Annotated in this window: 99 protein-coding genes, 2 tRNA genes and 1 pseudogene (2 of these 102 running past the window's edge); 50 read left to right on the top strand and 52 right to left on the bottom strand. The window is 58.1% G+C overall.

Annotated features, from left to right (window positions below):
• On the bottom strand, positions 1-640 hold the 5' portion of the coding sequence (locus ACRRQW_RS20805) for a phosphatidate cytidylyltransferase (protein WP_438483555.1). 299 nt of this gene lie to the left of the window's left edge; 640 of the gene's 939 nt are visible here — the first part of the coding sequence; its start codon is at positions 638-640; the stop codon falls past the left edge of the window.
• Between the two features lie 114 nt (positions 641-754).
• Positions 755-1354: a lysophospholipid acyltransferase family protein gene (locus tag ACRRQW_RS20800; protein ID WP_438483553.1), complete on the bottom strand. Its 600-nt coding sequence runs from the start codon at positions 1352-1354 to the stop codon at positions 755-757.
• Between the two features lie 118 nt (positions 1355-1472).
• Between ACRRQW_RS20800 and ACRRQW_RS20795 the strand changes: the two genes are divergently transcribed.
• Positions 1473-1739 (top strand): hypothetical protein, encoded by a 267-nt coding sequence (locus tag ACRRQW_RS20795; RefSeq protein WP_438483551.1) that lies wholly within the window; start codon positions 1473-1475, stop codon positions 1737-1739.
• A 278-nt stretch (positions 1740-2017) separates the two neighbouring features.
• Positions 2018-4561 (top strand): ATP-dependent helicase HrpB, encoded by a 2544-nt coding sequence (gene hrpB, locus ACRRQW_RS20790; RefSeq protein WP_438483549.1) that lies wholly within the window; start codon positions 2018-2020, stop codon positions 4559-4561.
• Positions 4562-4605: 44 nt separating this feature from the next.
• Here the strand turns inward: hrpB and ACRRQW_RS20785 are convergent, their stop codons facing one another.
• The 4 genes from ACRRQW_RS20785 to lexA form a co-directional block, all read right to left on the bottom strand.
• Entirely contained in the window at positions 4606-7809 is a 3204-nt protein-coding gene (locus ACRRQW_RS20785) for a DNA polymerase III subunit alpha (RefSeq protein WP_438483548.1), read from the bottom strand.
• Entirely contained in the window at positions 7809-9329 is a 1521-nt protein-coding gene (locus ACRRQW_RS20780) for a DNA polymerase Y family protein (protein ID WP_438483547.1), read from the bottom strand. Before ACRRQW_RS20780 ends, ACRRQW_RS20785 begins: the two co-directional genes overlap by 1 nt.
• A gap of 88 nt (positions 9330-9417) precedes the next feature.
• A complete protein-coding gene (locus ACRRQW_RS20775; RefSeq protein ID WP_438483546.1) occupies positions 9418-10062 on the bottom strand; it encodes a hypothetical protein in 645 nt (214 codons plus the stop codon).
• 21 nt (positions 10063-10083) lie between these two features.
• Complete coding sequence (lexA, locus tag ACRRQW_RS20770) at positions 10084-10704, bottom strand: transcriptional repressor LexA (protein ID WP_438483545.1); 621 nt, start codon at positions 10702-10704, stop codon at positions 10084-10086.
• 144 nt (positions 10705-10848) lie between these two features.
• On the opposite strand from lexA, the gene ppc reads away from it, so the two are divergent.
• On the top strand, positions 10849-13602 hold the full coding sequence (gene ppc, locus ACRRQW_RS20765; RefSeq protein WP_438483544.1) for a phosphoenolpyruvate carboxylase: 2754 nt from the start codon (positions 10849-10851) through the stop codon (positions 13600-13602).
• A gap of 128 nt (positions 13603-13730) precedes the next feature.
• Here the strand turns inward: ppc and ACRRQW_RS20760 are convergent, their stop codons facing one another.
• From ACRRQW_RS20760 to speA, 4 genes are all read right to left on the bottom strand, one after another.
• Positions 13731-14357, bottom strand: a complete 627-nt coding sequence (locus ACRRQW_RS20760; RefSeq protein WP_438483543.1) for a D-sedoheptulose-7-phosphate isomerase — start codon at positions 14355-14357, stop codon at positions 13731-13733.
• A gap of 28 nt (positions 14358-14385) precedes the next feature.
• A complete protein-coding gene (locus ACRRQW_RS20755) occupies positions 14386-15354 on the bottom strand; it encodes an ROK family protein (RefSeq protein ID WP_438483542.1) in 969 nt (322 codons plus the stop codon).
• A gap of 101 nt (positions 15355-15455) precedes the next feature.
• Complete coding sequence (locus ACRRQW_RS20750; RefSeq protein ID WP_438483541.1) at positions 15456-18473, bottom strand: glycoside hydrolase family 2 protein; 3018 nt, start codon at positions 18471-18473, stop codon at positions 15456-15458.
• Positions 18474-18598: 125 nt separating this feature from the next.
• Positions 18599-20542 (bottom strand): biosynthetic arginine decarboxylase, encoded by a 1944-nt coding sequence (gene speA, locus ACRRQW_RS20745; protein ID WP_438483540.1) that lies wholly within the window; start codon positions 20540-20542, stop codon positions 18599-18601.
• 95 nt (positions 20543-20637) lie between these two features.
• On the opposite strand from speA, the gene yajC reads away from it, so the two are divergent.
• The 7 genes from yajC to ACRRQW_RS20710 all read left to right on the top strand — a co-directional run bounded on the left by yajC (position 20638) and on the right by ACRRQW_RS20710 (position 28998).
• On the top strand, positions 20638-20976 hold the full coding sequence (gene yajC / locus ACRRQW_RS20740; RefSeq protein WP_438483539.1) for a preprotein translocase subunit YajC: 339 nt from the start codon (positions 20638-20640) through the stop codon (positions 20974-20976).
• Positions 20977-21061: 85 nt separating this feature from the next.
• Positions 21062-23596: a protein translocase subunit SecD gene (secD, locus tag ACRRQW_RS20735; RefSeq protein WP_438483538.1), complete on the top strand. Its 2535-nt coding sequence runs from the start codon at positions 21062-21064 to the stop codon at positions 23594-23596.
• A 21-nt stretch (positions 23597-23617) separates the two neighbouring features.
• Complete coding sequence (gene recJ / locus ACRRQW_RS20730; protein ID WP_438483537.1) at positions 23618-25336, top strand: single-stranded-DNA-specific exonuclease RecJ; 1719 nt, start codon at positions 23618-23620, stop codon at positions 25334-25336.
• A 40-nt stretch (positions 25337-25376) separates the two neighbouring features.
• Positions 25377-26240, top strand: a complete 864-nt coding sequence (locus ACRRQW_RS20725) for a hypothetical protein (protein ID WP_438483536.1) — start codon at positions 25377-25379, stop codon at positions 26238-26240.
• 113 nt (positions 26241-26353) lie between these two features.
• A complete protein-coding gene (locus tag ACRRQW_RS20720; protein ID WP_438483535.1) occupies positions 26354-26986 on the top strand; it encodes a DedA family protein in 633 nt (210 codons plus the stop codon).
• 100 nt (positions 26987-27086) lie between these two features.
• Complete coding sequence (locus tag ACRRQW_RS20715; RefSeq protein ID WP_438483534.1) at positions 27087-28838, top strand: cation:proton antiporter; 1752 nt, start codon at positions 27087-27089, stop codon at positions 28836-28838.
• An 83-nt stretch (positions 28839-28921) separates the two neighbouring features.
• A tRNA-Arg gene (locus tag ACRRQW_RS20710) sits at positions 28922-28998 on the top strand.
• Positions 28999-29068: 70 nt separating this feature from the next.
• Here ACRRQW_RS20710 and hutI read toward each other — a convergent pair.
• Both hutI and hpf read right to left on the bottom strand, forming a co-directional pair.
• Positions 29069-30274: an imidazolonepropionase gene (hutI, locus tag ACRRQW_RS20705; protein WP_438483533.1), complete on the bottom strand. Its 1206-nt coding sequence runs from the start codon at positions 30272-30274 to the stop codon at positions 29069-29071.
• Positions 30275-30445: 171 nt separating this feature from the next.
• Positions 30446-30823, bottom strand: coding sequence for a ribosome hibernation-promoting factor, HPF/YfiA family (gene hpf / locus ACRRQW_RS20700; protein WP_438483532.1), 378 nt, complete (start codon positions 30821-30823; stop codon positions 30446-30448).
• A gap of 207 nt (positions 30824-31030) precedes the next feature.
• On the opposite strand from hpf, the gene ACRRQW_RS20695 reads away from it, so the two are divergent.
• The 4 genes from ACRRQW_RS20695 to ACRRQW_RS20680 all read left to right on the top strand — a co-directional run bounded on the left by ACRRQW_RS20695 (position 31031) and on the right by ACRRQW_RS20680 (position 35181).
• Positions 31031-31876 (top strand): RluA family pseudouridine synthase, encoded by an 846-nt coding sequence (locus ACRRQW_RS20695; RefSeq protein WP_438483531.1) that lies wholly within the window; start codon positions 31031-31033, stop codon positions 31874-31876.
• 72 nt (positions 31877-31948) lie between these two features.
• Positions 31949-32965, top strand: a complete 1017-nt coding sequence (glpQ, locus tag ACRRQW_RS20690; protein WP_438483530.1) for a glycerophosphodiester phosphodiesterase — start codon at positions 31949-31951, stop codon at positions 32963-32965.
• A 76-nt stretch (positions 32966-33041) separates the two neighbouring features.
• Entirely contained in the window at positions 33042-34436 is a 1395-nt protein-coding gene (locus tag ACRRQW_RS20685; RefSeq protein WP_438483529.1) for a glutamate--tRNA ligase, read from the top strand.
• Between the two features lie 19 nt (positions 34437-34455).
• Positions 34456-35181: an acyl-[acyl-carrier-protein] thioesterase gene (locus tag ACRRQW_RS20680; RefSeq protein ID WP_438483528.1), complete on the top strand. Its 726-nt coding sequence runs from the start codon at positions 34456-34458 to the stop codon at positions 35179-35181.
• 4 nt (positions 35182-35185) lie between these two features.
• Here the strand turns inward: ACRRQW_RS20680 and glnS are convergent, their stop codons facing one another.
• Complete coding sequence (gene glnS, locus ACRRQW_RS20675; protein ID WP_438483527.1) at positions 35186-36961, bottom strand: glutamine--tRNA ligase; 1776 nt, start codon at positions 36959-36961, stop codon at positions 35186-35188.
• 81 nt (positions 36962-37042) lie between these two features.
• Here glnS and ACRRQW_RS20670 point away from each other — a divergent pair, with 81 nt between their 5' ends.
• Positions 37043-37954: an alpha/beta hydrolase family protein gene (locus ACRRQW_RS20670; RefSeq protein WP_438483526.1), complete on the top strand. Its 912-nt coding sequence runs from the start codon at positions 37043-37045 to the stop codon at positions 37952-37954.
• A gap of 21 nt (positions 37955-37975) precedes the next feature.
• Here ACRRQW_RS20670 and ACRRQW_RS20665 read toward each other — a convergent pair whose 3' ends face one another.
• Together ACRRQW_RS20665 and ACRRQW_RS20660 are read right to left on the bottom strand one after the other, a co-directional pair.
• Positions 37976-39700: a putative manganese-dependent inorganic diphosphatase gene (locus ACRRQW_RS20665; protein ID WP_438483525.1), complete on the bottom strand. Its 1725-nt coding sequence runs from the start codon at positions 39698-39700 to the stop codon at positions 37976-37978.
• 96 nt (positions 39701-39796) lie between these two features.
• On the bottom strand, positions 39797-40558 hold the full coding sequence (locus ACRRQW_RS20660) for a type II secretion system protein (RefSeq protein ID WP_438483524.1): 762 nt from the start codon (positions 40556-40558) through the stop codon (positions 39797-39799).
• 121 nt (positions 40559-40679) lie between these two features.
• On the opposite strand from ACRRQW_RS20660, the gene ilvE reads away from it, so the two are divergent.
• The 8 genes from ilvE (at position 40680) to ACRRQW_RS20620 (ending at position 49474) form a co-directional block, all read left to right on the top strand.
• Positions 40680-41546, top strand: coding sequence for a branched-chain-amino-acid transaminase (gene ilvE / locus ACRRQW_RS20655; protein WP_438483523.1), 867 nt, complete (start codon positions 40680-40682; stop codon positions 41544-41546).
• A gap of 135 nt (positions 41547-41681) precedes the next feature.
• Positions 41682-42194: a UvrB/UvrC motif-containing protein gene (locus tag ACRRQW_RS20650; protein ID WP_438483522.1), complete on the top strand. Its 513-nt coding sequence runs from the start codon at positions 41682-41684 to the stop codon at positions 42192-42194.
• The gene (locus ACRRQW_RS20645) at positions 42194-43276 is read left to right on the top strand and encodes a protein arginine kinase (RefSeq protein ID WP_438483521.1); all 1083 of its coding nucleotides are present in this window, start codon (positions 42194-42196) and stop codon (positions 43274-43276) included. The genes ACRRQW_RS20650 and ACRRQW_RS20645 overlap by 1 nt, the downstream gene beginning before the upstream one ends.
• 39 nt (positions 43277-43315) lie before the next feature.
• Entirely contained in the window at positions 43316-45853 is a 2538-nt protein-coding gene (locus ACRRQW_RS20640; protein ID WP_438483520.1) for an ATP-dependent Clp protease ATP-binding subunit, read from the top strand.
• A 60-nt stretch (positions 45854-45913) separates the two neighbouring features.
• Positions 45914-47758 (top strand): hypothetical protein, encoded by a 1845-nt coding sequence (locus ACRRQW_RS20635; RefSeq protein ID WP_438483519.1) that lies wholly within the window; start codon positions 45914-45916, stop codon positions 47756-47758.
• 68 nt (positions 47759-47826) lie between these two features.
• Positions 47827-48390 carry a MotA/TolQ/ExbB proton channel family protein gene (locus ACRRQW_RS20630; RefSeq protein WP_438483518.1) on the top strand — a complete coding sequence of 188 codons (564 nt, stop codon included), beginning with the start codon at positions 47827-47829 and terminating at the stop codon, positions 48388-48390.
• Complete coding sequence (locus tag ACRRQW_RS20625) at positions 48387-48785, top strand: ExbD/TolR family protein (RefSeq protein ID WP_438483517.1); 399 nt, start codon at positions 48387-48389, stop codon at positions 48783-48785. Before ACRRQW_RS20630 ends, ACRRQW_RS20625 begins: the two co-directional genes overlap by 4 nt.
• A complete protein-coding gene (locus tag ACRRQW_RS20620; RefSeq protein WP_438483516.1) occupies positions 48785-49474 on the top strand; it encodes an SDR family oxidoreductase in 690 nt (229 codons plus the stop codon). The genes ACRRQW_RS20625 and ACRRQW_RS20620 overlap by 1 nt, the downstream gene beginning before the upstream one ends.
• A gap of 6 nt (positions 49475-49480) precedes the next feature.
• On the opposite strand, the gene ACRRQW_RS20615 is transcribed toward ACRRQW_RS20620, so the two are convergent.
• The 9 genes from ACRRQW_RS20615 to ACRRQW_RS20575 all read right to left on the bottom strand — a co-directional run bounded on the left by ACRRQW_RS20615 (position 49481) and on the right by ACRRQW_RS20575 (position 60189).
• Entirely contained in the window at positions 49481-50791 is a 1311-nt protein-coding gene (locus ACRRQW_RS20615; RefSeq protein WP_438483515.1) for a type II toxin-antitoxin system HipA family toxin, read from the bottom strand.
• Positions 50788-51147, bottom strand: coding sequence for a helix-turn-helix domain-containing protein (locus tag ACRRQW_RS20610; protein ID WP_438483514.1), 360 nt, complete (start codon positions 51145-51147; stop codon positions 50788-50790). The genes ACRRQW_RS20615 and ACRRQW_RS20610 overlap by 4 nt, the downstream gene beginning before the upstream one ends.
• Before the next feature lie 146 nt (positions 51148-51293).
• Positions 51294-53513: a DPP IV N-terminal domain-containing protein gene (locus tag ACRRQW_RS20605; protein ID WP_438483513.1), complete on the bottom strand. Its 2220-nt coding sequence runs from the start codon at positions 53511-53513 to the stop codon at positions 51294-51296.
• Between the two features lie 52 nt (positions 53514-53565).
• Positions 53566-54018 carry a D-aminoacyl-tRNA deacylase gene (gene dtd / locus ACRRQW_RS20600; RefSeq protein WP_438483512.1) on the bottom strand — a complete coding sequence of 151 codons (453 nt, stop codon included), beginning with the start codon at positions 54016-54018 and terminating at the stop codon, positions 53566-53568.
• 44 nt (positions 54019-54062) lie between these two features.
• Positions 54063-55250 (bottom strand): enoyl-ACP reductase FabV, encoded by a 1188-nt coding sequence (gene fabV, locus ACRRQW_RS20595; RefSeq protein ID WP_438483511.1) that lies wholly within the window; start codon positions 55248-55250, stop codon positions 54063-54065.
• A gap of 128 nt (positions 55251-55378) precedes the next feature.
• On the bottom strand, positions 55379-56215 hold the full coding sequence (locus ACRRQW_RS20590; RefSeq protein ID WP_438483510.1) for an anti-sigma factor: 837 nt from the start codon (positions 56213-56215) through the stop codon (positions 55379-55381).
• Positions 56212-56895 (bottom strand): sigma-70 family RNA polymerase sigma factor, encoded by a 684-nt coding sequence (locus ACRRQW_RS20585; RefSeq protein WP_438483509.1) that lies wholly within the window; start codon positions 56893-56895, stop codon positions 56212-56214. Before ACRRQW_RS20585 ends, ACRRQW_RS20590 begins: the two co-directional genes overlap by 4 nt.
• Positions 56896-57070: 175 nt before the next feature.
• Complete coding sequence (locus ACRRQW_RS20580) at positions 57071-58702, bottom strand: exosortase/archaeosortase family protein (RefSeq protein ID WP_438483508.1); 1632 nt, start codon at positions 58700-58702, stop codon at positions 57071-57073.
• Positions 58699-60189, bottom strand: coding sequence for a tetratricopeptide repeat protein (locus tag ACRRQW_RS20575; protein WP_438483507.1), 1491 nt, complete (start codon positions 60187-60189; stop codon positions 58699-58701). Before ACRRQW_RS20575 ends, ACRRQW_RS20580 begins: the two co-directional genes overlap by 4 nt.
• A gap of 137 nt (positions 60190-60326) precedes the next feature.
• Between ACRRQW_RS20575 and ACRRQW_RS20570 the strand changes: the two genes are divergently transcribed.
• On the top strand, positions 60327-60944 hold the full coding sequence (locus ACRRQW_RS20570; protein ID WP_438483506.1) for a redoxin domain-containing protein: 618 nt from the start codon (positions 60327-60329) through the stop codon (positions 60942-60944).
• An 82-nt stretch (positions 60945-61026) separates the two neighbouring features.
• On the opposite strand, the gene ACRRQW_RS20565 is transcribed toward ACRRQW_RS20570, so the two are convergent.
• On the bottom strand, positions 61027-62544 hold the full coding sequence (locus ACRRQW_RS20565) for a TonB-dependent receptor (protein ID WP_438483505.1): 1518 nt from the start codon (positions 62542-62544) through the stop codon (positions 61027-61029).
• A 183-nt stretch (positions 62545-62727) separates the two neighbouring features.
• Between ACRRQW_RS20565 and sppA the strand changes: the two genes are divergently transcribed.
• The gene (gene sppA, locus ACRRQW_RS20560; RefSeq protein WP_438483504.1) at positions 62728-64575 is read left to right on the top strand and encodes a signal peptide peptidase SppA; all 1848 of its coding nucleotides are present in this window, start codon (positions 62728-62730) and stop codon (positions 64573-64575) included.
• Between the two features lie 8 nt (positions 64576-64583).
• Positions 64584-65120: a putative Fe-S cluster assembly protein SufT gene (sufT, locus tag ACRRQW_RS20555; RefSeq protein ID WP_438483503.1), complete on the top strand. Its 537-nt coding sequence runs from the start codon at positions 64584-64586 to the stop codon at positions 65118-65120.
• Between the two features lie 9 nt (positions 65121-65129).
• Here sufT and ACRRQW_RS20550 read toward each other — a convergent pair whose 3' ends face one another.
• The 8 genes from ACRRQW_RS20550 to leuS all read right to left on the bottom strand — a co-directional run bounded on the left by ACRRQW_RS20550 (position 65130) and on the right by leuS (position 75281).
• Complete coding sequence (locus ACRRQW_RS20550) at positions 65130-66212, bottom strand: tRNA dihydrouridine synthase (RefSeq protein WP_438483502.1); 1083 nt, start codon at positions 66210-66212, stop codon at positions 65130-65132.
• Between the two features lie 4 nt (positions 66213-66216).
• Positions 66217-66690, bottom strand: coding sequence for a bifunctional nuclease family protein (locus ACRRQW_RS20545; protein WP_438483501.1), 474 nt, complete (start codon positions 66688-66690; stop codon positions 66217-66219).
• 65 nt (positions 66691-66755) lie between these two features.
• A complete protein-coding gene (locus ACRRQW_RS20540; RefSeq protein ID WP_438483500.1) occupies positions 66756-67592 on the bottom strand; it encodes an LpxI family protein in 837 nt (278 codons plus the stop codon).
• A gap of 95 nt (positions 67593-67687) precedes the next feature.
• The gene (locus ACRRQW_RS20535) at positions 67688-69871 is read right to left on the bottom strand and encodes a GumC family protein (RefSeq protein WP_438483499.1); all 2184 of its coding nucleotides are present in this window, start codon (positions 69869-69871) and stop codon (positions 67688-67690) included.
• A gap of 7 nt (positions 69872-69878) precedes the next feature.
• Positions 69879-70502: a polysaccharide biosynthesis/export family protein gene (locus ACRRQW_RS20530; RefSeq protein WP_438483498.1), complete on the bottom strand. Its 624-nt coding sequence runs from the start codon at positions 70500-70502 to the stop codon at positions 69879-69881.
• A 9-nt stretch (positions 70503-70511) separates the two neighbouring features.
• Positions 70512-71642: an outer membrane beta-barrel protein gene (locus tag ACRRQW_RS20525; protein ID WP_438483497.1), complete on the bottom strand. Its 1131-nt coding sequence runs from the start codon at positions 71640-71642 to the stop codon at positions 70512-70514.
• A 21-nt stretch (positions 71643-71663) separates the two neighbouring features.
• A complete protein-coding gene (locus tag ACRRQW_RS20520) occupies positions 71664-72602 on the bottom strand; it encodes a hypothetical protein (RefSeq protein ID WP_438483496.1) in 939 nt (312 codons plus the stop codon).
• Positions 72603-72716: 114 nt separating this feature from the next.
• Positions 72717-75281 carry a leucine--tRNA ligase gene (leuS, locus tag ACRRQW_RS20515; RefSeq protein ID WP_438483495.1) on the bottom strand — a complete coding sequence of 855 codons (2565 nt, stop codon included), beginning with the start codon at positions 75279-75281 and terminating at the stop codon, positions 72717-72719.
• Between the two features lie 201 nt (positions 75282-75482).
• Between leuS and ACRRQW_RS20510 the strand changes: the two genes are divergently transcribed.
• Genes ACRRQW_RS20510 through mdoH form a run of 5 tightly spaced genes read left to right on the top strand, consistent with a single transcriptional unit; the run spans position 75483 to position 81272 of the window.
• Positions 75483-76070 carry a riboflavin synthase gene (locus tag ACRRQW_RS20510; protein WP_438483494.1) on the top strand — a complete coding sequence of 196 codons (588 nt, stop codon included), beginning with the start codon at positions 75483-75485 and terminating at the stop codon, positions 76068-76070.
• 3 nt (positions 76071-76073) lie between these two features.
• A complete protein-coding gene (locus ACRRQW_RS20505; RefSeq protein WP_438483493.1) occupies positions 76074-77042 on the top strand; it encodes a uracil-DNA glycosylase in 969 nt (322 codons plus the stop codon).
• Positions 77039-78556, top strand: a complete 1518-nt coding sequence (locus ACRRQW_RS20500) for a glucan biosynthesis protein (RefSeq protein WP_438483492.1) — start codon at positions 77039-77041, stop codon at positions 78554-78556. The genes ACRRQW_RS20505 and ACRRQW_RS20500 overlap by 4 nt, the downstream gene beginning before the upstream one ends.
• Positions 78553-79119: a hypothetical protein gene (locus ACRRQW_RS20495; protein ID WP_438483491.1), complete on the top strand. Its 567-nt coding sequence runs from the start codon at positions 78553-78555 to the stop codon at positions 79117-79119. The genes ACRRQW_RS20500 and ACRRQW_RS20495 overlap by 4 nt, the downstream gene beginning before the upstream one ends.
• Before the next feature lie 2 nt (positions 79120-79121).
• The gene (gene mdoH / locus ACRRQW_RS20490; RefSeq protein ID WP_438483490.1) at positions 79122-81272 is read left to right on the top strand and encodes a glucans biosynthesis glucosyltransferase MdoH; all 2151 of its coding nucleotides are present in this window, start codon (positions 79122-79124) and stop codon (positions 81270-81272) included.
• 45 nt (positions 81273-81317) lie between these two features.
• On the opposite strand, the gene ACRRQW_RS20485 is transcribed toward mdoH, so the two are convergent.
• Positions 81318-81941 carry a DUF1573 domain-containing protein gene (locus tag ACRRQW_RS20485; protein ID WP_438483489.1) on the bottom strand — a complete coding sequence of 208 codons (624 nt, stop codon included), beginning with the start codon at positions 81939-81941 and terminating at the stop codon, positions 81318-81320.
• Positions 81942-82035: 94 nt separating this feature from the next.
• Positions 82036-82395 carry an Hpt domain-containing protein gene (locus tag ACRRQW_RS20480; protein ID WP_438483488.1) on the bottom strand — a complete coding sequence of 120 codons (360 nt, stop codon included), beginning with the start codon at positions 82393-82395 and terminating at the stop codon, positions 82036-82038.
• 135 nt (positions 82396-82530) lie between these two features.
• Between ACRRQW_RS20480 and metK the strand changes: the two genes are divergently transcribed.
• From metK to ACRRQW_RS20465, 3 genes are all read left to right on the top strand, one after another.
• A complete protein-coding gene (metK, locus tag ACRRQW_RS20475; protein ID WP_438483487.1) occupies positions 82531-83709 on the top strand; it encodes a methionine adenosyltransferase in 1179 nt (392 codons plus the stop codon).
• A 16-nt stretch (positions 83710-83725) separates the two neighbouring features.
• Positions 83726-85156 carry an adenosylhomocysteinase gene (ahcY, locus tag ACRRQW_RS20470; protein WP_438483486.1) on the top strand — a complete coding sequence of 477 codons (1431 nt, stop codon included), beginning with the start codon at positions 83726-83728 and terminating at the stop codon, positions 85154-85156.
• A 75-nt stretch (positions 85157-85231) separates the two neighbouring features.
• Positions 85232-85594 carry a cupin domain-containing protein gene (locus tag ACRRQW_RS20465; protein WP_438483485.1) on the top strand — a complete coding sequence of 121 codons (363 nt, stop codon included), beginning with the start codon at positions 85232-85234 and terminating at the stop codon, positions 85592-85594.
• 35 nt (positions 85595-85629) lie between these two features.
• Here the strand turns inward: ACRRQW_RS20465 and ACRRQW_RS20460 are convergent, their stop codons facing one another.
• Positions 85630-86439 (bottom strand): ABC transporter ATP-binding protein, encoded by an 810-nt coding sequence (locus ACRRQW_RS20460; protein WP_438483484.1) that lies wholly within the window; start codon positions 86437-86439, stop codon positions 85630-85632.
• An 88-nt stretch (positions 86440-86527) separates the two neighbouring features.
• Here ACRRQW_RS20460 and ACRRQW_RS20455 point away from each other — a divergent pair, with 88 nt between their 5' ends.
• A complete protein-coding gene (locus ACRRQW_RS20455) occupies positions 86528-87730 on the top strand; it encodes a metal-dependent hydrolase family protein (protein WP_438483483.1) in 1203 nt (400 codons plus the stop codon).
• A 66-nt stretch (positions 87731-87796) separates the two neighbouring features.
• On the opposite strand, the pseudogene ACRRQW_RS20450 reads toward ACRRQW_RS20455, so the two are convergent.
• The 3 genes and pseudogenes from ACRRQW_RS20450 to hpt all read right to left on the bottom strand — a co-directional run.
• A pseudogene (locus tag ACRRQW_RS20450) lies at positions 87797-87958 on the bottom strand (GIY-YIG nuclease family protein); the annotation flags it as partial.
• A 181-nt stretch (positions 87959-88139) separates the two neighbouring features.
• Positions 88140-88229 (bottom strand) — tRNA-Ser (locus ACRRQW_RS20445).
• 57 nt (positions 88230-88286) lie between these two features.
• Complete coding sequence (gene hpt, locus ACRRQW_RS20440; RefSeq protein WP_438483482.1) at positions 88287-88850, bottom strand: hypoxanthine phosphoribosyltransferase; 564 nt, start codon at positions 88848-88850, stop codon at positions 88287-88289.
• 152 nt (positions 88851-89002) lie between these two features.
• Here hpt and ACRRQW_RS20435 point away from each other — a divergent pair, with 152 nt between their 5' ends.
• Together ACRRQW_RS20435 and ACRRQW_RS20430 are read left to right on the top strand one after the other, a co-directional pair.
• Positions 89003-90076, top strand: a complete 1074-nt coding sequence (locus ACRRQW_RS20435; protein WP_438483481.1) for an ABC transporter ATP-binding protein — start codon at positions 89003-89005, stop codon at positions 90074-90076.
• A 9-nt stretch (positions 90077-90085) separates the two neighbouring features.
• The gene (locus ACRRQW_RS20430; protein ID WP_438483480.1) at positions 90086-91720 is read left to right on the top strand and encodes an ABC transporter substrate-binding protein; all 1635 of its coding nucleotides are present in this window, start codon (positions 90086-90088) and stop codon (positions 91718-91720) included.
• Here ACRRQW_RS20430 and ACRRQW_RS20425 read toward each other — a convergent pair.
• The 8 genes from ACRRQW_RS20425 to ACRRQW_RS20390 form a co-directional block, all read right to left on the bottom strand.
• The gene (locus ACRRQW_RS20425) at positions 91717-92172 is read right to left on the bottom strand and encodes a GNAT family N-acetyltransferase (RefSeq protein ID WP_438483479.1); all 456 of its coding nucleotides are present in this window, start codon (positions 92170-92172) and stop codon (positions 91717-91719) included. The genes ACRRQW_RS20430 and ACRRQW_RS20425 overlap by 4 nt on opposite strands.
• Positions 92173-92176: 4 nt before the next feature.
• Positions 92177-92839, bottom strand: a complete 663-nt coding sequence (gene rpe, locus ACRRQW_RS20420; RefSeq protein ID WP_438483478.1) for a ribulose-phosphate 3-epimerase — start codon at positions 92837-92839, stop codon at positions 92177-92179.
• 75 nt (positions 92840-92914) lie between these two features.
• On the bottom strand, positions 92915-93466 hold the full coding sequence (gene lptE, locus ACRRQW_RS20415) for an LPS assembly lipoprotein LptE (RefSeq protein WP_438483477.1): 552 nt from the start codon (positions 93464-93466) through the stop codon (positions 92915-92917).
• A 38-nt stretch (positions 93467-93504) separates the two neighbouring features.
• Positions 93505-94566, bottom strand: a complete 1062-nt coding sequence (locus ACRRQW_RS20410; protein WP_438483476.1) for a tetratricopeptide repeat protein — start codon at positions 94564-94566, stop codon at positions 93505-93507.
• 11 nt (positions 94567-94577) lie between these two features.
• The gene (locus tag ACRRQW_RS20405; protein WP_438483475.1) at positions 94578-95564 is read right to left on the bottom strand and encodes a beta-ketoacyl-ACP synthase III; all 987 of its coding nucleotides are present in this window, start codon (positions 95562-95564) and stop codon (positions 94578-94580) included.
• A gap of 9 nt (positions 95565-95573) precedes the next feature.
• Positions 95574-96614 (bottom strand): phosphate acyltransferase PlsX, encoded by a 1041-nt coding sequence (plsX, locus tag ACRRQW_RS20400; RefSeq protein ID WP_438483704.1) that lies wholly within the window; start codon positions 96612-96614, stop codon positions 95574-95576.
• 66 nt (positions 96615-96680) lie between these two features.
• The gene (gene rpmF, locus ACRRQW_RS20395) at positions 96681-96857 is read right to left on the bottom strand and encodes a 50S ribosomal protein L32 (RefSeq protein ID WP_438483474.1); all 177 of its coding nucleotides are present in this window, start codon (positions 96855-96857) and stop codon (positions 96681-96683) included.
• Between the two features lie 125 nt (positions 96858-96982).
• Positions 96983-97987, bottom strand: coding sequence for an undecaprenyl-diphosphate phosphatase (locus ACRRQW_RS20390; RefSeq protein ID WP_438483473.1), 1005 nt, complete (start codon positions 97985-97987; stop codon positions 96983-96985).
• Between the two features lie 83 nt (positions 97988-98070).
• Between ACRRQW_RS20390 and trpD the strand changes: the two genes are divergently transcribed.
• The 3 genes from trpD to ACRRQW_RS20375 are packed head-to-tail and all read left to right on the top strand — an operon-like array spanning position 98071 to position 101198.
• A complete protein-coding gene (trpD, locus tag ACRRQW_RS20385) occupies positions 98071-99117 on the top strand; it encodes an anthranilate phosphoribosyltransferase (RefSeq protein ID WP_438483472.1) in 1047 nt (348 codons plus the stop codon).
• Complete coding sequence (gene glmM, locus ACRRQW_RS20380; protein WP_438483471.1) at positions 99114-100460, top strand: phosphoglucosamine mutase; 1347 nt, start codon at positions 99114-99116, stop codon at positions 100458-100460. Before trpD ends, glmM begins: the two co-directional genes overlap by 4 nt.
• A 36-nt stretch (positions 100461-100496) precedes the next feature.
• Positions 100497-101198, top strand: coding sequence for a hypothetical protein (locus ACRRQW_RS20375; RefSeq protein WP_438483470.1), 702 nt, complete (start codon positions 100497-100499; stop codon positions 101196-101198).
• Here ACRRQW_RS20375 and ACRRQW_RS20370 read toward each other — a convergent pair.
• Both ACRRQW_RS20370 and ACRRQW_RS20365 read right to left on the bottom strand, forming a co-directional pair.
• Positions 101195-102052 (bottom strand): EamA family transporter, encoded by an 858-nt coding sequence (locus ACRRQW_RS20370; RefSeq protein WP_438483469.1) that lies wholly within the window; start codon positions 102050-102052, stop codon positions 101195-101197. The genes ACRRQW_RS20375 and ACRRQW_RS20370 overlap by 4 nt on opposite strands.
• A 23-nt stretch (positions 102053-102075) precedes the next feature.
• A complete protein-coding gene (locus ACRRQW_RS20365; RefSeq protein ID WP_438483468.1) occupies positions 102076-103770 on the bottom strand; it encodes an ABC transporter permease in 1695 nt (564 codons plus the stop codon).
• Positions 103771-103875: 105 nt separating this feature from the next.
• Between ACRRQW_RS20365 and ACRRQW_RS20360 the strand changes: the two genes are divergently transcribed.
• Genes ACRRQW_RS20360 through ACRRQW_RS20340 form a run of 5 tightly spaced genes read left to right on the top strand, consistent with a single transcriptional unit; the run spans position 103876 to position 108318 of the window.
• Complete coding sequence (locus tag ACRRQW_RS20360; protein WP_438483467.1) at positions 103876-104775, top strand: transporter; 900 nt, start codon at positions 103876-103878, stop codon at positions 104773-104775.
• Positions 104776-104811: 36 nt separating this feature from the next.
• A complete protein-coding gene (locus tag ACRRQW_RS20355; protein WP_438483702.1) occupies positions 104812-105690 on the top strand; it encodes a metal ABC transporter substrate-binding protein in 879 nt (292 codons plus the stop codon).
• The gene (locus tag ACRRQW_RS20350) at positions 105687-106607 is read left to right on the top strand and encodes a manganese/iron ABC transporter ATP-binding protein (RefSeq protein WP_438483466.1); all 921 of its coding nucleotides are present in this window, start codon (positions 105687-105689) and stop codon (positions 106605-106607) included. Before ACRRQW_RS20355 ends, ACRRQW_RS20350 begins: the two co-directional genes overlap by 4 nt.
• A complete protein-coding gene (locus ACRRQW_RS20345; RefSeq protein WP_438483465.1) occupies positions 106604-107467 on the top strand; it encodes a metal ABC transporter permease in 864 nt (287 codons plus the stop codon). The genes ACRRQW_RS20350 and ACRRQW_RS20345 overlap by 4 nt, the downstream gene beginning before the upstream one ends.
• Positions 107464-108318 carry a metal ABC transporter permease gene (locus tag ACRRQW_RS20340; RefSeq protein WP_438483464.1) on the top strand — a complete coding sequence of 285 codons (855 nt, stop codon included), beginning with the start codon at positions 107464-107466 and terminating at the stop codon, positions 108316-108318. The genes ACRRQW_RS20345 and ACRRQW_RS20340 overlap by 4 nt, the downstream gene beginning before the upstream one ends.
• Here the strand turns inward: ACRRQW_RS20340 and ACRRQW_RS20335 are convergent.
• Together ACRRQW_RS20335 and ACRRQW_RS20330 are read right to left on the bottom strand one after the other, a co-directional pair.
• Positions 108315-108848 carry a GNAT family N-acetyltransferase gene (locus ACRRQW_RS20335; RefSeq protein ID WP_438483463.1) on the bottom strand — a complete coding sequence of 178 codons (534 nt, stop codon included), beginning with the start codon at positions 108846-108848 and terminating at the stop codon, positions 108315-108317. The two genes, ACRRQW_RS20340 and ACRRQW_RS20335, sit on opposite strands and share 4 nt — an antisense overlap.
• A gap of 8 nt (positions 108849-108856) precedes the next feature.
• Complete coding sequence (locus tag ACRRQW_RS20330; protein ID WP_438483462.1) at positions 108857-110254, bottom strand: adenosine deaminase family protein; 1398 nt, start codon at positions 110252-110254, stop codon at positions 108857-108859.
• A 171-nt stretch (positions 110255-110425) separates the two neighbouring features.
• Here ACRRQW_RS20330 and ACRRQW_RS20325 point away from each other — a divergent pair, with 171 nt between their 5' ends.
• Positions 110426-111280: an amidohydrolase family protein gene (locus tag ACRRQW_RS20325; RefSeq protein ID WP_438483461.1), complete on the top strand. Its 855-nt coding sequence runs from the start codon at positions 110426-110428 to the stop codon at positions 111278-111280.
• Positions 111281-111305: 25 nt separating this feature from the next.
• On the opposite strand, the gene ACRRQW_RS20320 is transcribed toward ACRRQW_RS20325, so the two are convergent.
• Entirely contained in the window at positions 111306-112592 is a 1287-nt protein-coding gene (locus tag ACRRQW_RS20320; RefSeq protein ID WP_438483460.1) for an amidase, read from the bottom strand.
• 12 nt (positions 112593-112604) lie between these two features.
• Here ACRRQW_RS20320 and ACRRQW_RS20315 point away from each other — a divergent pair, with 12 nt between their 5' ends.
• The 4 genes in view from ACRRQW_RS20315 to ACRRQW_RS20300 are tightly spaced (at most 4 nt apart) and all read left to right on the top strand, a layout consistent with a single transcriptional unit that may run on beyond the window.
• On the top strand, positions 112605-113381 hold the full coding sequence (locus tag ACRRQW_RS20315; RefSeq protein ID WP_438483459.1) for an ABC transporter ATP-binding protein: 777 nt from the start codon (positions 112605-112607) through the stop codon (positions 113379-113381).
• Positions 113378-114172, top strand: a complete 795-nt coding sequence (locus ACRRQW_RS20310; RefSeq protein WP_438483458.1) for an ABC transporter permease — start codon at positions 113378-113380, stop codon at positions 114170-114172. Before ACRRQW_RS20315 ends, ACRRQW_RS20310 begins: the two co-directional genes overlap by 4 nt.
• A gap of 2 nt (positions 114173-114174) precedes the next feature.
• Positions 114175-115167: an ABC transporter substrate-binding protein gene (locus tag ACRRQW_RS20305; protein WP_438483457.1), complete on the top strand. Its 993-nt coding sequence runs from the start codon at positions 114175-114177 to the stop codon at positions 115165-115167.
• 4 nt (positions 115168-115171) lie between these two features.
• Positions 115172-115343, top strand: partial view of a RidA family protein gene (locus tag ACRRQW_RS20300; protein ID WP_438483456.1) — the beginning only. It continues 290 nt past the right edge of the window; only the first 172 of its 462 coding nucleotides appear in the window; it begins with the start codon at positions 115172-115174; the stop codon falls past the right edge of the window.

Raw genomic sequence — 115343 nt, 5'->3', positions numbered from 1 at the left:
GCGGGGCGATCGCGTGCTTGCCGCAGAGTTTGCCCCAGACGTATTGCAGCACGTCGCTCAACTGCACCACGATGACGAAGAAGAGCAGGAGCTTCGCGTTTTGTCCGGCATAGCCGACGATATTCAAGGTGAGCAGCGCGGGCACGTGACTCACGCAGTAGACGCATACCATCAGCGCCCACTGGATTTTTGCAGTGCGTTCGAGGAAATGTTCGCTGTCGCCCGCGAGCGCACTGCGCGTCGGCACGAGGATGAACGCATACACGGGAATCAAAATGCTGAACAATCCATACCAATGCATCGCGACGAGGTAGTATTGCAGCGGCGTAATGATAAAAAACGCCCAGAACAACGTCCGGTGATCGCCTGGTTTGGTGGGCGTGAGCGTGATGAATTCGCGCAACGCGAAGAACGACATCAGTCCGAATAAAATCACCGAGCCCAATCCGCCGGTGGCGAGCGCGACGCCAAATACCGCGACCATTACCCACCACGCTTTCACGCGCGCATCGAGATTGGCGATGACCTTGTTTTCTTTTCCGCCCGCGCGGCGTTTGAGAAGAAACGTGATGGTCGAAGAAAGCGCGAGCAGCGCGATGATGCCGCCGACGATCCAAAGTAATTCGCGATCAAGTTTCATAATTGAATGGTAGGGTCCGATCTCCGAGCGGGCCGATGTTGGGATACGTAAAATGTTCGCGGCCGGCCCGGAGGGCGGGCCCTACCTTGGCTACGGCGAATGTCGGTGTAGTCTTCATACCTTCGCCAAACTTACCACCGCTTCCCGCGCTCGCGCGAGAAACGCCGTTTTCTCTTCGGCCGCTTGCAACTGCATCGGCTCGCCGACGACCAAACTGCCGAGAATTGGCACGGGCAGAAAGTCGCCTTTCGGCAGGATACGGCTTAGGTTTTGCAGGTAGATCGGCACGAGTGGAACTGTTGGCCGCGCCCGGGCGAGATGATGCAAGCCGGATTTAAATTCATGAATCGCTCCGTCCGGGCTGCGCGTGCCTTCGGGAAACACGATCAACGAGCTACCCGCATCAAGCGCAGCGAGCATGGGTTCGAGCGGATTACTCGCGACGGTGACACGCTGTCGTTCGATGAGCACGGCGTTGAAAAAATCGCCCGCGACCCGCCGCCTGAATTTTGTTTTGCCCCAATAATCGCGGCCGGCAACCGGGCGGGTGTGCGCTCGGACTTCTTTCGGCAGCGCCGCCCAGATTGTTGCGAAGTCCAGATGGCTCGAATGATTCGCGAAATAAATCGCGGGAGTTCTCGGCAATTTCTCGCGCGGCAGCAAACGGATGCCGCATACGATGCGAATTAACCAGGCAACGAAGTCTTTGGCCATGACGCGCATTCGTTAGTGTCGGTCGCACACCACGCTGTCAATGTAACCAAATGCCGTTGCCTGGGTCGTAGTGAAGGGTTGATGCATTTCGCGTCGGCGTGCCGGGGGGCAGATCATCATGCGCATTCATTTTCCATTGGTTAAAGCCGGCCTTAGCCTTCTGGCCGCGACGTTGGGCGTGCTCACGTCAGGCTGCGCGACACCAAAAACCATCGATGGTCGCCAAGTCGTCGCGACGCGCTGGGTGGATGGAAAATTGGTGTATGTGCTCGCGCCACCCGATGCCGCCGAAAAAACGGAGATTCGCCAAGAAGCCGACGCACTCCGAAAATTAAACGATGAAACGTGGGCCGCGGAACGGAGTGCGGAAAAGCCGAAAAAATAGGGCAGAGCCCTAACGGTCAGCGCGCCGGGTTTCGGCTAGAGCCATGGTTCCGGGCATAAAGTCTTATCCGGCGCGCTGACAAAGGGGACTTTGGCTAAAAAACCCGACGCCGAAACTGCGCGAACGCCTTCCGAAAGTCACGGCGAGCTTGCCCACAACTTATTCACCGCCACCCACGTGCGTAAATGCCTGGGTCACCCGAGAGTAGCGCCCTTGGCCGCCAAGGTTGTTCACAAGCCGCTTGCCACGCATCCAAACCAGTTTTTGCCTCAACCTTCATGCCTGCACCGCGCGAACTCCCCATTTACGAACTCGAACAACGCCTCATTTCGGCGGTGACCGAGCAGGGGCGGCTCATCGTGCAAGCCCCCACCGGTTCAGGTAAATCCACCCAAGTGCCGCAGATGCTGCTGAATCACGGGCTGCTCGGTGATGGCGAGGTGGTAGTCTTGCAACCGCGCCGACTCGCGGCGCGCATGCTGGCAAAACGTGTCGCCGAAGAAGTCGGCACTCAACTCGGCGGCGTGGTCGGTTATCAAATCCGTTTGGATTCGCGCGTTTCGAAGGCGACCAAAATTCGTTTCGTCACCGAAGGTATTTTGCTTCGGCAGATGTCGTTCGATGCATCGTTGCGCGGCGTGAGCGCGATTGTCTTCGACGAATTTCACGAGCGGCACCTCTATGGCGATATCTCGCTGGCGCGGGCGTTACAGATCCAGCAGACGATTCGGCCTGATCTGAAAATTGTGGTGATGTCCGCGACGCTGGATGCGGTGCAGTTGAAAAACTACATGGCACCGTGCGAAGTGCTGACCTCGCAAGGCCGCACGTTTCCGGTGCGCATCGAGTATCTCACGAAGACGGCGGATTTCGAACATGACCCGGTGTGGTCGGTGGCCGCACGAGAAGTCGAACGCGTGGCCGCGCTGACTTCTGGCGACATCCTTGTGTTCATGCCCGGTGCGTATGAGATCAATCGCACCGTGCAGGAAGTGCAGGGTGCGCACGCGTTGCGCGGCTTCAGTTGTTTCCCGCTGCATGGCGAATTGCCGCCCGAGCAACAAGACCGCGCCGTCGCGCGTTACGACACGCGCAAAATCATCGTTTCGACGAACGTCGCGGAAACATCGCTGACGATCGACGGCGTGACCATCGTGGTGGATTGCGGACTCGCACGCGTGGCGCGTTTTGATCCTCACCGTGGGATCAATACGCTGTTGATCGAGAAAATCAGCGTTGCGTCTGCCGACCAACGCGCGGGTCGCGCCGGCCGCACGGCACCGGGCGTGTGCGTGCGGTTGTGGACGGAACGCGAACATGCGCAGCGGTCGTTGCAGGAATTACCCGAAGTAAAGCGCCTCGATCTCGCGGAAGTCGTGCTCACGCTCAAGGCGTCCGGCATCGACGATATCTTTGCATTTCCGTGGCTGGAGAGACCCGAGCCACGTTCGCTCGAGCGCGCGGAGACGTTGCTGGAGGATTTGGGTGCGCTGGCGGGCGGGCAAAAAACAATCACCGACGTCGGGCGCAAGATGCTGCGGTTCCCGATGCACCCACGTTATGCGCGCATGTTCCTCGCCGCGCAGGATTATGGCTGTGTGCGCTCCGTAGCATTGATGGCGGCGCTGACGCAGGGCCGCAATTTCCTACTGCGTAACGTCGATAAACGCACTGAGGAGGCGCGCGAAGAAATTTTTGGCGAGGAGCATGAGTCGGATTTTTTCCTGCTGATGCGCGCGTGGCGTTATGCCGACAAGGCGAACTACAATATCGATGCGTGCCGCCGACTGGGCATTCACGCGCAGGGCGTCCGCCAAGTTGGACCGCTCTTCGAACAGTTCCTCGGCATCGCGGAAGCGGAGAAATTGGACGTCTCTGAAAAACGCATCGATGGCGTTGCCGTGCGCAAATGCGTGATGCTCGGCTTCAGTGATCAACTCGCGCGCCGTCTCGACCGCGGCACCCTGCGTTGCGAGTTGGTGCATAAACGGCGTGGGGTGCTCGCGCGCGAAAGCGCGGTGCACGCCGCCACGTTGCTCGTCGCAGCCGAGATCACGGAGGTCGAAAGTCGCGGTGAAGTCACGGTGTTACTCAACACTTGCACTGCGATCGAGAAAGCGTGGTTGAAGGAATTGTTTCCGCAGGATTTCCACGACGCGACGGGCGTGATTTACGACGAGACCGCGCGCCGCGTGATCGCGAAGAAAGAGCGACGTTTCCGCGACTTAGTGCTCGAATCGAAACAGACGGCGGAAGAACCACCTGAAGGCGACGCCGCCGCGTTGCTCGCGAAAGAAGTGATCGCAGGCAACATCGTGCTCACCGAGTGGAACGAAGCGGTCGAGCAATGGATTGTGCGCGTGAACTGCCTCGCGAAATGGTGGCCTGAGTTGGAAGTAAATCCGATCACCGACGCCGACCGCGCGACGTTGATCGAGCAGATTTGCTACGGCAGTTTCGGTGCGCGCGAGTTGAAGGATAAGCCCGTAATGCCGGTGCTGCGCGATTGGTTGCTCGCGGAGCAACTCGCGGTGCTCGACGATTATTTGCCAGAGCGCATCGTCATGGCGAACGGTCGCAAGGCGCGCGTGGCCTACACGAAGGACGGGCCGCCCGTGATGAGCGCGCGCATCCAGGAACTCTACGGCGTGGATTCAAAGTTCACGCTCGGCCACGGTCGCGTCGCGGTGAAAATCGAAGTGCTCGCGCCCAACCAGCGCCCGATCCAAGTAACGGACGACTTGTCCAATTTCTGGCGCGAACAGTATCCGAAAGTGAAAGCCGAGTTGTCCCGTCGCTACCCGCGCCACGAATGGCGCTAAAATGAACATGACACGTATTACGTGTCATTCGGTCTTTAACGAATTTAGTGGAAATCGTGCGAGGTCTGCGCCGGAAGATCCGCTTCGCGCAACGGTTCGATGTGTTCGGTTTTTACGTGCACGACATTGGCGACGTTTTGCACGCGACCGGTGATGCGCAGCGCGGTTTCCTGCGTGATGAGGAGCCGGTGCTTTTCGAAGAAGTCAGCGTAAACGACGGCGTTGGCGATGCCGGTTTCGTCTTCGAGACTGATAAACACCACGCCCTTGGCGGTGCCGGGGCGCTGGCGACAGATTACCGAGCCCGCGATGGTCACGCGCTCGCCGTTGGGAATGCTTTTCAGTTTCCCTGCCGGCACAACGTCCGGGAGCCGCGCACGTAACAAGGCCATCGGGTGACGGCCCGCCGTGACCCCCGTGCCGCTAAAGTCGGCTTGGAAGCGTTCGGTTACAGTCATGGCGGCGAGGGGAGAGTGTTCGGTGTCGGTTTCAGCGAATTTTCGGAACAGATCTTCCTGTTCCGACCAGGCCGCTTCGACCTGCCACATGGCGGAACGGCGATGCAGCCCGAAACAATTTAAGGCACCAACGGCCGCCAGCGCCCGGCGATCCGTGGCGGAGAATTCCGTGCGCCGGAAAAAATCATCGCTGGAAACAAAGGCTCCGTTTTGGCGGCGCGTTTCGATCAGCTGCTTCGCAGGTTTTTCGCGCACGCCTTTCACGTAGCGCAATCCGAGGCGAATCATACGTTCGCCTTCGACGGTGCAATTCCAGTCGGAGTGGTTCACGCAAACCGGATTGGTCTTCAAGGTCGCGAAGCGGCGTCCGTCCTGCAGCAGCGTCGAAGCGGAATAAAATCCCATGGGCTGATTGTTGAGCAGGCTCGCGTAAAATTCCGCCGGCCGGTGCACCTTGAGCCACGTGCTGGAATACGCGAGCAACGCGAAGCTGATGGCGTGCGATTCAGGAAAGCCATACGCGGCGAAGGTTTGCGCCGAGTGCATGACCAGATCGATCGCGGCTTGGGGAATCTTTCGGTCGGCGAGGGACTGTTTGAGCCTCGCGAGCGGTTTTATCAGACGTCCGTTGTTGTGCACGAAGCCCATGGCGCGGCGGAGTTGTTCGGCATCCGCGCCGCTAAAGCCGGCGAGCTTCATCGAAAGTTCGATCATCTGCTCCTGAAATAAAATGATCCCCGACGTGCGTTCCAAAATGGGTTTAACGATGTGCGCGACGCTTGGGTGAATGTAATCGATCGCCTCCAAACCTTCGCGGCGGCGGATGATCGGATGCACGGCATTACCCATGATCGGTCCGGGGCGCACCATCGCGACTTCCATCGCGAGATCGTAGAGGTGCCTGGGTTTGAATCGCGGCAACGTCGACATCTGCGCGCGGCTTTCGATTTGGAAAACGCCGACGGTATCGGCGGCGCGAATGACTTCATAAGTTTTAACGTCATCTTGCGGCACGCTTAAGAAATCTTTCGGCCACGGATCAATCGGGCGCTTTGTGCATAATTCAAACGTGTCCTGCATTACCGCCATCATGCCGAGACCGAGGAAATCGATTTTCACGATGCCGAGGTCTTCGCAGCCGACTTTGTCCCATTGGCAAATCGAACGATCCGGCATGGTCGCCTGCTCGAGCGGCACGACTTTATCGAGACCGCCCTGACAAATCACCATGCCACCGGGGTGTTGTCCGAGGTGACGCGGCAAGCCTTTGATCATTCCATAAAGGCGGAAGAGCGTGGCGGCGCGGGGATGATTTGCGGCGATGCCTGACATTTTAAGTTGCTCCGTCACGTCGAGCGTTTCCGGAAAATCGCCGTTCGCGTAGAGGTTAGAGTAGCGATCGAGCGCATCGTTATCGAAGCCGAGCACTTTACCGACTTCGCGCACCGTGCTGCGCCCGCGATAAGAAATGATGTTGGCGGTCATCGCGGCGCCGCGCCGACCGTAGCGGCGGTAAATTTCTTGAATCACTTTTTCGCGCCGCTCGCCGCTGGGGAAATCCAAGTCCACGTCGGGCCACGAGGGTTTTCCGTCGGCACCGATGCGGCCTTTGCTGAGGAAGCGTTCGAAGAGTAAGTCGAACTGCATGGGATTCACGGCGGTGATCCCGAGCACGTAGCACATCGTGCTGTTGGCGGCGCTGCCGCGACCTTGCACGAGAATGCCTTGTTCTTCGCGCGCCCAGCGACAGATGTCCCAAATGATCAGAAAATAGCCGGAAAAACCCAGGTCTTTGATCAAGCGAAGCTCCGTGTGTAATTGTCGCTTAACGCGCTCAGGAATCGTGCCGCGAAAGCGTTTTCGTGCTGCTGAAAAAGTTACCTGAAAAAGAAAGTCATGCTCTCCGGCGATCGTTTGAAAGTGCGGGAATTCGTAACCGAGATCTTTGAGCGTAAAATCCAACCGGTCCGCGAGGCGGAGCGAGTTTTCGACGGCTTCAGGCACATCGCGAAACAACGTGCGCATTTCGCGGGCCGATTTGAGATGACGTTCTGAATTGCGCGCCAGCTCATGCCCCGCTCCGTCCAGTGTGGTGTGCAAGCGCAGGCAGGTGAAAATATCGGCGACTTCGCGGGCAAGTGGCACGGCGTAGTTCACCCCGCCAGTGGCGAGGATCGGGAGCCCGTTGGCCTCAGCGAGGTCGCGCAGAAATTGAATTTCCCGCTCTTCACCTCGGAGATTTTGACGCTGGAGTTCGACGAACAACCGCTCGCGGCCGAAAATATGAGAAAGTTTTTGCAGTGCAGTGGCCGCAGAATCTTTTCCTGCCGTCCGCCACGCCCGCCGCACGGATCCCTCTTCGTCGCCGGTGAGTGCAACGAGTCCTTCTGAATAGTCCGCCAACTCACGCCACGTCGCGAAGCAGGGGCGTTTTCGTTCGTAAGGATCGAGCGCGGGCTCTTTCTCGGACGCCTGCAATAATGGCGGACGTTCGGTAAGTTTGGCCTCGGTGATGAGCTGGCAAAGATTTTGGTAGCCGCGTTGCGAGGCGGCGAGGAGCGGCACGACACTGCCGTCTTCCATCGTGATTTCGGCTCCGACCAGGGCGCGGGTTCTATTTTCCCGCGTGGCGTCGTAAAGCTCGGGCGCGCCGGAAACGCCGTCGCGATCAAGGAGCGCGATGGCGGAAAGCTCCAGGGTGTGCGCAGCTTTTGCTAAATCCCCAGGATGCGAGGCCCCGCGCAAAAAACTGAAGGCGCTGCGGGCGTGGAGTTCGACGTAGCCGCTCATCAGTCGTATTGTCCTTCGAGGAACCATTCTCCGTGCCGGTCACGGAAAAGACGATAGATGCCGCCTTCGAAAAGTTCGATGTCTTGTTCGATGCGCGACCACGCCCGGTCGCTTTGCCACCATTCGCCGCTGAGTGGATATCCCTTGGAGCGATGGTTGATCGGGCCGCTGATCAAAGCGCTCCAGAGTGTCCAGCTATTGTCTTGTTGGACGAGGTTGGCGCGAATCGGTGGGCGGAGACGGCGAAGAATTGGCGAGAGTGGTGCGTGGATCGCAAGCGGTAGCGGTTGTCCGACGATGGTGGCGGGCACGGTGAGGGTGAGCGCGTCGGGGCGATGCGTGTCCTGGCATTGCGGCGTGCCGACGCGATCGGAGCCGACGAGGGCGGCGGCGCGGGCGAGGGTTTCCGCGAAGCCGTGCGGGTCGCGCAAACCGGCTTCGAACAGGCCTTGTTGGCGGACCAGCGGACGAACGGGCAGCAGTTCGAGCGCGAGCCCGACGATACACGACTCCGTGCGCAGCGATTCGAGGTGCGTGTGGAGCGTGCGGAAAAGAATTTCGGGATCAGCGGTCGGTTCGGGCAAACGGAAGCGACGCGCGTGGCGGGTGCCGTCTTCGAGTTTGAGGGTGAAATCGATTTCGCCGGCGACGTAGTGCGCGGCTTGGAGCTCCAAGCTCAAGCGATCGAGGAAGCGGCGCAGGATGAAGAGCAACGGATCGAGCGTCTCGACGGCGTGTTCGAAATCCAGGTGCGCGGAGAATGTCTGCGGAAGCGGGATCGGTGTGAGCGGGCGCTCGCTACCACCGGCCGCGCGGTGCCAAAACGCGAGACCTTCCGCGCCAAAGCGCCGGACAAATGCTTCGCAGGAAATTGCCGTGACATCGCCGAGCGAGCGCAGGCCCCAAGACGCGAGGACGTCCGCGATTTGCGGAGAGGGCGAGGCGACGGCAAGGGGCAGCGGGGCAAGGAAATGAGTTTCGTTACAAATTTGATGAGCCTGAAGGCAGGCGCCGATTTTCGGGTTGTCCGGTGTGATGTGTGGATGCGAACGGCCCGGCTGGAGGTCGGGCCCCACTTGCGCCGCGTAGAGCGCGAGCAAGGGAGTGCGGGCGATGCCGGCGGTGGCTGCGAGACCGAGCGCGTGGAGTTGGGCGAGGGCCGCGTTGGCGATGGTGGACTGTTTTTCAGGCGCGAAACCTTTCAAATCGACGGTGCAGATGCCGGGCGCGGTGTCTTCGATTAACGGCGAGAGCGTGAAGCCAACGGCGTGCAACGTGGCGCGGGCTTCTTTTTCAAAATCGAGATTGGGCGTGCGGATAAGCAAGTGTGCGCAGCGTGCGACGGCTTGCGGTGCAGTCATGCCTAGCTCGACGCCGGCAGCGGCGGCCTGCGCGTTGGCCGCGATGATGCGGGATTTTTTTTCGGTGCTGAAAAGTGCGACCGAATGCGCGGTGGCCTGGGCATCGTGGCACAGCACGGCTTGCAGCGGAAAATTGGCGAGGTGGAGGACGGCGAACAAAGTGGCGATGGACTGGGTAGGGGCCGATCTCCGAGCGGCCCGCAGGACGGCGAGTATTTTTCGGCCCGCCCGGAGGTCGGGCCCTACCTTACCCCGTGGCGACTTGGAGGCGCTGGCGGTGGAGTTGCGGGGAAAGTCGCGCGTGCAGCGTGGGGCGCTCGGTTTCGAGCGAGGCAAGCGGGAGGGAATGATTTAATACGAGGCGCAGCTGCGCGCTCGGCACGGAGGGGCGGGGCGTGTTGACAACGAAGGCCAGATCGGTGGTTTCCACGGCGCGTTGCAAGCGATACCATTGCGGGCCGGGAATTTTGCGCAGGTCGGTTTCGGGTGCGTGGCGCAGGTCGAGGAAGACGAGTCCGAGATTGGCATCGCGGGCGAAAAGATCGGCGGCTTGCAACGCTTGTTGCGTGTCACGGCAACGCACCCAAATGAGGTGCACGAGCACATCCGGTTCGTGCGAACCCGGATCGAATTCATCGAATGCATCGATCAACGCGACTCGTTTACGCGCTTGGCGTGTCACGTGAAGGAGTTGGCTGAAGAAAAGTTGTCCGCCGCTGCTTGGTTTGGCGCAGACCAGTTCCGTGATGGCACTCAGCGGGAGGCCGCCGCCAAATTTATCGAATTCCGGCAGTCCCGTGGCCAGCGCGCCTGCCGCCGGTCGCTGGGCGGTGGGGAAGCGTTCGGCCATGAGTTGGCGCAGCGCAGCCAGTTTTTCGGGCGCAGAATTCACGAGAGAACCGGAAAAAGAGGCTCAATTTTGCGCCGTGCGGAGCAGGCCGACCATCACGCCCTGAATGAGGAGTTCGGTGGCGGGCAGGAGGTCAGGATAACGCGGATTCTCGGCGCGGAGGAAGGGCTGACCGCGTTGCACGAGGAAACGTTTCAAAGTCGACTCGCCATCGATGAGCGCCGCCACGATGTCGCGCGGGTGCGGCTCCCGGGGCGTGAGAAACACGGTGTCGCCGTCGACGATGTTGGCGCCGATCATGGAGTCGCCGCGCACGCGCAGGGCGAAGAGCTTGGCGTTGCGCGTGAGGCCGAACGTGGCGGTATCGAACGTCACGAAGCCGTCCGGTTCTTGTTCGTTGGCGGCGGGCAGGCCGGCGGGAATGACGCCGTAAAGCGGAACTTGGGTCACTTTGGACAGCAGCGCGTGGCGGCGTTTCTGCGCAGGGTCGATAAAACCGCGGGCTTTGCCGGCAATGCGCTCGAGCAGTCCTTTCTGCTCCAAAGCCTGCAAATGGCGGGTAACGGCGAATGGACTGGCAAAGCCGAAGTGGGCTTGAATCTCTCGAATCGTCGGGTGATGCGCGTGCTTCGCGTGGTGTGCCTGCACGAAATCCAGCACGGCCTGTTGTTTTTCGGTGACCATGGAGTGTTCAATTGAACACTAGCCGTGGTTCAGCAAGCGGGAAATCGGTGAAGGATAAAATTTCCCTCATGCTGGTTTAATATGACAGCCCGGGACTTTTATTTCGCTTTAGGGGCGGCATGATACTTGCGTAGCTGTAACTCAATGGCTGCTAGCAATAACGCTTCGGATTCGCTCAAGGCCCTCAGCGCAGAAGTGCGCAGTTTGGGCGCAATTTTAGGTCGCACGATCGCCTCGCTGGAAGGCGAGAAGACGCTCGAGACAGTCGAGACGCTCCGCAAGCTCGCGAAAAGCAGCCGTGGCGGCGACGCCGGCGCGCCCAAGGAACTGGCGCAAGTCGTCAGTAAGCTGAAACCTGCCGAAGCGTTTAACCAGGCGATGGCATTCACGCTGTATTTCGAGTTGGTGAATCTCGCAGAGGAAAATTTCCGCATTCAATTGCTGCGGCAACGTCGTGAAAAGCACCGCAAGGAACTCGCTGCCGGTCAATCGAGCGAACCGATGCGCGAGTCGATCGAGGCGGCGATCAAGGAATTGAAAGCCGCTGGCGTCACGACGGCGCAGATGCAGAAGTTGGTGAAACAACTCGGCATCGAACTCGTGTTTACGGCGCACCCGACGGAATCGAAACGTCGCACCATGCTCGAGAAACTCGCGACCCTCGGCACGATTCTCCGACAACATTCGCCCGAAGAAATCGCGAGCGATCCGGCTGATTTGAAACGCGAACTCGTGTCGCTGTGGCTCACGGATCGCAGTCGCACGGAACGTCCCGAAGTGACGGACGAGGCGCGGACCGGGCTCTGGTATTTTGACCGCACGCTTTATCAGTTGCTGCCTCGCTTGCAGGAAGATTTGCAGGGCGCGTTGGATCGGTATTTCCCGGGCGTGAAGGCACCGCGCAAATGGCTTTCGTTCGGTTCGTGGATTGGCGGCGATCGCGACGGCAATCCCGGGGTCACGGCGGCGGTCACCGGCAACGTCCTGAAAATGCATCGCCGTGCGGCGTCGCGCAAACTGGCGGACTCGCTCTACAGTCTGGCGAGTTCGATCACGGTGTCCGATCGCCGTTCGAAAATTTCGCCCGGCATCAAACGCATGGCGGAGGCGTGCCGCGAATCGTCGGAGCTGATGACGCGCGTCGGTGCGCGTTATCCCCGTGAGCCGTATCGCATCATCCTGAGCAGCCTGCGCGAACAACTGCTGCTGCAAAGCGAAGCCGATCTTTCGAGCCCCAGTGTGATCGCGAAAAAATCGCTGACGGCGAGCGATGTGCGCGACGTGCTGACGACGATTGAAAAAGATTTGTCCACGGGCGCAACGAAGGCGCTTACGGGTGGCGAGTTGCAGGACGCATTGACCAATGTCGAAGTGTTCGGTGTCGGCATGGCGCGCCTCGATATTCGGCAGCACTCGAGCTGGCACGCGAAAGCGATCGCCGAGATCCTCGACCGTCCCGATTACGAAAAACTCGATGAAGCCGCCAAACAAGAGGTGCTCGCGAAGGCCTTGCGCACGGCGCGCCAACTCAGTGCGGAAGCCGTGGCGGCGATGTCGATTGATGGACGCATCGTGCTGGAGCCGCTGCAACTCGCGTTGCGCGCGCAGCGCGAATACGGGCCGGAGTCGCTCGGCATTTATATCATCAGCATGACGAACGAGGTTTCAGATCTCCTCGAAGTCGTGTTGCTGCAAACGCTCGCCGGTATTCGCCTGCCGATCGCGCCGTTGTTCGAAACGCTCGACGATTTAAACCGCGCGCCGAAAGTGCTTGAGGCGTTGTTCGCGCATAAGAGTTACGCGCCGGAGTTGAAGCGCAACGAACATCACCAGCACGTGATGCTCGGTTATTCCGACAGCAATAAAGACTGCGGTTACGTCGCGGCGAACTGGGCGCTTTATCAGGCGCAGGACAACATCATGGCGGTGTGCGCAAAACACAAAACGCGCGTGACGCTCTTCCACGGACGCGGCGGCAGCATCGCGCGCGGCGGTGGCCCGGCGGCGAAGGCGATTCTCGCGCAACCCGTCGGTTTGAAAGACGGCGGCATTCGCGTGACGGAGCAAGGCGAAGTGCTTTCGACGCGTTATCACGATGTCGATCTCGCGCACCGCGTGCTCGAGCAGATGGCTTACGGCGTTCTTCTCGGCACCCACGAAGCGCAGAGCGGCGCGCGCAAGTTGCCGGCCCACTGGGTCGAAGCGATGGAGGAAATGACGGCGGCTTCGCTCAAAGCTTACAAGTCGTGCGTGCACGAAGATCCGGAGTTTCTCACGTTCTGGCGGCAGGCGACGCCGATCGACGAGATTGGTGAACTCAATTACGGTTCGCGTCCGACCTATCGCAAAAAAGGCAGCGTAAGCGTGTCTGATCTGCGCGCGATTCCGTGGGTGTTTTCGTGGATGCAGAGCCGTTTCAATTTTCCGGGCTGGTATGGCCTCGGCAGCGGCTTGAAGGCGATCATGGAGCGCGGCGAGGATGGCGCGAAACTGCTGCGCGAGATGTATCAGCAATGGCCGTTCTTCCAGACGATGATTGCGAACGCGCAGCTCACGATGTGCAAAGCCGACATGTCGATCGCGACCGTTTACGCGGGACTCGTCGAGGATGTGGCGATTCGCGAAAAAGTGCTGGCGCGCATTCTTGAGGAATTCCGTCTGGCGGAAAAAGCGGTGCTCATGGCCACGGGCCAGAAAGAATTACTCGAAAACGAGCCGGTGCTCGCGCGTTCGATCAAGCTGCGCAATCCTTACGTCGACCCGCTGAATTATTTGCAGGTGGAAATGATCAAGCGTCGTCGCGGCGGAAAATTGAAAAAAGCGGACGAAGCCGGTGTGCGCGCGGTGCTTGAACTCACCGTCAACGGGATCGCCGGTGGTTTGAAGAATACGGGTTAACAGCCCGCGACCGGGTTTTGTCGGTGGCCCGCTTGCGGGCCACGTTGCGCGCGAGCGCGCAACCTACAATTGCCTGTTCGGAAACGAGATCATATTCGGGGCGGAGTCAGCGACTCCGCCCTGCAAAATCAGGAAGTGGCTTCGCCGAAAAACTCGTCTTCGAGCATCAGCGAAAGGCAGTGATAAATCGGCAGGTGGTATTCCTGAATCCGGTAGGTTTCAGTCGAAGGCACGCGAATCGCGAGATCACACAACGGCGCCAGTTTGCCGCCGGTGCTGCCCGTGAGCCCGATCACTTTGAGGCCACGCGCGCGCGCGACTTCCGCGGCGGCACAGACATTGCGCGCGTTGCCGGAGGTGCTGAGGCCGATCCAGACATCGCCGCGCTGGCCGAGTCCCCAAGTGAGCTGGGCAAAAATTAATTCGGGTGAAACGTCGTTGGCGAACGCCGTGGCGAGCGCGGGAAAGCCCGTGAGCGGAATCGCGGGCAAGGCGCCTTGGAGTTGCGTGGCGATTTCCGGGCGGAGCGTGGCTTGCTGTTGCGGAGAGAGCGCGCGGTGACGCTTGAACCCTTTGAGTAATTCGCCGGCCCAGTGCTCGGCATCGGAGGCGCTGCCGCCATTGCCACAGAGGAGGACTTTGCCGCCGTGGCGAAAGCAGTCACGCAGCGCGTCGAAACACTGCTGGATGATTTCGCGGTTAACGCTGAGTTCGGGAGCGCGTTGAACGAGTTCGTCGAGGCGGGAGGCGGGCATGGTCGGTTGGAATGGGAAGAGGATAAATTTAACGGGCGAACGCGTGCAAGGCTGCGGCAATTGCGCCGTGGCTGCCGATGGTTTCGCCGAGTTGGGCGGGCGCGATCGCGCAGTAATGCGCGGGAACTTCGAGCGCTTCGCGGGCGAGGGCGGCGTTCAGCGCGGGTGCGAACAATTTTTCGCAGTGCGGATAAAAACCGCCGATGACGATTTTCTCGGGGTTAAATAAATCGATGAGGATCGCGAGCGTCTCGCCGAGTCGCGTGCCGGCTTCGTGCATGATTTCGAGCGCGAGCGGTTCGCCGGTCAGCGCGGCTTCGGTGATGCGTTTTGTGGTGATTTGTTTCTCACCGTCAGCCGCCCACGTGGGCAGGGTGAATTTTTTTTCTTTCAGTTTTGAAATCGCGAGCCGGGCAATGCCGCCGCCGCTGGTAAATCCTTCGACTGAACCGGCTTTTCCGAAGCCGATCGGCCCGTCGGCGCGCAGGCGCACGTGGCCGATTTCGCCGGCGTCGCCCGTGGCGCCTTCGTAGAGGCGCCCGTTGAGAATGAGCCCGGAGCCCATGCCGGTGCCGGACGTGAGAAAAATCATGTGCTGGCTGCCGCGACCGGCGCCGAAATGCCATTCGGCGAGCGCGCAGGCGTTGGCGTCGTTCATCAACACAGCCTGACCGCCGAAGCGCTGCGTGAGCAGTTCGCAGATCGCCACGCCGTGCCAGTCGACAGCGAGATTGGGCGGACCAACGATAACCCCGCGCGCGGCGTCGAGCGGCCCGCCGCAGGAGATGCCGAAATTGGCTCCGTCATTTCCGACGAGCGGAGCAATCGCGGCCGCGAGGGCTTCAAACGTCGGCGCGAAGGCTCCGGTTGGAATGCGCAACACTTCGATCACGCGATCGCCTTCGAGACGACTGACGGCGCATTTTGTGCCGCCGATATCGACGCCGATGGTCGGGCGGGAATTGAGTGAGGGAGGTGACGAAAGCGAAGCCGACATGCGTGGGCGAACTGTAGGCGGAGATGTCGGCTTGGCGAGCGCGCATCAAACGGCGCGCCCGGCTTGTCCGCCGTAGCGTCAGCGTCGGCAGAAGGTCGGGCTTACCTGTTCACGAAAACGAGATACATGGCGCCTTCGGTGAGGTTCGTGTTTTCGGTGTTGGCACCGAGGGTGAGGCTTTCGCCGTTCGTGGCGATGGTGCGCTTGAACACCGTGAACGACTGCCCGAGCACGGCGAGAGTTGTGGTGGTGGCGGTGAATTGTTTCGTGAGCCATGCGGGGCGGGGCAGGCGATTGTCGTGCGCGATATAAACTGTCGAGCCCCCGCTGACGGCGATCTCCATAAAGTCGACGGCGCTATAAAGTGCGTCGCGGTTGTCGGCTTGCACCCAGTCGCCATCGTGCAAAACGGAGGGCAGATTGGTGAACGGTGAATCGGTATTCACGTAAGCATTCTTGCCGTCGCGCGCGCCGATTTCGACGTGGACGATCGAGGCGTTGGGCGCGGTGTAGTTGAGCGTCTTGATGAATTTACCAAGCATCAGCGCGCCGGATTTTTTCGGTGCGTTCGTGATGACGGTCGCGACGGCTCGGACCGGCGCAGCCTTTGGCAAATTCACGGAAGGAACTGCAGGCAATGCGCCGGTGAATTTGGTCGAACTCACTTTGACGCTCGCGGGTTTCAGGCCTTCGGCGCGCGCGGCCAGAGTGATAGCGCCGGCTTGTCGTGTGGCGCGGATGGCGACGCGGTTGAGGCCCGCTTCGAGGTCGAGGTGGCGATGATTGATGGAGTCGAGTTTTCCGCTGTTGTAGCCGCCGCGCCAAATGGCCGGCCCGGTGAGGTTGAAATCGACACGCTGCTGGAACGTCGGAACGCGTTCGCCTTGGGCGTCGATGGCTTCGACGTCGAATAAGGCCACGTCAGAACCGTCGGCGACGAATCCGTTTTGGTCGATGATCGGCGTGATGCGCAGGGCCACGGCGGGGCCGGCGGTGCGTTTCGTCGAGGTGGCGATGACTTTGCCGTCGCGTGAGCCGACGGCGGTGAGTTCGCCGGGTTCGGAGGAAATGTCGGCGAACGTGAAAAGGTATTTGTCAGACTGTTGGCCGAGACCGAGGGATTTTCCGTTTAAGAACAGTTCGACGCGCTCGGTGTTGGCTGCGACGTAGATTGTTTTCCTGGTGTTCGCCGGATAGGTCCAGTGACCGATGAGGTGGACTTGCGGATCGTCGCGGAACATCGCTTGCGTGACGAAATACGCTTCCTTGGGCAGGCGGACGGCATCGACTTCGCCGCTCGTGCGGGCGACTTCCACCGCAACGCGCCCGCCGCTCGTGCTGTCGGAAAAAATCCAGTTGGCGCCGCCGGTGTGATTCTCTGCGCCAAGTTTTTTCACGTAGTGGCTGACTTGGTTGACGGCGAATTGCTCGGAGGTGAGTTGGTAAGTTTGGCCTTTGGCTTCGGGGTAGCCGAAGTTCGGCGGTGAGAAATTATCCCAGACACGGCGCGGCGATTCCTCGCGGTTATATTCACCTTCGACGACGGGCAGGAGCGCGATCTCACGGCCGCCTTCGGTGCCGATACCGACGTCCATAAACTCGGCGGTGATCGCGTCGGCGCGACGGTGCGCGTAGGCGCGGCCGCCGTGCGGATCGTATTTGTCCATGAGCGCACGAAGTTCGGCGGCGTGTTCGCGGGAGACTTTCTGGTTGCCGCCTTCCCAGATGAAGATCGACGGGTGGTTGCGGTAGTAGATCAGCACGTCGCGGAAATTTTCCACGCGGAGCTGCCACGCGCCGCCTTTGGTGTCGTGCTCGCCGTCGCCGCCGGGTTGGAGCGCGATGATGCCAAGACGATCACCGGCGGCGATTTGCGCCGGGCCGCCGGGCACGTGGCCCCAGCGGACGAAGTTGCCGCCCGCTTCGCGCATGAGGTTCATCGTGTAGTATTGAAGCCAGTCGGGCAGGGCGGCGCCGAGGCCGGGCCATTCATTGGTGGATTTTTGACCCCAGCCGCGGAGCTTTAAGTGTGCGCCGTTGAGAAATAAGCCGTTTTCCACCGTCCACTGAATCGCGCGAATGCCGAGTGGGATTTCCGTGGTGTCAACGGGCTTGCCGTCGGATTTGAGCGTGATGACCACGCGGTAGAGATGTGGATAGGCGGGCTCCCACAGACGTGGAGTGGGAATAACAATCCTGGGCGTGAATCGCTTGGTCGCAGTGGCGGCGATTTCCTGACTGCCAATCCGCACGGCGAAGGACGACTTTCCGTCCTGGTCGAACGCTTCGACCTGCACTTCAAATTTCGCAACGGTGTCGCGCTCGTTACGGACTGGAATATCAAGGCCCACGGTCGCGGATTTTTCACTTACCTCGGTGGCGTAAACATAGGGCCCTTCGGTTTGCAGGAAACTGTAGAGCGGCAGCGTGACATGCAGTGGATCGGTGACGATGAGACGGACATTGCGGTAAATGCCGCCGTGTGCGGGGTGCCAGTGCGGGTTATTCCACGGGATCTGGTCGGCTGAGAGTTCGGCGAGCGTCGCGGGAATTTGCTCCATCAGCGCTTTCGAGAGCTGCGCGAGGTTGGGATGGGTTTTCTCGTTGGTGGCGGCTTGCGGTGCGAGTGCGGGGTCGAGCGGATCTTTTTGAAAACGGTTGTCGGCCATCACGGCGAGGACGTTGCGTTCGCCAATTTTTAGGTGTGGCGTGAGGTCGAAACCAAACGGCGTGAAGCCGCCTTTCGCGGTGCCGAGTAATTTGCCGTTGAGATACACTTCGGCGACTTGGCGCACGGCCTCGAACTCGACGAAAACTTTTTTTCCACGCCACGCGACGGGCGCGTCGAAAGTTTTTCGATACCACGTGCGGCCGCTCCATTGTTGTTGTTCGCCGCGATGGCCGGGCAGCGACCAGTTGTCGAAGGTGTCCGTGTCGTTATAAGTGTGCGGCGCGGAGACGAGCGTCCAGGCGGAGTCGTCGAATTTTTCGGAGGACGCGCCGGCAGGGTCGGCTTTGAGGAAACGCCAGTCGGGGTTGAAGTTGATCGTCTCGCGGCCGGCGGCGTGGGCAAACGCGGTGACGATAAAAAGTAAAATCGCGCCAAGGGGTAGTCTCATCGTTTGAGAGATTCGCCACTTCGAAGCGAGCGCGCTAGCGAGTTTTTGCCGCTATCGTTAACCAACGACAGGCACAAAAAAGGCGTCGGTGCGGACACCGACGCCCACCTGAGAATGGCGTTTGCTTAACGCTTCTTTTTCCCGGAGACCGACTCGATGTTGAGGTAGGTCTTCGAGAGCATTTGCGATTCGTAGAATTCGACGAGGCGCACGCCTTCGCGCGGTTTGATCAAATCTTTCTTAGTGGCGGCGTCGACCTGCTGTTTCACGCGGCGGCAGAGTTCTTCCCACTGGTATTGCACGCCTTCGATGACGTCGGCGATGCGGGAACCAGCGAGCGCTTCTTCGATGTAAAAACCGTTGGGTTCGTCGTCTTCGAGGAAGATATGCACTTCGTTCACGCGACCGAACAAGTTGTGTAAATCGCCCATGATGTCCTGATACGCACCGGTGAGATAAATACCGAGGTAGTAGGGCTGGCCGTGTTTGAGCGAGTGCAGCGTGATGTAGTCCTTCACGTCTTGCAGATCGATGAAGCTGCCGACTTTGCCGTCGGAATCACAGGTGATGTCGACGAGGATGGCGTTGACCGTGGGCTTCTCGGTCAGGCGGTGCAGGGGAGTGATCGGGAAAAGCTGTTTCAGCGCCCAGCTGTCGAGGAGCGATTGGAAGACCGAGAAATTACAGACGTATTGGTCGGCGAGCAGCTTTTTGAGGTCGTGCAGTTCCTCAGGCTGGTAACCGGATTTCTCGCCTTCCTTGTCGATCTGCTCGCAGACCTGCCAAAAAATTTGTTCGGCGGCGGCGCGGTTTTCGAGGTCGAGGTAGCCGAGGTTGAAGAGCGAGAACGCTTCTTCTTTTTTCTGGAGCGCGTCGTGGAAACGTTCGAGGCGACCGAGCTTGGCTTTGTTTTTTAACAACACCGCCATGTCGTCCACGATCTTGTGGCGCGTCTTGGGCTGGTGCTGTTTGCCGAGCGACTCGTGTTTGTTAATGCGCTCGAACACTTCGACGACGAGCATCGAATGCGGAGCCGCGACGGCGCGACCGGATTCGGTGACGATGTCGGGCACCTTGACGTTGGAAGCGGTGCAGATTTCGCGGACGCTCGACACGATGTCGCGGGCATATTCGCCGAGCGTGTAGTTCATCGACGACTCAAAGTTCGTGCGCGAGCCATCGTAATCGATGCCGAGGCCGCCGCCGCAGTCGAGGTAACCCATCGGGAAACCCATTTTCGAAAGCTGGCAGTAGAAGCGCGCGGCTTCGGTGACGGCGGCTTTGATCGTGATGATGTTCGGAACTTGCGAGCCGATGTGGAAATGGACGAGACGCAGGCATTGCTGCATCTTGGCGGCGCGGAGTTTTTCGACGGCGAAAAGAATTTCAGCCGTATTGAGGCCGAACTTGGCGTTGTCGCCGGACGAGGAAGACCATTTGCCTTCGCCGCGCGTTTGCAGCTTCACGCGGAAACCGATCATCGGTTTCACGCCCGTTTCTTTGGAAATCTGGATGATGCTGTCCACTTCAGACAGCTGTTCGATGACGATGATGATCTTCTTGCCCAGTTTGCGACCGAGGAGGGCGAGCCGCATGTAGTCGTTATCCTTGTAGCCGTTGCAGATGATGAGGCGGTTGGCGCCTTCGTGCATCGCGAGGGCGATCATCAGCTCGGGCTTGGAGCCGGCTTCGAGGCCGTAGTTGAAATCTTTGCCGGCCGCGACGATCTCATCGACGACTTCGCGGAGCTGGTTGACCTTGATGGGGAATACGCCGCGGTATTCGCCTTTGTAGTTCTCCTCCTTGATGGCCTTGTGAAACGCCTGGTTGAGCAACGTCACGCGGTGACGCAGCGTGTCTTGCATGCGGATGACCATCGGGGCCTTCAGTCCCATGCTGGTCGCCTCGTTGACGACATCCATGAGGCGCACGGCGCGGCCGTCGGAGAGCGGTTCGACTTGCACGAAGCCGGCTGAATCCACGGAGAAGTGGTTGGCCCCCCAACGCTTAAAACCATAGAGTTCTTCAGACTGAGCGGCTGACCAGTTGGATGCGGATTTTGTCTTCAATTTACGTCGGAGGAAGGGACGGGGTTAGGCTTGCTTTTTAGAATGTGGCTGGGCTTATTCGCCCTTTTCAATTTTTCAAAACACCTGAAGACGCAATGACTAAAATATCCGTGATCCTCGCCCAAGCCGCTCCTGCCACGCCCGCCGCCCCCGGTGGTGCCGCTATGTTAATGCAGATGGCCCCGCTCGTTCTTATGTTTGCGGCGATGTATTTCCTCTTGATTGCGCCGCAGCGCAAGAAGCAGAAAGCTCACGAGAAGATGATGTCCGAACTCAAAGCCGGCGACGAAATCATCACCAGCGGCGGCATCCACGGAGTGATTTCCAGCGTGCGCGACGACCGTTACGTGGTCCGCATCGGCGACAATAACACGAAAGTCGAAATCGCGAAGGGCTTTGTCAGCGCGCTCGTGAAGAAAACCGACGCGGCCTAATCGTCTCGCGTTCGTCCGCGCATACCCCTTTACCCCAAGACCGGCGCGACCTCGCTGCGTCACCTGAATTTAACAAACAACATCCATGCTTCGTCGTAATCTTTGGAAACTGATCCTGTCCTTCGCCATCGTGCTTTGGGCGGTTTTCACCACCCTGCCGCTTAAAGACCGTGATTTCGGTCAATATATCCGCAGTGAATCGTCCGCAAAAGAAGCGGATCTTGCCAAGCTCATCACCCGTGCCGAAGAACGCGTCAAAGCCGGTCGTGCGACCAGCGTTTACGTCGGCCTCAAGCAGATCGCGTTCGAAGAGCAGATCGATCTCACGCAGTTTTTCCCGCACGTCCGTCTCGAGAGCACGCTCAAGAACGTCAACAAGCGTAACGAAATTCTCCTCGCGCACCTCTCGAAGGAAGCGAAGAGCCCGTTGCAGCTCGGTCTCGACTTGAAGGGTGGCGTCGCCGTCACGCTCGAAGCCCCGCCGAAACCGGCCGGCCAAGGCAACGACTACGAGCGCCAACAACAGCTCAGCAAAGCGATCGAGATCATCGGCAACCGCATCAATAGCATGGGCGTGGTCGAGCCGATCATCCGCCCCGTCGGTGACAACCGCATCGAAATCCAGCTGCCCGGCCTGAACGTCCGCGAAAATCCTGACGTCATCGACAGCGTCAAGAAGCCTGCGCAACTCGCATTCCGCATCGTGATGGAAAACACCTCCGCGATGGTCGAGCCGCCGCAGAGTGTCCCGCCCGGCTACGAGGTGCTCAGCATCGATGAAGACGATCGCCAAACCGGTCGCTCTTACACGGCTTACTATTTGGTGAAGCGGATCCCGGAAATGACGGGTAACACCGTCAGCAGCGCCCAGGCCACGGTTGACCAATTCGGCGGCTATCAAGTTCACCTGAGCTTCAATCCGGAAGGTTCTGATAAATTTGCCGCCGTCACCACCGAGAACAAAGGCCGCATGCTCGGCATCGTGCTCGACGGTAAACTCTACTCCGCTCCTCGCATCAACGATGCGATCACCGGCGGTTCCGCCCAGATCACCGGCCACTTCACCGCGCGTGAAGCTGAGCAGCTGGCGAACGTGCTGAACAATCCCCTCGATCTCCCTCTCGAAGTCAAAGAGCAGCTCGAAGTCGGGCCTTCGCTGGCCGAAGACGCGATCTCGAGTGGCGTGAAATCCTCCATCATCGGTGCCGTGCTCGTCGCTGCATTCATGATTACTTTCTACTCCACGGGCGGATTCGTCGCAGTGATCATGCTGGCTGTAAACATCATCATCATCATGGGCACGATGGCCAGCCTCGGCGCGACGCTCACGTTGCCCGGCCTGGCGGGTATCGTTCTCACCATCGGTATGGCGGTCGATGCGAACATCCTGATTTTCGAACGCATGCGCGAAGAAATCGCGGCGGGTAAGTCGTTCGTGACTTCCAATCAAAGCGGTTTCCTCAAGGCGCTCACGACCATCTTGGACGCCCACTTGGTGCAGCTCCTGATTTGCGCCGTCATGATCTGGCTCGGCACGGGTCCAATCAAAGGCTTCGGTGTAACGCTCGCGATCGGTGTCATCTCGACGCTGTTTTCGGTGCTCATCACCGGTCACATGCTGATGGATATGCTCGTTGAGAGTGGCTGGATTAAGAAAATCACGATGCGTCGCATGATCAGCGACGTGCACGTCGATTGGGTTAAATACGGTAAATTGTCCTTTATTGGTGGTTGGATCATCGTCGCGATCGGTCTCGGTGTCGTCATCTACAAGGGCGACGGCATCTACGGTATCGATTTCGCCGGTGGCGACATGGTCACTATTACTTTCAAAGATAAAATCGACACGGGTAAGATCCGCGAGGTTGCGACCGCTGCCGGTATCGGCGAAGTCAATCCGACCTACGTGCAAGCCCTCGGTGGCGGCCAACAGCAGCTCAAAGTTGAAACCGGCTATGGCAAGTCCGATGCCTTGTTCGATGCACTCGTTAAAGCGTATCCCAACTCAGGCCTCGTCAAGGGGGGCAAAACTCAGATTGGTGCCACCATCGGCAGCGAGATCAAGTGGAACGCCATTCTTTCCATCGGCGTTTCGATGCTGATCATTCTCGTCTATATCGCGTTCCGCTTCGAATTCGGCTTCGGCATCGGCGCGATGTTCTCATCGCTCCACGACATCTTGATGACGATCGGTCTTTTCGTAATTTTCGGTCACCATTTCTCAGCTCCAATGGTCGCGGCCATTCTGGCGATCGCGGGTTACTCCATCAACGAAACGGTCGTCGTATTCGATCGTATCCGTGAAGAGTTGAAGCTGAACCCGACCGGCTCGCTGCGCGAAGTGGTGAACAACGCTATCTCGAAAGTATTCGCCCGCACGATCATGACTTCTACGACGACGCTGCTCGCAGCCGGTTCGCTGTATGTGTTCGGCGGCGGCGTGTTGAAAGAAATTTCGTTCATGTTCCTCGTCGGTATCGTGACCTCGACCTTTTCCGCGATCTTCATCTCTTCGCAGGTGTTCTACTGGTGGCACAAGGGCGAGCGTAAGCACGTCGAAGCCCATCAAGACGTCGCTCCGAAATACGAGTGGACCGGTTCTTCCCGCGCTTCTGAGTAATCGGGCGGCTTTTCGCCACTGATGCGCTGGAATTACACGCCGGTCCACGCCGAGAGCGTGGCCGACCTCGCGCGCAGCGTGGGGACGACCACGGTCGTGGCAGAATTATTGCACCGCAGCGGTCTCACCGAGTCCGAAGCGGCGCAACGCTTCCTGCAGCCGACGCTCGCGACGCTCGGGGATCCGTTTCTTTTGGCCAACCTCGAGGCTGCGGCCGAGCGGTTGCTGGTCGCTTTGCGCAAAGGCGAATCGATCGTCGTGTTGGGTGACTACGATGTCGATGGCGTGTGCAGCACGGCCATCATGGTCAATATTCTTCGCCGGCTCGGGCTCTCACCGCGCTACGTGGTGCCACGCCGCGCTGACGAAGGCTACGGGCTCACGCGCCCTTCCATTGACCGTGCACTCGAAGGCGGGCCGACGGATTTGTTTATCGCGTTGGATTGCGGCACGAATTCCAGCGAAGAGGTCGCTTACCTGCGTTCGCGCGGCATCGATGTAATCATTGTCGATCACCATCGCTCGACGGAGCCGCCGGCGGCGGATGCGCTGTTGATCAACCCGCACGTGAATCCGCGCGAAGGCGACGACGCGTGGCGCTACCTGTGCACGGTGGGTTTAGTCTTCAAACTTGCGCACGGCCTGTTGAAAAAACTGCGCGCCGAGAATCACCCCGTGGCGATGTCGATCGTGTTGCGCGAATACCTCGATCTCGTCGCGATGGGCACGATTGCGGATTTGGTTTCATTGCACGGGGAAAACCGCGTGTTCGCGCGCCACGGTTTGCGCGTGCTGGCCGAGACCCGCCGCCCGGGCTTGCTCGCGCTGATGCAAGTGTCGGGCTTGAAACGCGAGCAAGGGCTCGTGCCGAGCGATATTTCGTTTCGCATCGGACCGCGCATCAACGCGAGCGGCCGTCTCGCCGATGCGTCGTTGTCGGTGGACCTGCTGCTGAGTGAGCAGGTCGCGTTTTGCGAAATGACCGCGCGCAAACTCGATGAGCTGAATCGTGAGCGGCAGGATATCGAGCGCGACATCACGGAGCGCGCCGAGCGTTACGTGGAGGAACATTTTAGCGCGGCGAGTGGCCTCGTGTTGTTTGATGAAGCGTGGCATCCTGGCGTGGTGGGCATCGTGGCTGGCCGGATCTCGAGGAAATATAACCGACCGACGATCGTGCTCGGGAACGAAGGCGATTTTGCGAAAGGGTCGGGCCGAGGTGTGAATGGTTTCAATCTCGTCGAGATTCTGGGCGCATGCGCGTCGCATTTGGAAAGTTGGGGCGGCCATCCGATGGCGGTCGGCATTTCGCTGAAGAAATTGTCGCTCGAAAATTTCCGCGTGCAGTTTGAGGAGGCGATTCGCAGTGGTCGCGATGGCGCGGCGGCTGAGATGTGCGTGGAGCTTTCCGGCTGGATCGACGGCACGCAGCTTAACGAAAAATTGATGACCGATTTGGAATCGTTGCAGCCGTTCGGCATGGGGAATCCCGAGCCGATTTTCGGGGTGCGCGGACTGCGGTTACGGAATCGTCCGGATGTTTTTAAGGAGCAGCATTTTCGTTTTGCCGCGGAGGATGCCGATGGGCGTCGCATCAGTGGCGTGGCGTGGAAAATGGCCGACCGTCTCCCGCCCGTGAACCAGGAGATCGAAGTGGCGGTGCAGTTGAATTGGAATTATTACAACGGTCGCCGCTTGTTGCAGATCGAGCTGCTCGACTGGCGCCTCGCCGGAAGCTGAGAAAATCGTGGGCGCACTCAGGACACTCTCGGCGATTTTCGTGAGCGTTTTGCTGGGGTTGGTGCTGGTGGTGGCGACGGTGGGCAGACAGCTCAATCGCACCGCCTTGAATGCCGATTTCGTGGCCGACGAATTGGAGAAAGTAGATTTCGTCGGACTCGCCACGGCGCACGTGGTCGCAAGCCTGGACAATGAAACCCACGATTTCTGGCCGCCGATCGAGGCGTCGTTGCTCGCGAATCGTGCCAAGATTTCGGCGGAAATCAGGCGCGTGCTCCAAACGAGTTTCACCTACTTTAAAGGCGAATCGACGCACTTGGAATTTACGGTGCCGCTGCGACCCTACGTGCAGGATTTTCGCCAGCGCTTTCGCGATTATCTGCGCGAAAACCCGCCCGCGGAGATCCGGTCGTTGCCCGTCGCTGAACAGGAAAAGGCCAGGCGCGACATTGAGAACGGGTTCATCAACAACCTCGGATTGCCTGCGAACTACGTGTTCAATTCAGCCAAGGCGGCACCCGACATGGTGGCGGATCTTCGCCGTATCCGGGATGTTTTTGGTGCAGTGGAACTCGGTTCGACGATTTCGCTGGCGGCGGTGATTCTCTTTGCGGCTGCGCTGGTGTTGGTTGGCTCGTGGAGGTGGCTCGCAGTCGTGCTCGTTGGCCATGGCGCGCTCGTTTACCTGATGGCGTCGCTCTCTGATGGCACGAGCATGGCGGCTTTTCTCACTGAAATATTCAGTCTGCCCAAAATTGCCGAGCAACACCTGCCGCGACTCTATCGGGAATTCGTTGGACCGATGGCTGAGGTCGGATTGATCAGCCTGGTGGTGGGCGCGACGATCCTGTTGGTCACATTTTTCGTGAAGCGTGAACGGAAAAATTCGGTGGCGGTTACGTGAAATCTCACCGCGTGCCTTGGTTTTGTAAAACTGCGCTTGTCATGGCGTTATTCGTGGGCTTGGTGATGCCTGCTCATCGCGGTTAGGCGGGTGGGCAAATTTTTCCCCGCGTAATGTTCGAAACCCTGCTGAAATTTTTTCAGGACTCCCCGTTTTCCATGTGGGGGCCGTTCTTCGTGCTGATTTTGTGCGGACTCGGTCTGCCGGTGCCGGAGGATATCGTGCTGGTGGCAGCGGGTGCCTTGGGGGAAATCGACGGGCGTTCGTGGATTCAAGTGAGCGTGTTGATGTATGCCGGCGTGATGGCGGGCGATTCGATGATTTTCCTGGCGGGCCGTTTCTTCGGGCGCCGGTTACGGAAATCGAAGTGGTTTCAAAAAATTTTCCCCGAAGCGAAGCAGGACAAGGTCGAAGCGATGTTCGATAAATATCACTCGTGGGTCTTGTTCGTCGGACGCTTTTTGCCCGGCCTGCGGGCGCCGATTTTTTTCACGGCGGGCTCGGCGAAGATTCGCTTCTGGAAATTTTTCACGCTCGACGGACTTGCGGCACTGGTGAGCGTGCCGGTGTTTGTGTGGCTGGGGCACTGGCTCTGGAAAAATTTCAAGGATGACATTGCGGAACTCGAGCGCACGTTGCACCGCACGCAGTCGTATACGTTGGTGGTGACGGGGTTGATCGTGGTCGTGATTTTGCTTTTCGTTTTGTCACGGGTGCGCGCATCACGAGCGAAGCGCGCGGAATAATTTTCGTTTTTTAGAAAACCGCGCTTGTCATGTCGCGTGAGGTTGCCTTGGTGACGCTTGCACCTGCCTTCGGATCCAGCTGAAGGCACTGCGTTTGCCTATGCATAACCTGGACTTGATCCTAACACTTACGGGCGGCCTCGTGGCGGCCCTTGCCCTTGGGTTGATTACCAATCGACTCGGCCTCTCGCCAATCGTCGGCTACCTGCTCGCAGGCATCGTCGTGGGACCTTACACGCCCGGTTTCGTCGCGAACAAGGAGATCGCCGACCAGTTCGCCGAGATGGGCGTGATCCTGCTGATGTTTGGCGTCGGACTGCAGTTCCATTTCAAGGAATTGCTGGCGGTGAAACACATCGCGATTCCCGGTGCGGTGTTTCAAAGCCTCACCGCGACGGCACTCGGCGCGCTGGCGATGCATTTCCTCGGGTGGACGTGGACTGCCGGTATTATTTTCGGTCTCGCGATTTCCGTGGCCAGCACGGTCGTGCTGATTCGCGTGCTCGTGGATAATAACGATCTCCACACGCCAACCGGCCATATCGCGGTCGGATGGCTGGTGATGGAGGATTTGTTTACGGTGTTCGCGCTTGTCATGTTGCCCGCGATTTTTGGCGCGGAGTCAGGCGAGTTTAATCTGCTGACGGCGATTGGTCTGCCGACGCTAAAAATCGGTGCCCTCGTCGCGTTTGTGTTTATCGTGGGCGGGTGGGGCGTGCCGCGTTTGCTAGGCTACATCGCCAAGACAGGTTCGCGGGAATTGTTCACGCTGGCCGTGCTCATGATGGCACTCGGAATCGCCGTGGGTTCAGCGCAATTTTTTGGAGTGTCGATGGCCCTCGGCGCGTTCCTCGCCGGCATGGTGGTCGCGCGCTCGGAATTCAGCATGCGCGCGGCGACGGAAGCGTTGCCGATGCGCGACGCGTTCGCGGTGTTGTTCTTCGTTTCGGTCGGCATGCTTGTGGATTTCAAGAGCCTGCTGGAATCACCTGCTGCTGTCATCGCGGCGCTGGCGGTCATTCTTATCGGCAAGCCGCTGGCCGCGTGGCTGCTCGTTGTGGTGATGCGTTATCCGCTCAAGGTGGCGCTTTCCGTCGCCGTGGCACTGGCGCAGATCGGTGAATTTTCCTTCATCCTCGCGACGGTCGGCCGGCAACTGAACATCCTGCCCGACGCGGCCTCCAACGCGCTGGTGGCGGCGGCGATTGTTTCAATCACGATCAACCCGATGCTGTATCGCGCCATCGATCCGATTGAATCGTGGATGCAACGCCAAGGCTGGATTCCAAAATTCCTCAAAGGCGGCGCGGGCACAACGACCAAGACAGCCAATGCGCCCGGTCCGAAAACTTCGCGCCGCGCCATCGTGGTGGGCTACGGCCCGGTGGGCCAAACCGTCAGCCGCTTGCTGCGGGATAACGAAATCGAGCCTACGGTGATCGAACTCAGTCATGATACGTTCGAGAAACTTCGCCAGAAGGGCACGCACGTCATCTATGGTGACGCGAGTCATCCTGATACTTTGAAAGGCGCCGGAATCATGGAGGCTGACTTTTTGATTCTGAGTGCGAGCAGCATCCAAGCGAGCCGCGAGCTCATTAAGGAAGCAGTGAAATTGAATCCGCGCCTGCGGGTGCTCGCGCGCACGGCGTATTTGCGGGAATTGCCGTCGTTGCTCGAAGCCGGTGCGCACGAGGTGTTCACGGGCGAGGGCGAAGTCGCGCTTTCGATGACCGAACACATCCTGCGCAGCTTCGGAGCGACTCCCGAGCAGATCGATCGCGAGAGCGAACGTATCCGCGAGGAAGTGCTCGACGTGAACATTCAAAAATCAGCCGCCGCCAAGGCTTGAGCGCTTTTCGGCGAGGGCATTTTTAGTTAAAAAATTCTGCTTGAAGTGCCCTCAGGAAATAAGCTTATTCACCGTTCCTTCGTGCGGGCATAGCTCAACTGGATAGAGCGTCAGACTACGAATCTGAAGGTTTGGGGTTCGACTCCCTATGCCCGCACCATTTTTTAACCGCCGAATCTTTAACAGGTTCGGCGGTTTTTGTTTTAATGGCGATGCGGATGACGGCGACCTTAGCGCACCAATTGTCCGCCGCAGACGACCAAATCCACAGGATTGCCGCCGAGTTCGTAGGTGAGGGCGCGTTCGTCTTTGTGGCGGAGCAAAATCAGGTCGGCGCGCTGGCCGACGGCGAGGGTGCCGCGGTCGTTCAAGCCCAGCACGGCGGCAGCGTTCACGGTGGCGGCGGCGATGGCCTCGGCGGGAGTAAGACCGCAAAATCGCACGGCGAGGGCAATCGCGAGCGGCATCGAATGCGAAGGCGAGGAGCCGGGGTTGCAATTGGTCGCGAGCGCAACAGCGCCACCTTGCTCCGCCAAAAATCCCGCGCGGGCGTAGCGTCCGTCGACTTGAAACCCGGTGCAGGGCAACATAACACCGATTACACGCGACGCGGCGAGCGCGAGCAGGTCGTTTTTCCTCGCGGCCTCCAGATGGTCGATGCTGCGCACCCCGAGTCGGATGGCTTCAGGAATCATCCCGAGTGACGTAAACTGATCGGCATGCACGCGGAGCGGGTGATGCTTGCCGGCTTTTTCGAATAATTTCACGCACGCCTCGACGGACCATGCGCCATCTTCGCAGTAAGCATCGATGGCGATGTCCGGGAACTCTCGCGACACTTCTGCGAGCATTTCCTTCACGACCATGCGCGCATACGTGTCGAGATCGCCCTCGAACGCATGACCCAATAGCGCGGTCGCGACGACTGTGCCCGGCCATTCGCTGGCGGCGCGACGAATGGCGCGGAGCATTTTTAATTCAGCTTCGGTGGTGAGTCCGTAGCCGCTCTTCACTTCGACGGTCGTAGTGCCTTCGCGTAACATCAGTGCGAGGCGGTCGCGGAGATTGGCGGCGAGTTGTTTTTGGGTCGCTTCGCGCACGGCGTTGACCGTGGCGTGAATGCCGCCGCCTTTCTTTAAAATTTCGGAGTAAGGCGTGCCACTGAGTTGGAGCAGCCATTCGCTCATCCGTTCGCCCGCCCAGCAGGCATGCGTGTGGCAATCTACGAATCCCGGCATCACTACCCGGCCTTGCGCATCGATGGTCTCGGTGTCGGGCGGGGCCGTGACTTTTGCGCCGAAGGCAGCGATTTTGCCCTCTGTGACGAGCACATCGCCAACGGGAATGATGCTTAATTCGCTCATTTCCTTTCCGCGTCGCGGGCGGGCACCTTGGGCAAGCGTGAGCAGACGGGCATTGCGAATAAGCAGAGTCATCGTTGGCCGAAAGCAGCGCATGCACTGTCCCGCGCCGCAAGTGCGGATGTGCTCTGAATTTCAACGCGGACGGGTGTGCGCGGCGCCGCACACACCTGCCGCGTGGCAAATAACCAAAAGAAAGCCCGCCGTCGTGGCGGGCTGGAATTTGCGGCAAACGATTCTGCTGACTCAGATCGCTTTGGGCAGTTCGACGCCGTCGAACTCGATCGCGTGCGGGTGGTTTCGCTTGTCCTTGTGCAGGCCGTGGCGTTTGCGCAGGCCGTGGTCGAGTTTGTCCACGAGCAGGTCGATGGCTTTGTAGCAGTCTTCCGCCTGGACCGTGGCATTGATGTCGGGGCCGTTGATAACGACGTGGCCTTTCGCGATGAACTTGTGGTCGTGGTCGTGTTTACGGTCACACTCAAGCTCCACCTTCAGTCTCACGATGTGTCCTTCATGACGGAATAATCGCTCCATCTTTTCGCGCACATGATCTTTCATTCCCTGCGTGAGTTCGAGATGGATACCGGACACAATCACTTCGTGAGGACGATTATTTTGGTTCATGGATTTCCTTTGGTTAACGAGGCAGAAAAATTTCTGCTTAAATTGTCGGTCGAACTTATCTTCCCGATACCGCCGCCGTCCTGAGGACCGGGAGCACGCATCACTGGGTTAAACCACTTCATTCGACTAATCAGACACGTAAACGCGCTTGTTGTTTTTGCAATTTTTCTCGGCGACATATTTCTAAAAAATTATTGAACATAACACATGATACATGCCGACGAACCTCTGCCCGGACTGACCGCACCGCTTGTGCAACCGGGCGAATTGCCCAAATGGGTGATTCTGGAGGACGACAAAATGCTCGTAATCGACAAGCCCGGCTGGCTCGTGGTGCATCCTTCCAAGAACGGCCCGTGGTCGAGTTTGGGGGGAGCGGTGAAAGAGGAATTTAAACTTGAGACGATTCGCTTCGCCTTTCGCCTGGATCGCGAAACGAGTGGCGTGATCGTTCTGGCGAAGACCGAGGCCGCCGCGGGTCGCTTGGGAAAAGCCATTTTGAAAAGGCGGATCGGCAAGGCCTACGTGGCGATTCTCGAAGGAGAATTGCGCGAGTCGGTTTCGGTCGATCAGCCGCTGGGACCAGACATCGAGTCGAGCGTGACGGTGCGGCAACGCGTCGATGGGGGCGAGGGTTCGCAAGAGTGTCACACGATTTTTCATCCGCTCGTCACGCGTGGCGGTTACACGCTCGTGGGCGTGGAACTGATGACGGGGCGCAAACACCAGATCCGGGCGCACGCGGAATGGCTGAACCACCGGGTCGTGGGGGATAAACTCTACGGTCCGGATCAGAACTTGTATCTGGATTTCGCAACCAGCGGTTGGACGTCGAGACATTCGGAATTATTGCCGATCACGCGGCAGGCGCTGCATTGCGCGGCGATCGATCTGCGACCCTGCGGGATGAATTATCTGTTGAAAGCGCCGTGGCCGAAAGACCTCGCGCGTTTCGCGGAGCGCGCCATGGGGTTGCCGTCAGAAGAAGCCCAGGCGTTGATCGATGCGTTTATCGCGGCAAAGTTGCCGGAGCCGGAGTCGCCTGCGAGTTGAGGCAGCGTGACAATTCGATGACGCGGGCGTTTCGCTTTTGCTGAAGCGGCGAGCCTGCGCATAATTCTCGGCATGCTGAAATTTTTCTTGGTCGGTCTGATACTGGCAGTGACGACGGTGGCGGATGCGATTGCGCGACCGCTGGTCATCGCCCATCGCGGCGCGAGTGGTTATTTGCCCGAACATACGTTGGAGACCGTCGCGCTCGCCCATGGCATGGGCGTGGATTTTATCGAACAGGACGTCGTGCTCACGAAAGACGGAGTGCCGGTCGTCTTGCACGACGTGCAGATCGACACCGTGACCGATGTGGTGAAGCGATTTCCTGAGCGGAAACGCGCAGATGGACGCTACTACGCGATCGATTTTACGCTGGCGGAAATCAAGCAGCTCCGCGTGAGCGAACGTTTCAATTTTCGCAGCGGGCGGGCAATTTTTCCGAAACGGTTTCCCGTCGGTAAAGGTGAGTTTCGTGTGCCGACGTTGGAAGAGGAACTGCAGTTGATCCAAGGGCTGAATCAAAGTCGCGGTTTGCGCACGGGAATCTACGTCGAACTCAAGCAGCCGGAGTGGCATCGCGAGCAGGGATTTGATCTCGGTGGAACCGTTTTGCCGCTGCTGGCGCGTTATGGTTACGCAGGGAAGGGCGACGCGTGTTTCGTGCAATGCTTCGAACTGGAGGAAATTCGCCGGATGCGCGGAGAACTGGCGTGGAAGGGCCGCATGGTGCTCTTGTTTGGCGGGGTGAAGGGTGCGGACGGCACTGATTATAATGCGCTGGCCTCGCGTGATGGGCTCAAGCAACTGGCGGTATTGGTCGATGGAGTTGGGCCCGCGATTAATCGAATTGTATCGTCGAGCGGCAGCGAAAGGCACGAGCCAGGAGTGAGTGAATTGGTCGCTTGGGCGCACGCTGCGGGGTTGGTCGTGCATCCTTACACCGTGCGCGCGGACGAATTGCCGCCGGGGTTTGTTTCTCTCGACGCCTTGCATTCGGCGTTGTTCGCGAAAGCCAACGTGGATGGTGTGTTCACCGATTTTCCTGACCTGACGATCAAGTGGCTTGAGTCCAACCCGCGGACGCACTGAGCCGATGGGGAGAGGTTTTGACAGCGCGGGAAGGTTGCGGTTTATTGACCGCTCCTCTTTTAAATCACGTCATTCCATGTCCCAAGTCCGCGTCCGTTTTGCTCCCAGTCCCACCGGTTTTTTCCACATCGGCAGCGCCCGCACGGCGTTGTTTAACTGGCTCTACGCGCGCCACACCGGCGGCACGTTCATCCTGCGCATCGAAGACACGGACCAAGCGCGCAACAGCGAACAGTTTCTCCAACTCATCTACGACAGCCTGACGTGGCTCGGCATGGATTGGGACGAAGGTCCGAATCCCAACGGCGTCGGCGAGCGCGGCGACTATGGTCCGTATCGCCAGAGCCAGCGCGGCGCGATCTACGAACGCTACAAACAAAAGCTCCTCGATGCCGGCCGTGCTTACGAGAAGGACGGCGCGATTTGGTTTAAAATGCTCGGCGAGCGTTATCGCGTGTTCGACGATCACCGCAAAAAAGAAGTCGAGAAGGTCAAAATCGACCCCGTCATCATCGACGACAAAATCCGCGGCAAAGTGGAGCGTCAGGAAGACGAAGATTTCGTGATTTTCCGCTCGGATGGCAACCCGGTGTTTCACTTCGTGAATGTCGTCGACGACATTGAGATGAAGGTCACGCACATCATCCGCGGCGAAGACCACCTTTCCAACACGAGTAAACACGTGCGCCTTTACGAAGGCTTCGGGGTGACCGCGCCGGTGTTCGCGCACATCCCGCTGATTTTGAAGTCGCCCGAAATGGGTCAGGGCAAAATGAGCAAACGCGACAAGGGCGCGCTGATCGAAGAATACCAGCAACGCTATTTCCTGCCGGAAGCGCTCGTAAATTATCTTTCGCTACTCGGTTGGAATCCCGGCGACGACCGCGAAAAGATGCCGATCGAAGACATCATCAAACTGTTCGATTTGCCCAGCGTGAACCAGAGCAATGCCAAGTTCGACGGCAAGAAGCTCGCGAATATGAACATGAATTATCTGCTCGTGCAGCCGGCGGAGCGGTTCGTGGAATTGGCGAAAACCTATTTTCAAAAACAGCCGAACGTCGAACTCGTGCTGAAAGATGAAAAGTATTTCAGCGAAATCATGCTGCTCGCGCAGCCGAAGATTAAGTCCATCGACGAACTCGGTGCCTACACGGTGTATTTTTTCACGGAAGATTTTCCCCTCGATGTGAAGGTGAAGGAAAAAGTCATGGGCAAAGGCGACCCGAAGGCGCGCCTCGCGGAACTGATTTCGGTGATCCCTGTGATCGATTTCTCGTCGGACGCCACGATCGAAGCGGGCTTGAAAGGACTCGCGGAGAAAAATCACCTCGGTTTTGGCGATTACCAATCCGTCGCGCGCCTCGCCGTCAGCGGCTCGAATGCCGGGCCGAGTCTCACGGCGATCTTCCGTGTTCTCGGTCAGCAAAAAGTGCTGGCGCGGCTGAAACGGTTTGCTGAAACCAACTGAGTCGTCCGTCTCACGCGCGATGTCCTCGGAGTTTATTCTCCCGGCAGTGGTTTCCTACCGGGAGGTTGACCGCGACCAGCTGATGACGCTGGGCAGTGTTTTCCAGCTTCTGCAAGAAGCGGCGATCAAGCATGCGGACTTGTTTGGTCTCGGCACAAAGGCGATGGAAGCGCGCCAGGAGAGCTGGGTCCTAAATCGGATCGCGGCCAAAATCATTCGCTATCCGGGTTACGAGGAAAATGTCCGCGTGGTGACGTGGTCTGCCGGTATCCGTGGATTTCGCGGCTATCGCGATCTGCGCGTGTTCAGTGGTGAAGAGTTGCTGGTGACCGCGTCCACGCTGTGGCTGTATCTCAATTTGCAGACGAAGACGCTGACGCGCGTGCCGCTTGCGCTCGCGGAACAGTTTCCCGTCGGTGAGACCGAGGTGTTTCGTCCTGATTTGGAAAAATTACGCTTCACGCCGCCGGGAGACATGACGCAGTCGCATGAGGTGTCGCTGCGTTATTCGGATTTTGATGGCAACCGGCACATGAACAACACCGCTTACTTCGACTGTTTGCAGACGGCACTCGTGCGCGCGGGCCAGCCGCCGCGCCCAGCGGGAATTGAAATGCAATTTCTGAAAGAGGTGCTGCCCGCGCAGGAAAGCGTGCGCGTTGCGCTAGAAACTCGTGGTCAGGAGGTAGCGTTCGGTATTGCCAGCTCCAGTGAACTGCACGCGCAAGGCGCCGTTACTTTCTAACACCTCATTTTGCCCACGTGTCTTTGAGCGTAATCGTGCGATTGAAAACGAGTTTGCCGGACGCGGAGTCTTTCGGATCAATCGAGAAGTAGCCGAGGCGCTCGAATTGGAAGCTTTCGCCGGATTTCGCGTTGGCGAGGGACGGCTCAAGCTTGGCGGAGACTACTTCGAGCGATTTCGGATTCAGCGCTTTCATGAAATCTTCCTCGGCGCCGGGTTCCGGCACGGTGAAGAGGCGATCATAGAGGCGGACTTCGGCGTCGATGGCTTGCGTGGCGCTAACCCAATGGATCGTGCCTTTCACTTTCTTATCGGAATTGGGCTGGCCGGAGCGCGTATCGAGTTGGGCGGTGCAACGGATCTCGGTGATCGCGCCGTTGGCATCTTTCACCAGCTCGTCGCACTTGATGATGCACGCGTATTTGAGGCGCACTTCGCCGCCCGGTTTTAGACGGAAGTATTTCGGTGGCGGCACCTCGGCGAAATCATCGGTCTCGATGAATACTTCGCGAGTGAGCGCGATCGCCCGCGTCGTGGGCGTTTCAGCCTGCGGGTTGTTCGTGGCCTTGCAGTCCACCGTTTCACCTTCCGCGATGTTCGTGAGCACGATCTTGATCGGCTTGAGCACACCGAGGCGGCGTTCCGCGGTCGTGTTGAGTTCGTTGCGGACAGCGTGTTCGAACACGGCGATGTCGGTTACGCTGTTGAAAGTCGTCACGCCAACGCCGGTGACGAAGGCACGGATTGCGCTGGCGGGCACGCCGCGGCGACGCAGCCCGGAAAGCGTGGGGAGGCGCGGGTCGTCCCAGCCGGCGACGACGTTTTCCTGCACGAGGCGCAGGATGTTGCGCTTGCTCAGCAACGTGTAAGCGGGAACGAGTTTCGCGAACTCATATTGATGCGGCAGCGGTCGCGGCAGACCGAGGCTTTCGAGCACCCAGTCGTAGAGCGGGCGGTGCGGCACGAATTCGAGCGAGCACAGGCTGTGGCTGACGCCTTCGAGGTAATCGCTCAGGCAGTGCGCATAATCGTAGAGCGGATAGACGCACCATTTCGCACCGGCGTGATAATGCGGGATGTGGCGGATGCGGTAGAGCAACGGATCGCGCAGCCACATATTTGGCGACGTCATGTCGATCTTGCTGCGCAATGATCGCGCGCCGTCCGGAAACTCGCCGGCGGTCATACGTTGAAAGAGGTCGAGATTCTCTTCGACGCTGCGATTGCGAAAAGGCGAATCCTTGCCCGGCTTGTCGGGCGCGCCGCGATATTCCTCGGTCTCCTTCGGGCTGAGATCGCAGACGTAGGCTTTGCCACGTTTAATCAGTGCGATCGCGTAAGCGTGGAGGGCGTCGAAATAATCGCTCGCGAAAAAGGGTTCGCTTGTAGCGCTCGGTGGAACGGAACCGAGATACTGGTCGGGTTTACCGTTGCTGGTGATCGCGGCGGGGTGAGCGCCTTTGGCTTTGAAACCGAGGCAGTGGTCGGCCCAGCCGGCGATGAGCCATTTCACGTCGGTCGTGATCGAATCCACGTATTCGGCTTCTTCCTTAGCCGGGTTGGTGTCGTCGAAGCGGAGGTTGCAGACGCCGCCTTGTTCCTTGGCGATACCGAAGTTTAGGCAGATCGACTTGGCGTGGCCGATGTGCAAATAACCGTTGGGCTCTGGCGGGAAACGCGTAACGATTTTCGCGTAACGGTTCGCGGTGACATCGGCCGCGACAATATCGCGGATGAAGTCACTGGGCACAGGCACGGGCGTGGTGTTTTCGACGGACATGAGAGGGCAAATTGCTGGCCGCGCGCCTGCGAGGCAACGATTTGTTTCGCGCGTAATGGAAGCGCGGATAACAAACAGTTTATGGAGAATACGCGTTTGGTGATGGGCGGCGTTTTGATGTTGGCGGGAGTGCTTTCGAGCTTGGCCGCGGATAAACCGCGCTACTTGCGTCCGGCCGATATCGACGCGCTTCCCAGTGCGCCACCCGACGCGAAAATCGTCTATGGCACCGACCCTAACCAATACGCCGACTTGCGCCTACCGGCGGGCAAGGGGCCGCATCCGGTGGCGATTGTGATTCACGGCGGTTGCTGGATCGAGCGCTACGCGAGTGCGCCGAATACGGCGGCGCTGGCCGACGCGCTGCGCAAGGAAGGCGTAGCGACGTTTAACATCGAATACCGGCGCGCGGATCAACCGGGCGGCGGTTGGCCGGGGACCTTTCTTGATGTGGCTGCGGCGGCGGATAAGTTACGCGAGATCGCCGCGAAATATTCGCTGGATTTGAATCGGGTCATCACGGTCGGGCACTCTGCGGGCGGACATTTGGGTCTCTGGCTCGCGGCAAGACCCAAGCTGCCGAAAACCAGCGAAGTGTATTCGGCCACGCCGTTGAAAATCCATGGGGTCGTGCCACTGGGCGCGTTGGGAGATTTGAAACAGTTTCAGCCGGTGGAAAACGAAATCTGCGGTGCGCCGGTCGTGACGTTGCTGATGGGTGGATCCGCGGCGCAATGGCCGGTGCGTTACGCGCAAGGTTCCCCGCGCGAACTGCTGCCGATTGGCGCGCCGATGATTTTCATCAATGGTGAAAACGAAACGATTTCCCCGCCGAGAGTAGCGATGCTGTTTGTCGACGCCGCCGCCGCTGCGGGCGACGATGCCGTGATGAAAGTGGTGCCGAATGTCGGGCACCACGAATGCAATTCACCGGAATCGCCCTCGTGGCCGTTCGTGCGCGCCGCGGTGAAATCGCTGCTTGGGCTGAAGTAGGTGTAGCGGCCTTGGGAACACTTAACTCGCTTTGCTAAACGGGGCGGAGGTTTCTTTTTTCGAAGCGGACACGCCGTCGGCGCTCATTTCACGGAGCACGCTGGTGAGGTAGGGAATCAGTTGTTTCTTGCGGCTGACGACACCGGGTAGATCGAAAATTTCGTCCTGCTCCACGTGCGAGTAGGAAATGCGTTGGATGAACTCCGGCTCACCTTTGACGAGCATAAGCGAGTTCTGCGTGTTGATGTCGGTGACGAGCAGGCAGGCGAAGGCGAGTTTCTCGGATTTGCGGAGATCGTGGAGCGCTTGGGTGAGTGCTTTCGAATGCTGCCAGAAATTATCGAAGCCGAGTTCTTCGACCTGCGAGACGGAGAAACGAATTTTTTCCTCGTCGTAGATTTTGAAATCAGAACGCACGACCTTGTCGGGAGCGCTCGCCAGAATGACAGAGCCCGAACTGAAGATGAGTTCCGCGAGCGCTTTGCCCGTGATGTTCGCGTGTGATTCGAGCCACGCGAGGATGTCGGCATCTTTCGGCGTCGAAGTCGGGCTTTGCAGGAGCAGCGTATCGGAGATCAGACCGGACATCATGATGCCGGCAAGATTGGGCGAGGGCTTTAATCCGTGGCGACGGAAGAGGTCGGCAATGATCGTGCACGTGGAGCCGACGGGTTCGTTGATGAACAGGATCGGCTGCTGCGTCGCCATGGGCCCGAGGCGGTGGTGATCGATGATTTCTGCGACCGTGACTTCGTCGGCGCCGGAGACGGCTTGCGTGAGTTCGTTGTGGTCGACGAGGACGATGCGGGTTGGCACCGGCTTGAGGAGATCGGATTTCGTGAGGATGCCGAGCAGCGTGCCGTCGTCGTTGGTGACCATCATCGCGTGCGCGGCGTTCTGGCCGAATTTGCGGCGAATGTCGGTGATGCGAGAATCGGGGTTCAGGGCGGAGAATTCGCGTTCGACGAGTTTTTCAACGGTCGCGGCGGTGCGCACAAACCACGCGGTCGTGGCGGTGTCGTGCGCGCTGATGATGATGCTCACGCCGCGTTTTTTCGCGCATTCAACCACGGCAGGTTCGACAGGTAGGTTTCCGCTGATGATCAGGGCGCGGATCCCGAGTTCGATGGCGCGTTGCTGCACATCGGTGCGGTCGCCCACGATGATGATCGAGTTGCCAGCGGGAATGTTGTCCTTCTCGGAAATTTTCCAGAATGTGCCGATGTCCATCGCGCCGATGCGGACGTAGAGTTCTTCGAGTTTGTCGCCATCGGACAAATGAAGGACGGAGGCTTTGAGCGTCTGCACGATGCGGGCGAGGCTGGTGCGCACGAGGCGCATCGAACGCGGCTCGTCCAAACGTGGGATGAAAAAGTGGCCGAGTTGGGTGAGGGTGACCGTCCCGACGGCATGATTTTCAGCGGAAACGACGGGGAGAACGGTGATGGGGTTCTGGTCGAACATCCGCAGCGTTTCCGCGCAGGTCGCGCCCATGCTCACGGAGATTGGGCGTGCCGTCATCATATCGCGCACGCGGGGTGACACGTCGCTTAGATAGATGGGGAGGGGCGTTTTGAAGCGTTCGAGGATAGCGTCGATGCGAGCGTTGGAATTGCCGCAACGAGCGGCCACAAACCCAGTTTCACCGCGGGCTTCCTTAAAAGCAGCGTAAGCAATGGCCGAGCAGATTGAGTCTGCGTCGGGATTTTTGTGACCAATGATGTAAGTGGGGGTGGCGGGGGCCATGTTGATATCGGCCAGATATGGGGTTACGCCTGAAAGAGGGGAAGAAAAAAGCCCCGCGGATATGCGGGGCTGCAGAAGTAATGATGGCCTTTGGGATTAAGGTGCGGTCGCGACGACTCCAGCTGGCGTGCCCGTGCCGCCTTGGCCGGTGGCGTAGACGCGCGCGCTGTTGGCGGGAGCGGTGGCGTTGTAGGGGATGGCCTGGAGGACGTTGGTGCCTTTGACACCATTGGTTTTGGTGAACTGGTTGGCGGCGTCGGAGGTGTTGGAGAAGAATTGCACGTTGCCGCCGAGGAAAGCGATGTGGCCGCCGGAATCCTTATAGACGCCTTTAATGTTATCCCATGCACCGTCAGTTTTCAGGCCGCGCGTGAAGGCGACGGGTGTCGTCGGGGCATCGCCCATGCGCAAGCCACCGACGAATTCGAAGCTCAACTCGCGACCGTTGACGAAGGTCGGATCTAGGCTGTTGCGAGCGGTATCGGTGGCGAGAATGATGGCGGTGGGCGCGGTGCCATTGAACGCCGGGTCGTTTTTCGCAAAATAAAAACTGGGGTCGCTCAAAATGCCGCGTTTGGCGAGAATTCCGGCCCATTTGAATACGGCGTCGCCGCCGGTAATGGCCGTAGTCGCGCCAGTCTGGGGATCGGGCAGACGGTCGTTGTTGTCCGCCGCAAAGATAGTCGCGGCTTTGACGATTTCGCGGAGGTTGTTTGCGTCGACGGTGCGCTGGGCCGTTTCGCGGACTTTGCCGACCGTGGGGAAAATCAGAGCTGCGAGAATGCCGATGATGGCGATAACTGTAAGCAGCTCGATGAGCGTGAAGCCGGCTGTGCCGACACGGGAACGTATTTTCATAAGTGGAGAGAAAACTACGGCCCGTTGACTGCGCGACAGTTGAGGCTGAAGTGGCGAATTCAAGAGCATTTCCGGTATCGCGGACTGGACAAAGCACGGCGGGTTTTTGCAAGATGGGCGCATGATCGTTTATCTAGACGGCAAGTATGTCGATTCGTCCGAGGCTAAAGTGTCCGTGTTTGACCACGGTTTGCTCTACGGAGACGGCGTGTTTGAGGGCATCCGCATTTACGGCGGCAATGTTTACCGCCTCGATGAACATCTGGAACGTCTCGAAATGTCCGCCAAGGCACTCATGCTGGCCGTGCCGCTCGATCGCGCGGCGATGACCGAGGCCGTCCTGGAAACGTGTCGTAAAAACAATCTCGCTGACGGCTATATCCGCCTCGTGATCACGCGTGGCGCGGGCGATCTCGGCCTCGCACCTTGGTTGTGCGAGAAACCGACGCTATTCATCATCGCGAGCAAGATTTCGCTCTATCCGCAGGAGCACTACGACAACGGCCTCAGCATCGTCACGGTGCCCACGCGCCGCATCTCGCCGGACATGTTGCCGCCGACAGTGAAGTCGCTGAATTATCTCAACAACATCCTCGCCAAAATCGAAGCCCGCCAAGCCGGCGCGCTCGAAGCGATCATGTTGAACCAGCAAGGCTACGTCGCGGAGTGCACCGCGGATAACATTTTCATCATCCAGAAAGGCACGATCATCACGCCGGCAGCCTCGGCAGGTGCGCTCAAAGGGATCACGCGCGGCACAATTTTCGATATCGCCGTCGAACTGAACATCCCGATTCGCGAGGGCGATCTCACGCGCTATGACGTGTGGTGCGCCGACGAGTGCTTTTTGACTGGCACGGGCGCCGAAGTGATTCCCGTGGTGAAACTCGATGGCCGCGTCATCGGCACCGGTAAACCCGGAGCAATTACGGCGTCGATTTTGCAGAGTTTCCGCAAGCGAGTGCGCGTGGAAGGCACGCGGACATAAATCCATCCCGCGCAGCCTCTGCGCTTGCTTCGGCCAAACGGGATTTGGCATAAATGGTGCAGGAAAGCACCGGCCTTTCAGCGCGCAATTTGCGTTTCTGAGCTGAGGCATTATTTTCCGCTTCAACTTTACGACATGGCCAACTCACTCAAGTGCGACCTCTGCCCCAAGCCCGCTACCGTTCACCTGACTCAGATCGTTAATAATAAGATTCATAAGGTGGATTTGTGCGAAGCGTGCGCGCAGGCCAAAGGCGTTACTGACCCGAGCGGGTTTTCGCTCGCCGATTTGCTGCTCAAAGCCTCGCTCAATCCCGAGCCGTCCGGCGACGTGCGTTGCAAGGCCTGCGGGTTTACGCAGCAAGATTTTAAGAAAAGCGGCCGTTTCGGATGTCCTTCGTGCTACGAATTTTTCGGCGACACGCTCGAACCGATGCTCGACACCATGCACAAAGGCGTCGCGCACACTGGCAAGGTGCCGCAGCGCGCGTTGGAGCGTCGCTCGCACTACGAGCGCCTGACCCAACTCGAAACCGATCTCGACCAGGCGATCAAAGCCGAGCGTTACGAAGACGCCGCGCGTTATCGCGATGAATTGCAGCAAGTCCGTGAATCTTCCGGTCCGAAAAACGCCGGAGCCGCCGAGTAATGAAGATCAACGAACTCATCGACTCGCATTCCGAGCTCACGGACACCGCTACCAGCAAGAGCGCCATCGTGCTCATGACGCGGATGCGGCTGGCGCGCAATTTGGCACAGCAGCCTTTCCCGGGTTGGGCCAAGGAGTCGCAAAAACGCGAGATCCGCGATCGCTGCATGCAGGCCGTCGCCGCACTTCCACAAATGAAACGCGGTCTCGCGATTCCCGTCGAGACGCTCGATGACCTGCAAAAACAGATCCTCGTCGAACGCCATTTGATCAGCCGCGAACTCTGCCAGACGAAGTCGGGTTCCGGCATCGTGATCAGCAAAGACCAATCGTGCGTCGTGATGATCAACGAAGAAGATCATCTGCGCATCCAGGTGCTACGCGCGGGTTTTCAATTTAAGAAGGTCTGGAACACGATTAACACGCTCGATACCGACCTCGAAGAACACCTCGATTACGCGTTCTCCCCGAAGCTCGGTTATCTCTCCGCGTGCCCAACGAATCTCGGCACCGGCATCCGCGCCTCGGCGATGATGCACCTGCCGGCGCTGGTGATTTCCGGGCAGATGGAAAAGGTCGTTCGCGCCGTAAATCAGCTCGGGATGGCGGTGCGCGGACTCTTCGGCGAAGGTTCGGACGCAAGCGGCAGCATCTTCCAGATTTCGAACCAAACCACGCTTGGCGAAAGCGAAGAAAACATCATCAAACACCTGCACGGCGTGCTCAGCACGATCATCGAGCAGGAAGAAAACGCTCGCGCGAAACTCCTCGAGACCGATCCGACCAAACTGTTCGACAAGATGGGCCGCGCTTATGGGATTTTGCAGAACGGTTATCTTCTCAACTCCGGTGAAGCGATGAATCTGCTTTCGCTCATTCGACTCGGCATCGATCTCGGCATCTTCGCCGACGGCCAGCGCGGGGTCGTGGATCGTCTGTTTATCGAATGCCAACCTGGCCATGTGCAGCACGCGGCGAAAGGTTCTTTTGAGCCCGGCCAGCGCGATTTGTTACGCGCGGAGCGTTTGCGCACGGAAATTGCTAAGATACCCGCACCGGACTTTTCCAACGCTTCGCGTTGAGATTTTGTCACACTTTAAAAACCACCAACAAAGCACCACATGGAACCAATGAACAACTTCACGCCACGTGCGCAGCAGGTGCTCGCGCTGGCTCGCAAAGAAGCCGATCGCTTCCACCACAACTATGTCGGCACGGAGCATCTGTTGCTCGGCCTGATTAAATTGGGTCAGGGTGTTGCGGTCAGCGTCCTCCAAAAGATGGGCCTCGATCTCGAAACCGTGCGCTCCGAAGTCGAAAAACAAGTCGGCATCGGCCAGGAATCGAAAACTCCCGTCGGCAGCATTCCTTATACGCCTCGCGTCAAAAAAGTCCTCGCCCTCGCCGGCAAGGAAGCGAAAGCGCTTAATCATTCTTACGTCGGCACGGAACACATCCTTCTCGGTTTGCTCCGCGAGGGTGAAGGCGTCGCCGCGCGTGTGCTCAAAACGCTCGAAATCGACATCGAACGCACCCGCAACGAAATCCTTCGCGAACTCGATCCGCAGTTCTCGTCCAATCAGGGCGGGGACGGCGGTCAATCCGGCGCTGGCAACAGCGGCGGCGGTGAAGAATCCGCGTCACGTGGCGGTGAAGAGGGCGGAAAAAAAGAGCCCAAGACTCCCGCGCTGAAAGCGTTCGGTCGCGACCTCACTGAACTCGCCCGCAAATCCGAAATGGATCCGGTGGTCGGCCGTCAGAAAGAAATCAGTCGCGTCATTCAAATCCTTTGCCGTCGCACCAAAAACAATCCCGTCCTCGTCGGTGAAGCCGGCGTGGGTAAAACCGCGATCGTCGAAGGTCTCGCGCAGGAAATTGCCAAGGGCAACGTCCCGGAAATCCTCGCCGACAAAAAAGTCATCACGCTCGACCTCGCGCTTATGGTCGCGGGCACGAAATACCGCGGCCAATTCGAAGAGCGCATCAAAGCGGTGATGGACGAAATCAAACGCGCCAAGAACGTGATCATTTTCATCGATGAAATGCACACGATCGTCGGCGCTGGCGCCGCCGAAGGCGCGATGGATGCGTCCAACATCTTCAAACCCGCGCTCTCGCGTGGCGAACTCCAGTGCATCGGCGCGACGACCCTCAACGAGTATCGTAAATACATCGAGAAGGACAGCGCGCTCGACCGCCGTTTCCAATCGGTGAAGGTCGAACCGCCGTCCGTCGAAGACACGATCACGATTCTCAAGGGGATTCGCGGTAAATACGAAGATCACCACAAAGCGACGTTCACCGACAAGGCGATCGAAGCTGCGGCGAAACTTTCCGACCGTTATATCACGGGTCGTTTCCTCCCGGACAAGGCCATCGACGTCATGGACGAAGCCGGTTCGCGCGCCCGCATCACGACGCTGAATCGTCCGCCGGAAATCGAAGCGATGAACAAGGACATCGAAGCCGTCTGCGCTCAAAAGGAGCAGGCGATCGCGGCCCAACACTTCGAGGAGGCGGCTAAGTATCGCGACCAGGAGAAACAACTCCGCGCGAAACAAGAAGAGCTGATCACCACGTGGAAAAAGACGCGTGACGAGCACCGCATCATTGTCGATGAGGAGCAAATGACCGTGGTCGTCTCCGAGTGGACCGGCATTCCGTTGAGCCGCATGGAAAAGAAGGAGAGCGAGAAATTGCTCACCCTTGAAAAAGAACTTCAGAAAATCATCGTGGGCCAAGATCCTGCGACGATCGCCATTGCGCGCGCCCTGCGTCGCAGTCGTGCCGATCTCAAAGATCCGCGCCGTCCGATTGGTTCGTTCATGTTCATGGGCCCGACCGGCGTCGGCAAAACCGAACTCGCGAAGCAACTCGCCGCGCAGATGTTCGGTTCGCAAGACGCGATCATCCAGATCGACATGTCGGAATACATGGAGAAGTTCGCGGTGTCGCGCCTCGTCGGTTCGCCTCCCGGCTATGTCGGTTATGAAGAGGGCGGCCAACTCACTGAAGCCGTCCGTCGTCGCCCGTATTCCGTCGTGCTTTTCGACGAAATCGAAAAAGCGCATCCGGACGTCGTGCAGATCATGTTGCAAATTCTCGAAGACGGTCGCCTGACCGATTCGTTGGGTCGCAGCGTGGATTTCCGTAACACGATCCTTATCATGACGACCAACGTCGGCGCGCAACTCATCCAGCGCCAGACGACGATGGGCTTCGCGGCGGCCGGTTCGTCCGACTTCCACGACATGGACAAGCTCAAGGAAAAGGTGCTCGAAGAAGCCAAGCGCATCTTCAAGCCCGAGTTCTTGAATCGTATTAACGACCTCGTGGTGTTTCGTCCCCTCAACAAGGACGACCTTCTTAAGATCGTTGAAATCGAGGCGTCGAAAGTCATCAAGCGTCTCGCGGCGCGCAACCTGCACCTCGAATTCTCGCCGGAATCGAAGACTCTCCTGATCGAGAAGGGCTACGACGAGAAATACGGTGCACGGCCGCTGCGTCGTGCGGTGGAGCACTACCTTGAAGATCCGTTGGCCGAAGCCTTGCTGCGTGGCGAGGTGAAGGAAGGCGATACGATCCTGATTGTGCGCAACGGCGAGAAGCTCGAATTCAAGAGCACCTCGCCGGCCGCGGAGAGCGGCGTGTCGCAGTAACGTGATTCCAGTTTAATTCCCAAGCGGAGCCCGAAACGGCTCCGCTTTTTCATTGGCGAAGTGAAACCAGCCGGCTTGCTCCTTGGTTGGAATCACACTTTGGTTAAAGCAGTGCGTTTCTTAGGACTTTTTTTTCTGCTGGGTGTGAGTGCTGCGCAGGGTGCCGAGCCATTCGCTGAGGGGGAATTGGCGCGCGCGCCGACTTCGGCGCGAATTGCGAGTCTTGTAGAAGAATCTTCAACAAGAGGTTGGGGTGGTGCCGCGTCGCAGTTGCGCAAGGCGGCGCAACAGGCTTACGAGGCCAATAGCGGTTACGTCGCGGCGTGGTATTTTCTTTATCGCTGGGCGGATTTGCTGGCGACGCCACGCGGGCGCGCGATTGATGACTGGATCAAAGCAGTGGAGACGGCGGGTGTGGCGCATCCGAACATGGCGGAGAGTTATCCGATGCAGCCGGGTTCGCTGGCGGCGGTGATGTCACGTGAACTGCAATTGGCCGTGCTTAATAATGCGGCGTTTTCGGAAGAGTTTTTCCTGACGCTTTCACCGCTCGATAATTTGCGTGAGGTGCTGGCCACCCTTCAGACAATTTACGCGAAAGAACCGGCGTTGTTTGCGGAATATGGGAATCTGGCGGTTGCGATTGCGGTCGTTTACGATGTGCCGCCGCCCCCGCAATGGCCGCATGGGCAGGTGAATGCCCGCGTGTTGCCGAGAAAGCTGCCGGCACCCGAAGTGGCGTTTAGTTACTGGGCCAAGCTGGATCGCGCGAATTTCACCGCGCAGCGACTCCGCCGTTTGCCTGCGAGCGAACTGAAGTTTGTCGTCGATAATGTCGCGCCGTTTGGGGAGTTGGACTGGGCGCGCAAAAATGTCGGGCCGGGGCTGGCGGATTTCGGCAAAGCTTACGACCTGATCAAATACCGGAAGGATCGCCTCGCTCAGAATCAATACATGTGGGGTGGCTCGGACTACCGGTTGGAAACAATTTTGGCTCAGGGCGGCATTTGCGTGGATCAGGCGTATTTTGCGAGCACGGCCGGCAAGGCGAAGGGCATACCCACGCTGATGTTTCGCGGGGCGGGCTTGGACGGGCGCCACGCGTGGTTTGGTTATTTGAATAACACGCAAAGCTGGCAGCTCGATTGCGGGCGATACGCGGAGCAGAAATTTATCGTTGGCCTGGCTTACGATCCGCAAACATGGGGCAACCTCAACGACCACGAATTGCTCTTTATTACGGAGCGCTTCCGGGCGCTGCCGACTTACAAGATATCGGTCATGCATGCGCTGTTTGCGAAGGAGTATTTGCGCGATAACCAGTCCGCTGCTGCGCTGAAAACAGCCAGGGAGGCGGTGAATCGTGAGCGCCGTAATCTCGCTGGCTGGCAGGTTTTGATCGAGGCGCAGCAGGCCGCGGCACCGCAGGATCTTCGGGCGCGCGAGACGATTTTGCGTGAGGCGTTGTTGGTGTTTCAGAAATACCCGGACTTGGAGAACGACTTTTCCCGTCAACTTGGTGAGGTGTTGCGCGCGCGTGGTGAGACGAGTCTGGCGAACTTCGAAGCGCAGCGAATGGCGAAAAAATATCAGAGCGGGCGAGTAGATTTGAGTATCGAACGCGCTGCCGAGACGATTCGAGTGAGCCTCAAGGAAAACGATTTGGCGGGGCAGATTAAGACTTACAACCAAGTGCTGTTGACAACCGGAGGGGGCGCATCGATCGATTATTACGATAAAGTGGTCGTGCCGTTTGTTGTCCATTTGGCGAACCAAGGGCAGATTCCGGCAGCGTTGCAGGCGTTGACCAAAGCCCGTCAGGTGCTGCGGGTGGAGGCCGGCAAACAACTTGAATTAGAGATGAATGCACTGGCTGCGCGGCTCAAAACGGGAAAGTTGGAATAAAAGCGCTTGGCGATGAACCTTTTCCGGCTTGTCCGCGTCTAAGACGCCACTTCACTTAACAATTCCATATGCGCGATATCATCACGGGTGCCGGATTACTGTTCTGGCCGCTCCTTCTCTGTTCCATCATTGCGATCTACATTATTGCCGAGCGCCTTTATGCCCTGCGTAAAGATGCGATTCTCCCGGACGATATCGTTGACGCCATTATTGAGGGCAAACCGGTGCAGGGTGGTCGCCACTCGGTCATCGCGCGCATCGTGGAATTTTCCCAACTCCACAAAGACGATCCTGACGCGGTGAAAGCGTTTGCCCGGCTTCAACTCAACCGCATGGAGCGGGGTGTGCCGTATCTCGATGTGATTTACGTGACGGCTCCGTTGCTCGGATTGACCGGCACGATCACGGGTTTGCTGAAGGTGTTTAAACAGATTTCGCCCGAGACCGGCCTGCCTGACCCGGTGGCGTTTACCAACGGTGTCTCGCTGGCGCTCTCCGCGACACTGATTGGTTTGATCGTCGCGCTGCTGGCGCTGGTGCCTTCCGGTTATTTGTTGCGCAAGATCGATAACTACGCCGCGAAGATGGATCTGCTGCTCGAGCGTCTGCTGGCTCGCAATTCTAAATCATGAGCACACTGGTTCGGAAAAGACGCCGGCGTCCCGAGATGAATCTCGTCGCGCTGATCGACGTGCTCGTAATGCTCGTGTTTTTCGCCTTCGTCACGATGCAGTTTCGCTCGATGACCACGATGAACCTGACGCTGCCGAAAGCGGAGACTGCGGGTAAGAGCGAAATTAAAGATTCGTTGACGATCACGATCACGAAAGACGGCAGGGTTGAAGTGAACGGGAAACCTGCGTCGATGGATACGTTGGAGCAGATCGTGCATGAAATCGGCGGCGTCACGAAAGACATTACGGTGCTGATCCGCTCCGACGAAACGGCGGAGCTGCAATTCGCGCTGAAAGCGATGGATATCTGCCGCAAGCAAGGCCTGAACAAGATCCGTCTCCAAACGCGTTAATGGGCAAAGTCATTGTCATCACCGGCGTGACCAAAGGCCTCGGTCGCGCGCTCGCCGAGTGGTATATTTCCCACGGGCACACCGTCGTGGGCTGCGGACGCAGTGCCGAAGTTCTGAACCTACGTCTCACGCATCCTTCACCGAACGATTTCACGGCGGTCGATGTGACAGAGGAGACGCGCGTGGCGATTTGGTCGGAGAAAGTGTTGGGCACGCACGGTGCGCCGGATTTTTTGATCAACAACGCTGCGTTGATGAACAACCCGGCTCCGCTATGGAAAGTGCCGGCGAACGAGTTCAACAAACTCATCGACGTGAACATCAAAGGCGTGGCGAACGTGCTGCGACATTTTGTGCCCGCGATGGTGGCGAAGAAGAAGGGCGTGATTGTGAATTTTAGTTCGGGGTGGGGACGCGGCACTTCGCCAGAAGTTGCCCCGTATTGCGCAAGCAAGTTTGCGATCGAAGGTCTCACGCAAGCGCTCGCACAAGAGTTGCCTGCGGGCATGGCGGCAGTGCCGCTGAATCCGGGAGTGATCGATACGGCGATGCTGCGCCAGTGTTGGAACGATCAAGCCGCGAGTTATCCCAAGGCGGACGAATGGGCGGAAACCGCCGCGCCTTTTATTCTTAAGCTGAGCGCCAAAGATAACGGCAAGAGCCGGAGCGTCGAAGCGTTCGAGGACTGAGCGCGATTAACGTTTCGCAGATCCCAGTCGCAGATTGCGCTGGATTTGATCGATCCACGCGTCCGAGACTTTGGCTTCGTGCGCGAACTCTGGCCAGCGCGTGACGGCAGTGATGACTTCGTTGACGATGGTTTCCGCGCGGCCTCGTTTCATAATTCCGACTTTAGCGCAGGCTTCAAAATCACCGAGATCGAAGCCGTCGCGTTTGCCGTTGAGGGTCATCTGGTGACGTGACGTCCAGTCGCCGCTGGGATTGTAACTGTAGCTGACATCGAAGGCCGGTGAGAGCGACCACTGGCCGCGCTTGTTCATGAGGAACGCGATATTCTTCACGTGATCGTCTTGGTTGCGCGAGACGATGTTGAACGCCATGCGGCGAAACTGTTCTTCGATGGCTTCCATCGGGAGGTTCAGCTGCCGCATGACGAGCAGCGCTTGTTCATAGGAGTAAGCGCCAGCCGCATTAAAATCAAAGTGAGCGAGGGCGCACAGCGACTGCATGTGCAGTTTCTCTCCGCCGGGGAGACGATCAAAGCGGCGCGTCATGAAGTGACGCCGGCCGTTTTCTTCAAGGAGGCGGCATTCAGTCATCGTGATGCCGGCGGCTTTGGCCATGAGCGAATACGCGTATTCGCTCGCGCCGTATCCTTTCGGATCGTCGAGTTCCTTGTCCTTGTTGCCGGAGACACCGTCGAATTTGAGGAGCCAATAGTCGAAACCTTCGCCGGCGGCAATTTGTCCGGAACGCACTTCGTTGCTGTCACGATTCCACGCGATGACGGCCTTCGCCCGCGCACCACCCGCCGATGTGCCGACGCGAAGAATGTCGTTGAGCGCGGTCGCGCGTTCCTCGTCGGCGAACGTAGCGTTGAGATTGCTGCGTTGAGTGAGCACGTCGGAAGCGAGTTTCACCAGAGCATCGATTTCAATCGGGTGGGGCTTTTGCAGGCGCGGGCCGACCGTCGGCACGAACTCCAGCGCGCCCATCCCGCGAGCGCCGGTGTAGCAGAGACGTTCGACGGCGTTGAAACTATTGGGCGTGCGGCCTTGGGTGGCGAGCCAGGCATCGATGAGGGCGTTGCCGAATTTATCCGGCAGCGAATCTGCAAGCATGCCCGGCAAGCCGTGGAACGTTCCCAAGGGCAGGTCAGGAAAACGATAGATGCGATTCGACAGAGGCATCATGATCGGCGCGGCCTCGATGCCACTCTGCGTGAACGCGCGATCGTATTCGAAAGCGGCATGTGGGCTGTCTTCTCCTAGTGAAACGGCTCCGATGGTGCGGCCCCATAGTTTGACTTCGGCGAGTGTGCTCATTTTTCGTCGCCCCATTTCCACTCAGCAGCAGGCTCTTCGACCACAAGATGTTTTTCGCGGGAAGCGCGCTGGCGTTTGCGACCGCCGAGTCGGAGTTGCTCCATCGGGCTTGGCGTCGGCTCAGGAACAAATGTTTCCAGGCGTTCGAGCAGATCGAGCGCACGACAAACTCGTAGAAAGCCCGACAACTGCGTGCCGACTTGGCCGGCCTCTAAACGCTCAATCGTCCGCTTGGACACACCCGCGTTGAGGGCTAGCTGAGTTTGAGTCAGATTAAGATGAAGGCGGGCATTCGCCAAGCGGCTGCCCAATTCCGTTAAGATGGCTTCGTCGGTGGCTTGTTTGGACATCTTCATAACACGCCTAGGGTGGCGAATTATAACTTTAAAGTCAAATAAATCGTCCTGTTTGGCGATTTATATACACATCATAAATCGCCAAAAATGACGATAAAATGCCTTAAATTCGTATTAATCGCCAAATAAGACGATTTACGTGGATCCTAATTTACGCCTTTCACGTTGAAGTTAAAGAAATCCATAATGCGCTGTTGTTGGCGTAGGCGCACCAAGGGATCGCTGATCATGTGAGTTCCGAGCATGGGGAGCAGTTCGTAGGGTTTGCCTGCCATGAACAATGCGTCGGCGAGCTGCAGCGTGTGTTGAAAATAGACGTTATCGTCCGTAAGTCCGTGGATGAGCATAAGCGGCCGGCGGAGTTCGTTTACGTAGGTGGTCACGTTGCTGATGCGGTAAGCCTCAGAATTGTCCTGCGGGAGGCCGAGGTAGCGTTCCGTATAGTGCGTATCGTAGTTTTCCCACGTGATGACTGGAGCGCCCACGACGCCGCCGCGAAACACGTCGGGCCGGCGAATGGCTGCCATTGCGCTAAAATATCCGCCCCACGACCAACCGGTGACGCCGACGCGCATGAGGTCGATTTCGGGGTAGTGTGAAGCGAGCGCTTGCAGGCCGGTCACCTGATCGTTGAGCGCGGTGTCGATGAAATTACCCTTGATGATGCGTTCCCAATCGCGGCCTTGCCACGGCGTGCCTCGTCCATCGAGTCGCACCACAATGTAACCTTGATCGGCCATCCATTGATCGGGGAGGTAATCGCGAATCGTGGCGTTAACGCGTTTCGAAGTCGGGCCGGCGTAAACTTGAAGAATGACGGGATATTTCGCGCCCGCTTTGAAATTCGTCGGCCTCGTGATTGCGGCATCGAATGGCAACAGACTCCGCGTGCGCGTAAGTTCCGTGGTCGGGAAACGCGCGGGGTTTTCCGCGGTGACTTTCATGGTCGCGAGTAACTGGCCGTTCAGGTCGAGCACGCGAGCGCCGTAGCTTCCGTCGAACAGGTCAAAGGTGTGCACGAGCTTGCCGGTTTTCTTGGCGAAAAATGCCGTGTGGTGCCCACGCTCATTCGTAAGAGCGGTGCCTTCGCCGCCCGCTAACGGGAAACGCCAAAGGTGAACTTCGCGTGCGTCGAGGCTGCCGCGGACAAAAATGCTGCCGCTTGATTCATCGATACCCAGCAGGCCGCGATAACCAAATTTCAGCGGTGTGATTTCGCGGACAAGTTTTCCCGAGGCTTCCCGAAGTTCGATTTGCCACCCACCGCGCTGCTCTGTGGCCCATAGAAATTGGCGACCGTCTGATAGCCAGAGCGGGGCGGGGATTTCATTTACAGCGCCCGACCAGTTGGCGTCCAAGTTCAGCCATGCCGGATCGGTTTCCTTTAATAATTCCGTGACGGCCCCCGTGATTTGGTCGACCGCGAGAAGCACTTGTTCGGTCTGGGTGCGATTTTGCACGAGCAAGGTGAGCGGCGAATTCGCGTTTTCCCAGGTGACCCGAGCGAGATACGGATACTTTTGGTTGTCCCATTGCACCCAGCGCGTTTCGCCGCCGGCGCGAGCGATGAGGCCGACGCGCACCACGGCGTTGGGTGAACCTGCTTTGGGATACGCGAAGCTCGCTGGCTTTTCCTCGGGATGTAGCGCGTTGGCGATGTAGCGGGTTTCGACGGCGGACTCATCGGTTTGCTGATAGAGAAACTGCGATGCATCCGGCGACCACCAGTAGCCTTGAAATCGGTTCATCTCTTCTTGCGCTACGAATTCTGCGGTCGCGTTCGTGATTGCCCCGCCAGCGCCGGTGGTGACGACGCTCGCGGTGTTGCTCGCGAGATCGATCGTGTGGAGTTCGCCCCCTTTAACGGCGGAAACATAACGTCCGTCGGGCGAGAAGCGCGGGTCGATCCAATTTTCCCCGGGAAGTTCAGTGAATTTTAAATCAGCGCGCGATACGACGTAGAGTTTTCCCGAAAGGATAACGAGAAGCTTGGCGCCATCGAACGACATCGAGAACGACGTGAAACCACGGAGGCTTTGGCGCATGCGTTCACGACGCGCTTTTTCTTCGGCGCTGAGTTTTTCTTCACCGCTGCCGAGAATCTGTTCGGGCGAAAGCAATTCACGTTCCACGCCCGTGGCGATGGTGAACTCGTAAAGGCGCAGGGTGGGATTACGCGGAGCGGCGCGCAGAAAAATAACAAAGGCACCATCAGGGGTGATCTTCGGCGAAACCGGTCGCCCGAGCGTGTAATTGCGCGTCTCGGCGAGGTCCTTGAAATACTTGAGGTTGGCGTCTTCCGCGGTGTTTTCTGCACCGAAGACGGTCAGCGTGAATGCGAGAAACAGGGCGACTCGTTTAAGCATGCAGCGATAAAAGCCGTCGGGCTGCGTGAGTCGATGCGAGACTCGGCTGCGCTTACTCGCGTAGTTTGGAATCGATGATAATCGTCACCGGCCCTTCGTTGACCAACGCGACGGCCATCGATGCGCCGAACTCGCCGGTTTGCACGGGACGCCCAAGTGCAGTGCCAAGTTGCGTGATGAACTGTGCGTAAAGCGGACGCGCATGCTCGGGACGGGCGGCCGCGTTAAAAGACGGGCGTGAGCCTTTTTGCGTGCTGGCGTAGAGCGTGAACTGGCTCACGAGCAAGATCCCGCCGGCAATATCGGCCACGGATTTATTCATGTGGCCGGCCTCATCGGGGAAGATGCGCAGCTTGGCGATTTTTTGCGCGAGCCATTCGCCGTCGGCTGCGGTGTCGGCAGATTCAATGCCTTGAAGCACGAGCAAACCGGCGCCGATTTCGCCATTGATGCGACCGTCGATGGTGACGCTCGCTGAGGAAACTCTTTGAATGACAACTCGCATGAAAAAGGCGGGGTCAATGACCCCGCCGTAAACAAGCAATCGAGTTACAGCATCGCTACGTGCGGCTCGACTTCTGCTTCGTAGTTCACGCCGGCCACGCCGAAGCCGAAGAGTTTTAAGAACTCCGCCCGATACCCAACGATGTCGGTGAGCTGCGCGAGATTCTCGGTCGTGACTTGCGGCCAGATCACGGAAACGGGTTCCTGGATCTCCGGACGCATTTCCCAATCGTCGACGCGCACGCGGCCTTCCGTGTCGAATTTGAGGGCGCTGTTATTGTAGAGCTGCGTCGCGAAGAGGCGTTGCATTTGTTCGATGCAACCTTCGTGGGTGCCGGCTTCTTTCATCACTTTGTAGAGAATGGAAATGTAGAGCGGCACGACGGGAATTGCGGAACTCGCCTGCGTGACGAGCGCTTTGTTGACCGAGATGAACGCGCGGCCGCCGCCGAACGCGTCGAGCTTTTGGTGGATGGCCTTGGCGGCGCGTTCGAGATCGATTTTCGCGGTGCCGATGGTGCCGTCTTTGTAGATCGGCCAGGTGTGGACGGGGCCAATGTAAGAGTAGGCGACGGAGGTCGCACCGGGAGCGAGCAGTTTGGCTTCGATGAGGGCGTCCATCCACATTTCCCAATCTTCGCCGCCCATCACCGCGACGGTGTCGGCGGTTTCGGTTTCGTTGGCGGGCTCGATGGTGACCTCGCTGACGATACCTTTGTCAGTATCGACCGTCTTGTTGGTGTAAGGAGCGCCGAGCGGCTTGAGCGTCGATTTGTGCACCGCGCCGGTTTTTGGGTGCGTGCGGCGCGGGGAAGCGAGCGAGTAAACAACCAGGTCGATCGGGCCCATTTCGCGGGCGATAACGTCGAGCGTTTGCTTCTTGATGTCGTCGGAGAATGCATCGCCGTTGATGTTGCTCGCATAAAGCCCGGCGGCTTTGGCGGCTTTGGTGAAAGCGATCGTGTTATACCAACCCGGCGTGGCGGGGCGGCCTTCTTCCGAGGGACGTTCGAAAAAGACGCCGAGTGTTTTCGCGCCGGAGCCGAAGGCCGACGTGATGCGGGAAGCGAGGCCGTAGCCGGTGGAAGCGCCGATTACCAAGACGTTTTTCGGGCCGTTTTTGATCGGACCTTTCGATTTTACGTAATCGATTTGTTCCTGGATGTGGGCGGCGCAGCCGGTGGGGTGGGCGGTGACGCAGACGAAGCCGCGAACCTTCGGTTTAATGATCATTGTGGGATGAGTTTTTCGCGCCCGCCCGCAGTGACAAGGTTCAAGTTACCTGCGGAAAATTTTGCTCGCCAATCGAATAAATCTAATTCGCGCGCCGCGAGTTCACGGCGCGAGTCGCTGGCGCCGCCTTATTTGCCGAGGAGCACGATGGGGCCTTCCGCTTTCGGGACGCCGCCTTTCTTTTCGAGGCTGATCGCAAACGCGGCCACTTGTGCCACAGGCTGATCAGGTTTGAAAGCGAGGGCGGGAATTTTGCCGTCACTGCTCACGTGGAAAACACCGCCATTGACCGGGTTTTGGTAGGCCGGATCGACGATCCAAATCTGATAATCCTGAGTGTCGGCGATCGGCGGAAGCTTCTCCATTGAGAGCAAGCCGGTCTGTTGCTCGGGATCCCACACCGCGATGACTTTGGCTTCGGTGGTGTTGCCGGCGAGCGAGGCAAGGGCCGTGATCTTGAGACGGGAAAGGTCTTCGTTACGCTGCAATTTTTGCCCAAGCTCGCTGATCATTTTTTCCGCGAACATCGAGCGTTCGGCGAGCTGTGCTTGGGACATGCGGTAAGCGACTTCGGCGAGCTGCGTCTCTGTGACGAGGGAAAGGTTTTCGGAACGCAGAAAAGCATTTTGCGTCGCAAACCAAGTTGCGGCCAAAGCGAGCACTGCCGCTGCGGCCCAAGGTAGCGTAAGAAAGCGTGCTACGGAAAAGGGCACTACATTTGTCGGGCGCGGCGTCGAAGCCTCTTGAAAGCCAGCCATGGCGAGAACTTGGGATTTGAGCACGGGCGGAGGCGCGATTTGTGGAATCGTCAACGCGAGCGCGGCGCATACTTCGATGAAATCCCGGGTGAGTGCGCGCAGCCGCGGGCTCGACGCCAATTCGTTTTCGAAACGAGCGACCTCCGCGCTTTCGAGCAATCCGAGCGCGTAGAGCGAAGCGTGTTCTTCTTGATGATCGGTGATCACAAGCGAGCGGGGAGAGATTCGCGGAGTTTCAGCAGACCACGGCGGATGCGCGCCTTGATCGTGCCGAGGGGCTCATCGAGTTTGGCGGCAATTTCCTGTTGCGTGAGCCCGTTAAAGAAAGCGAGTTCAATGGCCTTTTTTTGGTCGGGAGCGAGCTGCATGAGCGCAGCGCGGACGGCGTCGGCTTTTTCGCGCACCCACAGGGTTTCGGCAGAATTGTCGCCTGAGTTTGAACTCGCCGGTTGGAGGTCGTGAGCGGATTCGGCGAGCAGTTCGGCGTGGCGCTTGCGCATGCGGATGCGATCGATGGAGCGATTGCGCGTTAGCGTGGCCGCCCAACTAAAAACCGAACCACGACTTGTGTCGTAAGAAGAGGCTTTGCGCCACAGCTGAAGAAAAACGTCCTGCACGATGTCCTGCGCTTCGGAGGAATCGTTCGTGATGCGGTAAGCGAGGGAGTAGAGCGGGCGAGAAAGCGAATCGTAGAGCGAAGCGAGGGCGTTTTTGTCGCCGTTGGCCATGGCGGCGAGCAATGCGGCTTGCTCGCGGGTTTGCTCGTTTCCCGTGGAATCGGAGCGTGATGTGGGCTCGCTCGGGGTCATGCGCGGGCGTTCTGCGGCGACGTCGGGCGGACGAAGCATCGGCATGAACGGATACGAAGACTCGCGGGCCCAAAGCATTTCATGTGGTTACGCACGGTGAGCGAAGAAAGATGCTTTTTTGTGAGTCTGCGCGCGAAGCATGGCAATCGCAATGAACTCAGAGCACCAGCATGCCAACGAGGCCGAGCACGATGAGCGTGGCGAGCAATCCCATGATAACGCGTTCTTGTTTCGTGACGGATAGAGGCATGGGTTAAAGTGTTTTCAGGCCGAGGGGCGCGAGGTTGGCGAAGATCTCGCGAACCAGTGGCTCGCGCGAAATTTCGCTCCAAGGTTTGTTACTGGAGACGCGGATGAAGAGTTGTTCGCCCTGACGGCGGAAACCATATTTGAGCGCGATCTGGAGCAGCGCGGGGACTGAATAAGGATCCTGATAATTGATCACGCGTCCATCGTGCACGTGCCAAAACCACACGTTTTGCGGGTAGCCTTGGACGGTTTCGAAAAGCCGGTGTTCGCCGGCGGGGATTTTTATCCCGGGGAGTTCGAGGGCTTCGTTGGTCTTTTCAACTGGCCGTGAAATCCAGCCGGCCCCGGGCCAGCACGCGTCGGGCGTGTGTGAAGCCACGCGGCTGACCGAGGCCTGACCGGGAGCCCAATAGGCGACATACACCGTGAATTGCGTGAACTGTCCGTCGCCGTTGGTGTGGAGGTAGGTGCGCTCAAAAAGCGTGTCGGTCTGGAGGATGTCGGTGAATTGATAGAGATCTTTCGGCACCGTGACCGACCAACCTGCTGGTTCCGCTGGCAGTAGCGCCGCAATATTTGGAATGGGCGCGCCGGCGCGGTCGGGTGCGCGCGACTTTACGAGGTAGAAAATCCCGAGAGCCAGCGTGACCGTGACCGTCGCGAAGAATGCGGTGCTCAGCGCGCGACGCGGCGCGCAGGCTTTTGAAATTTGCGGTGCAGCTGGTTTGGTCGACTTTGATTCCAGAAGGATCGCGAGACCGGCCAGCATCAGTGCGGTGATGCCGAGAATCGCAAAACCGGTCGTGTCGTGCCAGAAGCCTTCGATCTCTTTGCCGGCGTTGGCCAGCAGTGTGAGCAAAAGAGAGCGCAGGAAATTCATGCCCAACGCGAGCAGCGGTGCGGCGATAATCAAAACGGCCCGGGCGAGTGGACGCCGCACTTGCCACGCAGCAAAGAAAAACCCCGCGTAGATACACGACAACAAACTGCGGATGCCGCTGCACGCTTCCTCCACGCCAACCGTGGTCAGCGCGAGTTCGATGACATTGCCGTGTTGTCGCGCGGGAATGCCGAGCAAGTGAAGGGTGTGCAGCACACTGCTTGTGACCCAACTTTGCAGCCCCAGAGTGAGGCGTGCATACGTGCCCTGCGGCAGCGGACTCACGAGCAACCACAACAAAATCGCAGTCAGGCTGATCCAGTTAAATGGCACTGCTCGCACCCGTTCGCCGGAGAGAATTACGAGACCACCAAAAAGGAACGCGCACAACGATGCGCCGAGCACGAAACTCACGAGCGAATGCGTCCACGCCACCGAAGCAGCGAGCAAGCCAGCCATGCCAAACAATGCCACGCCGGTCACCAGCGAGAATGTGGCCAAGGCGCCGATGGCCGCATTCTCGGGCAACCAGCGCGGTGTGCCGTTTTTTCGGCTTTCCCAAACTAACAGCGCGAAAATTAATGGGGCGAAAAAACCGTGCGAGAGGTCAGGATTTTGCTGCCACTCAGGCCAGAGCAAAATCGTGAAGCCGACCACGAAACCCAACAGAGTCGCGCCAATCACCAAGGTCGAAGGCGCGAGGCGAACTTTCGTTGCGGAAGTGGACGTGGAGGTGGTGGCGGGAGCTGGATTCATTTAAGCTCCGTGGCAGAAGCAAACTTTTCCAAAATGGCGTAGATCACCTCGGTTGGCAATGGCACGAGTGGCAGGACGCGATGCAGGCGGTCATCCGCATTTTTTCCCAGGATGAGGGTGGTCAATCCGTCGAGCACGCGACCGTCCGACGAAGTCATGACGCGCAGTTTTGCTCGCAGCGTGTCACGCGTAACGGCATCGCCGCATACGGCCGCTGTGACGAACGCTGCATTGTAAACGGCGAGCGAATCTTCCGTGAGCGCCGGGCCGCGCGTCGACAATACTTCGAAGTAGCGATGCATCTTCGCCGGTGAAGGATTGGCCATGAGGTAGGCGCAAAATTTTGCCGAAAGCGCGGGACTCATGGGGAGTTTCAACAACGCATCGAATTCACTGTCGAGCGACTGGGTCGTGTTTTGGGTGCGCGGCATTCTCATGCGCAGGAACCCTGCTTCGTGCGCGGGAATGTTAGCGCTGTATGTTTCCAGCGTTTTGCGCGCGTCGTCGGCACGACCGTGGAGCAGCAGGCGGTCGACTTGGTAATGGGGCAGGTAGGGCGATGCCGGGTATCGATGCAATTGGGTCAGCCGATGGATAACCTCGGCGTCGTGCTTTTGAATCAGGGCGATTTCGATCGTGATGATTTCTGTGCACCATTCCGGGTAGTGCGGGTTTTGTTGGAGGACGACATTGAGCGCCCGACTATCACGGGTCTGGCGGGCCGAAAAAAGCAGCGCGTGCAGCCACACGGCGCGCGACTCCGGGTCTTCGCCGATCATCGTCGCCGCGAGCGGAATGATTTTGTGGTAAGCTGAGCGAGCGAGCAGCGCGCGAAACCACAGCTGAGCGGTCTGCACGCGTTTGTCGGGGGCATCGGCGAGCAAGCGTTCGTAAACCTGATCGGAGATTGTTGGCTGGGCGGCGACCTGGGTGAGCCGCGCCAAGGTGAGGGCAGCAGGATAGTTTTGAGGGTTGAGTTCGCACACTTTTTCCAGCGCAAGAATCGCTTCGCTAAAACGGCCGGCGTCGAGCGCAGCTTGGGCACGAGCGGCGTAAAGATTTTCCTGCGCATTGCGCAGTTTGGTCCAATGCGGCGGCCAGGCGATCGTGGCGTAGTTCAAATCATACTTCGCAACGCGCAGGGCGATGTAAACTCCCGCCGTGCCGATCAGGTAGAGCGCGACGAGCAGTCCGGCGAAATAGACCGTGGCTCGGCCCCAAAATGGACGCACACTTTCCGCCTCGACCGAACATCGCAGGCCATCACGGGTTTCTACCAGTAACGGGCAGACGCGACGAAAGCGCTCTGGCTTGTTCCAATGGATGATCGCATCGCATCGCGTGTCGCCGGCGAGGCCTGAGTCGCTGGAATTTTGGCAGGGGCAATCATCGCGTTGCGCGCCACGTAGGCAAAACCAGCCTTTGCGCGCGTTCCAATAGAACAGCGCCCACCAAAATCGAAAAAAATCTCCAATCCAGCCAATCACTTTGGAAACTATGTCGCGGGTTGCCGCTCCCGCAATTCGCAATTGCAGGCGGACTTAGCTGAGAATTTAGGGGATAATTGTAACCAACGTTATTTTGACGGCGTCGACCTCTTGTGTAGTTTGAACCCGTCTATCCTATGAAACTCCTGAATAAAATCCTCCTCGTCGGCGCCGCTTCATTCGCGGCTTTTTCGCTCGGACACGCTGCGGCAGTGGTTGGTCAAGCGGCTCCCGATTTCACGTTGACTGATATCAATGGCCAGAAGCACTCGCTGTCTGATTTCAAAGGCAAGACGGTCGTCTTGGAGTGGGTGAATCAAGAGTGCCCGTTTGTCGTGAAGCATTACGACAAGAGCGGCAACATGCCGAAAACTCAGAAGGCCGCGACCGATGCCGGCGTTGTCTGGCTGCAGGTGAACTCCGGATCACCGGGCGCTCAAGGTGATTTCGATCCGGCAAAAGTCGCTGCCTGGCAGAAGAAAAACAACGTCGCTTCGACCGCCTATTTCCGCGACCAAGACGGTAAAGTTGGCAAGCTTTACGATGCACGCACCACACCGCATATGTATGTGGTCGATGGAAGCGGCACGCTGGTTTATGCGGGAGGCATCGACAGCATCAACTCCGGGAAGACGGAGGATATTTCCAAGGCGACGAACTACGTGAACGCCGCGCTCGCCGATATCAAGGCTGGCAAGCCGGTCAGCACTCCGAGCTCCAAGCCCTACGGTTGCTCGGTGAAATACGCTAATTAATCGCAGTTAGTTTTAACCGAAAAGCCGGAGCAAAACGCTCCGGCTTTTTGCGGCCATTGAAACTGACCTAGATAAAGGGGAATCAAACGGCGTTGGCGGCGGGGACTTCTGGCACGACTGATTTGCTGCCGTAGCCGAGCAGGCGGCGCTCTTTGATGAATTCGGCGACTTTGGCGGGAACGAGTTTTTCCCACGAGGCATCGCCGGTTTTGATTTTTTGAAGCACGTCGCGTGAGAAAATATTCAAGTAATCCGGATTGCTGCCGACGATGCAGTCGATGTTGCCGTTTTCCAAAAGGTGGGCGTAGAGATTCCGCAGATGATAGGAGACTTGGAGATTGCGCGCGGTGATCATCACGCTGCTTGCGAACGCATGCGTCGGAAATGCCGTGACAGGCGAGGTGGGCGTCTGGCCGTTGGCGAGGTAGCGGTCGAACGCGTCCTGCCGCATCGGGTAAGCGTAGAGTTTGACGGCATTGCGGAACATGCGGCCCATCGATTCGAGAATACCGCCTTCGAGCGACTCGTAGTATTTCTCGTTAAAGATCTCGAGGAGGTTATTAATGCCCATCGCGACGCCGATCATTTCCTTGGTGTAACGGCGGAAGTAGGAGACGAGGCGGTAGAACTCGGAATAGTTGGAAATGAGCGTCGTAAACCCAATGTGTCCGAGCATATCGACGCGCGCGAGGAAGTCGTCGGCGTCGAGATCACCGGAGGCGAGCAGGTTGTTCATGGTGATTTCCATGAGCACAATCATCTCTTTGCCCTTCACGATCGGTTCTTGCATGAACTGGGCGGTGGCGCAGTTGAGCATGTCGACGTTGACGTGCGTGACGGGGCGGAAGCTGCCGCGTTCGACGAGCACGGCTTTATGATGCAACACTTCGGACGGCTGGAGCACTTCTCCGTTGGGCGCGAACATGACCGCGTTGGTGAGGCCGTGCTGCACGAGACGCAGCGAAATGAGGCGGTTGTCGATATGGCCGAAAGCCGGGCCGCTCACGCGGAGCATGTCGACCTCGATGCGGTCGATGCCGATATTGTCGACGAGCGACGTGACAAGTTCCTGCGGACTGTTCGAGTAGTTGAACGCGCCGTAAATGAGGTTCACGCCGACAATGCCGAGCGCTTGTTGTTGGAGGACGTTTTCTTTGTCCCACATGCGCACGTGGATGATAATCTCACTCGGCTCGGCGAGTGGCTCGTGCTGGAAACGCACGCCGAGCCAGCCGTGGCCTTCGTTCGGGCCCTTGAAACTTTTTGCCACGACGGTGTCGGCGAAAACGAAGAAGCGTGTGCGCTCACCGCGTTTTTCGGAAAGGCGTTCCTTGAGCAACTTGAACTCGTGATCGAGCATCGTCTGCAGACGCTCCCGCGACACGTAGCGCGGTGCTTTGCCGTAAATCGCATCGCTAAAGGTCATGTCATAAGCCGACATGGTTTTCGCGATCGAGCCGGACGCGCCGCCGACTTGGAAAAAGATGCGCGAGACTTCCTGCCCGGCGCCGATCTCCGCGATCGTGCCGTAACGGCTGCCATCTAGATTGATGGTCAGCGCTTTTCTGTTCGTGGTGAGCAGCTCTTTATTCTCGCCCATGCCATCACTGTAAGCCGGTTCCGTTCCAAATGAAAAGCGTGCGATGGTGAAATCGCGGTGTCGGCGGAGGCTATTAGCAGGGGCGCGGGCATTTCATCGTGAAGTATTGCCGTTTGTCCAAGTCACGTGCCAGCAATCGCTTTTCGCTGGCTGTAGCGGGGGTGTTGCCTAGCTTCCGAGGCCATGAAGAACTTTTTCACGTCTTTCTTCGCCACCCTGAGCGCACTGATTGTTTTCCTGATTGGCGCGTGCTTGATGTTTTTCCTGTTGATCGCCGCGATTGCCGCGATGGGGCAAAAGAAACCCGTGATGGTGCAGGACAACTCTTACCTGGTGCTCGATTTGTCCGCCAATATCCAGGATTCGCCCGCGCAGGCCGACGGCTTGGAGGAGTTCGCGGAAATTTTTGGCGGCAGCGCGCCGCAACGTCTGCAATTGCGCGAAGTCACGCGCGCTCTTCAGGCCGCATCGAAGGATAGCGAAATCAAAGGTCTTTATATCACCGGTTCGAATCGTCCGATGGGTTACGGTTCCGGTTACGCGGCGCTCAAGGAAATGCGCGCGGCCATCGAAACCTTCAAAGCGTCTGGCAAGCCGGTCAAAGCCTACCTTGAGAATGCCGACACGCGCGACCTCTACGTCGCGTCTGTGGCAAGCGAACTGGTGCTTAATCCCTACGGATTTGTCGCCGCGCCGGGCCTTGCTTCGCAGCCGATGTTTCTCACCGGCGCGTTTGAAAAGTTCGGCATCGGCGTGCAAGTCACCCGCGTCGGCAAATACAAGAGCGCGGTCGAGCCGTTTACGCGCAAGGATATGAGTCCTGAAAATCGCGCACAGACGCAGAAGTTGCTCGACGATGTGTGGGGCGAATTGACCGCTTCGATCGAAGACGCCCGCAAATTGCCGGCTGGCACGTTGCAAAAAGTGGCTGACGAAAAAGGGTTTTTACGCGGCGAGCAGGCGAAGGAATTGAAGGTCGTCGACCGCGTGGCTTACCTCGACGAAGTGCTCGCCGAACTCAAAGCGGAAACGGGCCGCAAGGGTTCGAACGATCCGTTCAGACAGGTTTCGTTGAAGGAATATTCCCGACTCGTTTCGCATAACGGCGTCGAAGGCAAACGCATCAATGAAGGAAAAATTGAAATTGCGTCCGGCGGCCGTGGCAAAATCGCCATCGTCTATGCGGAAGGCGAAATCGTCGACGGCGACGGCAATGATGAGGGTTATGTTTACGGCGCGCGGGTGGCGCGACTACTGCGCCAGGTGCGTGAGGACAGCGGCGTGAAAGCGTTGGTGCTGCGTGTGAACAGTCCCGGTGGCAGCGTGAGTGCTTCAGAGGAAATTTTGCGTGAAGTGCGGTTGATTAACGAAAAAATCCCCATCGTCGTCTCGATGGGTTCGCTTGCAGCTTCGGGCGGTTATTGGATTTCCACGGCTTCAGATCGCATTTTCGCCGAACCAACGACGATCACGGGATCAATCGGCGTGTTCGGCATGTTCCTGAATTTCCAAGGCCTCGCGACGGACAAGATTGGACTAACTTTCGATACGGTTAAGACCGGAAAATTCGCCGATCTCACAACTGTTGTGCGCCCGAAAACTCCGGAGGAACTCGCGCTCTTCCAGGGCATGGTGGATTGGGTTTACGATCAATTCCTCACGAAGGTCGTCGATGCGCGAAAACTCGACCGCAAGGTCGTGGAAGAAATCGCGCAGGGTCGGGTGTGGTCGGGAGCCGAGGCGCTTAAACTCGGTTTAGTGGATCAGCTCGGCGGGTTATCGGATGCGATTAGTTACGCGGCCGAAAAAGCCGGTCTGGGTGAAGATTTTCGCGTCAGTGAATACCCGCGCCGCCGTGATTTTGCGGAGTCGTTACGTGATGCGATCGAAGGAAAACGTCGCGAACAAGCGTTCGCGGGGCCGGTCGGTGCGTTGGTGAAACAGGCGACGCAGGAAATGGAATCACTCAACAAATACAATGACCCGCGCGGCCTGTATGCGCGTTTGCCGTTTAATCTTCGTCTTAACTAATCATCTCCGTGAACCAAAACTACACGCTTACCAAAGATTGCCCCGCCACGCTGATCCCCGCAGGTGATCCTGCCACGCTGAAGACCGGCGCGGAGGTTTATATTACGCAGACGCTCGGCGGAAATGTCACCGTGCGCACCGATCAAGGATTGTTTCGGATTGCGCGTGAGCACATCGACGCAATTGGCGGCTTCGTGCTGCAGCCGGAGACGAAGGCGGCGGCAGTAGGAGAGTTCAGCGAACAGCTCGTGTGGGACACATTAAAGACCTGTTTCGACCCGGAGATTCCGGTGAACATCGTAGATCTCGGTCTGGTTTACGACCTCGCTGTGGAAAAAAGTCCGACTGGCCAGCACAACGTTGAGGTTAAAATGACTTTAACCGCGCCGGGCTGTGGCATGGGTCCGGTTATTGCGGAAGATGCGCGCTCTAAAATCGCGGGATTGCCGACGGTTGAATCAGCCAAGGTTCACATCGTCTGGGATCCGCAATGGGCTCCGCAGATGATTTCCGAAGTCGGTCGCAAAACGCTCGGCTTGGAATAACGCGTTTCGTCACGCGGTAATAGTGTCGAGCGAGCAGCTGTCGGCGGGCGTCTCGCAATTCGGGCGCGCGATGATGCCGGGGTAAGGTTCGTCGGAGAAAATCTTGGCGGGCTCGCTGAGGAGATGGCGGTCGCACACTGCAAAAAGTTGCGCTTCGGTCATGGCGCGCCGCATGTCGTAAAGAAACGCGCCGGTCGGATCCACGCTCTGGCCGACGAAATTCAGGTATTTCTTCATCTTCGCGACGTGCGCGGCTTCGGGAATATCGGGCGTGTGGGTTTCGCGATAGAGGCGGTCGACGTATTCGCGCACTTGCGCGAGGGTGATTTGCGCGACCGGCTGACCGGCTAATTTTTGACGGGTCTGAAGAAAAATCCACGGATTGCGGATGGCGTGACGGCCAATCATCACACCGGCAGCGCCGGTTTCCTGAAGCACCGCGGCGGCTTTCTCCGCGGAGAGCACGTTGCCGTTGGCGAGGACCGGGCAACGCACGGTGCGCGCGGCATGGCCGATAAAATCGTAATGCACCTCGCTACGATAACCTTCCTTTACGGTGCGGCCGTGAACACTCAGCAAATCGATGCCGTGCTTGTTGATGAGTTCGAGGATGCGGTCGTAGTTCTCTGTGGAGTCGAAACCGATTCGCATTTTCACCGTGAAAAGACCGGGAATCGCATCGCGCATCGAGCCAATGAGTTCGTCGATTTTGTTCGGGTCACGCAACAGGCCGCCGCCGACGTTTTTCTTGTAAATCTTCGGAGCGGGACACCCCATGTTCAGATCGATGCCGGCGACCGGATATTGTAGCAGATCTTTCACGGTGCGCACCATGTGATGAATCTCTTCGCCGATGAGTTGGGCGAAGACGGGACGTCCGGTTTTATTTTCGGTGATGGAGCGAAGAATATGTTTCTCGGGACGCGACTGGCCGTGAACGCGGAAGAACTCAGTGAAATAATAATCCGGTGCGCCGTAGTGTGCCGCCACCCGCATGAAAGGGAGGTCGGTCACATCCTGCATCGGCGCGAGCGCCGTGAGTGATTGACCGGCGATGAGGCGCTCCGGAAGTTGACGGGAAGCCGTGTTCATCGGCTCACTGGTCGGGATCTTCTTCCTTGGGCTCGTCCTTTTGCTGCTTCAGGACGCGCTCGAGAATCTCGGTCATGTCTTCGACGACATCGAAGACTTTGCGCGCGACGAAAATCGGACGCTTTTGTTGGAGCGCGAGAACGATGGAATCGCTAGGACGGGCATCGAGTTCGAGAAATTTGCGGCCGAGTTCGTTCTGCATGTGCAGGATTACACGGGCGAAATAAGTGCCATCGTTGACGTCGTTGATGACGATGCGCTCAAGGGCGATTTCGAATCCGAGAAAAATGTGGCCGATGAGATCGTGGGTGAGCGGGCGTTCTTTTTTCACGCCGTTGATCGTCATGGAAATCGCGCTGCCGACGCTGGGATCGACGTAGATTACGAAGACTTTCTCGTCGTTGCCGAGGAACACGGCGCAGCCGTTGGCCGTGGGCATAAGGCCTTTGATGGAAACTTCGACGATATCAGCGGGCATGGGAAAAGCGTGTGCGCGGGAGAAAAAAGTGCAAGTGGCTCAAAATGTGTGGGCGACGCCGACGATCAAAACCCGTGCAGCGCGATCCCGTAGGCGCGGGCCTGTTTCAGCACGGCGGGCTTCTCTAGCACGATGACTTTGCCGGCTTCAAGTGCGGCGGCGGCGATGCCGGATTCTTTCATCGTTTCGAGCGTGCGCAGACCGAAAACCGGCACGTCGAAGCGGAAGTCTTGTTTCACTTTCACGGTTTTCACGAAAAGCGTCTCGTCGGTTTTGAACGTGCCGGCGCGGCGCAGCATGTCGTCGGTGCCTTCGAAGGCTTCGACGGCGAGGACGGTGCCCTTGCGCACGACACAGCCTTGGCCGATGTCGAGGCGAGCGATTTCGCGGGCGATCGTGATGCCGTGCTGGAGGTATTCGTCGTCAGTTGGCAGTTTGCCGTTCATCGCGCCGGCGGAAGCCATATGGTCATCGATAAAGGCGCGAGCGTCGAGTAGCGTGACGCCAATTTTTTCGATCTCCTCCGCGATAGCACCGAAGATCGTTTCGGCATTGCGACGTTTGAGGCGGAAGAGGATTGCCGCCGCTTTGAGGTCCGGCGTGAGACCGTGGAAGAGTTTTTTGGGCTTAACCTGACCGGCCATCAATGCGTAGCCGGCGCCGAATTTTTTCAGCGAATCGAGCATCTTGCCGACTTGGCCGACGTTGATGGTGACGCGTTCGTTTTCCGGGAAACTCGCGATGAGTTCCGCGCTGGTTTCGTCGTCCATCGCGATGAGCCTCAGTGGCACGCCGGCACGACGAATCGCGGCGGCCGTGATGACTGGATATGAGCCGCGCCCGGCGATGAGCGCGACGGGGCGGCGAGCATCGAAATCGGCGGGAAGAAAAGCGGACAACATGGAGGACAGGTTGCAGGGCCGTTGCGGAGTGGGCAAGCAGGCTCCTCGCAATAAAAAAGCCGCGCGATAAAGCGCGGCTTTGAGAGAGGAATGAATTACGACTGAGAGCCGTAATATTTCTTGTAGCTGCGGTAGTAGCGGTAGTTCGAGTAATACTCGATGCGGCGAGCGGAGAGCCCGTTGAGCACGATGCCGAGCAACTCGTTTTTGCTTTCGCGGAGCTGTTTGATGTAAAGACGGATGTGTTTGCGATAAGCGCGATTGAAGCGGCAAACGTAAAGGACTTCGTCGGTGCGCTCCGAGATGAGGAGCGAATCGGTCACGGCACCCATCGGCGGCGAATCGATCACGATAAGATCAAAATGAGTTTTCATCGCTTCGATGAACTGACCGAAGACTTGGGTTTCGAGCAACTCGGTCGGGCTCTTCGAGCGGCCACCGGAACGCAGGAGGTAAAGGTTTTCGTCAACCTTGGTGAAGCCAAGCGCTTCGTCGGTGAAAGGATCTTCCGGAATGTTGGCACCGGCTTCAAACCAGGCGATCAAGCCGACTTCGTTGGTCAATTTGAAATGGCGGTGAAGCATCGGACGGCGCATATCGCAATCGATGATGAGAACGCGTTTGCCGTGGCGGGCGAACGAGGCCGCCAGATTGCAGCTGATCATCGTCTTGCCCTCGCCGGGAATCGTAGACGTCACCAAGATCGACTTCGGGAAATCCAGGCGAGACTGGATTTTCACGGCGCTGTAAACGCTGAGAAATGCTTCCGAGCCAGGTGAGGTGCGGTTGCTGTTGACGAGCGAATGCTTCTCGGTGTCGGGCACGTCATCCAATTCCGGAATGATGCCGAGAAGATTAGCGCCGATAAACCCTTCGATGTCCCACGCGCTTTTTACGCGATCGTCGAGAAAGCTCAGACCCACGGCCACGCCGGCAAATACGAGCAGGCCGAGTAGGGAGCTGGTTTTGATAATGTTATTCAGATTCGGCGTGAACGGGCCGCCGGGCTGAACGGCCGGATCGAGCGGCTTGACCGGGATGTTATCGAGATCCTTTGACGTCGTGGTCTGATTCAGGCGGTCGAGGAGCTGGATATAATTACTCTTATGAACCTGGGCTTGGTTCTCCAAGCTCTTGAAATCGACGGAGAGTTCACCGAGACGCAGTTGGTCGCGGCTGGCTTCGTCGTATTCCTTTTGGTAGGCGGATTCGGTTTCCTGCAGTTTGATATAGTTGGTGCGCAGATCCGCGATCGATTGTTCGATGTTTCGGTTAATTTGGCCGTTAACCACGTCAATCGAGTTGGCGATGTCGACCATCTTGGGGTGACGCTCAAGGTAGCGCTCGCTGTAGATGGATTGATTGCGGTTGAGATCGGAGAGCTGGCTCTTGAGTGACGGAATGCTTCCGTAGCTGGAAATATAGTTAATTTCGAGCAGGTTGCCGTTGTCTTGCTGCATCTTCGTGATTTGCGCGATCAGGGTCTCCACGTCCAAACGGTTGAGGCGGGCACTGGTCAGAGCGCCGTAGATTGCTTTGAGGCGGTCGTTGACGATGTTAACGCTGTTATCGAGCGAGACGAGGTTGTGCTTGCGGCGGTATTCCTGGAGGCGCCCTTCAGCGGCCTCAGATTCTTTGCGCAACTCTTCGCTGCGGGTGCGCAAGTATTCGATGGCGGTATCGTTTTTTCCGCCGGAATATTCGAAAAGGTAGCGCATGAACTGGGCTACGTAGCGATTCGAGATGAGCGCGGCACCTTCGGCATCGCGATTGATCGCGGTGATGCTGATCAGGAAACTATTGCGGATGGAGCCGATGGCGACGTCACCCACGAGTTCGCCGGCAGTGGGCAGGCTTGCGCCTGGAGCCAGATCCTTGAGGTAGGGCCGTTGGAGGATTTTGATTTCATCCGGCGTGAGCGACTCGGACACCATTTTGCGAAGCTTGGCGCTTTCGAGAGTCTTGATGTAAGTGTTGAGATCGAGTTCGGAGCGGACGGTGGTATCGACGACTTGTTCGATTTGCACGACGCGTTCGCCGCGCTCGAATTGCATCGTGGCCTGCGCGGAAAATTTAGGTGTTTCCTGTGCTTTGTAGTAGCCGTAGGAAAGGGCGACGAGCAGTGCGACGGGCAACGCAATCCAGAGGCGCTCGCGAAGGATGACGTAGTAGTCGCGAAGTGAGCGGCGTTCCACGATTTGGCTGTCGTTGCCATGCAACGAAGGGCCGGAGTTTTTCCCCGCAGAAGGGGATGCTGGAAGTAGGTCAGTGGAAGCCATGGGGAAATTAGATCAGACGCTCTGGCACGTAAACGTTATCGCCGGCTTGGAGGAGGAAGTTGTTGTCGTCTTCCTTGTTTCCTTTTTTGCCTTTGATCAGGCTGTCCACGTCGACGGTGAAAACCTTCTTGCTGCCGTCTGGAAGAATTCGGGTGATCGTGACGGAATTGCCTTTGCCGATATCTTTCACGCCGCCGGCTTTGGTGACAAGTTCCACGACGGTCCAAGTCGATTCGATCGGCAGTTGATAACGACCGGGATTACCAACCTGACCTTGGATCGATACTTCGCGAATGGCATATTCTTCGACATTCACGGTGACCTGCGGATTGCGAAGGAAGCGGCCTTCTTTGTAGGCATTTTCGATCGCGGCTTGGGCCTCGACCACCGTCATTCCGCCCAATGCGATTTCGCCAAGGAGCGGGAGGTTGATCTTGCCACGGGCGTCGATGCGCTGGGTCGTGGTGAGTTCGTCCTCCTGGAAGACCCCGATGCGCACGCGGTCAGCGAGGCTAAGCGTGTGAACGTAGCTCTTTTTTTCAGATTTTACAGCGGGCTGCGTTTGCGCAGGCAGCAAGTTTCCAATCACCAAAGCGGTGAGAAAAATCACGAATTTACGGGAGGTTTTCATAGGTGGAAATTAGTAACGGCTGGAGATATCAACCGAGAAGCCACGGCGCACGAAGTCCGAGAGGTCAACGGTGGACCAGTTGCGATAATAGGTGTAGCTCGCGCCGACGCGCAGATGTTCGTTAAACTTGTAATTGGCCCCGATATCCCACGTGAAAAAATCGTCACGGCGGAAGGGCTGTAAGCTGCCAAGGAACACGTTGCGACCGTAAGCTACGCTCGCATCCATGTTAAACTTTCGGTTAAACGTGTAATCGCCTTTGAGGGAGATGGAGGTCGATTCGACGGTGGCACCGGTTGCGATCGTGTTGAAATCACGGCTGATCTGGCTGCCGAGGGCGAATTTGCGCGTAACGGGCCAGTTGAGCGAAGCGACAATATTAAACTGGTCGAACGTTTCGCGCGGCCGGGTGGTGTTGCGGATCTGATAACCGAAGCGCAACGAACCATGCAGCTTCGCGAGAATTTGCTCCATGATGCCAACGTTGAACCAGTGATCGTAACTGTCGCCCGTGAAATCGTTTTGGGAAACGCGAATACGGTAGCCCGCGAGCCATTGCTGCTTCTCGTTGCGGGTGTAGAAAAGATCTACGCTTTCGGAGTAATCGGTGAGATTGGAAAGCACGGCGACGTCGATGTATTCCCGGCGCAAGTAAGTCGTGGAAGAAGTGACGTAAAGCTTGTCGTTGATCGGATACTTGACGTTCAGGCCGAGCGGAAAATTCCACGAACTGGTGCGGGTGTTAAGAACGCTGTCGGCGCGGCTTTCGCGAAATGCATTGATTGTAAATGCACCGGTCGTGCGTCCCGTGGTCTTGTTGAACTCAATATAGAAACTTGGATTCCAAGAGCTCTGATCGGAGTATTCTGCGTATCCCTGATACGTCAGGGTAAAGGTCGAGTTTACCGCAATAATCCCGGCGCGGCGCTTGAGTTCCACCCCGACTGCAGCGCTCGTAGTGTAATCGCCACGATTCGAGGATTCCGAGAAAATATTCGAACTGTAACCGAACGTGACGCTACCGAAGACAAAGACCTGGTTACGCGAACCGTCGATGTTCAAGAGTGCCCAGGCGGGCGACGACGCTACCCAAAAGGCAGCGACCAGAAGCAATAGACGGGTCTTGAGGACGAAATTCACAATCGCGCGAAAGAAAATTACTCAGGTGCCGGGCAGGCGATCTGCGCTGACCACCACGTTGGTCGGAAGATTGGCCGGCACAGTCGGACGGACGACAATTTCTTGATCGGAAGGAAGCTCATCGACTGCGACATCCGGGGTCTGCCCAGTTGCGGAATTGGAATTGGCTACCGGGGTGCTGTTGTCTCCATCGGGCCCGAATGCGGATTTTTTCTCAATGACGTCGAAAGTGACCGTCTTGCGGGCGTTACAAGCGATGGCGACCCGTTCATCGACGACCTTCCGGGCTTCCTCCGGAATCTGCATGATGGTGACGGTGGGTGCAGCCCCCGTGAGGCTCGGGCGAATCACCGCGCGTTCACCGGCACGCAGCACTTGACCACCGATGTCACGCTCGCCTCCGCGCACCGTGATATCGCCTTCGAGGAGATCCACAATCGTTTCCTCGGGAGTCGCTTCGATGGACATGCGACCGCCGCGAATGTTGATACCGGCTTGCGGTGTGCCGTAGTTCATCGAACTGCCGGAGACAAATTCGCTCGTGCAAAGACCGACGGCGCCGCGAGCGACAAATACGTCACTTTGCGAAACCGAGGGTTCGATCGGGCGATCCGACGGAGTTGCGCGTTCTGGTTTAAAGGGTTCCTGAACAAAACGGTCGATCTCGATGCGGGTGTCGTGATCAACAAACATGCCGGTGCCGTTAGAATAGACGAAGGCATTGTTCGAGTCGCTTTTTGTCTCGATCACGGTGCCGGGAGCGTCAAACGCGGTCGCCTGTTTTGCGGTGAAAACTTGACCGTCGGATTGAATCTGCGATTCGCCTTTGGCTTCAGCTAAATAAATTTTGCTGGTTGGGCCTTTTTTCTTACCCAATTGGCGCTGAGCAAATGCTTCAGGAGCCAACGCAATTGCAGCGGCGAGGCTGGCAACGAAGAGGCGAACGAGGCTGGTTTTCATGGCGATTGGTAAATTCGGATGGTTAATTGCAACGGAGCGGCAACCCAACGAAAAGAATAGGGAATAAACCCTAGTTCAAGGCTTTTTCTCGTTACCTAGATAATTACGGAAATTTCAAACAATCAGGTTAATGAGGCGATTTTTTACGTAAACGCTTCGTTTGAGCGGCTTATCTGCCAAATAGGGCAGAATTTTTGCATTTGTGGAGGCTAATGCGAGGATTTCTGCGTCCGTTGCGTCGACCCCTACGGTGAGCTCGCCCCGATGTTTGCCGTTAACCTGGATAACGATCTTCAGCGAGGTGGCGACGAGTTTGGCCGCATCGTAGGTAGGCCACCCGGCAGCCATGACCGAGCCGGTTTCACCCGTGCGTGCCCAGAGCTCTTCGCAAATATGGGGAGCGAACGGCGCGAGAAGCCGCAGTAAATCGCGCACCGTGGCCCGCGGGAGAGCAGGTTCTTTTTGCAGCGCATTGAGCAAAATCATCATTTGTGAAATGGCGGTGTTGAAGCGCATGCCTTCGATGTCTTCGCCGACTTTCTTGATGGTCTCGTGCAGGACTTTTTCTGCATCGGCAGAGAGCGTCGCAGTGTCGGAGATGCGCGGGTTGACCGCGCCTTCTTCGGTGATGCACTCGCGCCAGACTTTGCGGAGAAAGCGATAGACGCCCTCAATGCCTTGCGGATTCCACGGCTTCATCGCTTCGAGCGGCCCGAGGAACATCAGATACAAGCGCAATGCATCCGCGCCGTAGCTTGCGATGATATCGTCAGGGTTCACGACGTTGCCGCGACTCTTCGACATCTTCACGCCGTCTTCGCCGAGAATGATGCCTTGGTGAAACAGCTTCTTAAACGGCTCGCTCTGCGGCACGACGCCGAGATCGAACAGCACCTTGTGCCAGAAACGCGCGTAGAGGAGATGCAACACGGCGTGCTCGGCGCCGCCGACGTAGAGATCGGGAACGTCCCAGTATTTCAGCGCCTCGTTCGAGGCCAGCGCATCGGGATTACGGGGATCGAGATAACGCAGGTAATACCAGCACGAGCCGGCCCATTGCGGCATGGTGTTCGTCTCGCGGCGAGCGCGCACCCACGCGTCGCCTGCGGGTTTCGCTTCCGTCGCGGGCACCGATGCACCGCTCTCGGCGTTGAGCCAGATTTCGAGCCATGCAGTTTCGTTGGCGAGCGGGCTTTCGCCGTTGCCGCTAGGCAAATACGATTGCACGTCGGGTAATACGAGCGGGAGCGCTGCGTCAGGAATCGGCAACGCGTATTGCGTGATGCCGTTCTCGATGAACGTCACGGGGGACACCGGTAAATCCCGGCGGAATTTTGCCGCCCGCGCGTAATCTTCCTTGCTCACCCACGCGATCGGGAACGGTTCGCCCCAATAGCGTTGGCGCGAGAACAACCAGTCGCGGAGTTTGTAATTAATCGTGCCTTTGCCCACGCCGCGCGCGGCGAGGTCGGCGGTGATTTTCTTTTTCGCTTCAGGCCAGGAAAGACCGTCGTAACCGGGGGAGTTAATGACTTTGCCGTCGCCGGTGTAAGGGAGCGTCTCGTCGCCCGTTTCGCCCGCGATGACGCGCGGAGTCGGGAGCTGGTAAAGTTGGGCAAACTCCCAATCGCGTTCGTCGTGCGCGGGCACGGCCATGATCGCGCCGGTGCCGTAGCCCATGAGCACGTAATCGGCGATCCAGATGGGCACGCGCGCGCCGTTGATCGGATTGATCGCGTAGCTGCCGGAAAACACGCCGCTCTTGTCTTTCGCGAGATCGGTGCGCTCAAGGTCGCTCTTGCTCGCGGCTTTTTTGCGGTAGGTTTCGACGGCGTCGCGTTGCTCGGGAAGGGTCAGCGAATTCACGAGCGGGTGCTCAGGCGCGATCACCATATACGTGCAACCAAACAGCGTGTCCGGACGCGTCGTGAAAATCTTCAAGTCACCGAGTCCGGCGGTTTCGAGTTTGAACGTGACTTCCGCGCCTTCGCTGCGGCCGATCCACGCTTCTTGCATGCGTTTCGTCGAGTCAGGCCAGTCGACGTCTTTGAGGCCGTCGATCAACTGCTCGGCGTAGGCCGTGATGCGCAGCACCCATTGACGCAGATTGCGCCGCTCGACGGGGAAACCGCCGACTTCGGATTTACCGTCGACGACTTCTTCGTTCGCGAGAACGGTGCGCAATTCCGGGCACCACCAGACGGGACGCTCATCGACGTAGGCCAAGCCTTTTTTAAAGAGCTGGAGAAAAATCCACTGCGTCCAGCGGAAATATTTCGGGTCGGTCGTATCGACTTCGCGATCCCAGTCGTAGGAAAAGCCCAGCGCTTTGATCTGCCGGCGGAAATTTGTGATGTTGTTCTGCGTGTTCGTCGCCGGGTGCGTGCCGGTTTTGACCGCGTGTTGTTCAGCGGGCAGGCCGAACGCGTCCCAGCCGATCGGATGCAGCACATTGAAACCGCGGGCGCGCTTGTAGCGGGCGAGAATATCGGTGGCCGTGTAGCCCTCGGGGTGACCGATGTGCAACCCTGCGCCCGAAGGGTAGGGAAACATGTCGAGCACGTAGTATTTGGGCAGCGTGGAATTATTTTCCGCGCGGAAAGCCTTGGTGTTTTCCCAGAAAGATTGCCAATGCGGTTCAATCTGGAGAAAGTCGTAGTCTTTGCTGTTAGTGGCCATCGATATAAGACCCTCCACATTGAGACATAACCGCGCACCGTCCATCTCAATTCCCCGCGTTCATCCGCAGGGGCTTAGGTTATTTCGGGCCGTCCTCGGAACTCATTCGAACGGAATCGGACAAACCGCACCAGGAAGCGGGCTGTGTGGCATTTCCGAGGGTGATTTGACCCGGATCCCAGTCTGAATTTTTAAGCGATTATGTTTACAGGAATTGTCGAAGAAACCGGTCGGGTCTCTGCATTTGTCCAAATGGGCAATGCATGGAAACTCCACATCGCCGCAAAGGTCGTTTCGTCGGACGTGGCACTGGGCGATAGTGTTTCAGTCAACGGCTGCTGCCTAACGGTGACGCAATTCGATGCGGAAAACCTGTGGTTCGATGTGCTGGAGGAGACGCGCCGCCTCACGAATTTCTCGCAACTCGCGGTGGGCTCCAAAGTGAATTTGGAGCGAAGCGTCCGCGCTGACACGCGGATGGGCGGGCATTTTGTGACGGGTCACGTCGATCTGATGGGGCGCGTGGTGGTATTCGAGAAACGCGGGAATGATTTTTATCTGCGCGTGAAGGCGCCGGGCGGATTTGCCCGCTACCTCGTTTACAAGGGATGCATCGCGATCGACGGGATCTCGCTGACCGTCGCGGAAGTGCAGGGCGATGAATTCGCCGTCTGGCTGATTCCGCACACGCTTGAAGTCACGAATTTGCAGGACAAAAAAGCAGGTGATGCGGTGAACTTGGAATTCGACCTGCTTGCGAAGTATGTCGAAAAATTGACTGCAAAATAACCTGTGGCCACGCGCGAACAACTTATTGCTCTCACTGACGAACTGCGCCGCCTCAAAGCAGGCGGTCAGCGCACGGTGAGCGTGACCGAGGAAAGCTTGGCGGAATTACGCGTCGTGGTGAGCGAATTTCAGGACGATTTTGAGGATGCGCCCGACGAAGTGCGGCCTGCCGCAGCTGCGTTTGCACCCGCCGAGCGTCCGCTAAAAGCTGAAGAGCCGGCCGCGAAAGCTCCGGCGATTTTTGCGGAGCGCCGAGTGCCGGTGGCGACTCCGGCTTCGGTTCGCGTGGGTGCGCCGATTCCCACGAAAGCTCCGGTCGTTGTGCTCCCAGAAGGTGACAAGGCCACGCGTTGGGCGGCGCTACGCGACCTGGTTTTGAATGACCCGGTGTGCAAGGAACACGTTCGTCCGGGCAAAAAAGTGGTGCTCGGAGTGGGGAGTTTGGACGCGCAGATTTTCTTCTGTGGCGAAGCCCCGGGAGCAGACGAGGAAATAGTCGGTGAACCTTTTGTCGGCGCTGCGGGTCAGTTGCTGACGAAAATGATTCAAGGCATGGGACTGAAACGCGAACAGGTTTACATCGGCAACATCATGAACTGGCGCCCCGAAATGGCATTGGCCGGCGGCGGTGTCCAAATCGGCAACCGACCACCGACACCGGAAGAGATGAATTATTGCCTGCCGTATTTACGGGCGCAGCTCGAGATTGTGAAGCCGACGCTGATTGTCGCACTCGGAAAAACTGCCGCCGAGGGATTGCTGGGCTTGGGCACAGTGCCGACGCTGGGGGCGGTGCGCGGACGCTGGAAGGAGTTCGACGGCATACCGCTCATGGTGACGTATCACCCGTCCTACATCTTGCGCAATCAGAGCAACAGTTCCAAACGCGCGATCTGGGAGGACTTGCTCCAAGTGATGGAGAAAGCCGCGCTGCCGATCTCCGAGAAACAAAAAAACTTTTTCCGTTCATGATAAAACACTGGCGCATCTTTTTCGCTTTGAGCTTGGCGACGGCTTCACGGCTTTCCCTTGGGGCGTCGGAAAAATTCGATTTTGAAATCCTGCGTTTCCGCGCCAAGTCGCTTTCAGAAAAACCTTATGTGGTGAAGCCGGTGACGGTGCCGTCGTGGCTGCAGAAATACACTTACGACCAGCATCGTGAAATCCGTTTCGATCCACGGCATGCAACGTGGCTGGGCTTAAATTTGCCGTTTCATCTCCAGTATTTCCATCCGGGAGGCGGCTTCACCAATACGGTTCAGATCAATGAACTCGTCGGCAAAGACGCGACGCACGTGGATTTTTCGACCAAGCTTTTTTCTTACGGCACGGGTAAAACCGGGCGCGTGCCCACGGATATTGGGTTCGCGGGATTTCGCGTCCACTCGCAGCTTAATTCGAAAGAATATTACGACGAACTCGTCGCGTTTCTCGGGGCGAGTTATTTTCGCGCGCTTGGGGTGGGCCAGCACTACGGAATCTCCGCGCGCGGCCTCGCGGTGAATTCCGGCGAGCCGGGCGGCGAGGAGTTTCCAGCGTTTCAGGAATTTTGGGTGGAGCGCCCCGATGCAAATGCCAAAAGCCTCACGATCTACGCATTGCTCGACAGTCAAAGTATGGCGGGGGCGTATCAGTTCACCATCATCCCCGGCCCGAGCACCGTGATGCACGTAAAGGCCGTCGTGTTTTGTCGGAAGAATCCCAAGGTGATCGGCTTGGCTCCGCTGACGAGTATGTATGCCCACGGCGAGAATACGAATTGGTCGCGCAACGATTACCGTCCCGAGGTGCACGATTCCGACGGATTGCTTGTCGAGAACGGCGCCGGCGAATGGATCTGGCGGCCGCTCGATAATCCTAAGAGCGTTCGCTTGTCATCGTTCGTGGATAAAAATCCCCGCGGCTTCGGATTGATGCAGCGTGATCGCGACTTCGGACACTACGAAGACTTGGAAGCGTTTTATCACAAACGTCCGAGCGTGTGGGTTGAGCCGGTCGGCGAGTGGGGCCAGGGCGTCGTGCGTTTGGTCGAAATTCCGACCACGGATGAGTTTAGCGATAACATCGTTGCGTTTTGGGTGCCGGAGAAATTGCCAGAGCCGGGCGAGCCGATCGAATTTGAATATCGGTTGCATTGGATGATCGACCCCGAGAAACGTCCGCCGGCGGGCTTTGTGGCATCTACACGCACGGCGACAATCGACGGAAAGGAAAATAAGGAAGTGCGCCGTATCGTGATCGAATTTGAAGGTCCGGCCTTGAAATCGCTGCCCGAAAACGCCGCGGTTCAAGCCGTGGTAAACATCGGCAAAGGCGCCAAGCAGCAAGGTTCGACCGTGGTGCATAAAAATAGCATCACCGGCGCGTGGCGGGTCATTTTCGAAGTAAAACCTGAGTTATTGGGGCGTGACGTGGAACTCCGTTGCTTCCTGCGTAAAGACCAGCATGTGCTCTCTGAAACATGGAGCTATCTTTGGAATCCTTGAATTCCTTCCGCCCGCGCACCGGCACGCTTGACCAGTGGAACGCGGCCTACGTTCGCGTGGAAGATTATCTCCGCGCGCACCGGCTGCATAATCGCCTGCACCAGAGTCGGCTCTTGCAACGCATCCTGGTCGCCGCCGCGCAGCGTCATGAACAGCAACCCGCGGCCGATCCCGTCACGCTCGCGGTCGAGGAAGCGGATCGGTTAATGGACGGATGGTTCAGCGATTTGCTGGACGAAAAAGAACTTTCGCATGATCGAATCGCGGCTGAAGGACGCGTTGCCCTGTTGCTCTCGGATGGCACGCAGCGCTGGCCATTTGCATTTTTGGACGAACAAAACACGCCGGCAGAATTCAAGGACGCGATGAAGCGCAGCTCCATTCAAGCCGGGCCGGACCTGGCGATTTCCAGCATGGTGCCGCGTGAAATCGATCTCGGCGTAATCACGGAAGCTGCGGGCCAGGTGCTCGCGAGCATGGATAAACTGCCGATCCTCCGCGTCGTGTTATTGTGGGGCGTGTTTGTCACTACCCTGGCGTTGGTGTTTCTCGCGACACGTTGACCATGGCGTCTTTTTTCACTGTCGAGAAATTGGATCGCAGTCGCATCGGGCGCCGGCGCATCACGTTTTCCACCCTCACGTTTTTGCTCACAAGTCTCGCGACATGGTTCATGGCCGACTTGCTGTGGCGTGGCGGCATGTCGGAAGTCGAGTGGGTGGTGCTGGTATTGTTCGTGATTCTTTTCGCCAATATCGCCGCAGGTTTTAGCACTGCGCTGCTCGGACTTTATGTGATTAATCGCGGCGGCGATCCGTATCGCATTTCGAAATCAATCGACGGCGAAGAAATCGCCACGCTGCCGCTCGCGTCGACGGCGATCGTGATGCCCGTGTTCAACGAAGATCCCAGTCGCGTGTTCGAAGGCCTGCGCGTGATCTATCGTTCGCTGCAAACGTCAGGGCGCTTGGAAAATTTCGACTTCTTCATCCTCAGTGATTCGAACAATCCGAATAATTGGATTCAGGAGGAGGTCGCGTGGGTCGAACTCTGCAAACAGCTCAACGGTTTCGGGCGAATTTTTTATCGCAAGCGTCGCATCTCGATTAACAAAAAGAGCGGCAACGTCGCGGACTTTCTCCGTCGTTGGGGACGCAAATACCGTTACATGGCGGTGCTGGATGCCGACAGCATCATGACCGGCGAATCGCTGATCAAGATGGTCGCGATGATGGAGCGGAATTCGAAGGTCGGCATTTTGCAGACGGCGCCGCGCGTGGTGAATGGCGTGACGCTTTATTCGCGCCTGCAGCAATTTTCGAATCGTCTCTACAGTCCGTTGTTTCTCGCCGGTTTGAATTATTGGCATCAGGGAGAAAGTAATTTCTGGGGACACAACGCAGTCATTCGTGTCGCGCCGTTTATCGATCATTGTTGTTTGCCGGAGTTGCCGGGCCGCGAACCGTTTGGGGGAAGAATTTTAAGTCACGATTTCGTCGAGGCTGCCTTGATGCGGCGCGCAGGCTGGGGCGTGTGGCTCGCTTACGATCTCGAAGGAAGTTACGAGGAAGGCCCGCCGACTTTGATCGATAGTGCCAAGCGCGACCGACGTTGGTGTCAGGGTAACATGCAACATAGTTGGCTGTTGGCAGAGCGCGGATTTCACCCGGTGAACCGCGTGCATTTGCTGATGGGCATTATGGGCTATGTGTCCTCGCCGCTTTGGATGTTGTTTTTGATGATCAGTAGCATTCACACGTTCCGCGAGGTCGCGAGTGGCGCGTATGCGAATCACCCGCCGGCGAGTTACATCAATATTTGGGGTTACAGCGTGGAATTGCCGGAGGCGTTTGCGCTGTTTTTATTCACACTGCTGCTTTTGTTTCTCCCGAAAATTATCAGCGTAGGCTTGGAAATTAAGAACAAGCGTGCGGCGCTTTACGGCGGGTCGTGGCGGCTGATGTTAAGCGCGGTGTTGGAGATTATCACGTCCGCGCTGCTCGCGCCGATTAACATGATGTTCAACACGAAATTCGTGCTCTACATTTTGCTCGGCCAAGGCGTGGCGTGGGTGACACAGAAACGGCAGGCGAGCGATGACACCGACTGGCGCGAGGCAATCATCACGCACGCGGGCCAGATGGCGTTTGGTCTCGTGTGGGGCATCTCTGCCTTGATTCTCGTGCCGAAGTTTTTTTGGTGGCTGAGCCCGGTGTTACTCGGCCTGGTGCTCGCCGCGCCGATTTCGATTTTCTTGGGCAAGGCGAGCTTTGGCCGTCGTGCCAAAGAACTCGGGCTTTTTCTGACCCCGGATGAAACCCAGCCGCCAGCGGAGCTTATTCGTTTGGAGCGTCATATGGAGCAGTGCTACCGGCACATGCAGCCGATTTCGCGGCTACAAAATGACTATGGGCTGCTGCAGGCCGTGTTGGATCCGTATGTGAATGCCGTGCACGTGTCGCTGCTTCGCCAGCGCGAAGGCAATCACGCGGTGCGTTCTTATTTTCTAGAGTTACGCCGCCGCCTTTTGTCGGAGGGACCGGCTGAACTGACGCATCGCGAGAAGATGGCGCTGCTGCTCGATGCGGAGTCGATGATTTGGCTGCACGAACAATTGTGGAAGCAGCCCTCGGAGCAGTTGTCGGATTGGTGGCGTCTAGCGATGCGCCAATACAACGTGCTCACGGCCACCCCGGTCACTGCGCTGTATCGTTAAGCAAAATTTCGGGATGAATCCGCGAGGCGCGCGGAGCGTAACGAATTACTGAACGATTGCGTAAGCGCTCACGATGAGATCGCGGCCAGATTTTTCGCGACCGAAAATCCTGATCGCCGCACTGGCGCGCTGGGCTGTGCTGACCGGCTTCACGTGCAGACGGTAATGTTTGTTCGGCTCCACAATTTCCAAGCGCACTTCGAATGACGGGTTGGTGGCCTTGGCGTCGGCAAAATGGATTTCGAGTCCTGACGCTGGTTTCAGTTCGATGATTTTCTCCGCATTTTCGGCACTGACTCTCCAACTCACGTTACGTGGTTCGATTGAGGTAATCTCAGGCACTTCGATCCGAACGAGCAAGCGCACGGGCTCCGGGGATTCATCGGTCACGACAGCGATGCCGCGCTCGGTGAGTCCGGCGCGTTCGCCAACCCGGTAGTTGGCTTTGATGACGCCGCCGGTTCCCGGCGCGTAGATTTTTTGATCGGCAGATGCCTCTAGGCAGTCGCAGTTGGTTTGGACGTCGAGAATGGTAACCGCTTTCGAGCTGTTATTGCGGAACTCGAACAGCACTTCCTGTTTGGCCTGAAATGGCACGGTCGTGAACGTCAGCGTTTTCACTTGCCAGTCCAACGCGAAACTCTGAGCCGCGAAGACGGCGAAGAGCATCGATGCGAATGACGTTTTGCTTAGACGGTTCATTAAACTGCGATCAAGCGAACGAGAGAGAGGGAGATATAGCCGAGGGCAACTCGGCAAGGATTCACGCCTGATTAGCGATTTGCACAAGCGCTGCGCTCACGCGCGCATATTCTTCTTTGAATGCCGGCACCAAACTGGCGGCAGCTTCGAGGTTGGCCGTTTTGGCGTGGCTCTCGATTTCGAGCGCCATCTTCACGAACGTGCGGGCACCGAAGTTTGCCGAGCTGCCTTTGATCGTGTGCGCAGCCCGCAGGAGCGTGTTCGCGTCCTTATTTGCCAGGGAAGTCTCTACTTCCGCAATTCGAGCCGGAGTATCCTGAAGATAAATATCGATCAGCTCCTTCATAAAGCCGGTATCATCAGGGCTGAGCGAACGCAGAGCTTCTATCGCCTGTGGGTCGATGACAGTAGGGTCGGCCATGTGAGCTTCTTGATTAGCACTTGAATGCATTAGGGAAAGACAATCCTGTGCCGTGCTTAGTTAACATATCATGAAATCCAGATACGATGATAATCTGCTTGCTGGAAGACTTGCGGCGCTCTTTTCTCAGCGCCTATGGCTAATTCTTTCGTCTTCTCTTCCGAATCAGTGGGTGAAGGTCATCCGGACAAAGTCGCGGATTTGATCTCTGACAGCGTTCTCGACGCTTGCTTGGCTCAGGATAAATCCAGCCGCGTGGCGTGTGAAACCATGGTTAAGTCCAACATGGTCATCCTCGCCGGTGAAATCACCACGAATGCGAAGCTCAATTACGAGTCCATCGTCCGCGAGGCGATCCGTCACATCGGTTACACGAACGGCGACGACGTTTTCCACGCCGACCAGGTTTTCATCAACAACTACCTCACGAAGCAATCCTCTGACATCGCGCAGGGCGTCGATGCCAAGAAAGCCAAGGGCAAGAAGACCGCCGAGCAGGGTGCCGGCGACCAAGGCATCATGTTCGGCTACGCGTGCAATGAGACCCCTGAGCTCATGCCGACCCCGATCATGTTTGCCCACCGTCTTGGCCGCGAGCTGACGGCCATCCGCAAATCCGGCAAAGCGCCGTGGCTCCGTCCGGATGCGAAGTCCCAAGTCTCTGTCCGTTACGAAAACGACAAGCCCGTCGAAGTCGTCAACGTGGTCATTTCCACGCAGCACACCGCTGACGTCGAACACGCCACGATCGAAAAATATATCATCGAAAACGTCATCAAGAAAGTGATCCCGGCCAGCATGCTGACCGCGAAGACCGAATACTTGATCAACCCGACCGGCCGTTTCGTCATCGGTGGGCCGCAAGGTGATTCCGGCCTCACGGGCCGCAAGATCATCGTCGACACTTACGGCGGCTGGGGCCGTCACGGTGGTGGCGCGTTCTCGGGCAAAGATCCGTCCAAGGTCGACCGTTCTGCCGCCTACATGGGCCGCTGGGTCGCCAAGAACATCGTTGCCGCCGGTCTCGCGACGCACACCGAAATCCAATTCGCCTACGCCATCGGCCACCCGCAACCGGTCTCGGTTCGCGTGGAAACCTTCGGCACCTCGAAGATCGGTATCTCCGACGAGCAAATCACCGAAGCCGTGAAGAAAGTATTCAGCTTCAAACCCGCTGACATCACCAAGCAGCTCAACCTTCTCCGTCCGATCTATCGCGAGACGACCAATTACGGTCACTTCGGTAAGAATGGTTTGCCGTGGGAAAAAACCAACAAGGCCGCCGCGCTCCGCGCTGCGATCAAGAACGCTTAACTCTCTCTAAACTATCATGGCTAAAGCCAAAAAGTCCGCGTCCTCAAAACAGGACTACCACGTCAAAGACATCAGCCTCGCCGGTTGGGGTCGGAAAGAAATTTCCGTCGCCGAGCACGAGATGCCGGGCCTCATGTCCGTCCGCAAAAAATTCGGTGCGAAGAAACCCCTGAAGGGCGTTCGCATCACCGGCTCGTTGCACATGACGATCCAGACCGCCGTCTTGATCGAGACGCTCGTCGAACTCGGCGCCTCCGTGCGTTGGGCGTCGTGCAACATTTTCTCGACGCAAGACCACGCCGCGTCCGCGATCGCGGCGACTGGCGTGCCGGTCTTCGCCTGGAAAGGCGAGACGCTCGAAGAATATTGGGATCTCACGTGGCGCGCGCTCGTTCACCCGAACGGCACCGGCCCGCAACTCGTCGTCGATGACGGTGGCGATGTCACGCTGCTCATTCACAAAGGCTACGAGATGGAGCAGGGCAGCGATTGGGTGAACACCGCTTCCGGTTCGCACGAAGAGCAGGTCATCAAAAACCTCCTCAAGAAAGTCGCCAAGTCCCACAAGGGCATCTTCGCCGCGATGGTGAAGGAATGGCGCGGCGTTTCCGAAGAGACGACGACCGGCGTGCACCGCCTCTATCAATTGCACGAACAGGGCAAACTGCTCGTTCCTGCGATCAACGTGAACGATTCCGTCACGAAGTCGAAGTTCGACAATCTCTATGGTTGCCGCGAATCGCTCGGCGACGGCCTCAAGCGCGCCACCGACGTCATGATCGCCGGCAAGGTTGCTTGCGTGTGCGGTTACGGCGACGTCGGCAAGGGCTCGGCGTTTTCGCTCAAGGGCTTTGGCGCTCGCGTCATTGTCACCGAAATCGATCCGATCAACGCGCTCCAAGCCGCGATGGAAGGTTTCGAAGTCAACACGCTCGAGTCCACGCTCGGCACCGCTGACATTTACGTCACCACCACCGGCAACAAGGACATCATCACGCTTGAGCACATGCGCAAGATGAAGGACCAGGCCATCGTGTGTAACATCGGTCACTTCGATAACGAAATCCAAGTTGAGAAGCTGAACGCCTCCGACGCCAAGCGCGTGACGATCAAGCCGCAATACGACATGTATACGTTCCCGAAAGGTAACAGCATCTACATGCTCGCGGAAGGTCGCCTCGTGAACCTCGGTTGCGCCACTGGCCACCCGTCGTTCGTCATGTCGAACAGCTTCACGAACCAGACGCTCGCTCAGCTCGATCTCTGGAAGAACAAGGATACTTACCAAGTTGGCGTCTATCGCCTGCCCAAGTATCTCGACGAAGAAGTCGCCCGTCTCCACTTGGAGAAGATCGGCGTGAAACTCACGAAGCTCACCAAAGCGCAGGCCGAATACCTCGGCGTGCCCGTCGAAGGTCCCTACAAGCCCGAGCACTACCGCTACTAAATTTTCAAAGCCGCGAAGCAATTCGCGGCTTTTTTTTTGCTCTGCAACCAGCTCGCACCCGAACAAAATAATCCCATGGCAAAACTCATCGCAAAACCCACGGTCATCGAAGCTGCCGGTAACAAACCGAAACTCATCGAAGAATTCTTCGGCCACGTGAATAGCGGAACCGCGTCCACCAGCATTGCGCGCATGCGCAGTCCGGGCGGCTGGGTCGAACCCGGCCAGACCCCGGAGTTCGACGAATACACGGTCGTGCTCAAAGGCGAACTACAGGTGAAAACCCAACTGGAAACGATCAACGTCAAAGCCGGCCAAGGCATTCACACGCCGAAGGGCGAGTGGGTTCAATACAGCACCCCGCACGCAGAAGGCGCCGAATACATCGCCGTGTGCCTGCCGGCATTTGCGCCGTCTACTGTCCATCGCGACGCATGAGGTAGGGCCTGATCTCCGGGCAGGCCTTCATACGTTCAACCCGCGACGATGTCGTAATTCTGCCCGTGTCGCACGACCCGCAATTTCGCCCCGAATAAATCCGAGAGCGATGCCGACGTCAGGTGCTTTTGCTTCGGCCCGTCGGCGACGATGCGACCTGATTTTATCAAGATCACGCGTTCGATTTCGGGAATCAGATCGGCGATTTGATGGGTGACCACGATCAGACTTTTTCCCGATTGCGCGAGCTTGCGCAGCACGAGCAGAAATTCGTTCACTGCGCCGGGATCGAGGCTCGCGGTCGCTTCATCCAAAATCATCGCCTCGGGATCGTGCACCAGTGCGCGACCAATCATGATGCGGCGCTGTTCGCCGGAAGACATCTCCGCCATCGAACGATTGGCGAGATGCGTGACTTCCAGATAACGCAGTAATTCTTTCGCGCGACGTTCATGCGCCGTCGTCGGACGATGGTGCGGCCAGAGACCGAGACTATTAAAAAATCCGGACAGCACCATTTCGCGGCCGGTCACGACGCGCGTCGTGATTTCGTGTGAGAGGTGCGAAAGCATATCGAGCGTCACGATGCCGATGCGCTCGCGCACATCGTCGAGCGACCACGTCTCTCGACCAAATAATTCGAAGCGCCACTTCCGAACGCCGGTGTGCGGGTAAAGTTCACCCGTGATCAGCTTTACTAGAGTCGATTTGCCGGAGCCGTTCGGGCCGAGGAGGGCGACATGTTCGCCGCGCCGCATTTGCAGCGTGAAGCCGCGCAGCACGTTTTTTTCGCCGCGGGCAACGGTTACATTTTCGAAGTCGAGGAGCAGTTCCGAATCGGGCATCGCGGCATTGAGATTGTTGAAGCGTAGCGGTGCAATCCTGCGCTGGTTCGGTTCTTGCTGGATAAAGGGAAATTTCGAGACTTACCGCATGCGCTTTCTCGTCACACTTTGCTTGTTGGTTTCAGTTTCGCACGCGGAGTCGGCTGGCTATTTGCTAAAACCCGCTCGCGTATTTGATGGCGAGAACATGCACGCGGATTGGGCGGTCGTGGTGCGCGGCGATAAAATCGAGCAAGTAGGCGCATTGGCGGACTTGATAACCGAGGGAGTTGAAACGGTTGAGTTGCTCGGGCTCACATTGTTGCCGGGTTTGATTGAAGCGCATTCGCATGTGTTGCTGCATCCTTACAACGAGACGCCGTGGAATGATCAGGTTGCGCGGGAATCGGAGGCGTTGCGCGTGGCACGAGCGACGAATCATCTTCGCGCAACGCTGATGTCGGGTTACACGACGATTCGTGATCTCGGCACCGAGGGCGCGGGCTGGGCCGATGTCGGCCTTAAGCAAGCGGTCGCTCAGGGAATTCTCGTCGGCCCGCGGATGATCATCACGACCAAAGCGCTCGTCGCGACCGGCAGCTACGGCCCGAAAGGCTACGCCGCCGAATGGACCGTGCCGCAAGGTGCGGTGGAAGTGGATGGCCACGATGCGTTGATTAAAGAAGTGCGCAGCCAGATTGGCCACGGCGCGGATTGGATTAAAGTTTACGCGGATTATCGCTGGGGCCCGAACGGCGAAGCCCAGCCGACGTTTTCATTGGAAGAACTTAAGCTCATCGTCGAAACCGCGCGCAGCAGCGGACGGCCAGTCGCGGCGCATGCCGTCACACCCGAAGGTATGCGTCGCGCGACATTGGCAGGGGTCAAATCCATCGAACATGGCACCAACGGCACGTTGGAAGTCTTCAAATTGATGAAGGAGCAGGGCGTGACTTGGTTTCCGACGCTGGCCGTTTCGGGCGCGCGACCCGGCGCGAAGGAATCATTCGCGGCCGCCGTTGCCGCTGGGGTGACGATCGGCGCGGGTAGCGATGTCGGTGTTTTTCCGCACGGACAAAGCGTTTTGGAACTTCAGCAACTCGTGCGTTTCGGCATGAAGCCCGCTGATGCGGTGCGGGCGGCGACCGCGGTCAATGCGGGCGTGCTTTTGATGGAGGAAAAAATCGGTCGCGTAAAACCCAGCCTCTGGGCTGACCTCATCGCCGTCGAAGGTGATCCCACTCAGGACATCGACGCGCTTTGGCAGGTGAAATTGGTGATGAAAGGTGGGGTAATTTTTAAGCGCCCTTGAGCGGTAGCGACTCCAGTTTCGACCAAGCCTTTTGTTGGCAAACGCATGTCCCGATCCTGACTTCAGGTAGTTCTCAAAAGCGAGGGCCTGCGCTTTACTGGAGAACGCGCAGTAAGTGGATACTTGCCATGGGCGATGCGCGGCGGTGCTCAGATTTTTGCCGCTGTTGTGGTCGTTGAGTCTCTGAGGCAGGTCTGTGGTATATCCGACGTAGCGCTGGCCTTTGATCCCGGTGCTTTAGATTAAGTAAACGTAGTGCATGACTGCGATTCCGATAATGATAACGCGAGCCGGCGCTGCTTCGCTAAAGCTTCGCAGGGTATCCTTCGCTGCAACATACGCACTGCGAGCGGAAAATATCACGCGCTCTACAACTGGCCGTGCCATCCGAAGCTCGTCGAGCGAAGGATGGCGGAGGGGAGAGGATTCGAACCTCCGGTAAGATTTCTCCTACGCATCTTTAGCAAAGATGTGCCTTAAACCACTCGGCCACCCCTCCAAACAGGATTGGCAAGAAAAAGCCCGCGCCGGTTCAGTGCAAGGTATTTTCCTCCGCTCAGGAGGCGTAATATTTGGGCTTCAACACGCCGATGCAGGGCAGGTGGCGGTAGCGTTCGTTGAAATCGAGGCCGTAACCGACGACGAACTCATTGGGGATCTCAAATCCGACGTAATCTGCCTCGAAAGGCACGGCCCGGCGGGCTTTTTTATCAAGTAAGACGCAGGTGCGCACCGAAGCGGCGCCCTTGGCTTTAAGCATGCCAGCGACGGCGGCGAGGGTTTTGCCGGTGTCGAGGATGTCATCGACGAGGAGCACACTTTGGCCGCGCACATCGAGTTTCATTTGGTCGACAATGCGCGGTTCGCCCACGGCTTTGGTGCCAGTGTGGTAACTGGAGGCGCGCAAACAGTCCAAGCGAAGCGGCCCGGTGAGATTGCGCAAGAGATCAGCCGTGAAAATTAGAGCCCCGTTAACGATGGCGACGACCATCAGGTCTTTCTTGGCGTAGTCCTTGTTGATTTTGTGACCGAGCGCGACGATGCGGCGTTTGATCGCGAGGGGCGTCACGAGCACGTGATCGAGATGTTTCAGTTCCGGTGCGGGCTTGGGGGCGGGCATGCGCTGATAAGAAGCCAACGCCGAGGCATGGCAATCTGTTACAAAGCGTCCGACGGGGTTTATTTTTTTGACTTACCGGAAGCCCGCCGGTTGCCTCGCCGAGAACGAGCGTTCGACCGCACCACACACTGCGAACACCGGGCCACGACCTCATGATTTCCATCCAGGTTAAGCAACTGACCAAACAATTCGGTAGCGTAGTCGCGCTCCACGGGCTCGACCTGACCATCAATCCCGGCGAACTCTTTTTTCTCCTCGGCCCGAGCGGTTGCGGCAAGACGACGCTCCTGCGCAGCCTCGCCGGTTTCTACATTCCTGAGAAAGGGCAGATTCTTTTTGGCAACGAAGACGTCACGCGCCTCGAACCGCACAAGCGGAATACGGGCATGATGTTTCAAAGCTACGCGCTCTGGCCGCACATGACGGTCGCACAAAACGTGGCGTTCGGTCTCGAAGAGCGCAAAGTGCCGGCGGCGGAGATTAAAAAACGCGTCGGTGACGCGCTCGCGTCGGTGCGCATGGATGTCTACGCCGACCGCAAACCCAACCAGCTTTCCGGCGGCCAGCAGCAACGCGTGGCGTTGGCGCGCGCATTGGTAATTCGTCCACGCTGCTTGTTGCTCGACGAACCGCTTTCCAATCTCGACGCGAAACTCCGACTTGAGATGCGCACGGAAATCCGTCGCGTGTGTAAGGAGTTTCAACTGACGACCGTTTACGTCACGCACGATCAGAAGGAGGCGCTATCCATCGCCGATCGCATGGCGATTCTCGATCACGGGCACATTCTTCAAGTCGGCACGCCGCGCGAAGTTTACAAACGTCCGACGCGCAAGATCGTGGCGAACTTCATTGGCGAAACCGATTTCCTCCCCGGCAAGGTGCTCGGCATCGTGGGCAACCACGTGACGGTGGAAACTGCGGTCGGAAAATTCGACGGCGTGTTTGGAGACCCGACGTGCATTCCGGCGGTGGGGGCCGAGGTAACGGTTTCGATTCGCCCCGAGTGTTGGGAACTCCATCGCAACCCTGAGGCGCGTAATGTAGTGCGCGGACGCATCGGCGAATCGATTTACCTCGGCGAAGTCGCGCAGTATGAATTTATCACGGGCAACGGTGCCAAATTGAAAATCTTCGAACGTAATCCGCGTTTCGTTGACGGGGCTACGCGCGGCGAACTCTACGCGACGGTCGAACCGGAAGATGTCGTGGTGTTGGTTGGATAAGCTGCACGCATGAAACGCGCGCTCATCATTCTCGCGCTGGTGGCGATTGTCGGACTGCCTTTTGTGTTTCGCAAAAAGCAGGTGACGATCCGCAATGCCGACGAAACACTGGTCGTCATTACGCCGCACAACGAAGCGCTGCGTCATGAATACACGCACGGCTTTCGCGAGTGGTATCGCGCAAAGACCGGGAAAACCATCGCGCTCGACTGGCGTGTCATCGGCGGCACGAGCGAGATCACGCGCTTCCTCGAGTCGGAATACGTGTCGGCGTTTCAAAATTATTGGACGCGCACGCTGAATCGTCCATGGAGCATCGAAGTGCAGGCGGCGTTTCATAATCCGCGCCTGACGCCTGACGACACCCCGGCGGACGACACGCCCGAGATGGCGGCGCGCCGCGCGTTTCTGGAATCCAAGATCAGTTGCGGCATCGATATCTTTTTCGGCGGTGGTAGTTTCGATTTCATTCGTCAGGCGAATGCAGGCCGGCTCGTCGATTCCGGCATCATGAAGCTGCATCCCGAGTGGTTTAAGGATGATGTCATTCCGCAGTCGTTTACGGGCGAACCTTACTGGGACAAACAAGGGCGTTGGGTCGGCGATGTGTTGAGCAGCTACGGCATGATCTACAACCGTGACGCGCTCGCGCGAATCGGCATCACGTCAGAGCCGCGCTCGTGGGACGATTTGGAGAATCCGAAACTGCAGGGCGAAGTCGCGCTGTGTGATCCGACGAAGAGCAGTTCAATCGCGAAGGCGTTCGAAAACGTCATTCAGCAACACATTTATCGCCAGTGGGCGCGCCTCGAACGTGAGACCGGAAAAGAGCGGAAGGGCCTCGAGAAAGACGCCGTCGCCGCCGGTTGGGCAAGTGGCTTACAACTCCTCCAAAAAGCCGGAGCCAACGCGCGCTACTTCACCGACACCTCGCAAAAACCGCCAATCGACGTCATCCAGGGCAACTCCGCAATCGGCATGTGCATCGATTTCTACGGGCGCGGCAGTTACCAGAATACTGCACTGCGGCTTGATGGCTCGCACGGGCGCGTAGGTTACTATTCGCCGCCGGACGGCACCGTGCTTTCGCCCGATCCTATTGCGGTGATGCGGGGCTCGCCTAACCCGAGTGCAGCGCTCGCGTTCATGGAATACGCGTTGTCGATGGACGGACAAAAACTCTGGAATTTTAAAACCGGCACACCGGGTGGGACGGATCGTTACGAACTGCGTCGTCTGCCGATTCGCCGCGACTTCTACACGTCAGACTTTGCTCAATATCGCTCCGATCCCGATGTGAATCCTTACGAAGGCACGAATCCGCTGGTTTACAATGGAGCGTGGACAGGCGGTATTTTCCGCGAAATGGCTTTCGTGATTCGCGTGATGTGCCTCGATACGCACACGGAACTCGTCGAGGCGTGGCGGGCGATCATCAAGGCCGGTATGCCCGCCGATGCGATCGCGGTGATGAGCGACATGTCAGCAGTTTCGTATGAGGAAATGAACGGTCGCATCAAGCAGGCGCTGAACTCGAAAAACAAAGTCGACGAAATCCGTCTGGCCAACTCGCTCGCGAATCAATTCCGCCTGCAATACGTGAAAGCCGCCGAAATGGCGCGCGCTACACAGAAAGCGGATTAACGAGGAAACGGCTGCTCAGGCGCGTAAGCGTTGATCAGCCGGAGCACCATGTAGCTCTCGTGATTCTCGATCGGCTTGAAGCCGAACTGTGCGTAGAGCCCGTGGGCGTCACGCGTGCGGAGATTCCACGTGCGCAAGCCTTGCAGACGGGGATGTTGGAGCGTGAAAGTCATCATCGCTTTCGAGAGGCCTTGCTTGCGATGCGCTTCGAGCACGTAGACATCACACAGGTAGGCGTAGGTGGCATAATCGCTGATGACGCGGATGAGCGCGACCTGTGCGCCGGACTGATCGTAAGCGCCGATGCAGAGAGAATTTTCCAGCGCGCGTCGCACGGTTTCCAGCGGGATGTTTTCGCTCCAATAAGAACTGCTGAGATAACCATGAACCGCCGCGGGCTGGAGTCGCGCGGCGTCGTCGGAAACTAAATAACTGCCGCAGCGAATTTCCATGGCTTCACGGAAGTTGGGCAATGGTTTTCGCGAACGTGATTTTATCGGCGGCGCGAAAAAAAGAAGTGCCCGCGACAAAAGTGTCGGCGCCCGCGGACCGACATTCCAACGCACTTGCGAGATCGATGCCGCCATCCACTTCGAGGCGGAATTTCAGGCCGCGCTCGCGGCGCCATTGGTCGACCTGTTGCAATTTTGGCAGCATGTCGCGCCGGAAGGGCTGGCCGCCGAAACCGGGTTGCACGGTCATGACGAGCACGAGGTCGACGCAGTCCAACAGGCTTTCGATGGCCGCGGCGGGCGTGCCGGGATTGAGCACGATGCCGCACTGGCAACCGAGTTCGCGGATGCGAGCGAGCGTGCGACGGTGATCGTAGTTCGGCTCGATGTGGACGCTGAGCAGATTGGCGCCGGCTTTGGCGAACGGTTCGATAAACGCGTCAGGGTTTTCGACCATCAAGTGCGTATCGAAAAACTGAGTTGCTCCGGCGCGTCGCAGCGCCGCGGGCACTTCGGGACCGAACGTCAAGTTGGGCACGAAATGGCCGTCCATGATGTCGATGTGGAGCCACGGCGCGCCGGAGTTGGCGGCGACGAGTGCGCTGGCACCGAGGTTGGCGTGGTCGCCGGCGAGAAGAGACGGAGCGAGGATGGCGGGAAGCGACATTTCGCTTTCCATGGAGCACGCGTGGCGGCGTCAGCTCAACCTTGTTTTAACACGCGCGGGTAACGCGTGTTGAATTCACCACGTGTCGAGAACGGCGTGAACGGTTTCTTTCGCGAGCTGCTCGGCGAGCAGCGGCATTGCTTGATATTCGGATGGCACGAGGCCGCTGTCGGTAAACACGCCGCGTTTGGCGAGAAGCGGGCGTTGCAGGAAGTAATCTTTCTTCGTGCGATTGTCCGTGAGCGTGGCCTGCGCACGGAGTGAAACGTCGAAGCGGCGCGCAAGTCCGGTGTCGTCCGAGCGGGCGACCGCGATGGCACGGTCGTAGCCGATCAGCGAAATGTGCAGCGTGGCATCGGCGCTATCGGGTGAGTCGACTAATTTGACGCGGCTGTCGCGAATAATAGCTTCACGCAGTTGCGTGGTGACAAGCACCTGAGCCTGCGGAATCAGCGCCTCGCTCTTAACCGGCGCGATAAACAGGGTGGAGAACTGCGGCGTGCTGCCGGTGCCGAGTTGATAGCCGGCGCAACCGCTCAACGCGAAGCAAAGTGCGATGCACAACCCCATCAGACCCATCGTGCGGGCGGCAGCGCGTTTTTCGGAAACGGGGCGAGCGGGAATCATGGCAACAGGGCGGGGCAACGCTCGCGGCAAACTTTGGCTTAGAACAGCCAGAAACGTTTCTTCTTCGCCGGAGCTTTTGGCTTGGCGGCGGGTTGACTGGCGGCGGCCGCAGATTGTTCTTCGAGCTTGGCGTCAACGACGACGAGCTTGGCGCGGGCTTGGGTGGCGACTTCGGAGTCGGGATAAACGGTGATCGCTTCGTTGTAGAAGACGCGGGCGGCTTTGTAGTTTTTGCGGTATTTGAAATAGTAATCCGCGATGGTGAGCTTGCTCTTCGCGAGGACGATTTTCATGTCGTCCAAGCCCTTTTCGGCGGAGGTCATGCCTGCGTCGCCCGGGAAGAGGATCATGTAATCTTCGTAGTAAGTTACGGCTTCTTTGGTCGAAGCCTGATCGTAATACGGGCCGTCCACGAGCGAGGCGTGCGTCTGGGCGATTTTCAGGTAGGCGTCGGGAGTCAACACGTTGCGCGGGTAGGTGTTGATCATGCGGTCGAGCGCGTCGATGGCCGCTTCGGTTTCGCGGATGTTCTTGTAGCCGCGGGCGGCGTTCATCAACGCGAGCGGCGCGTAGTCGCTGTAAGGCGCGGTGCGGACGATGGTCTCGTAGTATTCGAGGGCTTTTTCGCGATTTTTGAAGCCGGGGATAATGCCGAAAATCTTCGCGCGTTTGCCTTCGGCGAGTTGCGTGGCGATGCGGTATTGTTCCCCGATGACTTGGATGAATTTCTCGGAGCTCGGGTAACGCACGAGCATCTGCTGGAACGAATCGAAGCTCTTGTAGAACTGATCGCGCTTTCCATACATCAAACCGGCGCGATAAAGGGCCTCGGAAGCGTAGATGGAATTCGGGAATTTTTTGCTGACTTGAACGTAAAGCTTACGGGCCGAACTGATGTCGCCGCTTTCTTCTTCGGCGCGGGCTTTGTTCATCAGCTCGAGGGCATTTTGGCCTTCTGGGCCGGCAATGGCGCTCAGCGCGCCACCTTCCACGCGCCAGCCAGTCTGGGGCGTCCAGACGAGGTCAGCCGCGAGGCGCGCGGGAATCAGCGCGAGGGCGGCGAGAGCTGCAAAAGAGAAACAGAGAATGAGGCGACGCATGAAATGAATGATTACCAGCGAATAAGAGTGGAGCCGTAGGTCAAGCCAGCGCCGAAGGCCACGAAGAGCGTATAATCGCCCGGCTTGATGCGACCGGCGCGACGGGCCTCGTCCAAGGCGAGCGGGATGGAAGCGGCGGAGGTGTTACCGTAGCGGTCAAGATTGACGTAAAACTTCTCCATCGGGATGCCGAGATTGGTGGAAAGCGCCTCAATGATGCGGATGTTGGCCTGATGGGGAATAACGAGGCTGATTTGGTCAACGGTCAGGTGGTGTTGTTCCACCATTTCGCGGGCGACCGTCTCCATGACACGGACAGCGTTCTTGAACACCTCTTTGCCTTTCATGCGCAGGAAATGCTGGCCGCTTTCGACTGATTTAGTCGAGGCTGGGCAACGACTGCCGCCGCCGGGCATCAAAAGCGCATCCACCATTTCGCCATCGGCACCGAGATCGGAACCGATAATGCCGATCCCGGGTTGATCGACTTTCTTCAAGACCGCTGCGCCGGCGCCGTCGCCGAAGAGCACGCAGGTGGTGCGATCCTTCCAGTCGACGATGGAGGAAAGCTTTTCCGCGCCGATGATGAGCGCGCATTTGTAGCGGTTGGTGAGGATCAACCCGTAGGCGACCTCCATGGCGTAAAGAAAACCACTGCACGCCGCCGAAATATCGAAGCAAGTCGCATGGGGCGGCACGCCGAGCTTGTGTTGCACCACGCAAGCGGTCGAGGGCAAGGGGTAGTCGGGGGTCGCGGTCGCGACAATCAGCAAGTCGACTTCGGAAGCCTTGATATTGGCGTCGATTAAAGCGGACTCGGCGGACTTGATCGCGAGATCGGAAGTGGCTTCGTCATCAGCGGCGATATGGCGTTCGCGGATTCCCGAGCGGCTTACGATCCATTCGTCAGTCGTATCGACGATTTTCATGAGATCGGCGTTGGTAAGAACGCGTTTCGGGGCATAGGAACCCACCCCAGCAATGATGACGGAAGCCATGAAAGAAATTTAGTTAGAACTGACCTCGGTAGTCGGCGCTTGAGTCAGCGTGTTGGCACTGGCGACGTCGGCTTCGATATGATGATAAAGATCGTGTTTGATGATTTTGCCAGCGGCCTTGATCGCGTTTGCCCACGCGTGCCGATTGCTCGAACCGTGAGCTTTCATGACATTACCCCGCACCCCCAGCAGGGGCGCCCCGCCGTATTCATCGGGGTTCATGCGACGCTTAAGGGAATTAAACGCGCCTTTCGCGAGGATCGCGCCGCCCATGCGGAGCGGGTTGGCCTTCAGCTCTTCCTTGAGCATCGACGTGATAAATTTTGCGAGCGATTCCCACGTCTTGAGCAGCGTGTTGCCGACAAATCCATCGCAGACCACGACGTCGACGGTATTGCGAAAGACCTGAAAGCCTTCGATCGGGCCGACGTAATTGATAACCGAAGTGATCTTCTTGAGATGCTCGTGCGTCTCGGTGATCAGCGCATTGCCTTTACCTTCCTCGGTGCCGATCGTGATGAGACCGACGCGAGGGTTTTTAACGCCGAGAATGACCTTCGCGTAATTCGCGCCGAGAATGGCGTTATGCATTAAGTGCTCGGGCTTGGCTTCGGGATTGGCGCCGGCGTCGATGAGAATAAAATGGCCTTCCGCACGCGGAATCACGGCGGCAAGGGCAGGGCGATCCACGCCGTCCATCATCCGCAACTTCAACGTGCTGCCGGCCATCAATGCCCCGGTATTGCCCGAGCTAATGGTAACGCTGGCTTGGCCGCTTTTGACCAGCTCGATGGCTCGAACCATCGATGAATCCTTCTTGGTTTTCAGCGCCTTCAGCGGCTTGTCTTCCATGGTAATAACCTCGGAAGCATGCACGACTGAGACCTTGGCGTGACCTTTCAAACCGGCCGCAGCCAGTAACGGATCCAGCACCGCTTGATCGCCCACCACGACGATGGGCGCGAGAGAAGCATCAGCCGCCAAGGCAAGCTTGACGGCTTCGACTACTTCGGACGGCCCGAGATCGCCCCCCATCGCGTCGACCGCGATACGGGCTTGAGCTGACGCGGGAATGGCCGTTTCGGGGTGGATAACGGAAAACCTGCCCGACGAGGCTTAGACTTCGACGTTCAGAACCTGGCGACCGCGATAAATACCCGTCTTCGGGTTCACGCGGTGAGGGCGGAACTGGCCGCCATCGGTGTCTTTCGCGAATTCAGGAGCTACGAAAGCGTTGGCTGCACGGCGGTTAGCGCTGCGACGCTTGGACTGTTTGCGTTTCGGATTTGCCATAAAAGAAGTGTTTTTGCGGTGTGCCGGTGGTTTTAAACCGGCTCAGTTTTAAGATATAAAGATGAGGTTGGTATGGTTCGGCCAAGAGGCCGTCAAGCGCTATAACCGTAGGATGTGAGCGACGCTTAGATCAGATAGAAAATCGTGAGCACCGCCGCGAGTGCGAGCCGGTAGTAAGCGAAAAGCGTCAGCCCGTTCCGAGAAATAAAATGCACGAGAAATTTAACGGCGATCACCGCGGAAACTGCCGCGACGACCGCGCCAACAATCACATTCGTCCATCCGAATACTTCGATCATCGCGCCGCCGGATTTTGCGCCTTTGTAAACCGCGGCGCCCGCGAGCGTGGGCAGGCCCACCAGGAAACTAAACTCCGCCGCCTTGGCTGGATTCAGGCCGGCAAGATAACCGCCGACGATGGTGATCATCGAGCGACTCGTGCCGGGCCACAGGGCGAGACATTGCGCGAGACCGATGCCAAGAGCGCGTTGTGGCGTGAGATCAGCGGGTTCGTTTTGCGATGAACCGACGCGGGAGTTGGCCCGCCGCCATTTTTCGGCCCACAACATGATGAAGGCGCCGATCACGAGCGATCCGATGACTGAGCCGACGGAAAAAAGATATTTATCGATTAGGCCGCTCAGGAAAAATCCGGCAAACGCCACCGGCGCGAATGCCAGCAGCACATTCCGCAGCAAGCGCACGCCCGAACTGCTGCGCCCAAACAAACCCGCGAGCATCGCGGTGAGTTGCGACCAATAGAGCACTACCACGGCGGCAATCGCGCCGACTTGAATCACGACGGCGTAGGTGTCTGCGGCGAGTTTCAGGGTGAGCGGCCGGCCTTCAGGATTTTTTTCCGAAGGTTTTTTATACCAGAGCGGCTGGCCGGTTTTATCGGTTAACTGCTCCTCCGATTCCAATCCCAGCACACGATTTGCGATGATGAGGTGACCGGTGGAAGAGATGGGTAGAAATTCCGTCACGCCTTCGACCACGCCCAGCACGATGGCGTCTCCCACGCTCAATTCGGCGACGGGCTGCTGGGCTTTTTCTTGCGCGAGCGCGGGAGCGCAAAACGAGAGGCACAGCAGCGCGGCTGTCACGAGATTGTTCTTATAGAAACGCACGCGGTGAGGATTCAATAACTCATGACGCTGTCGAGTTTTATGCTTTGCGCGCGCGGCGAGAAATGATTCTTCTGCGTTCACGAATGGCCCTACTCGTTGAGCTCACTCCCAAGCTGGCTGCACGGCAGAATTTAACCCCTGAGGAAGTTGCGCTCGCTGCGGCCGCGCTCGCGGCGACAGAAGAACCGGACGACATCAAAGGCGCATTTCTCACCGCGCTCGCGCTCAAGGGCGAAACCGCGAGCGAGATCGCCGCGTTTGCTAAAGCATTTCGCGCCCGCGCGATCGATCCGGGTGTCGGCCCATGGTCACCGCGTGCCATCGACATCGTGGGAACCGGCGGCGATCACGCCGGTGGGTTTAATATTTCCAGTCTGGTCGTGCTGGTGCTCGCCTGCGCCGGCGTGCCCGTGATGAAACACGGCAATCGTGGTATCACCTCAAAATGCGGCAGCGCCGATCTGCTTGCGGCGCTGGGCGTGGACTTGGCGGCGTCGCCGGAGAAATTACGCGCAGCCCTCGATAAGTTGGGCTATGTGTTTTTCTTCGCGCCGAATTATCACCCGTCGTTCAAACACATCGGGCCGGTGCGCAAGGCGCTCGCCGCGCAAGGCCAGCGCACGGTGTTCAATATTCTTGGGCCGTTGATTAATCCCGGGCGACCCGCGCACATTCTGCTCGGCGTGTATTCGCAGCCATTGGTGGAAAAACTTGCGAGCGCGCTCGACGAACTCGGCCAGGAGGCCGGTTTGGTCGGCCACGGGATTATCAGCGCGACGCAAGGCATCGACGAACTCACGACGGCCACGGACAACTACGTGCGCGGCGTGGGCCGGTTGCGCGACGTGCGGGCGACGTGGCGCGCCACCGATTTTGGCCTGAAAATTTCTCCGTTCAGTGAACTGCAAGGTGGGGACGTCACCGCAAATCTCGCGATCGTGGAAGCGATTCTGACGGGCAAAGGACCGGGCGGCTTGGTTGACACCATTGTCTTCAACGCCGCGGTTGGGCTCCATGTCACCGGGCACACGCCCGAAATCCGCGCAGGCATCGAGACTGCGCGCCAACTCTTGCTCGGCGGTGCGGTGCGCGCCAAGATCACGGCCACGAAAGAATTTTATCTCTCATGAAGCGCCAATATTTCGGAACCGATGGAGTCCGCGCCCCCTACGGCAGCGCCACGATGAATGAGGATTTCGCGTGGCGTCTCGGCGCAGCAGCGGCGCGTTTTGCCAAGGGCAAGATGCGCACTTCATCCAAGGATGTTTTCATCGGTCGCGACACGCGTGCTTCCGGGCCGTCGCTTGAAAGCGCGCTCGCCGCCGGGATCGCTTCAGAAGGCTTTCAACCCATCAGCCTCGGCATCGTGCCGACTCCCGTGGTGAGTTTGCTGACGCGCAGTAGTGCGGCTGCGTTCGGCGTGGTGATCACGGCGTCGCACAATCCCGCGAGCGACAACGGCATTAAATTTTTCGGTTCCAACGGCATCAAGCTCACGGATTCTGATGAGAGCCAGATCGAGCATCTCCTGCCGGTTTCGCCAAGCGTGTTGAGCGACGAAGATCGGCTAGCGCAAAAGACGGACGCACTTGCGACCTACCTCGAACTCACTGGCGCACTTTTGCCGCCTGACAGTTTACAGAACTGGAAAATTGTCCTTGATACCGCAAATGGCGCGGCGTGCGTTAGCAGCCGCACGGTGCTGGAAAATCTCGGCGCGGAATTGACGCTGATCGCGAACCAACCCGACGGCCAAAACATCAACGCGGACGTGGGCAGCCAGCATCCCGAAAAAATGTCCGCGGCAGTCAAAACCGTTGGGGCGCGTCTGGGCATCGCCCACGATGGCGACGCCGATCGTTGTATCCTGTGTGACGAAAACGGCGACGTCCTCGACGGTGATGAAATTCTCACGCTGCTCGCGTTGCGTGCGCTGAAGCAAAAGCAACTCGAGAAAAACACCCTCGTGATCACGGTGCAGAGCAACCTGGGCGTCGACGCGGCGGTGCAAGCCGCCGGTGGTCGCGTGAGTCGCACGGATGTCGGCGACCGTTATGTAATTGAGCGGATGCTGGCTGAAGGCGCCACCCTCGGCGGCGAATCGTCGGGCCACGTGATTTGTTCGGATATTTCACCCACGGGCGACGGTTTGGTCGCCGCGCTTAAAGTGATCGAAGTGATGCTGGAAACCGGTAAGCCGTTGTCGGAGTTGCGGCGTGGCTTGCGTAAATTTCCGCAACTTACCGCCGCTCTTAAAGTGAAGGACAAGAAACCGCTCGAATCGCTTCCGACGCTGCCTGCGGTAATCAAAAAAATCGAAAGCGAGCTCGGCAATCTTGGTCGTGTGCTTGTGCGCTATTCCGGGACCGAACCCAAGCTTCGTCTCCTGGTCGAAGGGCCCACCGACGAACGTGTGCAGTCCGCCATGGATCAACTCACCGCGGCGACGAAGGCCGATCTCGAAGTGGTGTAACCGGGAACCAGGAAAACCGCGGCCGGTCTTTTTAGCATGTCTGAAATACCCATCGTTTCCCTCGATTTCCGCTGGCAAAAACAAGTCGAGAGCGCGCGCCAATCATTCGAGCGCGGACAGTTCGAGCAGGCACTCGAAAAATCAGAGGCCGTATTGATGGAATTTCCGGCGTGCCTCGCCGTGCGCAAACTAGTCCGCGCCGCCCAACTAAAATTGGAGGGGAAAAAAGCGGGGTTGCTCGGCAAATTGGTGAGCTCGGTTTCCAGCGCGCCGTTCATGTTGAGCGGCAATTCGCAGCTCAAAGACAACCCGTTGAGTTCGGTGGCTTCGGCGGACAAATTGCTTTTCAAGAATCCGAACAATGTTTCAGCGCTTGCGCTGCTGGGCAAAGCCGCCGCCGAGCTTGGCTGGAATGAAACGGCGGTGTTTGCGTTCGAGTGCGCGCGAGAGGAGGAACCGGATCGCCCGGACTTGTTGTTGGGTTTGGGCGCAGCATTGCTTGCGGTCGGTCGGGCAGAAGAAGCGGTAAAAGTTTCCCGCGACTTGGTGCAGTTGCAGCCCAACAATGCCGACGCGCAAGCGCTGTTCCGCAATGCGTCGATCGCCGTCACCGTGGCGAAAGGAAAATGGGAAGCGTCCGGCGACTATCGTGGAAAGCTGCTCGATGAAAAACGTGCGGCCGAACTTGAGGCCGTCGCCAAAACTTTCCCCAAGCCGGGCAAACCGAAGACGCCCTAACGTGGTTTGGCCGAGGTTTTGTCCGTGTTCGTCAGCCAAAGGGCGGCACTAAATAATGCCAAACTTGTGAGTAATCGCGGCACGTTGGCCGACTCGCCAAAAACGAGCAACGCACACGCGACGGCGAGCGGGATTTTCAGGTTGTTCATCACGGCCAGTTTGCCGCCGCTGACTTTGAGCGCGCCGAGATTCCACAGGAAAAACCCCAAGCCGGACGCGACGAGTCCCAGATAAACCAACGTGAGTAACTGCGGCATTTTTAAAGTGAGGTCGATCTCTGCACTCAGCAGAATCGCGATCAGCGCGGTGACAAAGGCCCCCAGGTAGAGCCAGGCGAAAATATCGCGATCACGCAGCGAGGTGTGTTGTGCGCGCAACCGCCGATAGCCCACCTGGCCGAAAGCAAAAGCGAGGTTAGAAGCCTGAACCAACGCGAGTCCCTGCCACGTGGCGTTGGGGATTTGATGGCGGTAAACCAGCACGCCGGTCGCGATCACCGCGAGGAGGGCTGCGAAAAGCGATCGCGCGTGAAAATTCCGGTCGAGTAAATCGGCGAGCAGCGTGACAAAGATCGGGGTGGTCAGCGTGAAGAGTGCGACCTCGTAAGCGTGCAGGTATTGGAAGCTCGCGTTGTAAGCCAGATACATGAGCCCGAATTGCACTGCACCGAGCGCAATTAATTTCAGTGCGAGCGGGAACGTCACTCCGCGAAAACGCAGAAACGGAATGAAAACCAGTAGCGCCAATCCAAGCCGCACAGCCGAAACAAACGATGAGTCAACGCCGACGAGGTAGCGCTTAATCAGGCCGAACGAAAACGCCCACAGCACCGAAACGATCAACAGCAGCCACATGAGAAATTAAACTGCCGCAGCGATCAGACGCGGAAGATCGCGCCCAGTTTTTTGCCGAGGAGAATGGTCATGCCCGCGATGGTGACGCCAAGGAAAGCCATGGCCCACACGCCGAGGGCGGAAGCGATGTATTTGCCGTCGCCGAGCAACTGGAAGAGTTCGTAGATCGCCTTCGTGATCGGATAATAGAGCTGCTTTTGCGCGAGCACGAGGGAGTCGGACACTTCGAGCATCGCGAAAGAAAATGCGAGCAGGCCGCCAGCGATGAGATTCGCCATGATGAGTGGGAGCGTGACTTTGAACGTCGCTTTGAGCGGCGGGCACCCGAGGTTTTGCGCGGCTTCTTCGAGGGTTTCGCTCGTTTGCTGAAAGCCGGCGGCGGCGGAGCGCACCACGTAAGGCAACCGACGCACGGAGTAGGCGATGATCAACAAGATCGTCGGGTCGCGCGTCGGGTTGAGGAACGAGAAGAATTTTCCGTCCTGACTCATCGCGAGATAACCGAACGCGAGCACGAGGCCCGGCACCGCGAGCGGCATCATCGCGAGGAAATCAAGAATCTGCCGGCCCGCGATTTTCGAGCGCACGATCACGTAGGCCAGCGCGACGCCCAGAACCAGATCGATGACGGTCGAGATGCTGGCGTATTTAAGACTGTTGGCGATGGCCGGCACCGTGAGGTCGTGGCCGAGGGCGATCTCGAAATTGCCCAGGTTGAAACTGCTCGGCAAGACGCTCCCATACCAGTCGTTGGAAAACGCCACCAGCACGACGCCGATGTGCGGCAGCACCGCGATAAAAGTTACCGTCCCAAACAGCGCCGTGCACAGCCACGCGCGCCCTTTGGGCAACGCCTGCGGGCCACCGGAAGAGGTCGCCTTTGCCATCATCGCATACGAATCGCGCCCGAACAGGCCTTTGCCGATCGCGTAAAACGCGACCGAGCTAAACAACATTACCGCCACCAGCGCATACGGGAACGGGTTGCCGCCGATATCTTTCAAACCGTAGAAAATCTGCACCGAGGTGACGCGCGAGTAGTCGAAAATTAGCGCGACGCCTAAATCGGTAAACGCCCAGATGAACACAATCGTGCCGCCAGCGAAGAGTCCTGATTTGATGAGCGGCAGCGTGATCTTGAAAAAGCGTCGAAAACCGACGCAGCCGAGATTTTCTGCTGCCTCCTCCATTGCCGGGTCGATATTGGCGAGCGCGGCCACGGCGTTGAGATAAATGATGGGGTAGAGACTGAACGCGTTGACGAGGGCGATGCCCAGAAACTGATTCGCGCCGAGCCAGTCAAAGGTCCAACCTTCCGGCCGCAGTCCGAGATCGATAATGAAGGCGTTGAGCGCGCCATATTGACCGAGAATTTGTTTAATGCCGATCGCGCCGACGAAAGGCGGCAGAATCATCGGCACCAAAATCAACGAACCGAGAAAACCTTTCGCCGGAAAAACGAAGCGGTCGGTGATAAACGCGAGCGGCATCGCGATCAGCAGCGCGAACGTCGTCGTCGTCAGCGCCAACAGGAAAGAATTGGCGAGACCGCCCAAATAAATCGGGTCGGTGAGCAGCGAGGCGAGGTAGGCGAACGTCAGTTTCCCGTCGGCGTCGATAAAACCGCCTTTGAGGATCTGCAGGATGGGCCACAGAAAAAAGACGGCGAAAAACACGAGCGTGAAACCAAAGACAAGGCGCGCGAAATTTTTCGACATTCACCCGAAGGAATTAACGGACGCCTCATCGCTGACAAGGGAGAAGCCGGTTTAGATAAAAGATTAGTCTTGTCTAATTATCTTGGTCTAACAAATCAATGTGCCGTGAACCAATTTTCCATTGCCCGACTTAATGTTGCCCGTCTTCACAGTCGTCGGGTCGTAGCGATGGCGCTTGTTGGCATGCTTGCGACGGGGTTGTTTGCGCAGAGCACCGCCGACAAATCCGATTATTCGTTGTGGTCTCCAACGCCGGCCTCGCTGTTGCGTGAACTGAGCACGGATCGTCCCGATCAGACGGAAAGCCCTTACACGGTGGATGCGGGGCATTTCCAGTTGGAGATGGATTTGGTGAATTTCACGTTCGACCGAGATTTTTCAGGCGGCAGCGAAGTTCGCGGTCAGGTGTGGAGTATCGCGCCACTGAATTTGAAAGTTGGGCTGACCAATCGGATCGACGTGCAACTCATGCTCGATACCCATGTGCGTGCGCGAATCGAAGATCGCACGACGGGCCTGGTGTGGCGTGCGTCCGGGTTTGGCGATGTGACCACGCGCGTTAAATTCAATTTTTGGGGCAATGACGGTGGCACGACGGCGTTTGGTATCATGCCGTTCATCAAGTGGCCGTTGTCGGCTTCAGGTCTGCGTAACGGTGAAACCGAGGGCGGGATTATTTTCCCGTTCGCGATGGAATTGCCCGCGGGCTGGGGCATGGGTGCGATGACCGAGATCGATTTTGTCAGCGATGACGCGGGCGGGCATGCGACGGAGTGGCTAAACTCGATCACCTTCAGTCGGGATTTGAGTGAGCGTTGGGGTGGCTATGTGGAGTTAGTCGCGGTGACCGGCGATTCACCGGGTTTCAAATGGCAGGGGCAATTCGACATCGGTTTCACGTATGCGTATGCTGAGAACGCGCAGTTCGATTTCGGATGCAATTTTGGCGTCACGCGCTCGGCGCCCGATTATCAGCCGTTCGTGGGATTTTCGCGCCGCTTCTAATTTAAAATGAGAACAAACTTACTTCCTCGAAACGGGATGATCGGCGCAGTCGTATTAATGAGCGCACTGGTAGCCACGACGGCCCACGCTGGGCCGAAGAAACGCATCGTGACCACCTTTACGATCATTCAGGACATGGCGCAGAACGTCGCGGGCGACGCCGCCATCGTCGAATCGATTACCAAGCCCGGCGCGGAAATCCACGGCTACGAGCCGACGCCGCAGGACATCGTCAAAGCACAGAAAGCCGATCTCGTGCTTTGGAACGGATTGAATCTTGAGCGTTGGTTCGAAAAGTTTTTCGGCAACTTGCGCGGCGTGCCGAGCGCGGTGCTCACCGAGGGCATCCAGCCCATTGGCATCGAAGAAGGCCCTTACACGGGAAAAGCGAATCCGCATGCGTGGATGTCGCCGCGCAACGCCGTGGTTTACGTGGAAAATATTCGCCGGGCACTGGTGAAACTCGATCCGGCAAACGAAGCGACTTACACCGCCAACGCCAAAGCCTACACGGAGAAGTTCAAGCTCATCGAAGAAAGTGTGCGCGTAGAGCTGGCGAAATTGCCCGCCGGCCAGCGTTGGCTTGTAACAAGCGAAGGCGCTTTTCCTTACCTCGCGCAAAATTTTGAACTGAAACAGCTTTTCTTGTGGGCCGTGAACGCCGACCAGCAAGGCACGCCGCAACAAGTCCGCAAGGTCATCGACGGCGTGCGGGCGCACAAAATTCCGGTGGTGTTTAGCGAGAGCACGGTGAGCGATAAACCTGCGCGGCAAGTTGCCAAAGAAACCGGGGCGCGCTACGGTGGCGTGCTTCATGTGGATTCACTCACAATCGCTTCCGGCCCGGCGCCGACTTATTTGAAACTCATGGAATATAACGCCCAAACCATCGTGGAAGGGTTCACCGCTCCATGAGCGATTCAAAACTGTCTTCGGGCCCGATTGAGCTAAAGGTTACCGACGTCACGGTCAGCTACCCGAATGGTAACGTGGCGTTGCGCGACGCGAGTTTCCATCTCACGGGCGGATCCATTTGCGCATTGGTCGGCGTGAATGGCAGCGGCAAATCCACGCTTTTCAAAGCGATCATGGATTTCGTGCGCCCGGCGCGGGGCAGCGTGCTCATCGCGGGCAAACCGGTGCGCGATGCGTTGAAAGCCAATCTTGTCGCTTACGTGCCACAGTCGGAGGAAGTCGACTGGAGTTTCCCGGTCAGCGTGTGGGATGTCGTTTTGATGGGGCGCTACGGCTACATGAATTTTCTGCGCATTCCGCGCGCGGAGGACAAACGCATCGCCGAGGAAAGCCTCGCGCGCGTGGGGATGTTGGAATTTCGCGACCGCCAGATCGGTGAACTTTCGGGCGGACAAAAGAAGCGCGTGTTTCTCGCGCGAGCTTTGGCGCAACGCAGCCGCGTGATCCTGCTCGACGAGCCGTTCACCGGCGTCGACGTGAAGACCGAGACCGCAATCATCGATTTGCTGCGCGACTTGCGCGCGGAAGGGCACTTGATGCTCGTGTCGACGCACAACCTTGGATCCGTGCCCGAGTTTTGCGATCAAGTCGTCCTCGTGAATCGCACCGTGCTCGCGTTTGGTCCCACGGAAACAGTCTTCACGGAGAAAAATTTGTCCGAGGCTTTCGGCGGCGTGTTGCGACATTTCCGTTTCGACGAATCCACGGTGCAGAAGCACGACGGGAAAGCGGTCACGTTGCTCACCGACGACGAGCGCCCGTTGGTGTTCGGCAAGGACGGTCATTTGGAATACAGTCGTCGCGAAGGTCGCGAGAAAGTCATCGAGCAGCGTGCGGAGAAAGAGGACGATCAATGATCGATACGCTGCTTCTCCCGCTGCAGTATGAATACATGCTGAAAGCCATTCTGGTGAGTGGCTTGATCGGCGGAGTGTGCGCGTTCCTGTCGTGCTTCATCACGCTGAAAGGCTGGTCGTTGATGGGCGACGCGCTTTCGCACTCGGTGGTGCCGGGCGTGGCGGTGGCCTACAGCTTGGGCTGGCCGTTTGCAGCCGGTGCATTTGGCACGGGATTGCTGGCGGCGGTGGGCATGGGGTTCGTGAAAACAAAAACGCGGCTGCGCGAAGACGCGGTCATTGGCGTGGTGTTCACGGCGTTCTTCGCACTGGGGCTTTTTCTGATTTCTATTTTTCCAAGCTCTGTGGATCTGCGGACAATTATTTTTGGCAACATCCTCGGTATTTCCGATCCGGATATTTTGCAGGTGGCGATTATCTCGGGCATCACGCTCGCGGTGCTCGGGCTCAAATGGCGTGACTTGCTCCTGTTTTGCTTTGATCCGAACCAAGCGCGCGCGATGGGCCTGAACGTGACTTTGCTTAACTTCACGTTGCTGACGTTGCTTTCGGCCACGGCGGTGGCGGCGCTGCAAACGGTCGGGGCGTGTCTGGTGGTCGCGATGCTCGTCACGCCGGGCGCGACGGCGTATTTGCTTACGGATCGCTTTGGAAAGATGATCGTCATCGCTTCTTCGATGGGCGTGGTGACGTCGCTCGTGGGCGCTTACATCAGTTACTTTTTCGATGGATCGACCGGCGGGTGCATCGTGACATTGCAGAGTTTGCTGTTCGTGTTCGCGCTCGTGTTCGCACCGAAACACGGCCTGCGCGCGGCGAAGAAACGCCGCACGGAAGTTGCGGAGGGCGGGGCGGCATGAGCACTTTGTTGGAACCGTTTAAATATCCGTTCATGGTCGATGCCATGATCGTCGGCGTCGCGATCGCGAGCGTGTGTGCGGTGTTGTCGTGTTATCTGGTGTTGAAAGGCTGGTCGCTGATGGGCGATGCGATCTCGCACGCGGTGCTGCCAGGCATCGTCATCGCCTACGCCATCGGGCTGCCCCTGGCCATCGGCGCATTCTCGTCGGGACTCTTTTGCGCGGTCGCGACGGGTTACATCAAAGCGAATACTCGCGTAAAGGAAGACACCGTGATGGGCGTGGTGTTTACCGGCTTGTTTGCTTTTGGCCTGGTGCTGTTCACTAAAATCAAAAGCGACCTGCATCTGGATCATATTCTCTTTGGCAACATCCTCGGGCTCGAAGCGGGAGATTTGCGCGACACGCTGATCGTGAGCGGCATCACCCTGACCATCGTGCTCGCACTGCGCCGCGATTTGTTGCTGTTCTGTTTTGATCCCGCGCAGGCGCGCACCATCGGGTTGCCGACCACGGTGCTTTATTATCTGCTGCTATCGCTGTTGGCCGTGACGATCGTGGTGTCGCTCAAGGCCGTGGGCATCATCCTCGTCATCGCGATGCTCGTGACGCCTGGGTGCATCGGGTATTTAGTGACCGACAAGTTCAACCGCATGCTCGCGATCGCGGTGAGCGCGGCAGTGTTCTCCAGCCTGACGGGAATTTATGTGAGCTTCTTTATCAACGCCTCGACCGGTGCGTGCATCGTGCTCGTGCAAGCGCTGATTTTTCTCGGAGCGCTCGTGTTCGCGCCCAAACGCGGGTTGTGGCGGCGACGCCCGAATGCGGCCGCGCAGAAGGCGATCACTTAACCGAGAAATTCCTCGCGAAGGATCCCGTAGAGCAGGACGTCGTGGAATGAGCCGGCTTTTTTCACGTGAGCGCGCAGCCTGCCTTCCGGTTTCATCCCGATCTTTTCCATGACGCGCCCGGAAGCCGGATTGATGGGGTAATGGTGCGCGGCAATCCGTCGTAAGCCGAGCGTCTCGAATCCATAGCGCACGCAGGCTGCCGCGGCTTCGGACGCGTAGCCGCGATTCCAGTGTGGCTCGGCGATCCAGTAACCCAGTTCACCGCGCTCATCTTTAGCGAAGAGGGTCAGGCCGATGCAGCCGATGAGTTCGCCGTTGAGGCGAATCGCCAAGGTGAGACCGTCGCCGTTGAGGAAGGTCGCTGCGTGAGAAGCAATCCACGGCGTCGCCGCGCCCGCTGGGTAGGGATGCGGAATGTTGAGCGTCGTGCGGGCCACGGCTTCGTTGCCGGCGAGCAATTCGACGTGCGGTGCATCCTCGGCTTGGAATGCGCCGAGAGTGAGCCGTGCGGTCGTAAGCGTAGGTATCATTGAGCCACTCACTTGAACTCGAAACCCCACGTGCGTTTCGCGTAGCCGTAGGTCACGGGTTTCACGGCGGCGAGTTGTTTGAGTGAATCAGCGGGAAGGTATTTTGCTTCGAAGGCTTTGACGGACGCATCGTAGTCGGCGAGCAGTTTTGTTTTCACTTCAGGTTGCACGAATGAGTAGGCGAGGGAGTTGCGGCCGAGCTGCACGATTTCGTTCCAGGACAAATTGAACAGCGTGACGGCGGTGTAGTATTCATCGGTCAGGTTGCTGTCCCACATGCCGCGGTCGTCGGTGTTGAGGCACACGGGCACGCCGGTGCGGAGATATTCGGGAAACGGGTGTTTCGAGAGATCGGGCGTGTATTCCAGAAGCTGGTTTGAAATGAGGTTTACTTCGACGAGGAATTGATTGTTCCGCATCAGGAGGAGCGTGTCGGGATCTTGAATCAGGTTTACGCCGTGACCGATACGGCTCGCGCCGAGCAGCAGGGTGTCGCGGATGTGCTTGTCGGGGCCGTCCATTTCGCCGGCGTGAATCGAGAGCGGCAGCGTGGGGAAAATCCGACGTAGCTCGCGGTATTTCTGAAGAAAGCGCGCGGGGTAACCTTTGCCGTTTTCCTCGATGCCGGCCATGTTGATGCCGACCCAGAGATCGCGATTTGCGTCGATGAAGTGATAAGTGTTTTCGAGCGAGCGCTCGGCATCGGCAGCGAAGCGAATCACCGTGTCTTGAAAACGCACCGTCACGCCGCTGTTCACCGCGTCGCTGCGGGCGAGACGCGATTTGATAAACGCCACGGCGGTTTCGACCGGGATCGCCTTGCCGTCGTTGTCAGAGTAGCCGTCGGCGCCAAACTGAGTCTCTAGATAACGCAGGCCTTCCGCGCCGAACGCTTGCAGGTTGCGCACGAGGATCTCCGTGCTGACGTGGATATTCTGTCCAATCTGCCCGCGGCGCGGCCAGATCCACGCAAAGAATTCGTGGCGACCCTCGCCTTGGCGATCAAGGCGCAGGCCATCGAGCCAGCCTTTCTTTTGCTCGGCGGTAAGTTTACTGAGTTCGACGTAGTCCGTTTTTTCGGCATCGGCGAGTTGGGCGTAAGCATACTTTCGAATCGTGCGATAGACGATGAGCGGCTGACCCGTCTCGATCGGTGTGCTGAATTTTACCCGAGTGTAGAACGTATCGCCGCCGTTTTTTTCGGGGTTGGTCGCGAACTCATACCACCATTCGGAGAGGCCCGAACCGCCCATGTGGTTGTGGATGTCGCCGCCTTTGGGGAGCGCGTAGAGCAACGTGTAAAGCTCCGCTGGATTCGCCGTGCGCTTGATGATTTCGAATCGTTGATCGAAAGGCGCGGCGTGAGCACAACTGAGAGCAACCGCGAGCCAAAGCAGGTATTTCATCCGGCGATTAACGCGGTTCCATCGCGCAGCTCGCAACTGAAAATCATTCGAAAAATAGACGCGTGCACCGCGCGAATGAGATGCCGGCCGAAAATTGTTACGCGGCTGGTGGGGTTCTCAGCTTGCGAGGGGAGTGTGGGCGAAGATTATGAACGCCCACTTTGGAATTCTATGCGAGTGATCGACGCTCATGTGCATCTTTATCCGCCGGCAGCAGGCCACGAACCCGCCGCGTGGGCAGCCGCGCGTGGCGAGACGCATTGGGCATTGCTGTGCACGCGTCGCCGCAAAGACGGACGAGGCGTGCAGGGTTTTCCCACCGTGGATGAATTGCTGCGTGATCTCGATCTGGCCGGCGTGGAAAAAGCGGTGTTGCTCGGCTGGTATTGGGAAAACCACACGACGTGCTTCGAGCAAAACCGTTTTTACGCGGAATGTATGAAAGCGCATCCGGATCGCCTGGCGGCGTTTGCCACGCTGCATCCGGCGGCGGGCGAGGCCGCGCTCGCGGAAATGCGTTGGGCCGCCGATGCGGGTTTCAAAGGCCTGGGCGAACTTTCGCCGCATTCGCAACGCGTGAGTGTGGAAGATGTGAATTGGAAGCGCGTGCTCGCGCTCGCGGGTGAATTAAAACTGCCGGTGAATCTGCACGTGACTGATCCGCTGAGTCGGTCGTTTCCCGGTCGGGTCGATACGCCATTGGCGGATTTCGGGCAGATGGCGCGCGAGTTCCCGCAGACGACATTTATTCTCGCTCATTGGGGTGGAGGACTGGCGTGGGATGAGCGCGTGGCGAAGTTGCCAAACGTGTGGTTCGATACCGCCGCGTCACCGTTGCTTTACGGGCCGGAGGTTTGGAAAAAAGCGCCGGATGCGCGAGTGTTGTTTGGTTCGGATTATCCGCTGATTTTGTATCCCGGGCAGGAGCAAGCGCCGTCGTTGGAGCGCATGCTCGTCGAAGCGTCGAAGCAGAATGTGACCGCTGATGTATTCGGAAAAGCCGCCGAACAACTCTTAAACTGGTAGGGGCGGTTAAGGACAACCGCCCTAACTATGTTTTGAGCAGCCCGGGAATCGCGGCGCTCGTCGCGGATGGCACGATGATTTGCAGCCCGGTGGTCAAGCCGGATGAGAGTATCACGGGAATCGTCACGACCGGCAAACCGCCCAAGCTCGCCGGCGCGGTGAGCGTGAGCAGGCTCTTGCGGGCTTCGGGCGTGCACTCGTCCTTGCGCAATGCCGGAAACGGAGTCGCGGGGAGAATCAGGTAGTCGTGGTTAACAAAAAATGCCGCGAATGCGGCGCGCACGGTTGCGATGGTCGCGCGGGCTCCTTCGATTTGCGCGGGCGTGTAGTGACCGCCGTCGGTGAAGCGTTGCCAGATGCTCGGGGTGTAATGCTCCTTAAAGCGCGTCAACCACTCACGATGCACGACGTGCGCTTCGCTGAGTGCGATCACGGTGTAGGCGTCGATGGCGTTTTGCCACGACGAGAAAAGCGCCTCGCTCGCGACGGAATCGATGGAAGGTGCAAACGCTTTGGCGGCGTTCTCGTAAGCCTCGGCGGTCTCGGGATCGAAAGTGATGCCAAACGATTTCGCGGGCACATAAACGCCGCGCAACGAACCGTGTGCGGGTTCGAATTCACCGAGCAAGGCACTCGTCGCGGTGAGCAGATCGGCTCCGTTGTTGGTAAACCATCCTACCGTGTCGAACGTGGGCGAGAGCGCGACTGCGTCGCGAATGAAGGCATCGCGCGGTGCGTTGCGAAATCCATAGACGCCGCAAAACGCCGCCGGCACGCGCATCGAACCACCGGTGTCGGTGCCGATGGCAAATGGCACGGCGCCGACGCCGACGAGCGCTGCGGAACCGCTGCTGGATCCGCCGGACAGTCGTTCCGGAAAATGCGGATGCGGACAGTCGCCGTAGTGGAGGTTGTCGCCGAAAAGGCCGGCGGCGAATTCCACGAGGTGAGTCTTGGCGACGCACGCGGCACCAAGTTCCCGCAGGCGCAGGACGATGGCGCTATCGGCCACAGGGGTGCCGCGCGCTTGTTTCAGAAAAGTCGATCCGGCAAATGTGGGCACACCGTAAAGGTCGAACAGATCTTTCAGCACGTAAGGAATTCCGCGCAATGGCGCGGTGGAATCCTTGCCCGCTTCGAGTTCGGTCACGAGTTCGCCTTCGAGCCGCAGCCACGCGATGGCGGCGCGATGGAGATCGTCGGGCAGGGCGGCGATGCGGATCTGCGTCTCACGCGCCACTTCGGCCGGTGACAAGGATTGCCACGCGGCAAAAGGCAAAGTGGCTGGCGTTTTGAGCGCGTTCGTGTCCATTGACGTGCACTCATGGACGCAGTTGCGCCGATCGTCAAATTCACCTCGCTGATTAAACGCTACGGCGATGGCCCGGTCGTGCTCGACGGTATTAATCTCACGGTGGCGCCGGGTGATTTTGTTTCATTTATCGGGCCGAGCGGTTGCGGGAAATCCACGGTGCTGAAACTCGTGTCGGGCTTGAGTCCGTGGACGAGTGGCGAGTTGACCGTCGCGGAGGTAAAACCACGGCAGGCGCGCGACAAGCAGGCGTTTATTTTTCAAGATGCGACGCTGCTGCCGTGGCACACCGCGCAGATGAACGTGGAAATCCCGCTGCGATTGCGCGGCGTGGCAGCCACTGAACGCGCCGTGAAAGCGCGTGAGATGTTGGAACTCGTCGGACTTGGCCACGCCACGAATTATTATCCGCGTCAGTTGTCTGGCGGCATGAAGATGCGGGTGTCGATCGCGCGCGCGCTGACGCTTTCGCCGCAACTCCTGCTGCTCGACGAACCGTTTGGCGCGCTCGACGAGATGACGCGAAACCGGCTCAACGAAGAGTTGCTCGCTTTGCGGGAGCGCTCGCGCTTCACCGCGCTCTTTGTGACCCACTCCGTGGCAGAAGCGGTGTTTCTTTCGAATCGGATTTTTGTGATGGCGGCTAATCCCGGAAGATTTCACGCCGAAGTGAAGGTGGATTTCGCCTACCCGCGTGAGCCCGAACTGCGCGGTAGCCCAGAGTTTCAAACCAAGGTGAACGAAGTCACGCGTTTGCTGCACGAGGTCGAGGAGGGCGTGACGCGATGAAAAAGATGTCACCGATTTGGTTGTGGATTCTGCCGGTGGTCAGCGGGGCGTTGTTTGTGGCGATTTGGTATGCCGTGAAATATTTTAGCGGACTGCCGGATTGGATTTTGCCGACGCCGCTGGAAATTCTGAATGCGGCCTGGAACGAACGTGAACGCTTACTGCGCGCCGCTGGGCAAACCGTGTGGGGTGCGATTGGTGGATTTGCACTGGCGGCGTCGACGGGGTTTTTAATCGCGGTGGGGCTCGGCACGTCGCGATCATTGCGCGCGAGCCTTTATCCGTGGCTGCTCGTGCTGCAGATGACGCCAGTGATTGTGCTCACGCCGATCATTATGTTGTGGGCCGGGCCGGGAATGCCGGGCATCATCACGATCACGTGGCTGATTAGTTTTTTCCCGATCGTGGCGAATACCACGCAAGGATTGCTCTCGACGGACATGAATCACGTCGCGCTTTTTAGAATGTGCAACGCGAGCCGATGGCAGGAGATGTGGCTGTTGCGCGTGCCGACGGCGATGCCGCTTTATCTGGCCGGTGTGCGGATCGCGGCGACGCTCGCCCCGATTGGCGCGATTTTCGGCGAATACATGGTCGGTAATTCGGCGGGAAAATCCGGTGGATTGGGGTTTCTAGTCTACAGCTACAACACGCAGCTGAAAATCCCCGCGCTCTTCGCGACAGCGCTGACGAGCTGCCTCATCGGTTTTATTTTCGTCGCGGCAATTTCCTGGCTCAACTGGGCTGTGTTGCGCAAATGGCACGACTCCTACGAACGCAACGATCACTAACTATGAAACTCATTAAACTTTTTCCCCTCATGCTCGGCGCCGCGGCCATGGCGCTCGCGGGCTGCGGCAAAAAATCCGATGCAACTGCGGCGGCGGCCAACGGCTTGGTCAAAGTGCGCCTGCAGACCGATTGGTATCCGCAGCCTGAACATGGCGGGTATTATCAAGCGGTCGCGAAAGGATTTTATGCGGCCGAGGGACTCGACGTCGAAATTCTTCCCGGCGGACCGAACGCGCAGGTGATGAGTTCGGTGGCGATTGGGCGCGTGGAATTTGGGATGACCAACGGTGACGACGTAATCGTCGCCATCGCGCGCGGCTTGCCGATCAAAATGATCGGCGCCGAGATGCAGCGCGACGCGCAGGGAATTCTTTTTCACAAAGAAAATCCGATTCGTTCGCTGAACGACTTGCAGGGCAAAACAGTGATGGCGGGCTCCGGCTCCACGTGGATTCAAGTCGTGAACCAAAAGATGGGTGTGCAGTTCAACCTCGTGCCGCTGGTCGGCGACCTCGCGCGCTTCATGAGCAATCTGCAGTTCGTGCAGCAGTGCTTCGTGACGAATGAGCCTTTCTTTGTGCGTCAACGCGGCGCTGAGGCTGAGGCCATCCTGATCGCCAACGACACCTACGAGCCGTATCGCGTGATGTTAACCAGTGACGACTACATCAAAAAAAATCCTGAGATCGTCGCAAAATTTGTCCGCGCGAGCGTGCGCGGGTGGGTGGATTACCTGACTGGCGATCCGACGCCGGCGAACAAGTTGCTCGTGGAAAAGCGCAACGACCTGACGCCGGAGTTCATGGCTTACAGCGTGAAAGCGATGAACGATTACAAGATCGTGCTCGGTGATTCTGCAAAGGGCGAGTATCCGGGGCAGATCACGGATGCACGGATTAACAAGCAAATCGCCATTCTGCAGGAAGTCGGCGTGCTCGATAAAAAAGTCGACGTGAAGGACGTCGTGGCGTTTGAGTTTATCCCCAAGAAATAATCCCATGAATTACGAAGCCAAACTCAACGAACTCGGGCTCACGCTCCCGAATCCTCCCGCGGTCGCCGGCGCTTACGTGCCGTTTATCCGCACCGGAAATTTACTCTATTGCGCGGGCCAAATTAGCGCATTGAACGGCGCGATGACGCACGTCGGGCAGGTCGGCAAAGAGCAGA

The organism is Oleiharenicola lentus (genome assembly GCF_051660365.1).
In the GTDB taxonomy this organism is placed as follows: domain Bacteria; phylum Verrucomicrobiota; class Verrucomicrobiia; order Opitutales; family Opitutaceae; genus Lacunisphaera; species Lacunisphaera lenta_A.
The sequence above is the reverse complement of the archived record's forward strand: the minus strand, read 5'-3'. Positions and strand labels throughout refer to the sequence as shown.

Bases quoted from the DNA above. Each gene is read 5' to 3' on its own strand.
- ACRRQW_RS20800 (WP_438483553.1), bottom strand. From the start codon at position 1,354: ATGGCCAAAGACTTCGTTGCCTGGTTAATTCGCATCGTATGCGGCATC.
- ACRRQW_RS20795 (WP_438483551.1), top strand. From the start codon at position 1,473: ATGCGCATTCATTTTCCATTGGTTAAAGCCGGCCTTAGCCTTCTGGCC.
- hrpB (WP_438483549.1), top strand. From the start codon at position 2,018: ATGCCTGCACCGCGCGAACTCCCCATTTACGAACTCGAACAACGCCTC.
- ACRRQW_RS20785 (WP_438483548.1), bottom strand. From the start codon at position 7,809: ATGAGCGGCTACGTCGAACTCCACGCCCGCAGCGCCTTCAGTTTTTTG.
- lexA (WP_438483545.1), bottom strand. From the start codon at position 10,704: ATGGTCACCGAAAAACAACAGGCCGTGCTGGATTTCGTGCAGGCACAC.
- ppc (WP_438483544.1), top strand. From the start codon at position 10,849: ATGGCTGCTAGCAATAACGCTTCGGATTCGCTCAAGGCCCTCAGCGCA.
- ACRRQW_RS20760 (WP_438483543.1), bottom strand. From the start codon at position 14,357: ATGCCCGCCTCCCGCCTCGACGAACTCGTTCAACGCGCTCCCGAACTC.
- ACRRQW_RS20755 (WP_438483542.1), bottom strand. From the start codon at position 15,354: ATGTCGGCTTCGCTTTCGTCACCTCCCTCACTCAATTCCCGCCCGACC.
- ACRRQW_RS20750 (WP_438483541.1), bottom strand. From the start codon at position 18,473: ATGAGACTACCCCTTGGCGCGATTTTACTTTTTATCGTCACCGCGTTT.
- yajC (WP_438483539.1), top strand. From the start codon at position 20,638: ATGACTAAAATATCCGTGATCCTCGCCCAAGCCGCTCCTGCCACGCCC.
- secD (WP_438483538.1), top strand. From the start codon at position 21,062: ATGCTTCGTCGTAATCTTTGGAAACTGATCCTGTCCTTCGCCATCGTG.
- recJ (WP_438483537.1), top strand. From the start codon at position 23,618: ATGCGCTGGAATTACACGCCGGTCCACGCCGAGAGCGTGGCCGACCTC.
- ACRRQW_RS20720 (WP_438483535.1), top strand. From the start codon at position 26,354: ATGTTCGAAACCCTGCTGAAATTTTTTCAGGACTCCCCGTTTTCCATG.
- ACRRQW_RS20715 (WP_438483534.1), top strand. From the start codon at position 27,087: ATGCATAACCTGGACTTGATCCTAACACTTACGGGCGGCCTCGTGGCG.
- hutI (WP_438483533.1), bottom strand. From the start codon at position 30,274: ATGACTCTGCTTATTCGCAATGCCCGTCTGCTCACGCTTGCCCAAGGT.
- hpf (WP_438483532.1), bottom strand. From the start codon at position 30,823: ATGAACCAAAATAATCGTCCTCACGAAGTGATTGTGTCCGGTATCCAT.
- ACRRQW_RS20695 (WP_438483531.1), top strand. From the start codon at position 31,031: ATGATACATGCCGACGAACCTCTGCCCGGACTGACCGCACCGCTTGTG.
- glpQ (WP_438483530.1), top strand. From the start codon at position 31,949: ATGCTGAAATTTTTCTTGGTCGGTCTGATACTGGCAGTGACGACGGTG.
- ACRRQW_RS20685 (WP_438483529.1), top strand. From the start codon at position 33,042: ATGTCCCAAGTCCGCGTCCGTTTTGCTCCCAGTCCCACCGGTTTTTTC.
- ACRRQW_RS20680 (WP_438483528.1), top strand. From the start codon at position 34,456: ATGTCCTCGGAGTTTATTCTCCCGGCAGTGGTTTCCTACCGGGAGGTT.
- glnS (WP_438483527.1), bottom strand. From the start codon at position 36,961: ATGTCCGTCGAAAACACCACGCCCGTGCCTGTGCCCAGTGACTTCATC.
- ACRRQW_RS20670 (WP_438483526.1), top strand. From the start codon at position 37,043: ATGGAGAATACGCGTTTGGTGATGGGCGGCGTTTTGATGTTGGCGGGA.
- ACRRQW_RS20665 (WP_438483525.1), bottom strand. From the start codon at position 39,700: ATGGCCCCCGCCACCCCCACTTACATCATTGGTCACAAAAATCCCGAC.
- ACRRQW_RS20660 (WP_438483524.1), bottom strand. From the start codon at position 40,558: ATGAAAATACGTTCCCGTGTCGGCACAGCCGGCTTCACGCTCATCGAG.
- ilvE (WP_438483523.1), top strand. From the start codon at position 40,680: ATGATCGTTTATCTAGACGGCAAGTATGTCGATTCGTCCGAGGCTAAA.
- ACRRQW_RS20650 (WP_438483522.1), top strand. From the start codon at position 41,682: ATGGCCAACTCACTCAAGTGCGACCTCTGCCCCAAGCCCGCTACCGTT.
- ACRRQW_RS20645 (WP_438483521.1), top strand. From the start codon at position 42,194: ATGAAGATCAACGAACTCATCGACTCGCATTCCGAGCTCACGGACACC.
- ACRRQW_RS20640 (WP_438483520.1), top strand. From the start codon at position 43,316: ATGGAACCAATGAACAACTTCACGCCACGTGCGCAGCAGGTGCTCGCG.
- ACRRQW_RS20630 (WP_438483518.1), top strand. From the start codon at position 47,827: ATGCGCGATATCATCACGGGTGCCGGATTACTGTTCTGGCCGCTCCTT.
- ACRRQW_RS20625 (WP_438483517.1), top strand. From the start codon at position 48,387: ATGAGCACACTGGTTCGGAAAAGACGCCGGCGTCCCGAGATGAATCTC.
- ACRRQW_RS20620 (WP_438483516.1), top strand. From the start codon at position 48,785: ATGGGCAAAGTCATTGTCATCACCGGCGTGACCAAAGGCCTCGGTCGC.
- ACRRQW_RS20615 (WP_438483515.1), bottom strand. From the start codon at position 50,791: ATGAGCACACTCGCCGAAGTCAAACTATGGGGCCGCACCATCGGAGCC.
- ACRRQW_RS20610 (WP_438483514.1), bottom strand. From the start codon at position 51,147: ATGAAGATGTCCAAACAAGCCACCGACGAAGCCATCTTAACGGAATTG.
- ACRRQW_RS20605 (WP_438483513.1), bottom strand. From the start codon at position 53,513: ATGCTTAAACGAGTCGCCCTGTTTCTCGCATTCACGCTGACCGTCTTC.
- dtd (WP_438483512.1), bottom strand. From the start codon at position 54,018: ATGCGAGTTGTCATTCAAAGAGTTTCCTCAGCGAGCGTCACCATCGAC.
- fabV (WP_438483511.1), bottom strand. From the start codon at position 55,250: ATGATCATTAAACCGAAGGTTCGCGGCTTCGTCTGCGTCACCGCCCAC.
- ACRRQW_RS20585 (WP_438483509.1), bottom strand. From the start codon at position 56,895: ATGCTTTGGGCCCGCGAGTCTTCGTATCCGTTCATGCCGATGCTTCGT.
- ACRRQW_RS20580 (WP_438483508.1), bottom strand. From the start codon at position 58,702: ATGAATCCAGCTCCCGCCACCACCTCCACGTCCACTTCCGCAACGAAA.
- ACRRQW_RS20570 (WP_438483506.1), top strand. From the start codon at position 60,327: ATGAAACTCCTGAATAAAATCCTCCTCGTCGGCGCCGCTTCATTCGCG.
- ACRRQW_RS20565 (WP_438483505.1), bottom strand. From the start codon at position 62,544: ATGGGCGAGAATAAAGAGCTGCTCACCACGAACAGAAAAGCGCTGACC.
- sppA (WP_438483504.1), top strand. From the start codon at position 62,728: ATGAAGAACTTTTTCACGTCTTTCTTCGCCACCCTGAGCGCACTGATT.
- ACRRQW_RS20550 (WP_438483502.1), bottom strand. From the start codon at position 66,212: ATGAACACGGCTTCCCGTCAACTTCCGGAGCGCCTCATCGCCGGTCAA.
- ACRRQW_RS20545 (WP_438483501.1), bottom strand. From the start codon at position 66,690: ATGCCCGCTGATATCGTCGAAGTTTCCATCAAAGGCCTTATGCCCACG.
- ACRRQW_RS20540 (WP_438483500.1), bottom strand. From the start codon at position 67,592: ATGTTGTCCGCTTTTCTTCCCGCCGATTTCGATGCTCGCCGCCCCGTC.
- ACRRQW_RS20535 (WP_438483499.1), bottom strand. From the start codon at position 69,871: ATGGCTTCCACTGACCTACTTCCAGCATCCCCTTCTGCGGGGAAAAAC.
- ACRRQW_RS20530 (WP_438483498.1), bottom strand. From the start codon at position 70,502: ATGAAAACCTCCCGTAAATTCGTGATTTTTCTCACCGCTTTGGTGATT.
- ACRRQW_RS20520 (WP_438483496.1), bottom strand. From the start codon at position 72,602: ATGAAAACCAGCCTCGTTCGCCTCTTCGTTGCCAGCCTCGCCGCTGCA.
- leuS (WP_438483495.1), bottom strand. From the start codon at position 75,281: ATGGCCACTAACAGCAAAGACTACGACTTTCTCCAGATTGAACCGCAT.
- ACRRQW_RS20510 (WP_438483494.1), top strand. From the start codon at position 75,483: ATGTTTACAGGAATTGTCGAAGAAACCGGTCGGGTCTCTGCATTTGTC.
- ACRRQW_RS20500 (WP_438483492.1), top strand. From the start codon at position 77,039: ATGATAAAACACTGGCGCATCTTTTTCGCTTTGAGCTTGGCGACGGCT.
- mdoH (WP_438483490.1), top strand. From the start codon at position 79,122: ATGGCGTCTTTTTTCACTGTCGAGAAATTGGATCGCAGTCGCATCGGG.
- ACRRQW_RS20485 (WP_438483489.1), bottom strand. From the start codon at position 81,941: ATGCTCTTCGCCGTCTTCGCGGCTCAGAGTTTCGCGTTGGACTGGCAA.
- ACRRQW_RS20480 (WP_438483488.1), bottom strand. From the start codon at position 82,395: ATGGCCGACCCTACTGTCATCGACCCACAGGCGATAGAAGCTCTGCGT.
- metK (WP_438483487.1), top strand. From the start codon at position 82,531: ATGGCTAATTCTTTCGTCTTCTCTTCCGAATCAGTGGGTGAAGGTCAT.
- ahcY (WP_438483486.1), top strand. From the start codon at position 83,726: ATGGCTAAAGCCAAAAAGTCCGCGTCCTCAAAACAGGACTACCACGTC.
- ACRRQW_RS20465 (WP_438483485.1), top strand. From the start codon at position 85,232: ATGGCAAAACTCATCGCAAAACCCACGGTCATCGAAGCTGCCGGTAAC.
- ACRRQW_RS20460 (WP_438483484.1), bottom strand. From the start codon at position 86,439: ATGCCCGATTCGGAACTGCTCCTCGACTTCGAAAATGTAACCGTTGCC.
- ACRRQW_RS20455 (WP_438483483.1), top strand. From the start codon at position 86,528: ATGCGCTTTCTCGTCACACTTTGCTTGTTGGTTTCAGTTTCGCACGCG.
- hpt (WP_438483482.1), bottom strand. From the start codon at position 88,850: ATGCCCGCCCCCAAGCCCGCACCGGAACTGAAACATCTCGATCACGTG.
- ACRRQW_RS20435 (WP_438483481.1), top strand. From the start codon at position 89,003: ATGATTTCCATCCAGGTTAAGCAACTGACCAAACAATTCGGTAGCGTA.
- ACRRQW_RS20430 (WP_438483480.1), top strand. From the start codon at position 90,086: ATGAAACGCGCGCTCATCATTCTCGCGCTGGTGGCGATTGTCGGACTG.
- ACRRQW_RS20425 (WP_438483479.1), bottom strand. From the start codon at position 92,172: ATGGAAATTCGCTGCGGCAGTTATTTAGTTTCCGACGACGCCGCGCGA.
- rpe (WP_438483478.1), bottom strand. From the start codon at position 92,839: ATGTCGCTTCCCGCCATCCTCGCTCCGTCTCTTCTCGCCGGCGACCAC.
- lptE (WP_438483477.1), bottom strand. From the start codon at position 93,466: ATGATTCCCGCTCGCCCCGTTTCCGAAAAACGCGCTGCCGCCCGCACG.
- ACRRQW_RS20410 (WP_438483476.1), bottom strand. From the start codon at position 94,566: ATGCGTCGCCTCATTCTCTGTTTCTCTTTTGCAGCTCTCGCCGCCCTC.
- ACRRQW_RS20405 (WP_438483475.1), bottom strand. From the start codon at position 95,564: ATGGCTTCCGTCATCATTGCTGGGGTGGGTTCCTATGCCCCGAAACGC.
- rpmF (WP_438483474.1), bottom strand. From the start codon at position 96,857: ATGGCAAATCCGAAACGCAAACAGTCCAAGCGTCGCAGCGCTAACCGC.
- trpD (WP_438483472.1), top strand. From the start codon at position 98,071: ATGGCCCTACTCGTTGAGCTCACTCCCAAGCTGGCTGCACGGCAGAAT.
- glmM (WP_438483471.1), top strand. From the start codon at position 99,114: ATGAAGCGCCAATATTTCGGAACCGATGGAGTCCGCGCCCCCTACGGC.
- ACRRQW_RS20375 (WP_438483470.1), top strand. From the start codon at position 100,497: ATGTCTGAAATACCCATCGTTTCCCTCGATTTCCGCTGGCAAAAACAA.
- ACRRQW_RS20370 (WP_438483469.1), bottom strand. From the start codon at position 102,052: ATGTGGCTGCTGTTGATCGTTTCGGTGCTGTGGGCGTTTTCGTTCGGC.
- ACRRQW_RS20365 (WP_438483468.1), bottom strand. From the start codon at position 103,770: ATGTCGAAAAATTTCGCGCGCCTTGTCTTTGGTTTCACGCTCGTGTTT.
- ACRRQW_RS20355 (WP_438483702.1), top strand. From the start codon at position 104,812: ATGATCGGCGCAGTCGTATTAATGAGCGCACTGGTAGCCACGACGGCC.
- ACRRQW_RS20350 (WP_438483466.1), top strand. From the start codon at position 105,687: ATGAGCGATTCAAAACTGTCTTCGGGCCCGATTGAGCTAAAGGTTACC.
- ACRRQW_RS20345 (WP_438483465.1), top strand. From the start codon at position 106,604: ATGATCGATACGCTGCTTCTCCCGCTGCAGTATGAATACATGCTGAAA.
- ACRRQW_RS20340 (WP_438483464.1), top strand. From the start codon at position 107,464: ATGAGCACTTTGTTGGAACCGTTTAAATATCCGTTCATGGTCGATGCC.
- ACRRQW_RS20335 (WP_438483463.1), bottom strand. From the start codon at position 108,848: ATGATACCTACGCTTACGACCGCACGGCTCACTCTCGGCGCATTCCAA.
- ACRRQW_RS20330 (WP_438483462.1), bottom strand. From the start codon at position 110,254: ATGAAATACCTGCTTTGGCTCGCGGTTGCTCTCAGTTGTGCTCACGCC.
- ACRRQW_RS20325 (WP_438483461.1), top strand. From the start codon at position 110,426: ATGCGAGTGATCGACGCTCATGTGCATCTTTATCCGCCGGCAGCAGGC.
- ACRRQW_RS20320 (WP_438483460.1), bottom strand. From the start codon at position 112,592: ATGGACACGAACGCGCTCAAAACGCCAGCCACTTTGCCTTTTGCCGCG.
- ACRRQW_RS20315 (WP_438483459.1), top strand. From the start codon at position 112,605: ATGGACGCAGTTGCGCCGATCGTCAAATTCACCTCGCTGATTAAACGC.
- ACRRQW_RS20310 (WP_438483458.1), top strand. From the start codon at position 113,378: ATGAAAAAGATGTCACCGATTTGGTTGTGGATTCTGCCGGTGGTCAGC.
- ACRRQW_RS20305 (WP_438483457.1), top strand. From the start codon at position 114,175: ATGAAACTCATTAAACTTTTTCCCCTCATGCTCGGCGCCGCGGCCATG.